Below are 115,343 nucleotides of genomic sequence, written 5' to 3'. Positions count from 1 at the left end.
TGTTTTTTGACAACCCAGCGATATCAATTATCGGTTTGGTTGCGGAAAAAGTGCCAGTTTCTTTATCTCGTTCGTAAAGATTTTCTGCTGACACTTTTTCTGAGAGAGTTCTTTTAGGAGCGACTAGACTGAGAACTTGTGGTACACCCAAGTCACGAATTAAGTCTGGTGATTTGCGAATCACACGACAAGATTGCTTTGTGTGATCGACTATCAAAGTACTATTATCCCAGTCAACATAGATCGCTAAATCCTCAGATTTGTTTTCCACACTAATTGATAAGTCTTTGACGGCATCATAAGCATTTGACGCATCGAGTTTGAAGGAAATCCCAATTTTTTCGTCTAGTTCTAGTTTTTTTAATTGTTCCTCTACATCCCCTTTTTTAAACTCAAATTTGAGTCGATCATCGATGGACTCAACCATGCGATTAAAAACGTAAGATATGCCAATAATATAAATTGTCAAAACCACTAAATTTTGGTCACTACTCCGTGTCATCGAAATATCATCTCCCTACAAAAATTTTCTTTAAATATATTAATCACGCCTAATCACAGAAGAATTTTCTAGCCAACCGCGTTTCCAAAAGAAGTATAGTAATCCAGAAGCGATCGCTCCCATCAAAGCTATACAAAGTGGATAACCCCAGTACCAATTCAGTTCTGGCATATTATATGGTGATTTTTCTGTATTGAAATTCATTCCATATATCCCAACGATGAAAGTCAAGGGAATAAAAATAGCCGAAACCACAGTCAGCAACTTCATCACTTCATTCATCTTGTTGCTAACGGCTGAGAGATACACATCCATCAACCCAGATGCTAATTCTCGATAAGTCTCCACCATATCCATGACTTGTACAGCATGGTCATAACAATCTCTCAGATAAATTCGTACTTCTTCACTAATCAATTCACTGCCATCTCGAATCAAAGCATTAATTGCGTCTCGCTGTGGCCAGATAGCTCGTCGCAATTGCAGCAATTCTCGCCTAATTTGATAAATTTTTTGCAGTGTTTGCCGGGTAGGGTTAACAATGACTTCTTCCTCTAAATCTTCCAGTTCCTCTCCATAAAGTTCCAAAACGGGGAAAAACCCATCAATAATCGCATCTAACAAAGCATAAGCCAAATAATCAACCCCTTGCCTGCGGATAGTCCCTTTGGCTTTTTCAATTCGCACTCTTACCCCTTCAAAGCAATCATGCTCTGGTTCTTCCTGTATAGTCAACAAATAGTGTTTCCCCAAAACTAAACTCACTTGTTCACTATAAAAACCACAGCTGATTGCTTTAGGTACTACCATCCGCGCGATAAATAACAATTGATCGTCATAGTCTTCTATTTTTGGGCGTTCTGGCACATTTACCACATCTTCTAAAACCAGAGGGTGTAACTCAAACACTTTACCTAATCTTTCTAATATGTCCTGATTACCTAAACCCTGCACATCCACCCAAGAAACAGAATCTGAATCCAAATAGGGGATACATTCTTCTGGTGTGGCTACCTGCTGACGAAGAAAATTATCATGACCATAATCAATTAAAAAAATTATCGGTGGTGGTGCATCTTCATCAATGACAATGGTTCCTGGCAACGTGCCTGGGTAGTGATAGAACTGATCTTTGTATTTATCTTTATCTGGCTTAGTGAAGGCTTTGGAAAGGCGACGAAGTTTTCTGATCATGCACGCTTACCCAATAGTTACTAGTCTCAGGACAAACATTCTTCATTCTCGACAGTAAATCAAGAATTAACAACCATAAGAAGCAAGATACCCGACTTTTACCAGAAGTCGGGTATCTATATCGATCAATTTTCCCAAATCAACCAGTAAAGAAATAAAAATTAATACTTTTTTACTTGATTTTTTGTATTAAAACTGCATATGCTGCCAGTGCGATCGCCTTTGTAATTACCCACAGTGCGATGTCCTATAGGAATCCGATTTGATTACTGAAATAGTTTGCGTAGGTAGGCAATAGGGAATAGGCAATAGGCAATAGGTAAGAAGTTCCTTCACTGGTACTGAGTTTTGTATGCGTAAGCGCAGGCTTCGCCAACAAAAATCAAATATGAGTCCTATACATATTGAAGTGCGATCGCCATTTCTGACTTGAGTTAGCCTAAAATTAAATCAATCATTCTCTGGCGCTCAGGCAACATTAATTATGAAATGGGAAGAAGTTTGTGACGATAAAAATTTACAAGATTTACCCTTCAAAATTGAATTAAATAAATGGGGTCAAATTGTTATGAGTCCCGTCAAAATTAAATATTCTTTTTACCAAGGGAGAATCCAACGGTTATTAGAATCTTTACTGCATACGGGAGAAGTGATGCCAGAATGCGCTATAAACACGTCAGATGGGGTGAAAGTTGCTGATGTTGTTTGGTGTTCTGAGGAAAGATTTACTCAAATTGAAGATGAAGTGTCAGCATGGATTGCACCAGAAATATGTGTAGAAGTTAAATCCAGTGGTAACAGTTTGGAAGAGATGGAATTTAAACAAAAATTATATTTAGCAGCTAAAGCTATAGAAGTGTGGTTATGTAATGAACAAGGAGAAATGAAATTTTATAACGAACAAGGTGAATTAGCACAATCTTTATTAGTTCCGCAATTTCCGAAGCAAATTCAAAGGTAAGTAATTAATCAAGCGATCGCACTCTGACATTTGCACAAAATAACCAAAGCTTTTAGAGCCAAATTCGTTGGAGATTGAGTACAAATCCAGATAACACATTTTCACCAGACAGCGTTTGGGGTAATTTTAAAACTTCCACTTCTTGTCCAGGACGATAAATTTCTACTTCTTGCCTTTTACGGTTGATTAACCAACCCAATCGACATCCATTTGAGATATACTCATTCATTTTGTCTTGAACCTTTTTTAAATTGTCGGATGGTGACATGATTTCAATGACAAAATCAGGACATAGAGGCAGAAATTTTTCTCTTTGTTCTCTAGTCAAAGCCTGCCAACGAGATTGTTCCACCCAAGACACATCCGGAGAACGGTCAGCACCATTTGGTAGAGTAAATCCAGTAGATGAATCAAAAACTTCACCCCCATGATTTTTTTCATTCCATGATGCTACTTGCAGAATTAAATTAACATTACTTCTGCCTGTTTCCCCGCCTGTGGGTGGCATGATAATTAATTCTCCGTGGGTGTTGCGTTCTAATTTTAAATCGGGGTTTTCAACACACAATTGATAAAACTGTTCTGTTGTCAGTTTAATCACAGAATTGAGATTTAGTGTCAGTGCTGTCATCAGCATATTCTCCGTTCTTGTGCGTTGACAGAGTACAACTAACCAACTACAAAATTGACCAACTTCCCAGGCACAACAATCACCTTTTTAATCTCTTTACCCTCGATATAACGCTGAGTTATTTCTGATTCCAATGCCAATTTCTCTAAGGCAGCTTTATCTACTTGAGATGGAACCTGGATATCAGCGCGCTTTTTGCCATTGATTTGAATCACCACAGTGATTTCATCAGCGACTAAAGCTTCAGTGTCAAACCCTGGCCAAGTTTGAGTATGAACTGATTCACTCTTACCCAATAATTGCCACAATTCATCAGCAATGTGGGGTGCAAAGGGAGCAAGCATTAAAATCAAAGTCTCAATCCCTTCTGCATATACTGCTGAATCTTTACAGCCAGCATCCGTCAGGGCATTACTCAACTTCATCAACTCGGAAACAGCTGTATTGAATTGATATTCATCCTCTAAATCTTCTGTCACCGCTTGAATGGCTGTGTGAATTGCCCGACGCAAATCTTTTTCTAGCTTGCTCAATTCACCAGACTGAAATTTACCAGACTTTACCCCAGAGGCAACATAATCTGTCACCAAACGCCAAACCCGATTTAAAAAGCGGAATTGTCCTTCAACATCAGCCTCATCCCATTCCAAATCTTTTTCTGGTGGTGCTTTAAACAAAATAAACATCCGTGCTGTATCGATGCCGTACTTGCCAATTACGTCTTCTGGTGCAACACCATTCCCTTTAGACTTGGACATAGTAGCGTAAAGGCGTTGTAAGGGTTCGCCTGTTTGGGGGTCACGGGGATCAGCTGGGTCTACAAGATGAGAAGGAATCCATTTATCTTTACCGCCCTTGTTAGGATTTAAGTAAGTTAAACCTTGTACCATCCCTTGAGTTAACAAGCGTTGGAAGGGTTCATCAAAATTCAACAAACCTCTATCTCTTAGCACTTTTGTAAAGAACCGGGAATACAATAAATGTAAAATCGCGTGTTCAATGCCACCTACATATTGATTTACAGGCATCCAGTCATTCGTTTTGGCTGACTCAAACACCTGCTGCTGGTTTTGTGCATCAGGAAAGCGTAAAAAATACCACGAGGAATCAATAAAGGTATCCATCGTGTCTGTTTCCCGTTTAGCAGGAGTGCCACAGGTCGGACAAGGCACATTTACCCAACTTGCCAACTGCGCTAACGGTGAACCACCACGTCCGGTAAATTCCACTTCTTCTGGCAATTGCACGGGTAAATCTTGGTCGGGTACGGGTACTATGCCACAGTTGGGGCAATGAATCACGGGAATGGGTGCGCCCCAATAACGTTGTCGAGAAATCAACCAATCCCGCAAGCGATACTGGATGCGTTCTTTGCCAAAACCTTGGGTTTCAGCATATTTAACAATTGCTTGTTTAGCTTCTGTAGAATTCATCCCAGTCAACAGACCAGAATTAATCAAAATTCCTGGTTCTGTGTACGCCTCGTTGTATTCAATTTGGACGAGTTGTGTAACTTCTTCTGTTTCTACTGTTGGGCTTAAGTCAAAACCTGCTACATCTTCTGGGGCAGCAATGACAAAATCAATGGGCAAATCATATCTTTGAGCAAATTTAAAATCCCGCACATCATGGGCAGGTACACCCATCACTGCCCCAGTACCATACTCATACAGTACATAATCAGCAATCCAGATGGGTACTTCTTCCCCTGTAAATGGGTTAATGGCTTTGCCACCTGTGGGGACACCGCGCTTGGGTTTGTCCTCGGCGGTACGTTCCAACTCAGTTTGATTTGTCACCTCTTGAACAAAGGTGTTGACAGCTGATTGTTGGGTTTTGGTGGTGACTTGCTGAGTGAGGGGATGTTCTGGTGCTAATACTAAGTAACTCACCCCATATACTGTGTCAGGACGGGTGGTGTAGACAGCAATTTTCTCACTACTGCCGACAATGGGAAATTCCAAATATGCCCCTGTGGATTTCCCTATCCAGTTTGCCTGCATTAATTTGACTCGTTCTGGCCAACCTGTCAATTTATCCAGGTCGTTTAATAATTCTTCGGCATAGTCAGTAATCTTCAAAAACCACTGACGCAACAATTTACGCTCGACGATAGCACCGCTACGCCAAGAACGTCCTTCATTATCAACTTGTTCGTTAGCCAAGACAGTTTGGTCAATGGGGTCCCAGTTGACGGCTGCTTCTTTTTGATAAGCCAACCCCGCTTGCAAAAACTGCAAGAAAATCCACTGTGTCCACTTATAATAATCTGGGGAACAGGTAGCTAATTCACTATCCCAGTCGATAGATAAACCCAGCTGCTGCAATTGTTGCCGCATTTGGGCAATATTTTGATAAGTCCATTTGGATGGTGGTACGCCCCGGTCAATAGCGGCGTTTTCTGCTGGCAAGCCAAAGGCATCCCATCCCATTGGATGTAGTACCCGATAACCTTGCATCCGTTTGAGGCGGGCGATTACGTCGGTAATTGTGTAATTACGGACGTGACCCATGTGTAGGCTACCCGATGGATAGGGGAACATGGATAGAGCGTAGAATTTTGGTTTATTGCTCTGTGTTGGGGTCTTATCTAAACCCAGTTCTAACCATGTTTGTTGCCATTTTGCCTCAATTGTGCTGGGGTTGTATCGGGAATCCACCGAAAATTCTCCTACTGGACTGCAATCTTGTCTGCCTCCATATTGTAGATGATGGTAGGCAAAGGAATCTGTTGGTTGACACAAGGGATGACTAAATTGACCACAAAATTTTCTGGTAGAGTGCAGGTTTTTGTTTACGGGACACTCAAACCAGGTGAAGTCAATTATCACAGATACTGTGCTGGCAAGGTGTTAGCTAGCCAAAGGGCAACTGCACTAGGTCAACTATTTGCCCTGCCAATGGGTTATCCAGCCATGACGACAGGAGAAGACCTAGTTCAGGGATATGTACTCTCGTTTGCGGATTGGGGAATTTTAGATGAGCTGGATGAGTTGGAAGATTACCAACCTCACAGGCATATGTCCCAAAACCTTTATTATCGCCAGCAGATTCCAGTTGACAATCTAGAAGGACTAGTTCTAGATTTAGCCTGGGTCTACTTGATGAACCGAGAAAAAATTAAACAGCTAGGGGGTGTTCCCCTACCTGATGGCTGGTGGAGTAGTTTTAGTTGATACCAGAGTTAACTTCTCCTAGTCGGGGTTTTTGTGAGTTCGCTGGCTTTTGGGGAGAAGCTATTGCGGCTTTGGGTATTTCGATGACTGGGTTGTTTAGCGCCACCATCAGAGGTGCGGCTGTAGGTGCTACAGGTTTAGTTGCCACTGGAGTGGGTTGGGCTACTGGTTGTTTTGCCAGTTGTGGCACTCCTGCTTCCCGGCCTGGTAACCAGCCAGATACAACACCAATCACACAAGCCGCTATTGCTGCACCACTCAATGTCCAAACTAACCGAGAACGGCGGTTAACTCTGGCAAATACTTGATTAGCTGTTATTTCTGGGGATTGTGGGGCTGCTGGTACTGGCATTGTCCGCACACCTTGCCTGAGCTTGAGTAGTCGGGCATACAGTCGTTGAACTGCTTCATCTTCTGCTAACCAGTTTTCTACTTGTCTACGTTCGGCAGCTGTCACCTCGCCATCGAGGTAAGCACTCAGTAATTCAAAGCGATCGCGCTTTACCATGTCTACAGCACCCGTTGCTTCGTTGGTATGCTTAACCATCTCTTCTGGATTTAAATCTCTAGGAAATTGCCACCGACAACGGTTATTAAAGTGAGAATCAGTAGTCATACTAACATTATTACCAATTCATCTATAGGTAAATAGACTAGGCAACCCTGAAGATTTCATCAATTCTTGTTTTGATGGCCAAGGTAAAATACAGTTTCCTCACAATTCTTAATCAATGCTTAAATTTTGCCAGAGGACAGCTTAAAGATACTGTAAATTAAGTGTCAAGATAATTCTGCAACTGAGATTGCAATCTGGATCTAGCTCTGGCAATTCTTGACTTCACGGTTCCCAGAGATACGCCGGTGATTTCGGCAATTTCTTCGTATGCCATGCCTTCGATTTCTCTGAGAACTATGGTAGTGCGGAATACTTCCGGTAAATCAGCGATCGCTTCTCGCAGTTGTTCGTAGAATTCTCTAGTGGTCAGTTCTTCTTCTGGCCCTGGTGTATCTCCCGCAATTTCCCAATCCATCTCACCGTCATCAACAGAACGGGGAGCATCTAATGACAAAGGACTAACAACGCGCTTGCGTTTACGCAATTCGTCATAGAACAAGTTGGTGGCAATGCGGCTTAACCAGCCCCTAAATTTAGCAGGTTCTTGTAATCGGCTAATATTCCGATACACACGAATCCAAACTTCTTGAGCCAAATCGGCTCTGTCTGACCAATCAGGGGCTAGGTGATACAAAACTCTATCAACCTGGGTTTGATAGCGGCGCAGTAGTTCTGCAAAAGCAACACGATCTGGGCGTAGTCCGACTTGACAACGCAAGATTAAATCGTGATTTGAGAGCTTGTCAACTTGCACCGATGCCTCTGGACACCTCGCATCAACCGTTGACCAGGATACAGCAATCGATTGACTCATAGATCGTACTGGTTGTAAATCATCCCTTTCTATTAGACTCGCTAATTGGTGGCTTGTTCCTGAATAAGTGCCGGATTTGGGACTGTAACACTGAGTTATCTAAAGTTTTGCCGATTTTCTGTCTACGCAAAACTTTACTTTTGAGCAATAGTTATTGCCTAGTAACTTTTTCGACTATTACGGTTCATCTGTCAAGTCACAGGTATATTGATAGGACTTACCCGGCATTTCTCACAAAACGGTAGGGGTGACTGGGGCGACTGCCGTGTGGACAGTTCTCTCGACTGGAACCAGACTGCGTTCCAAATTAAGGTATTTGGACTTGGGACTATTGACAAAAAGTGCGAAACATCTCTAGCACTGCGTAAGTCCTAAAACTTAGTTATTTGGCAGACAGAAACTGGATTTTTTAAACAGTATTTTAAGTAGTAAGGAGATTACTTTCTAAGTCTAGTAAAGATTTGTTTGATGCTTTAATATGTACAGCAGAGTGCAACTAACTGAAGTCCCAACTCTCTAAATTAAAACTAAAAGAGAGGCGGTGAGACTAAGGACTAGAGTCTAGGGGACTTCCAAAAAATAAAATATTCAATGGGTGAGAGCAAATATGATCATGGGCTTTTTCCTCCCCTGCCTCCCCTGCTCACCAAAACGATTGTATATTTTTTCAGTTGGAAATCCCTAGAGTGATGTCGCTCATGTTAATGAAAAAGGCTGTGTGGGTCTGTAGCTACCAGAAAATGTTATCTTTCCGGTCTTTTTACCAAAATTGTTGTTGATGTTTCTATGTGTTGTTGGTAACTAGCCTCAGAATTGGGTGGATGAGGCACACGGATGTGAAAAAATAAGTTGAGGGCAAATGTAATCGTGGCTGCTAATAACAGTTTTTCTAACATGGTCTCTCTCTCGCTCACACCATTAATGATTAGTTGCTACACTTGGAGACTACAGAGAAGTTTGAGACGAAAAAGTATGTCCGAGAAACTTCAAGTCAATAAATTGCTGCTCCAAAATTTTGCTGGCTGTACTTTTCCAATAGCCTTAGTTTGCCCAATGGTGTTGGCAGAGTTGTGAGGAAATAAAGAAGAATTGATAAATTCTTGATAACTGGGTAATTAAGATGTTCAATATAATCGGCTGAAGATGTCAGGGATAAACAATAAGCGATGGCAATGGTAAGAAATGAATCTGTTGGGCGTATGGTGATGTTTCTCTGCTTTGGCACAGCCGTTTTATCGCTAGCTGTCTATTGGCGAATTACCACAACCCAGGGGCAGTTTAAAAAACAAATCTCCGCTAGCTTAAATCGCCCTGGAGGTGTTTACCGAGGAGGTTTAGGCGAAACCGCTTTTGGTGCTTCTGCACCCCCTGGTGGGTCTACTCTAGATAAAAATTCTTCATCTCAGTCTTCGGCTATCAAGTCTGGGGATAAATCAGATACTGTTAACCAAAATGTAAATCTAGAGACTAGCAAACCCAACAAAACTCAGGTATTGACACCAGCAATTCCCAAAAATTCTGACTCTTCTAACCAATCAGATTCAATATTTCCCCAGTTATCATTACCAAAACCATCACCGAGTAAATTGAGCAATGGGAAAAAAGAGGTGGTAGTTGATTTAAGCGATCGCCGGACTTATGTTTATTCAGGGGATGTAGTGATAGCTAGTTACCCAATTGCTATAGGTAAGAAGGGTTGGGAAACGCCTACAGGTACTTTTAAAGTCAAAGATATGCAGCACGATCCCATCTGGCGACACCCCATCACAGGCAAAGTGTTTCCCTCTGGGACTGATAGTCCCTTGGGTGAACGATGGATTGGGTTTTGGTCTGATGGACGCAATGAAATTGGCTTTCACGGTACACCAGAAACACACCTACTCGGCACAGCTATTTCTCACGGCTGCTTGCGGATGCGTAATGCGGATGTCCGGTTATTGTATGACCAAGTAGAGGTAGGTACATCTGTGGTAGTGCAGAATTAGTCATTAGTCATTAGTCAATAGTCATTAGTCATTGGTCAAAACTCAGCACTCAGCACTCAGCACTCAGCACTCCCCCACTCCCTCACTCCCTCACTCCCTCACCACTCCCCATTACCCTTCATCAGCAGATTTTTGCTCAAAGCTGGGAGCGTAGACTTGTAATAAGCTGCTGACTTGACGTAACACTTCGTTACCAGTGGTTTTGGTGACAAATGGTGTCCTGTTGTCGTTGGGCTGGTCGAGGTTGCGGTTAATTGCCTCTGTTACCTCTTTGGTGATAAATTCTTGAAGTTCTGCTTTGGCCCGTTGGCGCTGGTAGTTTGCACCTTCTTCTGTGGTGGCGTATAGGGGTGGAAGACGGTTGAGGGCATAGGCGGCGATATCCCCAACATCGATGGAACTCTCACTAGTTGCTTCAATTTCTGCTACACGAGCGATCGCCTCAGTTAATACTAACTCTTCCATGACATTAATAAACTGTTTGCGAGGAACAGCTACTACTTCACCAGTCAATAATGCTCCCATTAACTGATCTAGCGCCATGTACTCTTCGATGGAGAGTTCTGATGCGTTATCACAAATACGTCCGACTTCTGCTTCCATTGCTGGTGTAAGATAACCATCCTGGAGAGCTTGCTTTACAATTTTTTCAATACTCATAACGCTCATTCTAAATTTAAGCCACCCAAGCAAGTTAGGGACAGAACCAATTCAAACTTATTTTGCCTAATTATCGACAAAAAATATACAACGTCAAGCATAGAAGTGATAATTACACTCCTATTATTCAAAAGTCTTTGTTCGCCAAGATGTTGGGTCTACGGATTGCCCATTGACATACAGACCCCAGTGCAAATGCGGCCCGGTAGATGCGCCTGTTGAACCGACTGCGCCAATTAATTGTCCAGCTTTAACTATGTCACCTTCTTTAACATTAATCCGGCTCAGGTGCATAAAAATACTGACAACTCCTTGACCGTGGTCAATGCCAACTACATTACCATGAACTCGGAATCCTTGGGATACCCTGCCGACCAAAGCCACTTTTCCCGCAGCTGGTGCAGTGACGGGAGAACCTGCTGCACCTGCGTAGTCAAGTCCACGATGGTAGTAGTCATTGGCAAATTTACCATTGTAGTAACGACGTACACCATAGAGTGTACTCATTCGCCCATTGTTGGGTTTGAGGAATAGCCCATTCCAATACTTTTGTGGAGTTTGTAATGCTTTAAAGGCTGCTACACGGTTGAGTTCGTATTCAGTAGCACCATCGGCGGATTTTCCTGGTGGCAAAGTAATGCGTTGCACAGGAAATTTACGATTCCCGACGGTGACTGATACTTCTTGCACCTGTCCATCACCAGCAACTCTGAGTTTTCTCGTACCTGGTTTTTCTAGGGGAGTTGTCGGTAAAAATGCTCTATATTTGTTAGGTGCTAGTTCAAAAACTGGGTAAGTTTTTTCACCTACAGATACGGTTGGGTTGCTGTTATTTTCTGGATTATCTAAATTGATGATCACAGAAACTGTATCTCCTAGCCGAGGATTATTGGGAATAACCCTTACTTGCAAAGCTTCTACAGGTAATGCCAAAGTCACAGGTAAGGTGGCAAACAAGCCGATTAATAAGTTTATTTGATAACAATGATAATGTTTTTTTTCTTTGCTCCCAAACCAACTTAACCTCTTGTGATCATTGTGCTGAAAAATTTCAATAGTCATATAACTTGCTAGCAATGCTTCACTTCTGCTGAGAAAAAGACTAGCTGATAATTGCTAGTGTTTCGCCATAAAGCAAACTTTTTTGACTATGAAGCATAGTCTTGAAAAATGCTCTAGGGACTAAACTATACTAACTATAATGTACTAAATTGCAAATAATATTTATCCTAACTAAGACAACAAAGCAGGAGAGGGCTAGAGGTCTAAATTGTTTTTCAGAGTAAACCCTGATTTTTAATGTTTGCAGTTTTACTTCAGTACTAGAGTTGTTAATTATGTCTGTGTGATGTTTTTAAAACATATGTTAAAAATAATTAATAATTGACATAGTTAGCTTTTCAGCCAAAGTAGGCAGAGTATAAGAAAATTTGAGAAGAGAAAATTCCTCATGACTCTAAAGTCAAGGTCTTCTCCCCAATTTGCTTGTTGGATGTGATTTATAAGTGGTTGGACAAAATTAAATTGATTGGTGGAGATGGGGAATAGGCAATAGGAGAAGAATCTGGTTAATTAATCGTGTCCAAGTACTGATAATGGAACGTATGACCGAATTAATTAAAATTGCAACCATGCGTCGATGGCTGATGATTTCACTGTTAGGTTTACTAGCTTTGAGCATCGCTCATGGAATGGCGCTCATCTACCGGATTCAGCCTGGAGTCTCACTTTGGTTTCCGCCATCAGGTGTGGCGATCGCCTTAACTTTTTGGTTTGGCCCCTATGGTATAATTCTGACGGGACTGGCATCTGTGTTAATGTCACCGCTTTGGGGATTGCATGGTTGGGAGCGAGTAGCAGCTTTAACTGATGCTGTGGAACCTTTGATCGCTTGGTGGCTTTACCGTCATCTTTGGCATGGTTCCCGAACCTTGAATAACCTTAAAGACGCAGCTCTATTTACCTTCAGTACACCCATAATAGCTTGTGTTACTTCAGCAACTATGGGGAGTTTGGCTTGGGTAGCACTGGGTAAAATGTCGGCTTTTAACTTAGCTCATAACATTTCCCATTGGTGGTTGGGCAATGCTATTGGTGTCATGGCGATTACACCTACGGCATTATTAGTTTTAACTCCTTATTTCCAATCTCAGGGCTGGCTACCAAAGAAGGAAAAATTAAACTCTTCATCTACTGCTGTTAAATTGCCGCTTTCGCGTCGTCTTGTACTAGAGTTCAGCGCTATTGTACTCCTTTGTATCGCCATAGCAGCTCTGACTGTGAGCGAAACTCATCAAAATGAATTTAAATTCCAGCAATTATCTTTTTTAAGCTTTGTACCGGTGCTGTGGGCTGCCACTCGCTTTGGTGTTACTAGTGGGATGCTCACTTCTAGTTTTTGTGTACTCATAACACTATTCTGTTATCTCATTGTCTATCCCAATGCGATCGCATTACCTACCTTCCCTGTACCACCGGAAGTGTTGCACGTTCACAAGCTGAGTCTATTAGTACAGTGTGCTGTTGGGCTGCTCGTGGGGATTGCAATTACTGATAGAGCCAGAATTCAGGTAGAGTTGGCTGTGGAAAGAGTGCGGTTGGGAGAATATCAAGCCCGTGCCAAACTATCAGAAAAATTGATAGAACTGAATGAATCATTGGCAAAAACCAATACTTGTTTAGCTGCATCCCATCAAGAACAAGATGAATTACTCAAGCGCGAACAAGCACTCCGCAGTCGTTTGAGTAAGATCCTCGAAAGCATGAGCGATGCTTTTATGACAGTGAACCGAGACTGGCAGATTACCTATGCTAATCACCAAGTAGCCAGATTGCAAAATTTACAACCAGAAGATTTGCTGGGGAAAAACCATTGGGAACAGTGGCCAGCAACTAGAGGTACAGATTTTGAGCGAGAATATCAGCGATCGCTTTTAGAAAATATACCAGTCCATTTTGAGGCATTGTACGCACCTTGGGAGATGTGGTTGGAAATTCATGCCTATCCCTATGAAGATGGCTTGGGGATATTTTTGAGAAATATTACTGAACGAAAACAGGCAGAAATAGAACGGGATTATCTTTTTATTCGTGAACAAATGGCTAGAAGTGAAGCTGAAAAAGCTAATCGTTTAAAAGATGAATTTCTAGCTGTGCTTTCCCATGAATTGCGGACTCCACTGAATCCAATTTTAGGTTGGGCAACTCTACTCAAAAAACGTAATTTAGCAGAAGCAACACTGACGAAAGGAATTGAAACTATTGAGCGCAATGCTAAATTACAAATTCAATTAATTGAAGATTTATTAGATGTTTCCCGGATTCAGCAGGGAAAATTAATTTTAAACATTCAACCTGTCAATTTAGTCAATTCTATATTTGAGGCTTTAGAAAATATTAATTTGGCATTAGTAGCGAAAAATATTCATCTGCAAACTTTCGTCGATGCCAATGTCGGCATAATTGCAGGTGATGCTGCTCGTCTACAGCAAATAATTTGGAACTTACTTGCTAATGCAGTTAAATTCACTCCTTCAGGGGGAGAAATACAAGTTTTATTAACCAGAGTTCATCACCATGCTCAACTGCAAATCAAAGATAATGGTAAAGGCATTAACCCAGAGTTTTTACCTCATGTTTTTGAGGATTTTCGTCAAGCAGATAGCACAACGACAAGAGAATTTGGTGGGTTGGGTTTAGGACTAGCTATTGTCCGCCATCTGACAGAATTGCATGGTGGTTCTGTCAAAGCCGAAAGTTGTGGGGAAAATATGGGAGCAACATTTACAGTGAGTTTGCCATTAATGGCGGAAGTTCCCAATATTCAACCAGAAATTCAGCCAGAAAATGATAGTACATTTAGTTTGGCAAATTTGTCCATCTTGGTAGTAGATGATGATGCCGATACAGGTGAATTTCTCACCTTGATGTTGGCACAATTTGGCGCTGACGTTACGGCTGTGACATCAGCAGGTGCAGCTTTAGAAGTAATTGCTAAAACCAGAGTTGATTTACTGTTAAGTGATATTGGTATGCCAGGGATAGATGGCTATATGCTGATGCAGTTAATTCGAGCGCTACCATCAGCAAAAGGAGGTAAAATACCAGCGATCGCTCTCACGGCTTATGCTGGAGAAATTAACCAAAAACACGCCCTAGCAGCCGGGTTTCAAAAGCACCTAGTTAAGCCTGTGGATGCAGATGAGTTATTAAAAGCGATCGCTCAAGTTTATTGTCAATCAAAGTCTAGAATACCTGAGCAGAATGCTCAAGACTTACAAAATTCTCCATACAGTATTTATTAAATTTTAAAAAACACTATAGCGATTCCCAGTTAAGTGAGGTACAGAAACATTTTTTTAAACGCAGAGGGACGCGGAGGAAAACGCGGAGGCGCGCGGAGATTGCCCAATTTTATTTAGCGGTGTACTCAGTACCTCCGCAGATTAGGAAACGCTATAGTTCATGCAAACTAGTAGCGAATTATATTCGCCCAATATTTTTCAAAAATCCTCTAAGAATTTATGACCACTTGGGAATCACACCCGCTTTCCAACAGTTGCGAGCTTTGACAATTGTACCGTTCTCCCTATCCGTCATCGTAGCCCAAAAATCATCAAGATTTTTGCTATGGCCAGCCCAAATACTATTTAATTCGTTGAGCAGGTTAGCAAAATTAGATTGCAGCTCTTCCAAAGCAACTGCTTGCGCTTGTTGATTCTCCAGCTGATTATTCGTTGCATAGATTTTTGGCAACCCTTGTTGCTTGATCTCTAAAAGTCGTTCGTAGTGAGAGTACTCATTTAAACCATGAGCATCATCACTCTCTGCTTCTAAGCGATAGTGAGGAGGTACAGCGTATCTATCTTCCCCTGTGGTTGTACCTTCACCCTGGTAACTAATCGTCTTGACAGCGTCCTGTGCATCCTCATAGCTGGTAATTTGCTGCTTAAAACTCTCTTTCTCTTGATCCCAAATAACTTGCTGATTCCTGTTCTGGCTTTTTTTCTCATCATCCCAAGAGAATTGATCTATCCCTACATGGTGGATGCCAGCGATTAGTGCGTCGTACATCTCACCAATCGTATCGTAGGGATACACGGGAGTTGAATGATGTGAGAACTGCCATATCTTCTCCGCAGAAGCTTCCTCCCAATCAATGATTTTGCTGATTCCTTTCGCTGGATGACGATGTGGCTCTAAACCACTGGGAGTCTCGATATCCAACATTAAGTCGAGGGTTTCGGCGTTTAGAGCATCCAACTTGGCATTAATCAGCTTATAATGTCCAGTATCCGGATTCTTAGGATCTAAAAATGGAATAGCAGTGCCATCGTACTGCGGTGCTGTAAACTCAGGCTGAGTGTCTAGCGCTAGGCACAAATTGGCAGCTAGTTGCAGATGAAGCATTTCCTCAATACAAATACTCAGGAGAGATTTATAGGCGTAGGTACTTGGTTCTTGGATAGAGGTGAGTGCAGTGAGATAAAAGGGTAAGGTGTATAGTTCTACTTTCACCGCCGTTTGGGCATGAGCCTGCACGAGTTCTTTAGTCCATTTTTCTGTAATAACGGGCATAATCATAATATTGATTTTTTGAACTGCACGGTAACTTAGAATTACGTATACCAGTAGCACAATTATTCAGCAAGCATTGTTTCGATCACCACATGAATCTTTACAGCTATTCATACTAACGGGACTTAAACAAAAATCAAGCCCAAACGTAGTCCAAACTGTAACACGACCACGCAAAGAAGCATCAATTGCAGTTTAATACTCAAGATTATGGCTACTGATTAACTCACAGCTGCTTCTAATAACTGAATTGTCCCCAAATTGGCATCAATTTCTACTTCTGCACCAATGGGTAAAATAAACTTATCTTGAATATGTCCAATCATTGCACCATACCAAACGGGAATTCCTAAAGGCAGTAAATGGTCTTGCAACACTTGCATTAGTGTCAGCGATGGTTCATTATCTGACTGACAATCAGTGCATTGTCCAAAGATAAAACCAGAAATTCGATGCAGTATTCCAGCATTTTTTAACTGCGTCAACATCCGATCTACTCGGTAAATATCTTCGTTGGTATCTTCTACAAATAAAATTCTATTTTGCCAAGCAGGTAGATATGGCGAACCCACCATCGCAGATAACACCGACAAATTACCACCCACAAGTTTACCCTTGGCTTTGCCTGGGTTGATTGTCTGCACTCGTCCTTCAGGAGAGTTGGTATTTTGCAACTTGACAGCTTCAGCGTCAAAGAGGATGCGCTTTAGGTAATCTAGCATGAAGGGAGTCCAGGTAGATGTAGCCACAGGCCCGTGAAAAGTCATGATCCGACTACGGGCATTAATGGCTAACAATAGGGAAGTGATATCGCTGTAACCCATGATGATTTTGGCATGGGAGCGAATTAGTTGATAATTAAGTAGAGCTAAAATCCGATTACATCCCCAACCGCCACGCATCGCTAGGATGGCTTTAACTGTACTATCAGCGAACATATCATTAACATCACAGGCGCGGTCTGTATCTTTACCTGCCAGATAGCCATAACGATCTAAAATATGCTTGCCCAGTTTCGCTTTTAATCCCAATTTCCCCAGATACTGCTGAACTACTTCGATATACTGGGGTTCAAATATACCCGCAGGTGCGATTAAACCCACCGTATCGCCTACTTGTAAGCGTGGTGGCTTGATCATAGTATTAGGTGATGTCTGACTTTGAGCCGTAAGTAAGGGAAACTGAGTAGCTAAGGTAGCTAAACCACAGGTTTTGATAAATTGGCGACGCTGGATATTCATGATGGGAGTTTAACCTATGATGTTTCACTCATCGAGAAATCTTAAAAAACCTAAGTTGCCAGTTATGTCACTATAGGACTACTATTTGAATTTTGTTGGCGTAGCCTGCGCTTACGCATACAAAACTCAGTACACATTCATTTTCTAGAACCCTATTGCCTATTGCCTATTGCCTATTGCCTATTCCCTTCCTCCACATTTGAGATGACTATAATCAATCAACAATCAACTAAAAAAGCTTGGGCAAATGCGATCGCTAAACCTGCAACAGAATTTCCTCTGACTCAATTACCAGTTATCTGTGGTAAAATACCCGATGGCTTACGTGGCACACTTTACCGTAATGGCCCGGCACGGCTAGAACGTGGCAATAGGCGGATGGGACACTGGTTTGATGGCGATGGGGCAATTCTTGCTGTCCATTTTACTGATGCAGGAGCCAGCGCAGTTTATCGCTACGTGCAAACAACTGGTTATAAAGCAGAAGCCGCAGCAGCTAAACTGCTCTACGGTAACTATGGTATGACTGCACCAGGGGCTTTTTGGCATCAATGGTTTAAGCCAGTGAAAAATGCAGCCAACACTTCAGCGATCGCACTTCCAGATAAACTTTTAGCATTGTGGGAAGCTGGTAAACCCTACGCCTTAGATTTGCAAACTTTAGAAACCTACGGTGAAGATGATTTAGGGGGGTTAAATCAAGGATTCACTTATTCTGCACACTATAAACGTGATGGGAAAACAGGGGAGATTTTTAACTTTGGGATCATTCTCGGATTAAATGCCAAGCTAAATCTCTATAAAAGCGATGCTACAGGCAAAATTATTCAACAAGCAACATACACTCTTGACGGCATACCAATAGTCCATGATTTTGTTTTAGCAGGACAATATCTGGTATTTTGCATTCCCCCAGTGCGGCTAAATATCTTGTCTGTACTGCTAGGAAGCAACTATAGTGATGCCTTAGAGTGGGAACCTCAGTTGGGAACTCAAATTTTAGTTTTCGATCGCCAGACATTATCTCTAGTCAGTCGTGGTGAAGCCGAACCTTGGTTTCAGTGGCATTTTGTCAACGGTTATCTAGATGCTAGTGGTTCGCTAATTGTCGATATTGCTTGCTACAAAGACTTTCAAGTCAACCAATATTTTAAAGAAGTACCTACAGGTGAAACTCACACTCCTGCTCAAAGTACATTGACACGAATACATCTTCAGCCCCAGACTAGCAAAGTTACCACTATTGAGCAAGTGCTAGACCGACATTGTGAGCTACCAACTATACTACAGCAAAATGTGGGGCAAGCCTCTCGATATACGTATTTTTCCTCACTCCGCCAACAAGCAGATATCGGTAAAGAACTATTAAATGCGATCGCTCGTTTCGATCACCAAACCGAAACCCTTGTCGAAGCCAACTTGCCAGAAAATCTCTACACTTCAGAACCACTACCTGTACAAGATGCCCAAAACCCTCATCAAAGCTGGGTGTTAACAATAATATACGACGGTAATTCTCATAGTAGTCAAGCTTGGGTATTTGATAGCGATCGCCTAGACGATGAACCCGTCTGTAAACTAAGATTACCGAGTGTCATTCCCCCTGGTTTCCACGGCACGTGGAAACCTGCGTGCAGAAGATAATATATGTAGTGTGTGTTATTGCCGAAGTATGGCATCAAAGCTTGTGGACTTTGCATTAATGGGATAAAAATCTCTGCTAGTTGAAACTGAATTCTTCAATAGGTCGGTGATATAATCGCTTTTTTGCAAATGTTTATCCTTGGAAGATGAATATACTAATTATCCTGGGTGAAATCATCTTTTTAATAGTCATTTTTTTGTTGTTAAACTGGCTAATTGGCATAACTTTTCAGCAGGTTGCTAAAATTTCCTGGCTCCAAGGAAAAACTGCAAATATCACCTTCCTACGCCGCAGTATCAGCCGAATCTTAATTTTGACTTCTGTTGTGCTATGTCTGGCACTGATTGCTGTGAATGGGATGGTGATTTATCGAGGTGGCAACGTTAAGGAATTTCAACTTAATTTAATTCGCAGTTTGCCTACTCAATTTTGGCTCAATATCTTAACTGCAAGCTTGAAAACTGTCAGCTTGCTAATGCTAGTTAAATTTAGTATACCATCCTTACATCAGGCTATTGATTGGGTCTGCAATTACGCTAAGACAGCCGATCAAATCAAAGCTAATGATGAAAGCGTTGAGACTTTTTTTAAAGTCTTAAAAAGAATTATTACTCATACTCTCTGGATATCTTCTGTTATTCTATCTGCTAGATTTCTCTATCTGCCAGAAGTTATTCCCAAATATTTATATATTACCTTAAAAATATACATTATTGTCACAGTTGGTTTACTGATTGTTAAGGCTGTTGCTACTATCGTTGATACTCTCGACGCACTGAGTCATAAATACTCCAATTCCAACGATATACTGCGTTTATACGAACGTTTACGTCATCTCATACCCTTATTAAAAAAATGTTTAGAATACGTCCTCTATATTGGTATAGTCAATCTTGTTGTTCCCGAAATAGAACCGATTGCTTGGATAAGTGCTTATACTCCTAAAATCGTCCAGATTATTGGAGTTTATTTTATTAGCAATGTTTTGAATGAAGTTGCTTACTTTCTTCTAGATGAGTTCTACTTAAAAACTACAGATGTTGATAACTCACAGCGACAAAAGCGGCTAACATTGATTCCTTTAATGCGGAGTTTTGCCAAATATTTTATCTACTTTACTGCTGGAGTTACTATACTCAAGCTGATTGGTATCGATCCTGCGCCTATCTTAGCAGGTGCAGGAATTGTCGGTATAGCAGTTGGTCTGGGAGCGCAAAACCTAATTAATGATGTTGTTTGTGGATTTTTGATTTTGTTTGAAAACTATTACTTGGTCGGTGATTATGTTGCAGCCGGGAAAATGGAAGAAAGAACTGTCGAAGGGGTTGTAGAAGCAATTGAACTGCGAACCACTCACATCCGCCATCCTGATGGTCAATTACAGATTATTCGCAATGGAGATATTGGCTCGATTATTAATTTCTCCAAGCAGTATATATATGCCAGGGTGGAAATTAGCGTCTCTTATGAAGAGAATTTAGATCATGTATATAGAGTGGTTGAGAAGGTAGGACAGCAGTTAATGTTGGATGAACCGGATGTTCTCGAATCTACACGAGTAGCTGGAATAGAACATTTTGGAGAGCATCACTTGTTACTGCTGACGCTGACAAAAGTTAAACCAGGAAAACATCTGCATATTCAGCGTGTTCTGCGCAAGATATTAAAAGATACTTTTAACCAGGAAGAAATTGAAATTTGCGGTTTTTCTAAGAACCAGCAACCCTGATATAGCGCTTTTCATGCCGATGAAGTACACCTGTTTAGTCCAGAGGTCGTAGGGGCGGGTTAAGTGAGATATTAGTGAATGATGTCAGCATATTTGTTAACCCGCCCCTACCGCTTGTGAGAAATGTGGGTAGCCTCTGTTGACTAAAAATCTGTACCGCACTTAACGGAGAAACGCCATAATATTTAGCTTTCTTAATTTTTACCAGATATTTTAAGGAGGTGGATTGTCCTCATCAGGTGGAGTCACACCGCCACCGCCTTGATTATTATCAGGTGGAGTCACGCCGCCACCGCCTTGATTGTTATCAGGTGGAGTCACGCCGCCACCGCCTTGATTATTATCAGGTGGAGTCACACCACCACCGCCTTGATTATTATCAGGTGGAGTCACGCCGCCACCGCCTTGATTATTATCAGGTGGAGTCACACCACCACCGCCTTGATTATTATCAGGTGGAGTCACACCACCACCGCCTTGATTGTTGTCAGGTGGAGTCACGCCACCTGAGTTATTGTTACCAGGATTTTCACCGGCGTTACCAACAGGTTTGTCATTCCCTGGATTACCAGTAGGCGGATTCTCATTTCCAGGTTTAACTACAGGGGGATTCTCATTCCCAGAATTGTTGCCACCAACAATATTTTCTTGCCTATCTTCCAGTCTTTGAGCATTATTAAACAGAATTTCTCCCGTTTCCACTAATGAATCAACCAGTGATTCATCCGTAGTTAGATCAGCTGAGGCGTTTTCTTGATCAACCTCTTCACTTGTTAAGTTAGAAGTACCAGTAGTCAAATCTAAAAAAGCTGGGTTATCCATGACCCCTTGACCAACAAGAGGTGACTGCATTGATAAAGCGGCAATAATTTCTGCTTGCACACTAGCAATAGCTGGGTCTGTAGTTGCAGATGAATCTTGTTTAGTTAAATTCAGACCTTGAGTTAATTCGCTTGTTTCATAAAAATTCTGCAAATCAAAATCATAAAGACCTGTAATTTCACCTTTGGTTATGACTAACAGTTGTCCTGCTTGTAGTTGTTGAGTTTGAGAAGCATTTTGATTAGAAACGGCAATACCACTATTTGTTAATGCACCTACAACAGTAGTATCGGTTCTTTGATCATAGCGGACAAATAATGCAGAACCACGAATGGCGGCGGCAGCACTTGGCGTTTGTATACGTGTTTGTCCCCTACCTGGTGGAATTAGTAGTAAAACTGTACCGTTAGAAAGTCGAAAATTCCGCGTCTTAGGCATGAATTGGAATACGGCTTGTTCACCAACTCTGGCTAAAGAACCGTCATTAAAACGCAAGTCTGCTAAAGAAGCTCGTCCTGTTGATAGTCCATCTCCGGGAATTATGGCATCTGCTTGGCGTGCTGGACGCTTATTTCTATTAGCTCGTTGAATTAATTGGACAAAGTTACGCAAACTTTGAATCTCAGCACGGGTTAAAGGAGTATTAGCTTTTACCTGATTTGACCAGGTTAATACTATCACCCCACACAATCCAATTGCTGTTAATAGAGGGAACAGTTTTAATCGCATAATTGCTAATTAGAAATATTTTATACTGTTGATCATCCAGCAAAATTTTTAGTTATATTTTTCATCTCTCCAACCATAACATGAGGTTGTGTATGCTTAGGTGTATGATTTAATCTAATTAAATATTTAAATCATCTCTAGGAATTAAGATTGATTCTGGCAAAAACGCTGCATATCTGGAACTTAAGACACAATGTCTGTATACTTTCACTCCCAACGCCATTAATACCAAGTGTTAAGATGCACCTCCACATCTGGAAAAATGTTTTATTGACAATTTTATTAGCCTCCAGTGGCATACTTACTTGTGCCATGAAAGTAGATGCAACATGGGTTAAACAGTTAGATACCGCACATTGTCAAACCGGTGTAAAAGCACCGAAAAAAAATTATCCGATTAAAGACCAACTTTTTCACCTATGTCAAAATAGTGTGGTACAAGATGGGGATTCTCCTCTACCTCAAAGTGATGTGTTTGACATCAAAGTTTCCGACGCGATCGCCTTAGATGTTTCCCCAGCAAAATTTCTCACAGCCCAAGCTACTGAACCTAATTCTACACCTCCAGATAGTCCTAATGTCAGTCAACAAAATAACACTCCTCCACCACTAGAAGGACAGCCGAGTGAATTTCCTCCGACCACGCCAAAACCAATAGAGCAATTGTTAGATTCACCACCAATCAATAACAATGAGCGACTAGAAAGACTCCGGCGAAGATTACGAGAAATCAAACAACGCAGTTCTCAGGCAGAAAGCTATCGGGAACTAGGGTTAAGGGTGCGGTCGAGAGATTTGCCACAGCCATTAGAACAACCTCCACTACCACCTGAACGGACTGAACCTAAGTTTAAACCTATAGGTTCTTTACAGGCTCGTGTAGGTTTTTTCCTAACAGATAATATTTTTTCCTCTGATATTTTACCAATAGAAGATAGCTTGTTTTTTTATGGATTAAGGCTGGCATCAACTTATGTTCCTGTGGCAAAAAACACTTACTTAAATGCGTCAATTGATGGTAACTTGATTCGTTATGTCAATCAATCAAAATTTAACTACAACCAAATAGTATTTGGTGTGGGGATATATCAGCAGTTATCGCGGCGGATGTATGGGGAAATTAAATGGAGTAACCAACAATTATTTTATGCCAGAAATAGTGATGTGTTTCAAGCAGGCGATCGCTTCTTAAATGAGAACGCTTTCCGCTTATCATTAGGCAGACGAGATCCTCTCACCAAAAGACTCATGATCGATAGTTTTTATGAATTTAGTTGGCACTTAGCTGATCCAGATAACCGTAGTCGGCTGATTAACTCTTTTTGGCTATCTTTAAATTACTATCTACAAAAACCGTTACAAGTTGGCTTAAACTACCAATTAAATTTATCAGATTTTACAGGACGTGAACGAAGTGACCAATATCATCGCTTATATGGACACTTAATTTATCGCTTATCTAATTCCAGTAGCATGAATATTCAAACTGGCATTAGTTTTGGCGATTCCACAGCCAAAAATATTGATTTTGAAAGCTGGTTTGTCAATGTTAATTACAATTTGAAAGTGGGAGAATTTTAAGTCTGCCAATATTTCTCAAGACATTCGTTAATTATTGCTTCTATAGGAATCATATTTGATTTCTGTTGGCGTAGCCTGTGCTTACACAAAAAAACTCAATACACCTCTATCACTTCTTTTTCTGTTACCTGTTATACCATTTCACGTTAATCATGATACACATGAATTATGTAGAGACGTTGCAATGCAACGTCTCTACTGTTTCACATTTAAAGGAAATTGGTATTACCTGTTACCTGTTACCTGTTACCTGTCTACGCAAGAAATTTCAATAATCAAGTCGGATTCCTATATGCTCTCAGAACGGTTTACCCAAGCACTCGTCTATGCTACTGAACTTCACGCTAACCAAGTGCGTAAGGGTTCTGGTGTGCCTTATATTGCCCATTTACTAGGTGTTGCTAGCATCGCGCTAGAATATGGGGCGAATGAAGATGAAGCGATCGCAGCTCTCCTACACGATGCTGTAGAAGATCAAGGTGGTGCAGCAACACGAGCTGAAATTCGTCGTCGTTTTGGTGAGAGTGTGACGGCGATCGTTGATGGTTGTACAGATACCGATAGTACACCTAAACCCCCTTGGCAACAGCGTAAGGAAGCATACATTGCTCATATTGCTCATGCTTCTCCATCGGTGCTGTTAGTATCAGCTGCTGATAAACTCTACAATGCTCAATCTATTCTCAAAGATTACCGCCTCGTAGGTGAATCCCTGTGGGACAGATTTCAAGGAGGCAAAGCAGGCACTCTCTGGTACTATCGATCGCTAGTGGATGCCTACCACAAAATCGGCACTAGACCAATTTTTGCAGAATTAGCCAGAGTCGTTACCCAAATAGAACATCTAGCATCTGATCAAAATTTACAAACATGAATTTTCTTTTATGTCATAACAAAATACCCGATTTCTCTGGGAAGTCGGGTATCTTGCAACTAAGTAAAACTAATACTCTGGACTCTAGCGGAACATACTACTAACTGAGGTATCTTCGTGAATCCGCCAGATAGTCTCCCCTAATAAATTAGCAACTGATAATACTACTAATTGGGGGAAGCGATCGCTTTCTGGTATGGGAATTGTATTGGTGACAATTACTTCTTCAAACAAGCCACTAGACAATCTTTCAACTGCTGGAGGAGAAAATACTGCATGGGTAGCACAAGCATACACTTGACGCGCCCCTTCGTCACGCAATAACTTAGCACCAGCAGCGATTGTCCCACCAGTATCAATCATGTCATCAACCAAAACTGCGGTTTTGCCTTTGACATCACCAATAACATTTAAAACTTCAGCAACGTTGTGTGCTTGACGACGTTTATCAATAATAGCTAGTGGTGCATCATTGAGCTTTTTGGCAAATGCTCTTGCTCTCGCTACACCACCAACATCAGGAGAAACAACGACAATGTCATGCAGTTGTTTGCTGACTAAATAATCTAAAATAACAGGCGAACCGTAAACATGATCAAAGGGAATATCAAAATAACCCTGTATTTGTGCAGCGTGTAAATCCATTGCTAACACACGGTTAGCACCTGCTTGGGTAATCAGGTTAGCCACCAACTTAGCTGTAATAGACTCTCTACCTGCTGTTTTACGATCAGCACGAGCATATCCATAGTAAGGAATTACTGCTGTTACCTGTCGCGCAGAGGCCCGCCGACAGGCATCAATCATAATCAGTAATTCCATTAAATGATCGTTTACAGGTTGACAGGATGGTTGAATCAGATAAACATCACAACCCCGAATTGATTCCTGAATTTGAACATATAGTTCCCCATCCGCAAATCTTTTGCGAATCATGGGGCCTAAGTCCATACCCAGGTAACGAGCGACTTCTTGAGAAAGTTGTATATTGGCAGAGCCAGAAAATAGCCGCAGGCGATGATTTTCGGTCGGGCCTGTGGCTGCTGGCTGCACTTTTAAAGTTGCAGAACTGAGTACAGCAGATCCTCGATGTGCATTCATGGCAATCTTAGCATTAGATATTTAGTGGATTTAACTGAAAGAGTCTCAAAAAAAACATCTGTGTGTTTTGTTAAAGCTTTCATAAATACTTTAAATATTTCTCAATATAATGATCACCTGCTCATTTTTTAGCCTTTATGACAAACAAAGCATTCTACAGATTAGCCGATGCTAAATCCAGAAACTAATCTCTTAATTAAACTTGGTTGATGATAATAACCACCAAATTTTTCCGAGGTTAGTGCGCATATAATACCGCTTTTACCCATTATATTGCTATCTGAGGGTCAATCAATTGTGAATTTTAGATTTGCTATTTTTAGGTTGGCTGTACCCACTTTTGGGATACAGCTTGGTGATTTTAGATTTGTGCCACCCAAGAGGGACGGGGATGATACTGGAAAACCAATCCAAAATCTAAAATTGCCACAGTCAACTATTCACGATTTAGCTGAATTGAGGATGATAGCAATCACCAATGCCAAAAACACCAACTAACAAATGTCTGAAGGACATCTGAACGTTCGTTCAATATTCTATAATAATAGTCGCAGAATTATAATATAAACTAACAAGCTAGGTTTTTAGTTGTAAATTACAAAAAATTCTTGATTTGCAGATTCATGAGAACTATAACTTAATTGACTTGTAGCTGATGAGTTACTGACTCCAGGGTGAAAAGTTGCTGGTTTAGGAGTTATGCGATCGCTTAGTAGAAAGCTCATACAAACACGAAGATAGTCAAAATCAAAGTTGTTGAGACTGTAGACTATTTGCGGTTAACAGACGAACACAAAAAATTCCTAAAGATTTTCTAGGTCTTGTATTTGTCTGAGCCATAGTTTTTGATGAGAGTAAATCATAGATAGGTGCTAATCGATTACCCTTCAGGATAAAGAGTAAGGTAATACTGCCAATTTTTGTGATAATTGGGGATTGAGCTAATTACGAAAATTTTTTGCTATTTTTCACAAGCTTATTCAGGTTGGTGAGATATGTTGAAAGGGTTTTTTACTACCCTGGAAAAATTAGCTTCGAGTTGGGGAACTATACTAAGACTATCAACGAAGCTGTAATCTGAGAAGCCGAGCTAAATTCTACCACGGCAATTAAAATCATTAAAACAGTATTTCTATAGAATTTTAAAATTTAAGTTATGAAAATTTTAGTGAATTTTCACAAGCAGACAAGATTAGAGAGTAATGTAAAGCCCTTCTCTACGAGAGGCTACGCCAACGGGCATGGCTGCGCTTAGAGCGTTAGCAGGAGGATGAGTAGTGTACTGAGTCAAAATACTCACTGAGGAAATCTAGTCTAGCGAAGCGTCACCCCACTAACGAATTTTCCGATGGCAAATCTCACTCACAACTCCTCGCTTTCTACATTGCTTGCAAGTTTACCTGCCGTGTACGGTAGAATATCGCCGCAGGTAAATGTTGGTCGCCGCTATGATTTATCTTGGTGGGTGACTTACTTCTTCCTGAGTTGCCTTTATACTCTATTGATTAATCATGCAACCACCAATTTTAATTGGCACAGTCCTGCAAAACCGTTACCGTATAGTGCAAATTCTCGGACAAGGAGGATTTGGTAGAACCTATCTAGCTGAAGATCAAAGACGTTTTAATGAACTATGCGCGATTAAAGAATTGATTCCCTCGGCAACAGGAACTTTTGCTTGGGAAAAGGCACAAGAATTGTTTCACAGAGAAGCGGCTATCTTGTACCAAATAGAACATCCCCAAATTCCCAAATTCCGTGAAAGATTCGAGCAAGACCAGCGCTTATTTTTAGTGGAAGACTATGTTGCAGGTAAGACTTATCGGGATCTGCTAAGTGAACGTCAAGGAATTGGTCAAACTTTCACTGAGTCAGAAGTCTTACAGTTAATCCGTTCTTTGTTACCTGTGCTGGAACATATTCACGGACGAGGAATTATTCACCGGGATATTTCACCAGAGAATTTGATTTTACGGGATAGTGATTCTGTACCAGTGTTGATTGACTTTGGGGTGGTGAAGGAAATAGCGACTCGTTTGCAATCTCCAGATATCACCACACCAATAACAACTGTAGGAAAATTAGGCTATGCTCCTAGTGAACAAATGCAAACTGGGCGAGCTTACCCTAGTAGTGATTTGTATGCTTTAGCGGTTACTGCCATAGTTTTATTAACTAGCAAGGAAGCAGCAGAATTATTTGATGAAAACCAACTCAGTTGGAATTGGCTGCGGTGGGTGAGGGTAAATCCTTTATTTGCACAGATTGTCAATCGGATGTTGAACTATACACCAGGCGATCGCTTTCAAAGTGCAACTGAGGTCATGCAAGCTTTACAATTAATAGACCAGCCCAGTGTTAGTTTACCTAATTTACCTAATCCTGAAGTTTCCCGCATTCAAACAGTTGCTGTTGGTCGTCGTCCTGATGCGGTAGCACCACCACCGCCACCCAATAAACCAGACCCCATAATTACACCCAGTCGGCATAGTTCAGTTTTAGATAATCCCTTGGCTTTAGGAGCAATTGGTAGTGCGGTAGTTATTTTAGCTGGTGTTGGTTCTTGGGCTTTGGTCAGTTCTATCCGTTCTCAGTCCTCACAGTCGAATCAAACACTACCACCGCAAACTTTTCCTTCACCAGTGGTGACTGGTGGAACGACATTTTCCTCAACCACCCCAGAACCATCTATCGTCAACAAACGACTCAATTTTGACGCGGCTAATACTGCTACTGTTGCAGATACCCTCCAAGCAAATCAAGTTATTCAATATAGTTTTTCCGGGGAAGCCGGAGATAAGTTAACTGCCTTTGTTGACCAAAGTGGAGGTGTTTTACTCACAGTTCTCACTCCTAATCAACAGCCAATTGACAGCAGCGCTCAACAAGTAACAAATTATGTCGGGACATTGCCAAATACAGGTAGATATACTATTCAGTTAACCCTCACTGCTGGAGTGGCTGCCAGCGACTATAACCTGAATGTGGCAATAGAAAAAGCAATTAAAGCAACGCCAACATTTACCCCGACACCGACACTCACACCGACATTTACCCCGACACCGACACCCACACCAACGCCCACACCCACACCCACGCCCACACCAACGCCCACACCCACACCAACGCCTACACCTACACCCACACCCACACCTACCTTCAATCCAGAAAATAGTCCTCCGCCTGTAAATGAAACTCCAAATTTATTTCCTGAACTACAAAATTCACCCTAAGCTATGACGCATTTACATTTTATATTTTGTGTTCAGATGCTCAAAAGGAGCTAGTACATTGAGAGACTCCTTGTCAACCTGAACAGTAGACAAGCCGTAAATTACGACTAAGTTTTGCTCTCTCAATCACGATCTACGAGATAATTACAATGCCCTGTAAGATTCTTGACCATCATCATACAAACAGGACTTGATTAAAAACTTATTTCGGGAGGGTATGATGCGCGAGTCAGTCATTTATCAGGAAATTCTGGCTGAAGGTGAACAACGCGGACGACAAGAAGGACGACAAGAAGGCGAGCGATCGCTTATTCTCAGACTCCTGAATCGTCGTGTGGGAGAATTACCTCAACAGGTTTGTGAGAAAATAGAAACTCTCTCTATTGAACAATTAGAAAATCTCGGTGAGGCATTATTAGATTTTCAAACACTTGCAGATTTAGAAACTTGGTTCAGCACATTGGAGTAGCACAGATAGACAATGGATGCTAATAGCTAGAAAGTCATTTTTGTCTAGTACATCACGGCAAAAATTAAACCTGCTATTTTAGTGCTATTGACTGCAAAAATTGCCCATTTTACCCAGATTGTTTACCAGATTGTTAAAGTCACTACTGATTACTGGAACTGATACCGAAGCTGGCAAAACTGTTTTAACTACAGTTTTAGCGGCCTATTGGCAAAAACATCACCCAGATCAACCCTGGGGAATTATGAAACCGATTCAATCGGGAGTTGGCGATCGCCAATGGTATGAAAATTTATTTAAGCTAGAACAATCGGCAACGGAAATCACGCCTCTATACTTCCAAGCCCCTTTAGCCCCGCCTATCGCCGCCGCTAAAGAAAATCGCTCAGTGGATTTAGCGCTAGTTTGGCAGACTTTAACACAATTGCGATCGCGCTACGATTTTATCTTAATTGAAGCTGTCGGTGGCTTGGGTTCACCAATCACAGATGAGTTGACTGTGGCAGATTTAGCCGGAGAATGGCGTTTACCCACAGTGTTAGTAGTACCGGTTAAATTAGGAGCGATCGCTCATACAGTCGCCAATGTAGCATTAGCTAGACAAACACGGGTGGATCTCAAAGGTATTGTCTTGAACTGCACACAACCCCGAACCGAGGAAGAAATCGCTGACTTGACACCATCTAACTTAATTCAATCTCTAACCAATATTCCTGTATTAGGCTGTTTACCTTACATCGATAACTTCAGCGACTTTGATAAGCTAGCACAACTTGCATCTAATTTAGATTTAGAAACACTATTTAAAGAAGAAGTCAGAAGTCAGAATTCAGGAGTCAAAGTTAATTAGTGGCGGGTTGAATCTCCCACTCTCTTACAAAGTTCTGAGCCGATAGCGTAGCGTTAGCGAGTCTGCGAGCGTCGGAAACCTCGGCTCAGACTTTGCGCTAATTGTACCCTTCGGGAACCCGAAGGGTAGACCACTAAACGCTAAGTTTTAGATGGATCGACTACTCTGATTGAATGGGATTGTCTTTCGGGTTAACTAAGCGCAGCAGTTTTTGCTTAATTTGAGCATCGAATACTTCCCATTTCATTCTGGCGTAAGCGGAGTTTTCATTACTACCAGATAAGAAACCCATCGGAATTTCAAAGCCACCCGCACCTGTACGTCCACCACCAAAGAAACGCCCGGTGCTATCTTGACCAAAGGCTTCTTTGATAAATTCATCAGGGTCTAAAGTGAGTTTGGTAGTTCTCAAAGAACCAATCACTACTTCTAGCTCATCATCCTCATCGTGAACAATGCCGTAAACTACAGCAGTGTGGACGTTTTCTTCAGTGACGAGGAAATCTGCGGCTTGGGGGATAGCGTCACGGTCATCGTAGCGTAAATAACCTACACCAGCAATGGAAAAGTTATTTTGCACTATACGATTTTTTAGCGATCGCTCAATCACGTCCATCACCCGTTTGGAACGGTTAGCTTGAAGAATCGCATTCAGCAGTTGAGCATCGTAAAATCGACTCAGATAAGCTGCTGCCATGAAGTCTTCTTCCTGGGCTTGCATTAGTCGATTTGTATCTGATCTTAAACCGTGCATCAAGGCAGTAGCGCATTTGACGTGCTGGCTGATACTGCTATCTAAAGCCAGTAACCCTGATTGAAGATATTGCGTAAAAATGGTAGCAGTTGCTCGTACATAAGGACGAACATCCACAAAATCTGCTTTTAAGTCTGCCTGTAAGCTATGGTGGTCAATTACTGCTACTAATGGTATGCCTGCTTGCTGCACAGATGAGAGGATTTGACTGGTTGTACCTTGGTTATCGATTAAGACAAAACCTTGATAACAGGACAAATCTTTACCTTTAAGATTTTGCTGTGTCCAACGCTGGGCTGGTAAGTTTGTCAGCTTCACTAAAGCAATGTTTTCTTGGTGGCTTAAAGTCCCAGCGTAAATAATCTCACACTTGATATCGTACTGCTGGGCAATTAATTGATAAGTCCAGGCACAAGATAATGCGTCAGGGTCAGGAAAATCTTGCAAAATTATCAACTGACGCTCATGTCGGTGTGATAACAGGGTTCTTTGCAATTCTTCTGATTTTTGAAAGGCTAGGGAATTACTACGTTGCCCTGTATAAACTCCTACCCCTTCGCCCGTGGATGTTGGCAAGGATGATTTAGTCAGTATCACTTCTACTTCTTTGTCTATTTCAGGCTCTTCCGGATTTGGCTCCGTAGTGGATGAAAAACTCTCAGACTGCTTAAACGAAGAATTCAATTGCATAGGGAAAGTCTTTGTGAATGTGAGGCTCCATTGATTTTTTTAGAGACATAAAAATCAGCAGATAATGATTTGACCCCACACTCTGATCTTCGCAAAAATTTAGCAATATGGGGATACATATCTCGGTATATTTTTTGTCCACAAGCAGTGTTAGCTGTTAACTCAATTTTCCTAAAATTTATATCTAAAGTTACTTCCTCCTCATCTCTAATTCTCTCTAGCCTCTTGTGGCACACACATTAATATAAATATCATCATGATAATTTTTAATAAAATAACTGGGAAGACTTGTTATTTTAAGATTAAATGAGTTATAATAGTAGACTGTTGGATTTTTTTAAGCTCACACTGTTCTCTTAAGTTACAGTGGGTAAACCTCTGCATCACAAGTTGGAAAACAGATAAGCTTCGTTTCCATAAAGATTACCAATGGAGCAATGCTTGTACTCAAGTTTGTACACGGTGCTTGCAAAACAGGTAAACGAATCTAGCACCTAAAAAAGGTGACAAGCAACCCGTGTATTTCAGGCTAATGATTCTAGTGTTAAAGTCCTATGACATATTTTTGCCACTCTTGATGGAGTCCACTCTTGAGGTGTTTGCTGACCTCAAAATAAAGACTGCTATAAGGTTGACGAGGAGGATGGCGCAGCAACATATGCGCTTCCTGTGGTGTGCGATTACCTTTTTTGACATTGCAACGGACACAAGCTGTCACAATGTTTTCCCAACTATCGCCTCCACCACGCGATCGCGGAATGACATGATCCAAGGTCAATTCATCGCCTGTGTAGCCACAGTATTGACAGGTATGTCCGTCACGATGCAGTATATTTCGGCGAGTTAAAGGAATTTCCTTGTAGGGAACACGCACATAATGGCGCAACCGAATTACGGTTGGCAACGGAAACTCCGCGTAAAGGAACTTGCCGTTATGTTCAACACGTTCTGCCTTGCCCTTAATAAGTAAAACCGCAGCGCGACGCCAGCTCGTGATATTAAGCGGTTCGTAAGAGGCGTTTAGGACTAAAACCTTCCCCATTGATTAGCGCTCAAGGTATTAGTTTTACATATATTAACACAAATCTACTCTTCCTGAGAGATGAGAATAAATTATACGTTCGCAAGTATTTAGAGGCGAGTGAGGGAGTGGGGGAGTGAGGGAGAAGAAGAAATGCTAATGACCACTGACTATTGACTAATGACTATTGACTAATGACTATTGACTAATAAACTGATCAGTGGTGTGACAGGAGGAAGTGAAAATGTTAAGTCGCAAGCTGGCTTCAAGCATGGCTTCTCAAGAACAGGGCGATACTTATGCTTGGTTCTCTCAACGTGCCTGGGTGGAAATTGATTTAGAGGCGTTGTCACACAATGTTCGACAATTAAAACAATTTTTATCACCACGTACTCAGTTGATGGCAGTCGTCAAGGCTGATGCTTATGGTCATGGTGCGGTGACAGTTGCCCAAACGGCTTTACAATCAGGGGCTAGTTGGTTAGGAGTTGCGACAGTTCCCGAAGGTATTCAATTGCGGGAGGGGGGAATAAAAGCACCAATTTTGATTTTAGGGGCTGCCCATACACCAGAGCAAATTCAAGCGATCGCTCAATGGCAACTCCAACCGACTATTGGCAGTCCCAAACAGGCTTTAATATTTTCCAATACTTTAGAAAATATTCAATTTGGTTCTTCTTTACCTGTACACATTAAGTTAGATACGGGTATGTCGAGGTTAGGTACTAATTGGCAACAAGCAGGGGAATTTGTGCAGTTGGTAGATCGTTTACCTAATTTGCATATTGCCAGCGTTTACTCTCACCTGGCTACAGCCGATAGTCCAGACCCGTCAATTATGACAGAACAACACAGGAGATTTGAGGAAGCGATCGCCCAAATTAAATCATTAGGTATCAAAATTCCTAGCCTACACTTGGCTAATTCTGCTGCCACCCTCACCAATCCCCAACTACATTACGATATGGTACGTGTGGGATTAGCTGTTTACGGACTCTATCCAGCCCCGCATCTGCAAAATAGCATCGACCTCAAACCCGTTCTGCAAGTGCAAGCACGAGTTACCCACATCAAAACTATTGCTGCCGGTACTGGTGTGAGTTACGGACATCAATTTATAGCTCCTCAAGAAATGCGCCTTGCTGTTGTCGGTATTGGTTACGCCGATGGTGTACCACGTAATCTGTCCAACAAGATGCAGGTATTGATTAGGGGTCAGCGCGTGCCACAAATCGGGGCAATTACAATGGATCAGTTGATGGTGGATGCGAGTTCTGTCCCAGATATCCAAGAAGGGGAAATTGTTACTCTATTGGGTGAGCAAGGCCAGGAAAAAATCTCTGCTGATGATTGGGCAGAAAAATTAAATACAATTTCTTGGGAAATTCTCTGTGGCTTTAAGCATCGTCTGCCCCGTGTCGGTGTGATGTAATTAAGCAGGTATGGGGTGTTGGTAATTAATTCGCTTTTCCATTCCCCATTTCTTGAGAATATCTGTTATACTAGGATAGTCGCATTAAGCGGATGTGGCGGAATTGGCAGACGCGCTAGATTTAGGTTCTAGTTCCGAGAGGAGTGAAGGTTCAAGTCCTTTCATCCGCATAAATTAAAATAAAATGAACATAGCTTCAAGAATGTAAGTCATTCTGAAGCTATATTGCATATAGGTCTTCTCTCATGTCGCAAGATGCCTGCTAAAGATTTTTTTCATAATGCAGTCAAACTGGCTCTAGAAAAAGATGGATGGTTAATTACCGATGATCCAATTTATCTAGATTATGGCAGTGTTGAAATTTATATTGATTTAGGTGCGGAAAAAATAATTGCGGCGGAGAGAGAGGGGAAAAAAATTGCTGTAGAAGTGAAAAGTTTTATAGGAAGTTCAGCCATTTCTGAGTTCCACACCACACAGCATTAGGGCAGTTTATTAACTATCGAACAGCAACCAGAACGTAAACTATATTTAGCTGTTCCTAGTATCACTTATGAAACATTTTTTAAACTGGAACTGATTCAAATTGTAATTCAATCTAAAAATATAAAGTTGCTGATTTACGAACCACAACGGAAAGTAATCGAACAATGGATAAGATAGTTCAGTATCAAGAAATTATCAAAAAGCTGATTGCAGATTATGTTAATAAAGCATCAACTAGAGATGATGTAGAAAGACAAATGATTTTTGACACAGAACATAATCATTATCAATTGGTTAATGTCGGTTGGGACAATCAACATCGTGTTTATGGTTGTGTGCTGCACCTAGATATTAAAAATGGTAAAATTTGGCTGCAATACAATGGTACAGAAATTGATATTGCAGAGGAATTAAGCAAATATGGTGTACTCAAGCAAGATATTGTGATTGGATTTCATTCACCATTTATGAGGCAGTTTACAGAATACGCAGTGAGTTAGGATTGGGAGAGACAAGTTTTACTTACCACTAGCACTGAGCAAAAACAAGTCCCCATAATTACTCTGTTAAAATGTAGGTTAGTTAGCTGCATCAAAAATTTGCTGTGCGGTTAAATTTAGTTGGGGAAAAGTAGGTGATGAAATCACGCTATTACCTTGAAACGGTGTCATTTGATATTCACCATCAACTAATTCGCAGATAAAAATAGTAGGCTGTTTAGGATTGCCAATAAACTTTCTTGCACCCAATGCAGCATAATCCGCAATCCAATATTCAGGAATACCCATTTCCTCATAGTTTCTCAGCTTGTCATAGTAATCGTCGCGCCAATTAGTTGATACAACTTCAACTACCAAAGGAACTGATGCAGCTTGGCTGACTGTTGACTGCTTTTGAAAAAGCGGTTCATTGCTAAGGTTGTTAAGGTTTAATAACAATACATCGGGTGAATAAGCAGATTCAGCAGTAGGAGTTTTAACTAACGCGGTTTTGGGAATTCCGTAGGGTAAGTTAAGACGATCAAACTCCACGGTTAATTTACGAGACAAAAAAGCAATAACTTTTTCATGTCCTCCGGTTGGGGGTGGCATTTCAACAATTACTCCATTGTGCAATTCATAGCGTTTACCATCATTGGGATACCATTCACTAAATTCAGCAAATGTGAGTAGTTTTGGCAAAGATTGGGTCATAATCTTACCTCTATATATGTTTTACTTTATCAAAAACTTGACAATTTCTGATTGGGCGGGACGAGTTTTACCTATCGCTAGCACTGAGTAAAAACCAGTCCCCATATTCCCCAGTTAGTTAATTCATCTTAATCGGCATTATCTTGATTATTACTTGGCTCAGATTTTTTATGAGATTTGTGTGAGCCGAAGCTGTAAGCCATTGCTATTTTCACGATGTCGAAATATGCTGGATGGTTATCTTTGTTGACGATCGCCAACGATATCGACCCAGCAATTAAGATGATTAACATGGGTGAGAGTATTTCTGGATTGCAGTCTTTGTTGTTGTGTGTCATAACCTCGCCTCCTAGTAGTGTGAAGCCTTTAGCTGAGTTGAAGTAAGCCAAAGGCAGATAAATTCAGTTTCATCAGCAAATGCAAGTGTGAGAATTAACGCCAAGACTCAAATATCATCGCCATAGCAAACAGGCAAAATAGTGAGATAGCCAATCTGCCAATCCATGTCCAGGTATCAGGCGATCGCAAAAGTGCTAGGATGACGACTATGCCAAAAGCGTGAGAGACAACAAAAGCGATCGCTAAACCAACTAGCATCAGCGAAAAATATTTAAATCCTCTACCAAACCAAACCAACAGTGGATTTTGCTTGTTGTTGAAATTAGATTTCATGGTTATTCCTCCTGTATTGAATCAACCTAAGCAAAAAGCCGGTGAGTGTTGAATCACACTACCGGCTTGTAAACTTCTCATTTATCGAAAGCCAAATGTTTCAGAAATTTCGGATATTCAGTTTTGATTAGTCATTGGTCAATAGTCAATAGTCAATAGTCATTGGTCAGTACTCTCCGACTTCTGACTCTCTACTCAGCACTCAGCACGGGCTGCATCGCCCCGCTACCGCTAACAGCACTCTCTCACACCCCTCAACTACCTGTGAGATAATCGCCAAGCTATCCACATTTCTAAAATTTGCTCGTAAGTTGTTTGGATTTGTGCAACCTCTTGGGGAGTCAAACTGTAACGGTGACTAATATGTCCACTCAGTTCTACGAAGGTTTCGTATCTACCATGTTTGCTGCGAGTAATAAACTCTCCGTGTTGAGTTTCTGATAATGACTCAATCAATAGAAAGTTCATGTGCGAAAAAACTGGTGGTAACTCAACTGAGTAAGATTGTGAGGGCAAAATATCTTGCTTGTTTTTGTCGTTGAGTTTTAGTAGCGGTGAGGCTTCCCAGGGTTTACTTTCTATCGTTAGTTGCATTCTGATAGTGTTGGAACCCCTGATAAATGCTGGTAATCGTGAGAAGCTGTTCATATTAGTCGCTCCGTGAGGTTGACTGTTGAGATTTACACCTATCTATTTATCTCACATATAGATAGCTTAGGTATAATGATAAACATATCGTTAAAAATTGGCAAGTGCTTTTTGAGCATATTTTTTTACAAAAGATGTATTTGATTAAAAATAGTGTATTTTTGATATACTTATATATCACAGAGCTATACTAAACTTAAGTTTTTAGTACGTTATTATACAAAAAGTTGTAATGACTGATTTTAGTCAAAAATTTTATTTCTCTTGTGTGAGAGGGAAATAAGAACTGAGTGGCACGGTTAAAGATTAACTGGGGAAATTGTGTGTTTACCATGAAGTATGTATAAATACCCTTTTCCACACTTATGGCTCGTGTTATAAGAAAATATCTCACATACTGATAATTGAATATATTGTGTGGAGCCAGGATTAAATGATGAGCGCTGTTGATATGTCTCAGCTGCCTGAAGATTTCATCACAGATATAGCCACTAAACATGGTGTAACAAAAACAGAACTTGATGCTTTACTGTTGGCGTTAAATGATTACTCTGGTGCTGAAATTGCTGACAAGCTAGAGATTTCGCAACCTGCGGTGAGAAAAAGGTTAGGAGAAAGTTATCGCAAATTAGGGATAGACGGTAGCGGTAACAAAAAGATTAACAATCTGAAGCAAAGGTTATATACCAAGTACCAAAGCAGTCAGAAAAATTTCTCATCGCCGAGGGAAGACTGGGGTGAAGCTGTTGATGTCGGAGGTTTTCGGGGACGAAAAGTTGAAAGTGCGGAGTTGGAACAATGGATAATTACTGATACTGTTAATCCCTGTCGCTTAGTTGCGGTGTTAGGGATGGGGGGCATTGGTAAGACTGTATTAGCGGCAATGGTTGCTCAAAAAATTCAAGAAAAGTTTGATTACTTGATTTGGCGATCGCTCCGCAATGCTCCACCTCTAGGAGATATTCTGACACAACTTTTAAGATTTTTACCCAATGATCAAGAACCAGATTTAACAGATAGTGATAACAACAAAATAGTACGGCTGATAGATGCTTTAAGAAAAAACCGATGTTTAATCATTTTAGATAATGTGGAATCTATATTTCGCAGTGGGGAGGGCAAAACTCAAGAATGGGCAGGTGAATATCAATCAGGTTATGAAAACTACGGCTATTTATTTAAAAAAGTTGCCGAAGCAGCCCACGACAGTTGTTTATTGCTAACGAGTCGAGAAAAGCCGAAAGAAGTAGCAGCCCTAGAAGGGAAAAATCTGCCTGTGAAGGTGTTACAGCTTTCTAGTTTGGATGTGGACGAAGCTAGAGAAATTTTGCTGGATAAAGGCTGTTTATTTACTGATGAACAGTTAGAGGAATTAGTCAACCGCTACTCTGGTAACCCTTTAGCCTTAAAGATAGTTGCCACTACAGTTTATGACTTGTTTGGTAATAATATTGAGGAGTTTTTAAAGCAAATTCAACAAGAAGGTGCTGTGTATGGGGATTTTCGTAAACTTTTAGAACAGCAATTTAATCGCTTGTCAAAGTTAGAACAACAAGTGATGTATTGGCTAGCGACTAATCGTAAGTATGTTTCCTTTGGGGAAATAAAGAAAGACTTGATGACGACAGAATCAGCTAGCAAAATTCTCGAAGTTTTAGAGTCTTTATTACGGCGATCGCTAATTGAAAAGGAAGGAAATAGTAGTAAATTTGGTTTGCAGTCTGTGGTGATGGAATATGTGACTGAACGCTTAGTTGAAAACGCATTGGAGGAAATTAGCCAGAAAAAAAAAATCGATTTTATCAATATCTATCCGTTGATGAAGGTGCGATCGCTTGATTATATCCGCCATACGCAAGCCAGATTAATCTTAGAACCAGTCAAACAAAAGCTACTAGCTATTTTTGGCACAGAACTAGAATCACATTTACGGCGAATGCTGGTGAGTTTACAGCAGGAGCCTCTGACCAAAAAAGGTTATGCTGCTGGTAATTTGATTAATCTCTTGCGGCAATTGCAAGTAAATAAGTTTCCTAATCATGGCGATATCGATTTAAGCGGGCGTGATTTTTCTGGACTGACTATTTGGCAAGCTGATTTCCAGGATGTGAAATTAGAGGATACCAGCTTTGCTCATGCTGACTTAAAAGGTTCTCTGTTTACGGAAACCATGTCTAGTGTGATATCTGTAAGATTTAGTCCTGATGGTAAATATTTTGCCACTGGTTTAAGCAATGGCGAAATTCGCCTATGGCGTACCTCAGATACCAAGCAAATCCGCATTTATAAAGCTCATACTGCTTGGGTATGGGCTTTTGCCTTTAGCCCAGACAGTAAAATCTTAGCTAGTGGTAGTGCAGATTACACTGTCAAACTCTGGGATGTCCAGACAGGTGAGTGTCTGCAAACGTTAGAAGAACATACTAATAAAGTTTATTCAGTCGCTTTCAGTGCTGATGGAAACCTCTTAGCTAGTGCAAGTGAAGACGAAACAATTAAACTGTGGGACGTAACTACAGGAAAGTGTCAGAAAACCCTCCGTGGTCATGATGACTGGGTATGGTCAGTAACCTTTAGTCCCGATGCTAATAATACAGCTTTGTTACTTGCTAGTAGTGGCGCTGATAGGACTATCAAACTGTGGGATATTTCTACGGGTGAGTGTTTAAAAACTCTTAAAGGTCACAATAAGGATGTTTACTCTATCAGCTTTAGTCCAGATGGACGAACTATAGCAAGTAGCAGTGAAGATAGCACTGTGAGAGTGTGGAATATAACTACAGGTAAATGTCAACAAGTTTTTGAGGGACATAGTAAAAAAGTCTATTCCGTTCGCTTTCACCCTTTTGGTAATCTTCTGGCTAGTGGCGGTGAAGACAGGACAATTAAATTGTGGGATATCCAACGCGGTGATTGTGTGTATACCTTGCAAGAACATCATAGCCAAGTATGGGCGATCGCTTTCAGTTCTGATGGCAATACTTTAATTAGCTGTAGTGATGATCAAACTGCGAGATTGTGGGATGTGGCTACAGGTGATTGTTTAAATGTTCTCCAAGGTTACACCCGTGATGTTTATTCTGTGGCTTTTAGCCCTGATGGCAAAGTCCTCGCTAGTGGTCGAGATGACTATACCATCGGACTATGGAACTTAGACTCGACGGAATACTACCCCTTACGGGGACACCAAGGACGTATTCGTTCTGTCGCCTTTCATCCCCGTGAACCCATACTGGCTAGTGGTAGCGCAGACAATACCATCAAACTCTGGGATATCACAGACATTCGCCACGGTAAATGTATCCAGACACTCACAGGACATACAAATTGGGTATGGACTGTGGTATTCAGTCCTGATGGTAGCACCCTCGCCAGCAGCAGCGAAGACCGGACGATTCGCTTGTGGGATATGATCACTGGTGATTGTCTACAAAAATTGTCTGGACATAGCCATTGGGTGTGGACAGTCGCTTTTAGTCCTGATGGTAAAACTTTAGCCAGTGGTAGCGCTGACAGTGAAATTAAACTTTGGGATGTGTCTAGCGGCGAATGTATGCAAACGCTCAAAGAACATCAAGATATGATTTGGTCAGTAGCATTCAGTCCTGATGGCAAATACTTAGCCAGTGGTAGCGAAGACAAAACCGTCAGACTCTGGGATCTCAGCACAGGTGAATGTGTCCATGTCTTCCAAGAACACACTAAACCCATTTACTCCGTCGCCTTTAGTCCCAATGGGCAGATTTTAGCCAGTGGTAGCGCTGATACCACCGTTATATTTTGGCAAGTCAGCACAGGTGTTTGTTTAGACCCTCTGAAGCGCGGACATACCGCCGCAATTCGGACTATAGCTTTTAGTCCTGATAGCAAGTTACTTGCTAGCGGTAGCGAAGACGAAAAAATCCAGCTTTGGGATGTACAAACTTGTAGACGTTTGCAACCACTAAAATGCGATCGCCTGTATGAAAACCTAGACATCACAGGCGTTACAGGTATCACAGATGCAGAGAAAGCTTCCTTAAAAAGGTTGGGTGCAATTGAAGCAAGTTGACTAATGCCAACCAACAAATTATTTAAGATACATTGACAACGGCATTTTGGCTAGCAAATACCTCAAAAGATATATGAATCTAACTGTGGATTTTTGGTTCTTTGTTCATTTATGGACTTAATAATGCTGAGTGAGGGAGGGAGTGAGGGAGTGAGAGACAAGGAAGGGGACAAGGGGAAAATAATTTTAACTGTTGACCAATGACCAATGACTATTGACCATTGACCAATCCCAATGTGCATCACCACCACAAAAATATTCATAAATGTAGGTGTTGAATAGTGTTTTCATCAATAATTAATCGGCAAAATCAATCTTTAAATTTTTTAGGTTTTTTACAAGACATGGTAGATACAAAGAAGCTTTTAGCTCTACCAATCGCAAAATTACAACCAATAGAGAACAGTTTTAAGTTATTAAAAATAGTTCTGATTGGTGAATACATTAAACATCGAACATTTAATGGTGCTAACAAAGCGCTACCTGTCTTAACTTCTAGTTTAGTTAATGCTGGATTTCAGCGAGTTGTACAACTAGATTTAGAACGTTCTGATTTAACTATTCATGATGTTTTATCAGCAGTGAGAAATGCTGATTTAGTTGTTTTTGCTGGTTGTATGACTAACCAATGGGCAGAAATTGACGAACATAGTCAAAAAATAGCTGCCGAACTGAAAAAATATGGTAGACAAAATGTGCCAATTTTAGTTGGTGGTTATGCTACTAAAAGTGTGGAAGATATTGCCTTAATTACACCTTGGATTACAGCTTTTTGTGATGGTGAGGGTGAGGAGTCCATTGTGGAAATTGCTCATGCTGTTGCCAAAGGTACTTTCTATCAAGATATGCAGCACTTACCAGGATTGTGTTTTGTTGATAAAAATGGAGATTTTTATCGCCATCATCAACGAACTAATTTTCATCGTTCTGTTGCCCCTAGGGTGAATAATTTTGATGATATTGATCAAAACTTAGGTTTGATTCATATCCCTAAAATTCATGATATGGATATTTTTAAAAACCAGGATGGAAAACAACTCAAAACAGCCCAGCTTTTTACTCAAAGGGGATGTCCTTGGGGATGTGGTTTCTGTAATAAAAGTCAGGAAAGTAATCATGTTGTCAGATTAAGTGAAACATCTTTCCGTAGGCAGTTGAGACATTTAAAATGGCGGGGTTATGAAGCTGTTTATTTAGATGTGGATACTTTTACCGTTCATGAAACAGCAGCTAGGCGAGAAGCAGAGATTCTCAAACAAGAAGGGTTTGTTTGGGGTTCAAATACGAGAATTGATAAAATTGATTACGAACAGATGTGCTACTTGGTAGAACATAACTGTGTTTATCTGTTTTTTGGGGTTGAGCATACTTTACCAGAGGTTTCTTTAGCTAGTCATAAATTTAATGGTTCTGTTGCTAGTCAAATCAAGCAAGCCTTTGATTATCCAGACAAGATTAAAAAAGTCTTTCAAGATATGAATAAAGCTGGTTTACCTAGCAGCTATTTTTTAATTTTGGGATTGCCCAAAGCCAAGCTGAATGCTGATAAAACCAAAATATTAGGTTATGAACCGACAACTTTAGCAGATGATATGAGTGCCATTCGTTTTGGTTTAGAAGAGTGTCATCCTGATTTTTTAAACTTTAATATCCTGCGATTTATGCCTGGAAGTTTGGCAGCTGATACCCCTAGCCATGACAGTTATTCCTGTGTACGCCCCTGTGGTGAACAACCTATCACCGCCGGCTACTTTTTACCAAGGGCTGTTCAACATTACGGCTATCCCCAGTCTGTAGAACATGGGGTTTACCGACTGTGTGAGTCTGTAGGTAGATATCAGCCTATTACCACAGCGATAAATCCCCAACGGGTTTACGAGACAATTTGCTATGCTGTGCAGTTAATTAACGCCAAAATTGACGCAGGCGGTAAAGCGACTAAGTTATTTATTGACAAAGATTTACAAGCTTTGGGTTTAATTTCTAGGGATGAAATGGGAAGATATGCGATCGCCCCCCTAGAAGATTTTGCCCAAATCTAATTCAGTAAAGTTAAGAAATCTTGAATTAAGGTTCGTTAAATCAAGGTTTTGGGCAGAAAATGTTCAATATCACTCCATAAGCTGCTTGTCAATGAGTACATCTTTCTTGTACGGATTAGTATAGTAAAGATGAACTTTTGTAAAGCGAGGGTTACGGATGTACATTGTACAGATTGCCTCGGAATGCGCCCCTGTCATTAAAGCAGGTGGTTTGGGGGATGTTGTCTACGGGTTGAGTCGAGAATTAGAAACGCGGGGACATTGTGTCGAGCTGATTCTGCCCAAGTATGATTGTATGCGCTATGACCATATCTGGGGGCTACATGAGGCTTTCTTAAACCTGTGGGTTCCCTGGTATGGTGCAGCGATTCACTGTTCTGTGTACTGTGGTTGGGTACATGGACGGGTGTGTTTCTTTATTGAACCCCATTCTCAGGATAATTTCTTTAATCGGGGTTGTTACTACGGTTGTGATGATGATGATATGCGCTTTGCTTTCTTTAGCAAAGCCGCTTTAGAGTTTCTCCATCAAAGCAATAAGCGCCCCGATATCATCCATTGTCATGACTGGCAAACAGGCTTAATTCCTGTGATGCTGTATGAAATTTATAAATATCATGGCATGGATACTCAACGAGTTTGCTACACCATCCACAACTTTAAGCATCAAGGAATTGGTGGTGCGAAAACTCTCTGGGCTACAGGTTTAAATCGAGAGGATTATTACTTCCAAATTGATAAGCTGCGAGATGACTTTAACCCCTTTGCTTTAAATTATATGAAAGGGGGAATTGTTTACGCCAATGCTGTGACTACAGTTTCACCCAACCATGCTTTAGAAGCTCAATATACTGATGTTGGTTGTGGTTTAGGACATACTCTGTACTTGCATAAAGATAAATTCCGTGGGGTTCTCAACGGTATTGATTACGATTTTTGGAATGCAGAAATCGATACTCACATACCTTATAACTACAGCCAAGATGATTTTGAACAAAAACTATATAACAAAAAAGCTTTACGCGAACGGCTGATGCTGCAAGCTACTGATAAACCAATCATTGCTTACATCGGTCGATTAGATCATCAAAAAGGTGTGCATCTTGTCCATCACGCCATTTATCATGCTCTGAATAAAGGCGCGCAATTTGTATTACTGGGTTCTGCTACAGAACCAGGAATTAATGCTCATTTCCGCCATGAAAAACAATTTTTAAATAGCCATCCTGATGTACATTTAGAACTCGGTTTTAATGAAGAATTATCTCACTTGATTTATGCTGGGGCAGATATGATTGTTGTCCCCAGTAATTACGAACCTTGTGGGTTAACACAAATGATTGGGTTAAAATACGGCACTGTTCCCATTGTGCGTGGTGTTGGTGGCTTGGTAAATACAGTCTTTGATCGAGATTATGACCAAAATTTACCACCAGAAGAACGCAATGGTTATGTGTTCTATCAATCTGATCATCAAGCTTTAGAATCAGCTATGAATCGGGCAATTGATTTGTGGTATCAATCTCCAGAAGAGTTTCAACAATTAGCTATTCAGGGGATGAGATATGACTACTCATGGAATCATCCAGGAGGAGAATATTTAGATATTTACGACTGGATTAAGTACAAGTGGTAGGCTGCAAATAGATACTCATTGTGTCTTTGTGTCTTTGTGTTTTTACCACAGAGGCACGGAGGCACAGAGGGGTTTTCTCTGTTCACACTAGTGCTTTTAACAATGCTTGAAGTTTGAGTTGGACTTCGGCAAATTCTTTTTGAGGATCAGAACCGGCGACGATACCAGCACCTGCATAAAGTCTAGCGCGATCGCCATCTATAAGAGCTGAACGAATCCCGACGATAAATTCACAGTTGCCTTGAGAGTCTATCCAACCGAGAGGCGCAGCATATAAGCCCCTCTCAAACTTCTCGTAGCGGCGGATTTCTTCACAGGCTATGTCTCTGGCTGCACCAGCAACGGCGGGTGTGGGATGTAGTTGGGCGACAATTTTTAAGGGATGAACATCAGCTGGAACTATGGCGTTAATTGGTGTCCATAAATGTTGGATATTAGATAGTTGGCGCAATCTGGGTGCTAAGACTTGGGGTAATAAACCTAGTTGGGTGAGGCGTTGTGTAATGAAATCCATGACTAGTAAATGTTCATGTCTTTCTTTTTGACTATTTAACAAGCGATTGGCATTTGCTGCATCTTCGGCAGGTGTTTTGCCTCGTGGTGCTGAACCTGCTAAGGCATCAGTAATTAACTGTTGATTGTGAATGCTAATTAATCTTTCGGGACTTGCACCAATAAAGTTTTGTCCTTTGCCGTTGCTGGTGGAAAATACGTAACAGTTAGGATGAATTTTGCGGAGATTGTTCAATGAGTTAAATAAGTTAAAATTCTGGTTGGAACTCACATCTAAGACATCTGCTAAGACTATTTTGCTAAGTTCACTAGACTGAATTTTCTTGAGTGCGGATGCCACTGATTGCTGAAAATGTTGACCATTATTGACAGATTTTTTCCTGAGATTGGCAGGAAAATAATCAAGATGGGATAGAGAAGATTTGAGAGAGGTAATAACCTCTATTTTATTATGTAAGCTTTGTAATAATATTTGCATATTAACGCTGGCATTGATGACTGTATTCATGACTAAAACACAGCGTTGATTTTTGACAGCTATTTGCCAACGTGGGAGAAAAACTGTTGCTGAGGGAAATGGATAATCTAGTTGGTGATTTTCCGGAAAAAAGCTGAAGTAACAAAAAAAGTGAGCGCCAGTAAAAGATGCTTTTGTGTTACTAAAATTAATTATATTTTTTAAATTAGATTTAATAAAAGATTCGGCTTGAGAAAAACGGTCTTGTCCACTAATTTGTAATTTTGCCACAGCATCAATGGCAGCGATCGCCTCCCCTTTACCTCTGTTCTCAAAGTAAAAATTTATTTCATTTGCTTGCGTTAATTTATCTAATACGGTTAGAGGATCTACCAGATCAATTTCGTGAGAGATGCTCACAATCTGCCTACAATGATGCTTGAGGCAATTTTCTTGCACTGATAACAAAAATTGGTAGAGGTCTTGGTGTTCTACAAAGACGTGACGACGACATGGTGAAACTGTCATGGATCTAGGAATAGTAAATTTTTTTTAAGTTATCTTCCAAAGTGTAATTAATCATGGTCGTATTTCTACAGGTAACATATTCCGTCACCATTTCACCAGAGTGGGGTTAGCTTTGTTCTTGGCGTTCTCAAACAACGACAAGCTATAGCTAATTTTGACTTAAAAATGGAAAATATAAAAGTCGTCAATAGGAGATTAATTAGTTACGGTCAATACAAAACTACATTCAAGTTGCATCTTGATAATTCCTCAGAATCTCGCTAGAAGGGGTGCATCCTAGTTTTTACTTTTTAACAGAATAATAAAAGTCATTGCGAGCAAAGCGAAGCAATCCCAGAGACTTTGCGATTGCTTCGCTTCTCTCGCAATGACATAGAAAAAAAGTGGGATGCTCCCCGCTAGAAGTAATTTTCTTTTGCACATTAAATTTTGAATTACTTACCACAACTGATGACTACCAAGCAAATTTCTCGTCCTCAAAGTAAGTTATGGATGGCAGCAATTAAACCACCCATGTACAGCGTTGCCATCATGCCAATTTGGGTGGGAACAGCAATTGCCTTTGCGGAAAATCAAGTTTTTAACACAGCAATATTTGCTACTTTTGTTGCTGCCGCAATTTTGATTTTGGCATGGGAAAACATCAGTAACGATGTCTTTGATTCAGAAACAGGCATTGATATCAATAAACATCATTCGCTGGTAAATTTAACTGGGAAGAAGACTTTAGTATTTTGGTTAGGAAACCTGTGTTTAATTTCCGGGTTGCTGGGAATATTGGCGATCGCTATTTGGCAACAAGATCCCACGGTAATCGCTATAATTCTGGGGTGCTGCGCTTTAGGCTACATTTACCAAGGCCCCCCATTTCGTCTAGGATACCAAGGTTTAGGGGAAATTCTCTGCTTTTTCGCCTTCGGCCCTTTGGGGGTAAGTGCGGCATATTACAGCCAAACTCAAACTTGGTCAATCACGAGTTTAGCAGCCTCCGTTATCGTCGGTGTAGTCACCAGTTTGATTTTATTTTGCTCACACTTCCACCAAGTTGATGATGACATAGTCGCCGGTAAGCGATCGCCTATTGTGCGCTTAGGTACAACCAACGGTGCAAAAGTCTTGATTTGGTTTACAGCCAGCATTTATCCCTTCACCTTGCTGTTTGTGCTGTTAGGATTTTTCCCCATCTGGACATTGCTAAGTTTCCTCAGTCTACCCTACGCCTTTAAACTCTGTCGCCACGTCCAACAAAATCACAACCAGCCAGAAAAAGTTAGCAATTGTAAATTCATCGCTGTTGCGGTGCATTTTTGGAGTTGCTTATTAATAGGTTTAGGGTTTGTAATTGCAGGTTTTTGATCAATAGGTAATGGGTAATGGGAGAAAATCTGTGTAATTCATCGAGTACTTATTGATTGTGTGTCCTAATTACGAATTAAGAATTACGAATTACGAATTTACATTTCGTCTTATTGCCCGAAAATTTTTGCGATCGCTAGTTACCAATCATGGTACTTGGGATATGCGCGAAGCAATAATTCTCCGTCTTCGTGATGCGACTGGTAGAGTTGGTTGGGGAGAAATTGCGCCGATTAGTTGGTTTGGTTCCGAAACTTTAGCACAAGCTTTAGATTTTTGTCGCCAGTTACCAACAAAAATTACAGCAGACACAATTTTTTCTATTCCTGATAGTTTACCAGCGTGTCAATTTGGTTTTGAAACAGCCTGGGAAGAATTGGGGACAAGGGGACAAGGAGACAAGGAGACAAGGGGAAAAGGGGAGAATACTTGTCTAGATTCTTTCCCCCCCTCCCCCCCTCTCACATACAGCGCCTTACTCCCGACTGGTGAAGCTGCTTTAAGTGAATGGCAAAGTCTTTGGCAAGAGGGATATCGGACGTTTAAATGGAAAATTGGCGTGGCTGATATCACTCAAGAGATGAAGATTTTTGATTTACTTACGCACAAGTTACCAGCCTCAGCCAAACTGCGATTAGATGCAAATGGGGGATTGAGTGCAGAAGAGGCGAAGTCGTGGCTACAAAATTGTGATGATTTGCAAAAAAATCAGGAACTACCAATAGAAATAGAATTTATTGAACAACCATTACCTGTGGAACAATTTTCGCAGATGTTGGCGTTAAGTAAATCCTATAGGACAGCGATCGCTTTAGATGAGTCTGTTGCCACACTCCAGCAACTTGTGGCTTGTTATGAGAGAGGCTGGCGGGGTGTGTTTGTGATTAAACCAGCGATTGCGGGTTCACCTTCGCGCTTGCGACAGTTTTGTCAACAGCAGGAAATTGACGTGGTATTTTCATCTGTATTGGAAACTGCGATCGCTAGACTGGCTGCCCTCAAATTAGCAGCAGAATTATCTCGCAACAACCGGGCTGTGGGTTTTGGTGTCAATCACTTTTTTGCCCCAGAAGATGAAAACTGGCTGGAAAATTTATGGAACAACCCCTAACCTACCTCCATCGCCTCACATATGATGATTGGCTGATTGGTGATAACAGCAGTGAATTTCCCCAAATCACCAGCAAGTTATATTTACAACTTACTCAATTATCAGCCTCTGGCACATCACCAAAAATCATCCTCGCTGAACGTGAACCCATTAAATTTTTAGCTAGTTTCATCGCCGCCTGTGCTGCAAATTGCCCAGTCTTTCTCTGTAACCCCGATTGGGGTGAACAAGAATGGTATCAAGTATTTAATTTAGTACAACCAGATATTATTTGGGGAAATATCCCATCACACATAGCAGATAAAAATAATTACCAATCACCCATTACCCATTACCCATTACCCATTACCCATTCCATCATGATTCCCTCCGGTGGTTCATCGGGAGAAATTAAGTTTGCCATCCATACTTGGGAAACTCTCATGGCATCATTAGAAGGATTTACAACATATTTTCAGGTACAAAAAGTTAACTCATTTTGTGTTTTACCTCTGTATCATGTCAGTGGATTAATGCAATTCATGCGCTCTTTTACCACTGGGGGAAAATTTGTCATATTGCCATTTAAATCATTAGAATCAGGTCAAAAATATCAAATTAATAACACAGATTTTTTTATATCTTTAGTACCCACACAACTACAACGTCTCTTACAAAATGCAGAATTAACTATATGGCTATCCCAATTTCACACTGTACTCTTAGGAGGCGCGCCAGCTTGGGATGAATTATTAGCAAAAGCCAAGTATCATCACATTCGATTAGCCCCAACTTACGGCATGACAGAAACTGCTTCTCAAATTGCCACTCTCAAACCAGCAGATTTTTTAAATGGTAAAATTAACAGTGGTCAAATTCTTCCCCATGCCCAAGTAAGGATTCGCAATCAACAAGGTGCAGTTTTATCAGCCAATCAAATAGGTAACATTACAATTCAAGCACAATCTTTAGCCCTTGGTTATTATCCCCATATTTGGGAAAATCAAGATTATTTCCCAGTAGATGACTTCGGCTTTTTAGATGAGCAAGGTTATTTAAATATTGTCGGCAGAAATAGCGATAAAATTATCAGTGGTGGAGAAAATATCTATCCACTAGAGGTAGAATCAGCCATCCGCGCTACACAAATGGTGGCTGATGTTTGTGTAATTGGTATCCCTGATCAAACTTGGGGACAAGCATTAACAGCAATCTATATTCCCAGAAATATCAATACATCTGTTACAGCAATGCAAACCGCACTTTCTGGTAAATTGAGTAAATTTAAAATCCCTAAATATTGGATTTCTGTAGATAATTTACCTCGTAATCCCCAAGGCAAAATCAATCGGCAACAGCTACAAAAAATAGCTACAGAATTTTTGCAAAAATAACTTGGTAGAGTGAATATATCTTTATGTCTTCTCTGCAAGATGCTTTGCAACTGTGGATTTGTGGTAAAAAGTGATTTATTTAACCACAGAGACACAAAGAAGTTTTTTGACAGCACCCTACTAACCTAAATACCAAAAAATATTATATATTGGTATTATACAGGAGGAAATTGTATGCAAAAAAATACAAGTGTTACCTTGGGTGACCATTTTGAAGCGTTTATTGCCAGTCAGATTGACAGAGGTCGTTTTGCCAGCGCGAGTGAAGCGATTCGAGCTGGATTACGCCTTTTGGAAGAGCGAGAAATAAAGCTTGCAGCTTTGCAACGAGCGTTAACAGACGGAGAGAACAGCGAATTTGCTGACTATTCTCTCTCAGGATTGCTTGCAGAACTTGACCGTGAATAGCTCATGTCAGCATTTCGCCTAACTGAATTAGCCACCCAGGACTTGCTATCAATCGGTCGCTACACACAAAAAACATGGGGAATTGAGCAGAGAAACCGTTATCTTGCTATGTTGGACGACTGCTTTCATCTGTTGGCACAAGATCCACACAAGGGACGTACTTGCGATGATATTCGTCCAGGATATCGTAAATACCACATCGGACGACACTTGATCTTTTATCGGGAAACCGATGAAAAGATTGATATTATTCGTATTCTACATGATCGTATGGATGTAGAGTCTCATTTCGATGAAGACTAACAAAATGTGTTTCTTGAAAGTTAACTCGCCGATCTAAAGCCAGGAAAAAATCTCAATTCGAGCAGCATAAATTAGTTAAATAACCTCTCGCGCTTTTCGCCTTTCTGCACCCTCAGCTTCTCGGCGGTTACTTTCTAGCCATTGGGTAATTTCAGCAGATAACTCTTGCTTACTTCTACTAATAGCATCAATACAAACGTGTCGAGTAATTGCCTTAGCTACTACTACTGCATCTAAAGAAATTTCATAGTTAATTTCAAACTTTTCTAAACCTAGTTTTTGAGGGACTAATTGGACTAGTATTTTATCTCCACAAAAGATTGGTCGAAAAAAGTCTACATTCGCATGAACGATAGGGAAAGCTACAGAGGGATTAGTAAAAAACTCTTGCATATTAATTCCTGATGCTGCTAAGGATTCCTCATAGGCTTCATGGCAAATGCTGAGGATGTTAGCAAAATAAACGACTCCAGCAGCATCAGTATCGGAAAATTTGATTGTCCGGTGATATGTAAATGTCATATTTAAAAATCTCAAACAAAAAGAGTAAGTTTTTAGCTTACTCTCAAAAATAATATTACTCTGCTTGAGACAACTTATAACTTTAAAGGTGAATATATATCTTCAGAGGTAGGGTTGAGATAAGGACGCTGCAAGTCTATAGAATGGCGTTGAAAATGTTGGTTAATTGTCTTCATCCGTTCTTCGACTGCGTTCTTACCTTTATACCAAGCTTCTAACAACGCATTAGCGACAATTTGACAACGATTCATGCCAAAACTTTCTTGTGCGGCAAACTTTTGGGTTGGTTCTTCAGCTAAACCTAACCCTGGTGCTAAAAACTTAGTGAATAAAGGTATTTCTGGTTGAAAATAAGCTTGATGTTCTTGATATGTAGCTTGCAGAATTTTGTGGAGTGCTGGGTAGTCGTCGTGTTCAAAGTAGAGTACACCTGCATCATAACGTCCGTAAGCACAGGGATTATAGATAACTTGAAAAGTGAAGGGAATCGCTGCTGCATTTAATTGCTGGGTTAAGCTATCCATGAGAGCGATCGCTCCGGATGCGGTAAAGTTAAAATAAATCCTCCCCGTACCTAAATCACCATCGGGATGTGCTTGCTGTTCTTGTCCCACATTACTCACAGCTAAGTAATAGCCATTATGTAAGCGATTGTTGGGCATCCAAATTGCTACTGATTCCCCAATAGCCGCAGATTTTTTTCCTGGTTTGAGATGGCAATCAGGCTCGATATATAAGGTTAAACCACTTTTAGTCACTGCCATACTACCATCAGGTTCTTTTCTTAATACCTGCCAACATGGATCAAAATAACCTTGACCATGATTGCTAGCTTGCAGTTGTTCATAAAATTTCCAATCGATACCCGCAATCACATTAGTTGCTAAATTTTGCGGTATTTGGTAGTGACTTTGTTCATCAACTGCCAAACTATTTTGTAAGACACCATTGTAATAGATGCCATAAAGAAAATTCCGCAGCAGTAAAGCTAGATATTTATTCTGTAAGGCAGCCGAATTTTGCTGAAATCTATCTGCTATTTTCGAGGGTAGAGCAAAAGGCTGATAACTGGGATGATGAATACAAAAATGTGGCTCAATTTGGATATTGGTAGTAATATCTCTCAGAGAATTGAACATTGAATTAGCAGCAGATTCTAGCATTAATCAATTCCAAATTCTAAATTGACAATTGATACTCAGACAAACCCTACATAGTATTTAGCAACCACGTAAGCGGGTATTTTCGTAATAAAGACGAACTAATTGTTGTTCTTTATCAGGTTGTGATATTTTATGGAGACTGGCTACCTGAGAGAGGATTTCAGCCTCGGAAACACCGAAAATACTGAGGATAGATTGCTCAGGCATAATTAGCAGATTTTTGGCTACATGAAGCATATAAATATCAGAACTATTAAATAATTTACAGTTATTAATCTTTGATTTGATTTGATTAATTAGAGCTAATCCTGTAAACTGGATAACTTTTACCACAAAATCACGACGATATTCTAAAATCATCGGAAAAGCTTTGAGATAAGCTTGTAATATGGCTATTAATGATGGTTGAATCTCCTCTAATGGTGTCATTGCTAGTTGTAGAGAGTCTTCTAATTCCATAGTCGGATCTATCACTAAGCTGTTAAGCCAAATTGCTAAATAGCTGGCTAAGATAGTGCCTAAATCAAAAGCTGGATCTCCCCAAGTACAAGTTTCCCAATCAATCAATCGCACTAGGCAATTATCTAGTTGATTCCAGCGAGAATGAATTAATATATTGTTGAGCGTTAAATCGTTGTGAGTCAGACAGCAAGCATCCCACTCATATGCTAAATCCGCGATCGCTGCTTCTAAACTCTCATAACGTTGATAGAGAATGTGAAATTTTAACGCTTCACTAGGAACCTTAGCCAAAATCTCTGGAGTCAGCGAACCTATCCCTTGGGCTGGATTATAAAAGTGATAGCGGAACTGTCCTTGTGGCGCAGTCGCCATAAATTTACGATATTCTTTACCTTGAAATGTTGCTCGATGTAACGCCGCTAAGGTTGTGGCGATCGCTTGTGCTATCTCTGGTGGGAAAATATTGTGATCTTGATAAAACTTACTTAAATCTAAGTATTCGCCGAAATAGCTGCGAACAAGGATAGAGTTTTCTTCATCATAATATTGTACTAGTGGAGTGATCAGAGAAATATTACCGAGAACGGGAAACTCTTGTAATAGCTGATGAAATCGCCATTCGTTAAACAATTCATGAAGAATTCCTTCATGATCAATCTGACGTTCTTGTTTAACTAGCAGTTGACGATTATCTGCTAACTTCACTACTAAATTGAAATTCTTCTTGTTACTTTCTGGCAACTCAATTTTATCTGATGTGCCATCTTCTAAGCCACACAGTCCTGCTGCTTGCAGATACTGAATAACATTTTGAGAAGATAGTGATAATAACATTGATTATGTCCTAGTTCGTAAAATTGCTGGGATAATCACCTGATCATAAGATTGGTGTAGCTTTAACACTCTAGGTAGATAACAACAAGTATATGAATATCGATCATGATTGCTCTTATCTATTAATATCTCATTTGTTTTATTGATGCCTGCCAAAATGGCAAAATCACCTTCATTTTTGCTTTAAATTCTAGTGTTATCCCTATTGAATCTTTAAATTTATTCATTTAGTTATCCAAGAAATATAAATATTTGACGCGCAATTTTTATGGTAGTTTTTGATGATTTTTAAAATTTATAATTGATTCGGTTGCCTTTTGGTAAGTAATAATTTTTACTTTTGTTATTTATGTTGGCAAAGGTGATTGATTTAATCATCTTCCAGCCTATAGATACTGCTAAGAAAGCATTTAGGCTGTGTTTATTACATTATTTTTTCTCTGCTTATGACTACATAATAGTTAATTCTAATACACTTTTATGTATAAAATATAACATAATGTATTATTTGTATAGCAAATTTTAACGACTATTAATTACTGACCTTTTAATCTCTAAATTCGCTCGATAACTGCAATAAATACTTTTAACAACTATCCTTAGATAGATGTCTTAGTATTTATGCTTAGTTGATATATTGAAGATTCATCAAATGACTTGATAAAATCTAATATAGTAATCTGCTTTAATTTTTAAACTTACTTGTGTGGTGCGTGCAGCACGAGAGGCAGAAAGTAGGGAGTAGCTGAAAAGTGTAGATTTTTAATCAAGCAATGAGTAATGACGTTAAAACTCATATTAAGCATGATCATTGCTTTTACCTCTACACCCTAAAACCAAAGTTTTAAGTACAAAAGGTAAAAACCTACACTATTAAGGCCATTAATTTGATATGAGGTATTATTTTTATTTATCAACCAGCAGATCGAAGAACCGGATACTTTAGCTGAGTAATAACTATTTTTTTCAAAAAACTGTAACGATGTATCTTAGAGGTTGTTTGAAAAGCGACTAGAAGTCGCGGCTACACAGACAAAACCCACCTACGTGGGTTGAAAATACTTGAGTTTTCATGAGTCTGCGTAGGCAGACTTTGCCTGTGTATTAGCGAATTATATTCGCCCTGCGTAAGTCCTATAAGTTTTATTGAATTCTCGCGTTGTATCTTTACATTAAAACAATACAAAAGTACTATAAATTGACAATAACTATCTAGACACAATTAACTGATTAACCAACACTACCAACGACAGCATCCCTAAGATAGTCATTAATCCAGCAGGCATAAACTTGCGTGTTTTATTCAATCTGAATGCAAAAACCACTACCAAAATAGCATTAACAACAATTGCTAAAATCAATCCCCAGGTATTTCCTTGGATTTGGAGGTAAGCAGCAAAAATTAACAATAAACCACTAACAATACCACTGAAGAGAGAAACTTGACTACGAGCCTGAAAGTAGCCAATAATGCCACCAATAATCGCTAGAGTACCATAGGCGATCGCTGCAATTATACTTAAATTCATGGTTAAACCTTGTTTAGTCAATAGTCAATAGTCATTAGTCATTAGTCATTAGTCAACAGTCAAAATTATTTTCCCCTTGTCCCCTTCCTTGTCTCTCATTCCCTCACTCCCTAACTCTCTCACCCCCTAAAATCCTCGTGATGTCGGCAAGTACTTCTTTCTCTCCCCAGGTGCAATTTCTGCAACGCCAAGCAGCCTCACTTTTACTTTATCAGTCAGTTCTCCAGACTGATATCGGGATGGCATTTCTGGAACTGTTGCAAGCCATACGTTACAATGACGCGGATGCTAGAGGTTGCCTACAAGCCTATGGCAATTATTTCCACAAATTAGCTAACAGCAAGCAAAATTGGGAAAATTACCTGATTTCTCATATTCTCATAGATGAGAATCCTTTTAGTCGGCTGGCACAAAAGCAAAAATTTGCCGACTTACCACCAGCATTGGTTGCCGCCACCAAGCATGATTTACAAGTTTTGCAGCATCTGTATGAATGTAGTAGTGCAATTTTGAGTCAGTGGGTGCAAACTGTAGCTCATTTACCCATTTCTCCTGTAGTCTGGTATCTGGAACAAGAACACACCGGATTTTCCTTACAGCATCTAGAAAATTGGGCAGATGGTATAGAAGATTTAGCAGCTTATTATTACCAATATGGTGTAGGTTTATTTGCTCAATACCGTGCTTTACGTTGGCAAGATGGAAAATTTGTGGGTATTCCCCACCCAGATACAGTAACGTTGCATCAACTTGTGGGGTATGAGTGGCAACAAGAAGCTTTATTAAAAAATACAGAATTTCTCTTATCAGGACAGACAGCACTGCACGTATTACTTTATGGTAGTCGCGGGGCTGGCAAATCTTCTCTAGTCAAAGCTTTATTAAATAAGTATAGCGATCGCCACCTGCGGTTACTAGAAGTGACAAAATCAAATTTACAAGATTTACCAACTATTGTGGAACACTTACGAGAAGTCCCACAGAAATTTATTATTTTTGTTGATGATTTATCCTTTGAAGAGGATGATGACGCTTTTAAAGCGCTGAAGGTAGTGTTGGAAGGCAACCTCACAGCACGCCCACAAAATGTAGTTGTCTATGCTACATCTAACCGCCGTCATTTAATTCGAGAATTTTTTGTCGATAGACCAAATCCCAAGGATCAAGAAGAAGTCCATGCTGGGGATACGATGCAGGAGAAACTTTCCTTTAGCGATCGCTTTGGTTTAACTTTAACCTTTGAAGTTGCCGATCAAAAAACATATTTACAAATAGTCAAGCATTTAGCAGCACAAGCCGAAATTACTCTGAGTCCAGAAGATTTAGAATATCAAGCATTACAATGGGCAACACGCCATAATGGTCGTTCAGGCAGGACAGCAAGACAATTTGTTGACTTCTTGCAAGCAGACATAGCACTATTTGGCGCAAATCACAATCCTGTAGATGGCCAATCATGAAAATAATTGTTGCATGATTTCAATATTTTGTTACTTTCACAACAATCTTATGCACAAACACATACAACTAAAGATGTCAGAGCAAAACTATGAGGCTGCATCAATTGATAAGTTGCCTATTCTAAAACCTAACTACGCTAAAAATCAGCAATATGCAATCAGTAATAGTCAGTAATCGGTTTATCTTAGGCATAGTTGCCTTTAGTGTGAGTTTTGGACTGAGTTTAGTCCCCAAATGGGATTTTAATCAAGCTTTTTTCACAGGTTCAATTACAGTCATTGCCACCTATGCAGCCGCTTTATTTGTAGATAGGCGACGCAGAAATTATGAACTACTACTTTTAAGTTCCCTGCGTAAGCATATTAAAGAAATGGAGGGACTAAAATCTCGTGTAGTCAAAGAAATTGAGCAACTAGAAGCTCATCGTAGTCTACTATATGCAGAATCAAAACAACTGCAAAATCAAATTGTAGATTGTCGTCACCAAAGAGATAGCCTGCATCGAGATTTAGGGAATTTCGCCAGTCAAAAAAAGCAATTAGAATTAGATGCTAATAATATAAAAACTCAAATTCGCAACTTAGAGCAAAATCAAGTAGAACTAAATAATGCCTTATCAACACTGACAGCAGAAAAACGTCAGGTAGAATCTAGTATTTATACTCATAGAACAGAAGTTACCCAGTTACAAAACCAAATTAACGACCTCCAAAGAGAAAAACAAGAAGTTGAAAGTAGTTTAACCTTGTTAGGTAGAATTAAACCACAGCTAGAAGAAAAACTCTATGAATTACGCATTGAAATTCAAGATTTAGAAATAGAGAAAAATCATCGAAATCAATCTATAGTAGATGCCAATAACGAAAAAGCGACGATAATTGCCAGTCTCACCTCTCTGCAAAATCAAAGCACTCAACAACAATCTGTATTACAACAAATACAAAACCAAATTACGCTTTTACAACAGGAACGTGACTTTCTCCAAAGTCAAGTATGGGAACTACTACAACAAATAGAAACTTTTAATCAAGAACCTACAGAGGAAATTTCATCTACAGAAAGTATCGACTTTGGACAATTTTCCAACTTACTAGAAAATCTAGATACAGCAGAAGATATACCCGAAACATGGCATCAGTTTTTCCAGCAATTAACGGAGTATGAAATCCAAGTATTAAAAGCCATTGTCGAACAAGATAATCCCAAGGCAGTCATTAAAAAAATTGCTGAGGCTAATATTACTATGCCTAATCTGTTAATTGATGCAATTAATGAACGAGCTAATGATACGATTGGGGAGTTAATTATTGATACAGATTTAGAATCACCAGCAGTTTATCCAGAATACAAAATAAATACCAGACAAATCATCGCCTTATATGAAAAATTAACAACTAGACACGTCTCATCAAATTAAATATATCTACCTCGTTGTAAAATTCTTAAATATCAAAAGACTAGGGGCTAGAGATGAGAGTATTTTACTTTTAACTCAGCACGCTGCTCATCGCCCCGCTACCGCTAACAGCACTCATCACTCATTACTCTATCACTACATGGCAAAGCTGAAAATCTCGAAAAAAACTTCTACGGCTTTAATAAATTCTCTGGGTGCAGGTGTGGTTCCCAGATTAGGTGTTGAACATATAGCAGTTGGTCGAGAACAAGAACTTAAAAGCCTATTACAAAACCTCGATGATATTGCTGAAGGGGTTGCCGCATTTCGGTTTATAATTGGCAACTATGGTTCGGGAAAAAGCTTCATGCTCCAGATGCTTCGTAACCGAGCAATGGAGTTAGGTTTTGTTGTAGCTGATGCTGATTTATCTTCAGAACGCCGCCTAGCCGGCAGCAACAATGAAGGTTTAGCAACTTATCGAGAATTAATGAGTCACTTGTCTACAAAAACTCGTCCCGATGGCGGTGCTTTAGTTTCCATTTTAGAAGGTTGGATTAATAAAATTCAGCAAGAAGTAGTAAAAGAAACTGAACTCCGTCCCAACGATGAAGGTTTTGATGACCAAGTAGAAGCCAAAATTAGAGAAGTAGTTCAGTATATAGAAGACTTAGTTCACGGGTTTGATTTTGGTAGTGTAATTGTTGCCTACTGGCGAGGTTATCGCTTAGATGATGATGATTTAAAGAACTCTGCCTTGCGTTGGCTAAGAGGCGAATTTAACACTAAAACTGAGGCTAGATCCGCTTTAGGTGTGCGCGTAATTATTGATGATGATAGTTGGTATGACTATATCAAATTGCTAGCTAAATTTGTCGCGGAAATTGGTCACAAAGGACTGTTAATCATGTTAGATGAAGCAGTCAATCTTTATCAAATATCAACTACAGTCACCCGCGAAAAAAATTATAATCGACTGCTCACAATGTTTAATGACACCATGCAATGCAAAGCCGAACATTTAGGTATTGTTGTTGGTGGAACCACTAAATTTTTAGAAGACCCCAACAGGGGACTTTTCGCAGATCAAGCTTGGCGTAGACGCACCAAAGAAAGCCGTTTTACTACCCAATCTGATGTACAAGAATTTTTAGGGCCAGTTATCCGCCTTAACCCTTTAAGTGAAGCCGAAATTCTGACACTTTTGCAACGTCTAACTGAGATTCATTCTTTGCATTTTGGTTATGATAAGACTTTAACCAATCGGGAATTACAAGAATTTGTCAAAGAAATTGTTGGTCGTTTAGGTGCAGAAGCACTACTCACACCAGGAGAAATTGTGCGAGATTTTATTAGTGTGTTAAATATCCTACATCACAATCCAGCTATTAAGTTTACTGAACTGATTCATGGAGATAGTTTTAAACCGACTACTGTGGGTCAAGATGCACAAGTTAGCGATGATAATGCGGCTGAATTTAGTTTGTGATTATGACAATCCAGAATCAGAAGAAGCAGTAGGTTGGGTTGATGTAAGGAAATCCAACATCAAGATCGGTATTGGGTTGCGCTCCGCTTAACCCAACCTACATTGTTTAGTGTTCTAGCTTTGATTTTTGAAAGAATCTAGCCATTCTCGCACCTGTTCGCGGGCAATATCTCGACCACCAAGACCAAAGGCTAAAGCAATAGCCACAGCGATCGCTCCCAACAACAAGCCAAATGCTAGATTAACAATATCACTAGCCACGCCAATTTGCTGTAACGCCATAGCGGAAACTAAAGCGATAATTGCAATTCGGGCAACTTGAGCTAAAATTCTCGCTTGTCTGTCACCAGAACTGCTAATGAGGTTAAACGCCAGATTAGCTAAAAATAACCCGATCGCAAACACTACCAACCCAGCTAAAATCCGCCCGATAATCACCAAAATACCAGTTACCAGAACCGTCAGTGCGGGAATATTCAAGATATTGACAGCCGCGACAGTGGCAAATAAGACAATCCCCACCAACACAATAACACCGGCAACTTCTGACGGTGTACGAGTGGGAATACGAGTTGTAGCTTCACCATCAGCCACTGGTCGAGTTGTGGGTATAGGTAAACCCAAGATGGCAAAAATATTATTGAAGCCCAAACTGGTGAGGATGCTGGTGACTAAATCCCCGACAAACCGTCCCAAAAAGAAAGCCACAATCAAAATTGCCACAGCCGTAAAAATTCCAGGCAAAGCATTGAGAATTTGCTGTAACATAGCGATCGCTGGCACAGAAATCGCCTCAATTTTTAACGCATTGAGAGAAGCGATCGCCACAGGAATCAAAATCAACACATAAATTATCGTGCCGATAATCGTGGATAAAGATTGCCCACCTGCGGCTGAAGATAACCCAAAGCGACTCCCTAAATGATCTATGCCTGTTGTCGCCAGCAAATTACTGACAATGCGCTGCACAATATTCGCCAGAAACCAGCCTAAAATTGCTATCAAGGTCGCTGCCAAGATATTGGGCAGAATTGACAAAATTTCTGTAATCAGGGCTTGGACTGGTCTTAATGCTTCTCTCAGACCCAAAGTATCGAGAACAGGGACAAGGAATAGCAAAAAGATAAACCAATATAAAGCATTACCAATCGTCTCACTCAAAGACAGACGATCTAAGCTGAGATAATCATCTCCACCATTTTGCCGCAACCGTTCATCTAACCTGACTGCCTTTAGTCCACGAATCGTCACAATCTTAATCAACGTGGCTAAAATCCAAGCCACACCCAAAAGAATTCCTGTGCCTACTACTTTAGGTAAAAAACCAAGCAGTTGCTCAAGGAAATTATTCAAAGGTCGAGACGCAACCTCTAAACCCAAAGACTGCAAGACAGCAACCACCGTCAGCAGAATAATACTCCAAAACACCAAGCCAGAGATTAATTTCTCCACCTGGGGAACATCTGACTGACCCGTCACCCCAGCCGCAATCTGATTATCTAGATTTGTGCGATTGAGAATACCTTTAACTACCGTAGCGGCGATCGCTGCAATCAACCAACCCACCAACAAAATCGCCGCCGCCCCCAACAATCTGGGTGTAAACTGTAACACTGGTTGAAAAATGCCTTGCAAATCAGCCACGCCCGTATTCTGAGTTGCTAGTTGTTGTAATGTAGTCGGTGACTGTGCCAAAAATTGCTGCGCCTGCCACCACAAACCAACTTTTGTTACTTGGTATATTCCTTGCCACGTTGTATTCATGTTTTCCGGAATTATATAGTATGCAGCAGAACACTGGTAATACTAATAGAGCAGATTGTGATCCACAATACTAAACTCTAGGTTTTTAAAAGTGTTTTGCGTTTTAATTTACCAAGCAATATATTATGAAGAGTGGGTCACAAGAGTAATTTTTTACAAAGAAAAATACCTAATAATCACACTGAATTTTTAAGCTTTGAATTTTGCGGAAAGTAGGCGGTGTCGGTTTCCGTCCCGCCTAACTTTCCAAGACGAATTTTGAATTTTGAATTGACATTATCCCCATGTCTCAAGTTTTAGAACAATCAATTCAAATTAACGCCACAGCCACAGTTGTGGAACGTTGTATTACCGATTTAACCCTGATGCACCGTTGGCTAAACCCCGTTCTACGCTGCGAACCTGTGGGTGAAACCTGGAGTACAGATATAGGTGCTAAAAGCCGCTTTATAATTCAAATCCCCCTACTACAACCCACCCTCGACACCATCGTTGTCGAAAGGCAACCAGGCGTGGTAGTGTGGGGGTTTAAAGGATTTTTTCAAGGAAGCGATCGCTGGGAATGTCAACCCATAGCCCAAGGAACTAAACTCATCAACCGCTTTGAATTCGACATCCCTAACCCCCTAGTAAGCTGGGGCTTCAACACCTTCGCCGCCACGTGGACACAACAAGATATGCAAGCCCAACTCCGCCGACTTAAACGTGTCGCAGAAAGTCAGTGAATTGGTCATTGGTCAATAGTCATTAGTCATTAGTCATTAGAGGATGTTTTAAAAGTCCTTAATCATGTATCAAATACTTTCAGATCCTCCTAAATCCACGCCAGTCGCCTCAAGTCGGGAAACCCGCCCACGGCGCTGGCTCCCCTTCAAAAGGGGGACTTTGATTATAGTTCCCCCCTTTTTAAGGGGGGTTAGGGGGGATCGATAAGTGCTTAAAATCACAGTCAACCACTTTTCAAACAACCTCTTAGCATTTCTTCTTCTCCCCTGCACCCCTGCACCCCTCACTCCCTCACTCCCTCATCTCCTTCAGCAACCACCGAATACTCATTGCATCTTCGGCATCTGGGACATTTTCCAGGTATATTTGTAAGTCTTTCGTAGCCTGGGGATAGTAACCTAGTTGATAGTAGAGAAAACCGCGATCGCGTAATTCGGAAGTTGCATCAGGAAATAGCAACAAAATTCTTTCAACTACAGCTAAACTCTTTTCTATCTGCTGCTTTTTTAAGTAAATATACTTCAAATTAGTCAGAATTCTTGCTAAAAATTGCCGTTTACTAACTGTAGCCAAAAATTCTGGTCGTAAAGTCACGGGTTGTTGAAACATCTGTGTCAGTTTATCTTGACAATCTGCTGCAAACATCACCTCACCGCGATTAAACGCATCGACGAAAATTTCCATCTCCGAAATAGCCGGACGAATGAGAAAATGTCCTGGCATTCCCACCCCTTCCATAGGAAAATCAATCCTACGGGCAATCTCCAAATAAACTAAGGATAAAGTGATCGGAATACCCAATCGACGGTCAATTACATCATTGAAAAAGCTGTTACGCGGATCGTAATAGTCCGTTTGATTCCCGACAAATCCTAAATCATCAAACAGATATTGGTTGATACTCTGAATCACCCGCAATGGATACCGTGAAGATGGCAACCGTTCTCCCACCTCATCCGCCATTGTATCAAGAGCGTTTAAATATTCCTCTACATCCAATTCCGGGTATTCTTCCTGAGCAACATACAAAGCAGCCTTTGCTAAGTCAATATACTCGTCAGGTTGCTGAATCTCTTGATAAAAATACTGTCGTGCTGACGAGAAATTCATAAGCTAATCCTGCGTTGAGGTCATTAACACACAAAAAAGAGGTCTATCTAGACCTCTTTCATAACTTAACTATAATAATTCTCGACCTATAGCAATTACCGCAAGCCTGCATTAGCACCTTGCTTACCAGTTGCCAATTCCACTTTGATAATTTTGCCACCCGCTTTTTGAATACGTTGCTGTTCGCGGAACCAATTTTCATAAGGAACTAGCTTAGTGAAATAGGTGTTTTGTAGTTCGCGCTGGGTACGAATACGGCTTTGGCTAGGAACAAGAGCGGTAATTTTAAACAAACGAGCCATGATCGGAAATCTCCTATTGGTATCTGGGAAAATTCTTTATCTCAAAAATTCTGAAGCGAAATCTTTAAATTAATCAATCAAAGGCTGGAAATCAAGCGTCAATACCAGACCGCTAATACTCATATTCTAAGCAATAGAACGTCCTAGCACTCACAATTGATTTCCAGACCTTAATTAAACCGCACCTAACTTAACTCAGTGCGAAAATGCTCCTAGCTTAAGCCAGAGGAGATATAGTCTAAGTAAACACCCATTTCTTTACCAGCATCAGCACCAACCAAGCTACCGGTTACTTCTTTGATGGCTTGGATAGCTTGTACAGTAGCGCCGACGGGTACGCCCAAGGAGTTGTAGGTTTCTTTCAAACCGTTTAATACACGCTCGTCCAGGATGGAAGGATCGCCAGCTAGCATAGCGTAGGTAGCATAGCGTAGGTAGTAATCCAAGTCGCGGATGCAAGCAGCATAGCGACGGGTGGTGTACATATTACCACCGGGACGGGTGATGTCAGAGTATAACAAAGATTTAGCTACAGCTTCTTTAACGATCGCAGCTGCGTTAGCGCTGATTGTTGTAGCAGCACGGACGCGCAGTTCGCCGGTGGAGAAGTAAGCTTTGAGCTTTTCTAAAGCTGCGGTATCGAGGTACTTACCTTGCACGTCAGCAGAGTTAATGACGGCGGTGATTGCATCTTGAGCCATGTTGTTAATTCCTTATTTCCAACCTTATTGCAATATTCCAGTTTCAGCAGGGAAACAGCTGCACCCTACTGCAACGCACCTACTACGTAGTCAAAGTAAGAGCCAGCTTCAGCAGCATCTTCAGAGGAGAGGAGGCTTGCAGCTGCATTCTTCAATGCACGTACACCTTCACCAACTGCAGCGATAGGAGTACCGAGGGATTGGTACATTTCCCGGACACCGATGATACCGATTTCTTCGATGGGAGTAACGTCACCAGCTACGATTCCGTAGGTAACAAGACGGAGGTAATAATCTAGGTCACGTAAGCAGGTAGCAGTCAATTCTTGACCGTATGCGTTACCACCAGGGGAAACAACATCAGGGCGTTTTTGGAACAGTTGGTCACCAGCTTGCTTAACTAGACGCTCACGGTTATCGGTCAAAACTTGAGCGATACGTAGGCGTTGCTGACCACCAGCAACAAAGCTCTTGATCCGATCTAATTCGCCAGGGCTGAGGTAGCGGGCTTCTGCGTCAGCATTCACGATGGACTTCGTGACGATACTCATTAATGGATTCCTCCAGTACGAAATGAAACCAGAATTTGATTAAACTGGTGCGATTTTAAATTTGGTTGACTGAGATTATTCTCTCATCATGTAGACACAGCAGTAAAAGAAGTGACTGCTATTGTCTTTACATTACAAGTTCGCTTGAGTTAACACAACTACACAAGCTTTTAAACTCAGCAACCTTACGCAAAATATTCTCCGGCATTCTGTTGAGCATTTATGACTGCTCTTAATACTTTGTAACATTTGCTTTCAGATTCACTGTGATTTTAACAGTGAGCAATGCAAAGCTAGGGAGTGGTTACTAGGTATTGGGGATTAGGTATTGGGTATTAAAAAAATCTTTTCTAGTACCCCGTCCCAGTCCCCAGTCCCCAGTTTCCAGTCCCTAATCAGTGAAGGGATTGGGTATGAGGCAAATCCCCAGTCCCCAGTCCCTATGTTCTAGATTTAGCGATCGCTAGCTCTACTGGTAATCGTCGATGGCGACAAACTAGACCAAGATTGTTTCACTAAATCAGCTGCTGCTTGTACGCTACCCAGGTAGTTACCTGCGGGTAGTGATGGGAAGCGGGGGTAAGGAACCACATCTTCACCGAAGTAGCGGCTATATTCAGCGCTACTCACAATTGTGTCTACAGCAGCCCGCAAACCGCTATCAGCTAACAGCTTGTTGTACTGACGGATTTCACCTTGGGTAGCAGGCGCACGTCCCAACAAATGACGGAATAGGAATTCAATCACCTTGGTGTTGGGATAAGGTGCGTAGAAACGCTTGCGATAGATTTCCGCACTAGCCAATTCCCGCACAAACTCCCGCACGGAAATTTCACCGTTCCGCAATTTGCTATCCAAATCTTTGCGGCGGTAGTAATCGGGTACTTGTCCGCTAAATACATCCAATACCTGACGGTAAATAGCGTTAATTACCAGTTGTTTTTCGGCTTGGCTAGTACCATCAGTCACGCGATAAATGCGCGCAGGTTTACGACGAGTTGTCCCTACACCCACCTCTACAGACTGTCCACGACCATCGTTGTAAGAACGACCCAGTTCAATAAACAAGGGCTTAGTCTTGTCAATTTCTCTGGCCTTGGCAGCAGAATCAGCGATCGCCTTCGCCAAAATCGGTGTCTTGTCAGACTGAATTCGGGCTTGTACGGGCTTAAAGCTGGGTATAACCACATCACTATTTTGCTTAGTCAGTTGGTTATACAACCGTTCTGTGTTCGGGAAATTCGCCGCCGGTAAAGTCGGGAAGCGCCGATAAGGTACTGTATCTTCCCCAAATACCTCACGATACTCCGCACTATTTACCAAAGCATTGATAAAAGCCTTAATCCCTTGGGTAGCTAAAATTTGGTTATACTTGCGGATTTCTGCTTGATCAATTGGCGCACGTCCTAAGAAGTGCTTGGTTCCCAATTCAATTACTTTGGTGTTGGGGTATGGTGTGTAAAATTCCTTCAGGTAAAGATTCGAGTAACCCAGACCTTCAACAAATTCCTTCACCGTGATTTCACCATTACCCAGTTTGCTTTCCCAAGCAGAGAACTCATTCTGAGCAATGTATGGTGCAATATCGCGCTCAAATATCTGACGATAAGCAGCACTAATTACAGTTTTCACACTAGCTTTATCTTTTTTACCCGCTACTAGTTTGAAAACTTTAGTTTGTTCACGCTGCTTGGTAACACCTTGCTTGATGCGGAAATCAATATCGGGTTCTGTACGATTTTCCGTAACTGTACCCAGTTCCACAAAGCGTGGCGTTTCTTCCTTGGTAACATTCGCCACATCTTCTCGAATACTACCAACCCGTAACTGTCTCAAGGCCACACCAGCCGGAGTCAAATAACGTTCGTAAGGAACCGTATCTTCACCGAAGGTTTCTGTGTACTCAAGGCTATCAATGATGGCATCAACTACAGCATAAAAACCTTTTTTGGCAGCGATATCAAAGTACTTGTTATTTTCTTGACGACCATAGGTAGGACGACCCAACAAGCGACGGTGAATATATTCGATCGCTTTACAAACATACAACGATGTCCAGTACATCTTGCGGAATAGATCCGACTTAGCTAAAGCCCGAACAAACTCCCGAATCGAAATTTCTCCGTTTTCCAGCTTGATTTCTTGGACTTTTAGCCGTTGACCTTCATAAACATCCCGACCAAACACTTGCAAGTAAGTAGCTCTAATTACTGCTTGGGTCGAGCTTTCTGAGAACTTGACACTTGCACCCTTAGCAGCTTTCTTGCCGATAGTACTGGGAATTTGGTCTAATTTGAACACCTTCGGCCCTAGAGAACCAGGAGCCACACCTCTCGCACCAGGATTACTAACTTGGTTATAAATACCAGGGCCTTGGTTAATCAAGATACGTCTAGTATCCTTACCAAAAGGAGCTGGGCTAGTGCTAGGGTTACGAGTTTCTTTCGGGAAAATTGCCCCAAACTGAATTTCCAAGGGGTCGTTACCAGAACCATAAGGATGCTGGTCTGGCAATGGCCGCTCGTAAGCAGCAAAGGTTGTAATAAACTGAGGTACTTTGCGGAAAGGCGCACTGTAGTTAAACAGGTCTTGCTGTGGCCCCCAGTTGCGACATTCTTGGGCTTCTTGACCCAAACCGCGCAAGTAAGGTACTGTCTCCTCGCCAAAGTAATCGCCGTATTCCGCAGAATCTACCAAAGCATCTACAAGAGCTGATAGACCACCATTAGAAATAATTGAGAAGTATTTTTGTACTTCTTCCCGGCTACTTGGCCCCCGTCCCAAAATGTGACGGAAAGCTAGTTCGATAACTCGGCTGTTAATAAAAGGTTGGTAAAACTGTTTTTGGTAAAGCGGAGATTTTGCTAAACGACGGACAAACTCTTTCATCGAGATGTCGCCGTTTTTGACTTTAGATTCAATGTCAGATATCGACAAGCTGTAAGCGCGAGTAATATCACGCTCAAAGATTTGCCGATAGGCTGCTTTGACTACTTCATTTTTTTCGCTAGCAGACAACCCAGGCTTCATGACAAACTTGGGACGACGTTCTGCCGCATTGAAATAAATTTGCGGTAGTTGTAACCCTTGTTGGTCAGATGAGGGGCGCTGGCGCAGTTTGTTAGATGGTGTGGGTGCTTTGAATTCTGTGAGCAACACATCCATGTATTGAGCCACAATCTCTGTAGCTTCTGGGTCTTTGCGGAAATAAGACAGTGCTGCTGATTTAATTTCTTGCAAAGCCACTAGGGTTGCTTCACCAGAGCAAGCATTTTCAATGATTTCCCGTAAACCCCGTGTATTCACAGCAATAATGTTGGGGTCACCAGCCACGATCGCATAAGTAGCATAGCGCAAGAACCAGGACAAGTCCCGCAAGCTCTTAGCCATGTTACCAGGGCCATAACGGGCAATGTTAATTGGTCTAAAGCCTACTGGGGTCGGGCCGCTGGGTGATGTGTTGAAGATAGAGCGTAAATTTTCTAGGAAGCCACCACGAGTTTCCACATAGGTAACTGTTCCCAGTTTCATTCCTTCGCTCACATCTCGACCACCACCGACAGTCGCCATTGCCAGTTCTGGTTCTCTGGGCTTTTCTAAAAAAGCCATCGGTGAACCACCAACAAAAATCCGGTTTGCCGCACGAGAAACAATAATCTCCGAATTCTCTGTGAGAATTTGGGCAATTTCTAGACGTTTTGCACCAGATGCAAAATAACTCGCTAGTTCATCTAGTTCACCCCTGCCCAAAAAGCGGTCTTGCTGTTCCGCTTGGGTAATTGTTGCCACAGCTAGGGTTTGATATAGTTGCGGGCGCGCAACTGAGCTTCCACCACTCGCCTTAACACTCATCGGATTTGTAAAACTCCCATCATAATCATTTATGTGTTAAGTCTGGGTCGCTTTGAGGCTTGACACATCGGTGTGTGTATGCTTTGTGAGCTTAAGAGTACTGCCTGCAAAACTGCCAGTAAATTAACCCAGTTAGCTTTTAGATTAGAACGTTTTGCGTTCCCAAGGCTGATTTATTAAGAAGTATGTAGATTATGTATCTTTCAGACATCAATTCTCAAATAAATAATTGCCGCAAATCGACCACAAAAAATGCCAATCCCAGGAAAATGTTACAAAGTATTTATAATTCTCATATTGCCATCAACAAATATCTCGTCCCCAAGCTTTTGAGGGGGCGGGATTTGCAGATCCAGCCCTTTGAAGTTAGCTGATAGAATTGAACGAGAAACCAACCCAACGGTAACTTATGCTAAAAACCATCGAAGGCATTTATCAGGATGGGCAAATTCGGTTCAACGAGCTACCACAAAATGTTAGCGATCGCTCACAAGTTCTCGTCACCTTTCTCGATCCTGGCAAAATCGATTCTGTCAAACTACGCCAACTGATAGATCAGTTGGAGACAATCGAGGGGATTCAGCAAGGCTTTGAGGAACTAAACTCTGGTCAAACTCGCCCCATCAGAGATTTCGTTCAAGAAATGCAGCAAAAGTATGGCATTTCCGGTTGAAATTACCCCAATTGCGAGAGCAGGATCTGAAGTGAAGTTGAATTGATATGATTACTTGCTACCTACGCTACGTCATCGATCCAGATAAGGTTTCGGATTTTGAAGCATATGGGCAAATGTGGATTCCGTTAGTAAAAAAGTTTGGTGGAAAGCATCACGGGTACTTTCTTCCGCATGAAGGTGCTAATAATGTTGCCGTAGCTCTGTTCAGTTTTCCCAGCCTTGCAACCTACGAAAAATACCGGATAGATTCCCAGCAAGATCCTGCTTGTCAAGAAGCATACGAATTTGCACGTCGAACAAAGTGCATTTTTAGTTATGAGCGATCGTTCATGCGCCCAGTTTTAGGTGATGTTACTAGTAGTTGATTGAGGCAGCGTAACAATCCCGTTGTCCGTGGATTGAGGATTACGGTTTATGAAGTGCTTGAGTACCTAGCTTCCGAGATGACCAAAGCAGAAATTCTCGACGATTTTCCTGATCTAACACGAGAAGATTTAAAAGCCTGTATTGCTTATGCTGCCAACTGTGAGCGTCAGTTTATGACTGCTCCATTATCCGCAGGAAATTACTCTTTGATGAAAACTTGTCACTGAAACCTAGAGTTTACATAAGCATTATCCCTAAATAAAGGCACGCAATCACTAACATTGTAAGCGGCGGCGATCGCCACATCACCTTCAAATCCTGCGGCAATCAACTCTTTCCCAGAACTGCATTGTTTCAAATAACCAAGTAAATCTTGCTGGCAAGCCTGGAATGTAGCCACAGCAACCTCAGCTTCCGGTGATAAACTACCCTGTAGATAACTTAAAATTGCCCCAGCACCAAGTAAATCCTCAACCGCAGGTCTTAAGCTACCGTCATCTCGCCACCTTTCCCCTGCTGGAATCACTGCAACTTTTTTACCATACTTTTGAGCAAACTCAGCTACAGCTTGGCAATTTCGCAAGCAACCAGCCAAAGTTGGTGTAGTTCCAGTCTGCAAGGTGAGAAAAGAACCATTAGGTGAAGGTAAAACTAATCTAGTCCCCACCGGAATCTCCAGCAGAGATTGAGGAGACAGAGAATAACCGCCAGTTGTCCAACGTTGTCTATGGCTTGCCAACTCTGCTGATATTGACTTGGCATAATCTATAACTGATTCATCTTTCATCGCGTAGGGAAAAATGATTGCACCGTTATGAGTTGCAACGTCTACACAAGTAGAAAAAGACAGAACATCGACAATTATCACCACATCACTGATAGGCGCAAGTTGAGTAACTCCTTGCAAACCCCACTCACAGCGTAAATCAAACTCAGACTGATCGTAAATCATGAGAATATGAGAGCGATCGCTACAGTTCCAAAGACAATAGGCTGCAAATCTACACACCAATAACTTGCTACTTTTAGGGCTAAAGCCCCACTACGAACTAATATCAAGAGTTATAACTAGGATTTATAGCAATGACGCACCCCAATTTTAGGAATGAAACTCAAAATTTAGTTACGAAGCTTATGTCACCATTCTTTAGAATATGCAAAATTAGTAATCTGTAAATCAATATATAGAAAATTTGCTAAATTGGAGTTATCAAAAACGGTAGCAAAAACCTTTACATACTTTACCTTTATTAGAAAAATCGCAACAATGTAAATAAAATCAAGGAGAATAATATGGAAGTACAAACTCGCATACATACTTACACCCCTGAAGAATATTTAGAATTAGAGGAAAAAGCACTTTATAAAAGCGAATATCGGGATGGAGAGATAATTCCTATGACTGGCGGAACTGGTAATCATAATAAAATCACACTAGCGATCGCTGCGATTTTACTATATGCCATGAGACGCAAAAACAACGAAGTTTTTATGGGAGATATGCGTTTATGGATTCCACAATTTAAAGAATATACTTATCCTGACGTGATTGTAACTGATGGTAAGGCTAGTTATACAGGTATAAATAACACTACTATTACAAATCCTTTGTTAATTGTTGAGGTTTTATCTAAGTTTACAAAAAATTATGATCAAGGTGATAAGTTTACTTTTTATCGTTCTATTCCCCAGTTTAAAGAATATGTTTTAGTGGAACAAAATCAATATCAGGTAATGCACTATAGCAAAACTAATGAGGCAGAATGGATTTTTAGAGAATATAAATCTGAAAATGATATTGTCAAATTACAACATCTTGATTTTGAAATTACTTTAGTTGATATTTATCAAGATGTTAATTTTGAAGAAAAAGAATAATGGCTATTGCGTGTTTAAGTTTGATGAACCTGTTGGAATATCAACTATGTCTACGGAAAGAGAGCGATCGCGTAAATTGATTTTTTTGCAATAAATTTGGAAAAAATTAACCGCCGATAAACCGCGTAGCCTGTCATAGAGAAGGAACGAGCAAGATGAGCGATTTTTCGCTAAAGCACCCTACTGGATCGACACGACTAATAGATAATATTAAGGTTGTCAGTGTAGATACACAGCTTCTTATGCGTGCGTTAGAACTTTTAAAACAATATCCAAGTTCGTAGTAAGCACTTTAGTTCTAAATGACCATTAAAACTCAGCGTTAATAAATCATTCTATTGCCAAGTTATAATCAATATAAAATTCCCAAGCTAAAACTGTTATGAATTTAACTTTCAAAACTTCCGCTAATAATATCCCCAAGTTAACTTACGATGTGCTGATTGAAAACCAACCAAACAGCACAGTCAAGGCAACATTAATAGGTTTACCAGACTGCCAAGGTTTAGGCAATACAGAAAAAGAAGCGATAGAAAAACTTAGCCAAAGTTTACAGAATCGATTAGAAAGCGCCAAGATTTTAACGTTGGAAGTTGAAGCTGAAGCTTCCCAATCACCAAATCCTTGGCTAAAATTTGCGGGTATGCACAAGGATAATCCGCTTTTTAATGAGGTAATTGCTTATATAGAAGAAGAACGCAATGAAATTGATGCACAAGTAGAAGAAAGTAATGCAAAGTTTATTAATGAAATCAATCAAGGATTTGAAAAATCAGGATGGAAAACAAATATAGACCATGTAGATAATGTTGCAAAAGTTGTCTATTTGATTCAACGTAATCAAGGCGTATTTACAACAAATGATGAGGAGAATAATTTATAGTGAGTCAACTATATATTTTAGATACCGATCATGTAACGCTTTTACAAAATTCTCATCCTGTATTAATCCAGCACATAAGACAAAAACGCCCTGAAAGTATAGCTGTCACTGTGATTACATTGGAGGAGAAAATTAAAGGATGGCTCAAAGCAGTCAACAATAGCAATAATGAACCCTTTAAAGTTAACAGCAAATTAGTATGGGCTTATAAAGGTTTAACAGATGAAATAGAGTTTTTTAAGAATATTCAAATATTGCATTTTGATAAGAATACTTATGAAAAATATCAAATTTTAGTTCTTCAAAAGCTTAAACATATCGGTACACAAGATTTACGTATTGCAGCAATTACGCTGTCAGTGAATGGGATTTTAGTAACCCGCAACCACAGGGATTTTAAAAAAGTCCCTAATTTACGTTTAGAAGATTGGACTATATTTTAATTGTGTAAAGGGTAATTTGAATGAACTATTAGTTGATAGTAAAAAAATCATCATTAACTAATGAGATATTTTATAAATAAACCATCCTAAAAACAAACCTAATGGTGATGTACTGAATGTAATTAAAAACTGATGCCATCTGCTAAAAGATTTATTTAATTTTGCTTTTGTATAAAAATAAGGAAGAGCGATTATCTGCTGAAAAAGGAAGAAATAAAATAGGTGAACGGCATTACCATTAATTTCAAATTTAACAGTAGTTTCATAAAAAGAATTTGGTAAAAATGCTAAAAATAAAGATATAAGTAGAAAAGTCGAATATGATTGACTTATACTAATTACATTACTTGTACAGTTTACCGTAGCAAATCCTGGTATTACATATAATAAACTCATAAATGCTAACCCAAACCAAGGAATATTTCTACTATTTTCTTTCAATTTATTAACAGTGCTACCCAGAAGAAAAACGGGATATATCTTACCTGTTATTCCATTATGTTTTTCCTTAAAGGTATCCCTTGATTTAGATGACTCGTCCCCGTCTCAGAACGAGCAATTGCTTTCCAACCCACAATAAATAAATCCTTAAAATCTAGGTAGTAATTTGACCCCATCCCACAGGCGGTAATGCTACAGCCTCGCCTACTTTGCCACTAGAAACCCGTTTCATGGACGTAGAAAGCCAAACAAATAAAGAACGAAAATCTAAACCATTCAACATCATCGGTGGACGTTGAGGAGGTGCAATTTGTCTAAGCTTGTTCATATCCGCACCTTGAACAGCTACAGTAAAAAATGACAATCTACTACGTTCTTCGGCTTCCCTCACCCTTTGCGCTGCACCTTGCCAAAAATCTGTCGGCGCACCATCAGTAATTAAAAATACCCAAGGACGATAGTAGAGAATACCGTTATTTTTATAAGTCTGTTTTCTATTTTCCAACAAATCTAAAGCATACTCTATCGCTTCACCCATTGGTGTTACACCATCTGCTTCTAGCCTGGACGCTGTAAACTGATCTATAGTTACAAAATCTTGTATCAGTCGCACCACTGAGCCAAAAGTAACAATAGCAACTTCAATACTAAGAGAGGCTTGAGCATCTTTCAGCACATCCTCCTTAAAAGCCGCCAACCCTCGATTTAACTCTTGTATTGGCTGACCTGACATAGAACTAGAGGTATCAAGTAGAAGAACAACCGGACAACGATTTTCTGGGTTTTCTACAAATTCAGGCAGTCCTATCGACATTCAATACTCCTGATGAGGTGAATCATAATACTAAATATATAAATTTACTTTATTAACTTATTTATACGTCAACAATAGTGTTTTTACTGAGGAATTTAATTATAACTATTCTTTACTCCTCCTACCCACACCGCACATCTAACTCTGATTGGTTGTAAAATCTTATGCTTTACGATTCTTTAAATTCTAAAAAACGGAAAATTTGTTGATTGTTGTCAGTTCAAGTAGTAATTAATATAGAACTATGATTTTAGGAAAAGGAATCTTACTAATATATGTAATGATTGGAGCATTAGATTTAACTTATGTCAGCTAAAGATATCTTTCATCAATCTGTCCGTACAGCTTTAGAAAAGGATGGTTGGACTATTACTCATGATCCGCTACATCTTAAAGTTGATGACATTGAATTTTTTATAGATTTAGGTGCAGAAAGACTCTTAGCAGCACAAAAAGAAGGGCAAAGAATAGCTGTAGAAATTAAATCCTTTATAGGCGCATCTGAAGTTACTGAGTTTCATCTAGCCTTGGGTCAGACTCTTAATTATCGACTAGCATTGAAAAAAGAAGACCCTGAACGTATTTTATATTTAGCTATTAGCGAAGATACATATCAAAACTTCTTCTCTCGCCAGTTTATACAAGACTCCTTAAAAGAATATCAAATTAAACTTTTAATTTTTGCCATCTCAACTCTGGAGGTTGTTCTATGGAAAGAATAAACTATTCTAAAATTATTCAAGATGTCTTAAGCAATCATTCCGCTAATGACTTGAACAATTTTACAGAAATACAACTTTTATTTGACACAGAACGCCATCATTACCAAGTTTTGAATATCGGTTGGAGAGATAATAAAAGAATTTACGGAGTTATTATTCACGTTGATATAAAGAATGAGAAAATTTGCATACAAAGAGATGGTACAGAAATTGGTGTTGCTAATGAGTTAATTGCTGCTGGTGTACCAAAAGAAGATATTATCTTAGGATTTCACGCGCCTTATAAACGTCAATTTACAGGCTTTGCTGTCGAATAAGAGGTAATAAATTTAATTGATCAGTATTTAGGATCAAGACTTTGTTGGGTTTCGCTGTCGCTCAACCCAAACTACTTTTCTGCTTAACTGAACCGTATTGCGTTATGGCAACGTTTAACGCACCGAGAAAGATGGTGCGTTACGGCTGATTTTTACTTTCTCAAACTTCCAAATCCTTGCACAGACGTAACACACCCTACCTTAATATTTACTTATTGATTGTTGTCAATTCAAGCTCACTTTTATGCTTCTATCCAGGATGATACTTTTTTTCAGACATTGATTTTGCATAAAAATCAACGGATTTTTAATTCACTTAAAACATCTTCCTGATTTTTTAGATGATTGAGCAGACTTGCTTCTAATAGAAAGTAAATAAAATGAGGTGTTTCTGAATTTGCTGAGTGTAAAAATTTTTGGTATGTGCGGCAAGCTAATTCATCATTTAAAATTCGATTGTGAATAATTCTCGCCCATTCAGGCGCATTAATCATTAATTGAGGAACAATGTTAATAAAGGCAGCAATTTGTTTTTCAACATCAAAAGATTCGAGAAAATGAATTAAGCTAAACATAACTTCTGACTGTTGGCATTTATCATCTAAAATTAAATGATATTCAGATAAATACTGCTCATCAGAATTCGCAGCTATTTGAGCTAAAGCATTTTCAAATTGCTTAGTTTGTGATTCTGTTTGCATTAAGTGATTATCTTCTAAGATGGCTATTAACTCAGTTTGATTCATGTTTGCCCCAGTTACCCCTATCCGCTAAACTCAGAAATGCTGCGTTCTTCCTCACCATGTCCGACCCCCAAACCGTTAGTAGTGCTGTTGCTAAACTCTACGATACTTATCCTTTTCCTCCAGAACCCATACTTGATGAACCGCCACCCGGTTACAATTGGCGTTGGAATTGGTTAGCAGCTTACAATTTTTGCACTGGTAGGAAACCACCCAAGCAAGATATCCGCATTTTAGATGCGGGGTGTGGTTCAGGTGTAGGGACAGAATATTTGGTACATCTTAATCCCCAAGCTTCGGTAGTGGGAATTGACTTAAGTTCGGGGACTTTAGCCATCGCCAAAGAACGTTGTCAGCGTTCTGGGGCTAACCGGGTTGAGTTTCATCACCTGAGTTTGTATGATGTGGAACAATTACCGGGTGAATTTGATTTAATCAATTGTGTGGGTGTGTTGCATCATTTACCAGACCCCATACGCGGTATTCAAGCTTTAGCGAAAAAGTTAGCGCCTGGTGGCTTAATGCACATTTTTGTGTATGGGGAATTAGGACGCTGGGAAATTCAACTGATGCAAAAAGCGATCGCTCTCCTGCAAAATGAGAAACGAGGCGACTACCGCGATGGTGTCAAAGTTGGTCGGCAATTATTTGCTTCATTACCAGAAAATAACCGCATTGTCAAACGAGACAAAGAGCTTTGGTCATTAGAAAATCACAGGGATGAATGTTTTGCTGATATGTATGTTCATCCCCAGGAGATTGACTACAACATTGACACCCTGTTTGAATTAATTGATGCGTCGGGGTTAGAGTTTATTGGTTTTTCCAATCCAGGATTTTGGCAGATAGATCGACTGTTAGGTAAAGCACCAGAGTTAAGAGAACGAGCTGAAGCATTGAGCGATCGCCAACGTTATCGTTTAATAGAACTACTAGACCCAGAAGTTACCCATTACGAATTTTTCCTCGGTCGTCCACCCATCACTAAAGCCTACTGGTCAGAAGATCATACTTTACTCACAGCAATCCCTGAACTTAATCCTTGTATTGAAGGATTTCCCAGTCAATGCGTATTTGATTACAACTACCAGATTGTCAACTTGTCCACAGCCGAGTTTGAGTTTTTACAACAATGTCATGGTAATTCTACGGTGGCTGAGATTGTCAATACTGTGCAACTAGGTTTAGATGAAGTCAGAAAACTAATTCAACAACAGCTAATAATCTTGACACCAGCCTAATCAGTTAACAGTTATCAGTTACCAGTTAATAAACATTCACTGTTCACTGTTTACACCCCCACACCCCCTTTTTGCAAATTTCATGTACATTAGAAGTGAGTCTAGCGATCGCCCCAAAACTAGGCACTCAAACTGCCAAAGTGAGAATCTCGTGAATTTAGCAGTGGTGTGATTACGCCTCAGACACTAGCTGAATTTAGCAATTCTGACTACATCGCCACAAGAAAAGTCCTAGCTAGACCCCCACCACAAAAATATTGGAGGATAGTTATTCACCAAGTTTAGGCAAGATTCACAGTTTTTCAGGCAAAAATATCCGGCTTTAGCCTAATACTGATTTTTGCTTCTGCTCCTGCACTGTATCGGAGTCAAATAGCCGTTTGTCTATGATGAACATGACAAGAAGTTAATTGTTTTTTTCTAAAGTATTGTTACCGGATCGTGATATGATTCAGCTGACTGAATGTGCAGTCATTTTATAGTTAGCTGTACTGGTTTCAAGTCCCGTGAGCTTGTCAGAAGAATCAATTGCACCAACCCCGACAACACAACAAGATGCCCAATCTGATTTTGAGAAAACAAAATCAGCACAGGCTTCTATGGAGGATTTTTATCAACTCTATCAGAGGTTGTTGGTAATCACACTTGCTTTAACGGGGATTATATTTATCTCTGTCTGGATAGTTTATTCACTAAACATTGCTCTGAATTATTTAATTGGAGCGTGTACAGGTGTGGTTTACTTGAGAATGCTGGCTAAAGATGTTGAGAGACTGAGTAGTGAAAAAAAGCAGTTGAGCAAAGGTCGCTTTGCTCTATTTATTGGGTTGATCATATTAGCGACTCAATGGCATGAACTACAGATTGTACCCATATTTTTGGGATTTCTAACTTACAAAGCCACACTCCTCGTCTACATGGTGCAAATTGCGTTCATTCCTGATTCTTAGCAAGTCAGGCTCACTCAAGGCAATAATCCCATCCTCGCTCGTTGGGGAAAATGTTTGAAGAATGCAAATGCTTAGTGTCTTAAACGCCTTTAATTCATTTCCCCTCGCCGAATTAGAAGTAGGTCATCATTTCTACTGGCAATTGGGAAACCTCAAAATTCATGGGCAAGTTTTTCTTACCTCATGGTTTGTAATTAGCATTCTAGTAATAGCTTCCCTAGCTGCTACTCGCAACGCCCAAAAGATTCCCAGTGGCATCCAGAATTTGATGGAATATGCCCTAGAATTTATTCGGGATCTAGCAAAAAATCAGCTTGGTGAGAAAGAGTACCGCCCTTGGGTGCCATTTATCGGCACACTGTTTTTGTTTATTTTCGTATCGAACTGGTCGGGAGCATTAATTCCTTGGAAGCTAATCAAATTGCCATCAGGTGAATTGGCAGCTCCCACCAATGACATCAATACGACAGTAGCATTGGCACTGCTGACCTCTTTAGCGTACTTTTACGCGGGTTTTAGCAAGAAGGGTTTAGGCTACTTTAAAAAATACATCGAGCCAACGCCGATTTTATTGCCGATCGCCATTCTCGAAGATTTCACCAAGCCCCTCTCCCTAAGCTTCCGTCTTTTTGGGAATATATTAGCGGATGAATTAGTCGTAGGGGTATTAGTGCTGCTAGTTCCTCTATTTATACCTCTGCCCGTCATGGCCTTGGGTTTATTTACCAGCGCAATTCAAGCTTTGGTATTTGCTACCCTAGCTGGGGCATACATTCATGAGGCATTAGAGGGACACGGCGGGGAAGAGCATGAGGAGCATCATTAACGCCCTCAGTTGATAGCACAGTTCCGGCGAGCATCTATGCTCAAAATGTCGCCCAGCGCGATCTAGAACACGGTGCAGCGTGAAAAAACACGTCTTTACTAGTTAATCTACTTTTGTTAGTTCTGTAATTAAAGCAAGGAAAATCAACATGGATCCATTAGTTTCTGCTGCTTCAGTTCTGGCTGCTGCTCTAGCAATTGGTTTAGCGGCAATTGGCCCTGGTATTGGTCAAGGTAACGCTGCTGGTCAAGCAGTAGAAGGTATTGCCCGTCAACCCGAAGCTGAAGGCAAAATTCGCGGTACACTGCTGTTAACACTGGCGTTCATGGAATCCCTGACTATCTACGGTCTGGTTATCGCCTTGGTATTGCTATTCGCTAACCCCTTCGCTTAATACTTCATCAGAGACGTTGCGTGCAACGTCTCTACTGTGGGTCTCTAAAATATGACAGGTTGGATGATATTGCAAGCCACAAAAACTGCTAGTCCAGCCCAAGAGGAGAGAAATGTTTGATTTCGATGCTACCTTGCCCTTCATGGCATTGCAGTTCCTGCTACTAGCAGCTTTGTTGAACGCAATTTTCTATAAACCCTTGACCAAGGTACTAGACGATCGCGATAACTATATCCGAACGAATACCCTTGATGCTAAGGAACGTTTGGCGAAAGCAGAACGCTTGACCCAAGACTATGAGCAACAGCTAGCAGCATCTCGCAGACAAGCACAAGCAACTGTAGAAGCAGCTCAAGCCGAAGCCAAGAAAATCACCGCCGAGAAAATCGCTGAAGCTCAAAAATCAGCTCAAATTCAAAGAGAACAAGCAGCTGTGGAAATCGAGCAACAAAAACAGCAAGCCTTCCGTGAATTAGAGCAACAAGTTGATGCTCTCAGTAGACAAATTCTCGAAAAACTATTGGGGCCGAGTCTAGTTAGATAAGCTAACCAGTCCGGTTTTGCCAAAATCATTAGCGCAACTGGGCATTAGTCCCAGAGCGCTTAATTCAGTAAACAGTTATCAGTAAACAGTTATCAAGGTAATAGAAATATTGATGACCGATAACTGTATAGTGATGTTTCCTCTAAGGGTAAATACATCACTTGTTACTGATAACTGATAACTGGTAACTGATAACTGTTAAGAGCAGCGCACTTGTAGATGGGTATCATGGGCACATTCTTATTACTTGCCACAGAAGCGATGGCAGAAGGCGCAGCCGAAGGTGGTTTTGGTCTAAACCTAGACATCTTAGAAACCAATGTCATTAACCTAGCGATTCTGATTGGCATATTATTCTACTTTGGACGTAAAGTTTTAAGCAATATCCTGAACGAGCGACAAGCCAACATTGCTACCGCTATTCAGGAAGCAGAAGAACGCTTAAAAGAGGCACAGACTGCCTTTTCCCAAGCGCAAGCACAAGTAATCCAGGCTGAGGCTGAAGCACAAAAAATCCTCAAAGCAGCTGAAGAAAATGCCCAAGCGGTGACAGCAGCCACCCTGGCACAAGCAGCACAAGACGTAGAACGCTTGAAACAAACAGCCGCGTCTGATTTAAACACCGAAAGAGAGCGAGCGCTAGCCGAACTGCGGCAGCGAGTAGCCGCCCTGGCATTACAAAAAGTCGAATCACAACTGCGATCGGGAATTGCTGATGATGTGCAACAAGCAATCATTGATCGTAGCATCGCTCAGGTGGGAGGAAGCTGATGAAAAGTAATGTAGAAACAGCCGAAATAGCCCAACCTTATGCACAGGCGTTGTTTTCGGTAGCACAATCAAAAAATTTGACAGAAGAGTTTGGCTCAGATGCTCGTGACTTACTGGATTTGCTCAAAAATTCAGACCAATTGCGAAACCTGATCGACAACCCCTTCATTCAAGCTGAAACCAAAAAAGCAGTGATCAGCCAGATCCTTGGTGGTGACAGTGCTAACCCCTACTTACGCAACTTTTTACTGCTGTTAGTAGACAGACGACGCATCTTTTTCTTAGACCAGATATTACAGCAGTATCTAGTATTATTACGCCAGTTGAATCAAACTGTGTTAGCAGAAGTCACCTCTGCCGTTCCCCTCTCACCAGAGCAGCAGCAGGCCATTCAGCAAAAAGTCATCGCTATTACCCAGGCTCGTCAAGTAGAATTGGAAACCAAGGTAGACAGCGACTTAATCGGTGGTGTCATCATCAAAGTCGGCTCACAGGTAATTGATGCTAGTTTGAGAGGCCAATTACGTCGTTTGTCATTGCGCCTGAGTAACTAGGGTATAGGGGCGATAAACTCAGCCATCTCCCCCACTTTTTCCATTCATTACTATCAAATTTTTCCGTTTCGCAAGAAAAAAAAGATACACACATGAGCATTTCCATTAGACCTGACGAAATCAGCAGTATTATCCAACAGCAAATCGAGCAATACGACCAAGAGGTGAAAATTGCTAACGTTGGGACTGTATTACAAGTAGGTGACGGTATCGCCCGGATCTATGGTCTAGAAAAGGCTATGGCTGGGGAACTTCTAGAATTTGAAGACGGTACAATTGGTATCGCCCAAAACTTAGAAGAAGATAACGTCGGTGCGGTATTGATGGGTGAAGGCCGTGAGATTCAAGAAGGTAGTACCGTCACCGCCACCGGCAGAATTGCTCAAATCGGTGTAGGTGAAGCCCTGATTGGTCGTGTAGTAGACGCTTTGGGTCGCGCTATCGATGGTAAAGGAGAAATTAAAGCCAGCGACAGCCGTTTGATTGAATCCCCAGCCCCCGGTATTATTGCGCGGCGGTCAGTACATGAACCCATGCAAACGGGCATCACCGCTATCGACTCCATGATTCCCATTGGTCGTGGTCAACGGGAATTGATCATTGGTGACAGACAAACCGGTAAAACAGCGATCGCCATCGATACCATCATTAACCAAAAAGGTGAAGATGTAGTTTGTGTTTACGTAGCGGTTGGTCAAAAAGCTTCCACCGTAGCTAACGTTGTCCAAACCCTGCAAGAAAAAGGCGCAATGGACTACACCGTAGTCGTTGCTGCTAACGCCAGTGACCCCGCTACCCTACAATTCCTCGCTCCTTACACCGGCGCTACCATTGCTGAGTACTTCATGTACAAAGGCAAAGCCACCCTAGTAATTTACGACGACTTATCCAAGCAAGCACAAGCTTATCGCCAAATGTCCTTGCTTCTCCGTCGTCCACCAGGACGGGAAGCTTACCCCGGAGACGTATTCTACATCCACTCCCGCTTGTTGGAAAGAGCAGCTAAACTCAGCGACGAATTGGGTAAAGGTAGCATGACCGCCCTACCCATCATCGAAACCCAAGCTGGTGACGTGTCTGCATACATTCCCACCAATGTAATTTCCATTACCGACGGTCAGATTTTCTTATCTTCTGACTTATTCAACGCTGGGATTCGTCCGGCTGTAAACCCTGGTATCTCCGTATCCCGTGTGGGTTCTGCGGCCCAAACCAAAGCCATGAAGAAAGTGGCTGGTAAGATTAAACTCGAACTGGCACAGTTCGACGACCTGCAAGCCTTCGCCCAATTTGCTTCCGACCTAGATAAAGCCACTCAAGACCAGCTAGCACGGGGTCAACGCCTGCGGGAACTCCTCAAACAATCCCAAAACGAACCTCTGTCTGTAGCTGAACAAGTAGCAATTCTTTATGCTGGTATCAACGGATATTTAGATGATATCCCAGTTGGCAAAGTTACCACCTTCACCAAAGGTTTTAGAGATTACTTGAAGTCAGGCGCTAACTCCTACTTCCAAGACGTACAATCCAAGAAAGTACTGGGTGATGATGAAGAAACTTCTTTGAAGGCAGCTTTAAACGAATACAAGAAAACCTTCAAAGCCACAGCGTAATTAGTCATTAGTCAAAGGTCAAGAGTCAAGAGTCAACAGAGAAAAAACTTTGGACTTTGAACTCTTGACTGTGGACTATGGACTATTGACTATTGACTCGGAAATAATATTATGCCTAATCTCAAATCAATCCGCGATCGCATTCAGTCGGTCAAAAACACCAAAAAAATTACAGAAGCTATGCGACTGGTGGCGGCGGCCAGAGTTCGTCGCGCCCAAGAGCAAGTAATCTCTACCCGTCCCTTTGCTGACCGCTTGGCACAAGTTTTGTATGGTTTGCAAACTCGTCTGCGGTTTGAAGATGTAGATTTGCCACTACTGAAAAAACGGGAAGTTAAATCAGTAGGGTTGTTAGTCATTTCTGGCGATCGTGGCTTGTGCGGTGGTTACAATAGCAACGCCATTCGTCGTGCCGAAAACCGCGCCAAGGAACTGAAAGCCGAAGGTGTAAACTATACATTTGTCATTGTTGGCCGCAAAGCCGAACAATACTTCAGACGACGCGAACAACCAATTGATGCTAACTACACTGGCTTAGAACAAATCCCGACAGCCGAAGAAGCAACTAAAATTGCTGACGAATTACTGTCTTTGTTCCTGTCAGAAAAAGTAGACCGCATCGAATTAGTCTACACACGCTTTGTCTCTTTAGTTAGCTCTCGCCCCGTTATCCAAACCCTCCTACCCCTTGATCCTCAAGGTTTAGAAGCAGCCGATGACGAAATCTTCCGCTTGACAACCCGTGGTGGTCAATTTGAAGTTGAACGTCAGACAGTGACAGCTCAAGTTCGTCCTTTACCCCGCGACATGATTTTCGAGCAAGATCCAGTACAGATTCTCGATTCTCTGTTGCCCTTGTACTTGAGTAACCAACTACTACGCGCCCTACAAGAATCCGCCGCTAGTGAATTAGCAGCACGGATGACAGCTATGAGCAACGCTAGCGATAACGCTGGTGAATTAATCAAGACCTTATCTTTGTCCTACAACAAAGCTCGTCAAGCTGCAATTACCCAAGAACTGCTAGAAGTGGTCGGTGGTGCAGAAGCTTTGACTTAAGTACAAGTCAATTGCTAACTATAATTAATAGCTAATTGCTGGTGAGTTTCAAACTAGCGATTAGCTATTTTTTGTATATCAAGATACAGTCTTAATTTATTCATCGTCATCATTTAATAGTTGTTCAGGATGACGTAATCTTTCTTGTGAACTATGACGAACTCGATGAATGCGAACAATTCCTCTATCTTCTTCTGAAGTTTCGCTAACAGTAAACAAAATCCGAAATTGCCGTTTGTATAGTAGCTGCCTTACTTCTATGCCCATATACTCACTCTCTGGTGACATGGAACAACGGTTAGGGAATTTTTCCAATGTCAGCATAATTTCGTAGCACTCTCTGACCCATCGATGGGCTATATCTACCGAATACTCCCGCATCCAGAGAAATATTTGTTCGATATCAGCGATACTCCTGAAGGAGTCGCTACGCGAACGCAGTTGGTGAAATTTCAACTTTGTATATCATATTTTGTTCGCAGCTGCTTGAACGCTTCATCTAGGGGGATACCTAAACCAAGCTCAAATTCCTCAAGACTTTTGCGAATTCCTGCACTTGTCTCTAACAGTTCTAGCCTGTCTAGCAATTCCTGATAGCTTTCCGCATCTTGAACAACTACAGACGCTTTTCCATTGACAGTAAGGATAATAGGTTCTTTTGTTCCCCTAAGCTTTTCTAAAAAGGCTTTGGCACTCCGTTGAAATTCTGACAGTGGGTAAATGTTACGCAGGCTAAGAGTCATATTTTTTAATAATTAACAGATAATTTCATGTTATTTCTTTGTAGATATGTTGTCAAAGTCAAGGCATGGCCAATTTATTCATTAGGAGGATGCCAACCACTAATTGTCCAACGTCGTCGGGCAACAACTATAACTGAATTATTCATTCGCAAGCAAATGATTGTAGCTCTACCGATAGTAGTTAAACCTTCAACTCTTGTAGCATCAGAATTCCAAACAAAATGTTCAGCCCATCTCTGTTGACGCGGATTAAAGAGAGGTGTTATTTCACCACTTAAAGGGTCTATGGCTTCGGTGGAATCAGCTTTAAATTCATTGCAAGAACGACAAGCTAAACAGAGATTTTCAAAGGTATTTTCGCCACCTTTTGAACGGGGGTGGATATGATCATAACTCATAGGAATACCGCTATTGGCTTCAGTAGTTAAGCAATAACAGCAACATCCTTTATCGGTAGCAGCTATTTGAGTTTTTAAGCTTTCAAGAATGTATTTAGACACAATAAATTAAGGAGTTGGGAGATCATGTCCTCGCCAACGGAGTAACACAGCTGCTTGAGCTTTACAAAGCATAAAACGGTCAGCCTCGTGACGCAATTTTATTAGTTCTAATTGTTCTGCATCTTTAATGTCACCACTAGAATTACACTCAAGCAGAAAGTCGTATCGCTCCATTTGTTGTGCTGTTTTGCGACTGCGAACAATTTGCCACAAACTATTGTCATCTAGTTTATCTAAAGCTGCGAGATCAGCTTGAAATTCTTCTGGTACATCATCCCATTCTGGAGGACTACCTACTTGCAAAGAATAAACTATTACATCTTCAATGGATCGACGTTGAGCGTGAGCAGTATTGACTAAACGCTGATAGAGTATTTTTGGAATTTGCAGAGTAATTGTTTCTGTTGCCATTGTTCAATTCCCTACCCATGCTTTGGTTAAACCGTCTTAATTTTAGCGTTAATCCTATTGCTATATTTCTCACCCTTTCGGTGTTTTAGGTGGACACCAAAAGAGGTTTTTGCTAGACACTCCCAGGGAGTCTAAAATTTGGCGCATCACCTCTGTGCAGTACATCCAGTGTCCTAAGTCATCATACATCCGGTCGGGATTAAACTCGACATTGTAATGCCAGACATGAGGAAGGTCGAAAAACTCTTCACTGGCTTGGGGAGAAAGTAGCAGGAGTCGAAAAGGCTTACCACAGCATTGTTTTTCCAGTTTGTCAACTAAATCAATTACCCCAGCCCGATCGCATATCCCTGTGCGAACGAAAAGTACTTCGTCGCAGTTATCGATGGTGTACCAAAACCGTTGGGAACGTGCTGTATAGCGATCGCGCATTCGTTGATGAACGGGGGACATATCGCTGGTGGGGTTGTCTGTCTCTTCAACTTCATGGGCAAAGGATAGACCCGACCACTTGCTATGGTAGATTCTGCCTGCTTCTGGATTGTAATGGAGGAAGTTCGGATTCCACATATCATCAAAACGGTTGGCGATGATATCTGCAATATCTGCAATATTGGTGGTGCGTGTCAAATCAAAGGGAAAAGCGGGGCCATCATACTCCATCTTGTACAGCATCATGCGGACAGCACAGCGATCGCCCAGAGGAATGATCCCTACACGGCTGATATCTGATAATTTGCACTGGTATTGAAATAGCACAGCAGATTGTGGTGGTATTTTCACCCGACTTTCTAGCCCGTTATTACCAATCATCATGGTGCGGAAGGGGATATGGGGATGGAGAGGGTCTTCGTAAACACCTGCTGGCATAGCTTTGAGGGCGTTCCGTACCTCTGTCCACATGGGCTGAATGTTGTACTCGTGGTCGGATTCGTTGATCACCCAGAGTTGGTGTGCGTCTTTTTGCAAAATCCCCAGATGCCCATCATAAAATAAAACTTCCGAGTTGTTGGGAGCGAAGAGATTGAAAGCGGCACTGTATTCTAAATCAGCCCCAGGAGGAATTTCGATTGTTGTGGCGATCGCTCTATCTTCTTGGACAGCAAAGAAAGGCAGGGTTCCTGGCTGGGCATTTTTGGCAATGTAAATCCCTGGGATCAATCCGGCTGTGCTTTGGATGACAGTTTGCAGTTCTTGCCAATAAGGCGCAATGGTATAGCTATATTTTGAGGGATTGCTGATGCGTAAATACTTCTCTTCGGGACAGGCACAGACATAAAAGCCTGCATTGTCTAGATAAATGGGGATTTCATGCGACTGCCAGAAGCGTTGCTTGTCTTTGGCTAATTCGGCTTTGTTAATGTCAAATAGGTGCAGGTTGATCGCCTCATACATCAGCTGATGACCAATTGTGTTGGGATGAGCCGGGTCAAAAGATATCCCGTCTCGCCAGCGTCCCTGACCATTATCTAATACTGCCAACCAATCCAAAACCGGCACGCCCCAATCTAACATCCGCTTGTGTGTATCCTTTAGTAGCCAGTGATGCTCAGGAGCATAATCACCATGAGGATAGACCCCCCCCAAAATTGGCCGCGCCCCCAATTTTTTGGTCATTTTCACCAGTTGTTGTAAGCCGCTTTCAAACCGTCGCTGGACTGCACGCCGTTCGTGAGGGGGACAGTAAGCTAAACCTTCGTTACCGAGAGATAAGGCAATAATTACTACATCTGGTTGTTCTGGTGTGACGACTGATCCAAATCTGGCGATCGTTCTGCCAACATTGGCTCCTACTTCTGAGACATTGACCAGTCTGTGTCCATATTTTTCTTCTAAAGCCTGCTCTAATAGCCAGACCCAACCTTTCAACAACCAAGCTTTATGACCTACAGCCACAGAACTGCCAATGACGACAATTTTTAAATCTTCTGACCTGTCTGACCACGGCTGTTTTATTCCCGTCGGCTGCTGAATGTAGCCAAAGGGATAAGGCTGCAAATAACCGAATGCGCCATCATCCACAAAAATAGTACCAGAGTCGTGATGATTAATCGGCAACCAACGGTTAGAACCTAGAGCTTCCCATTGCCCACGACCTTGGGCATCGAAACGTACATACTTATATTCAACTCTTTGGCGATCGCCTGATTCCCCAATTTGCTGAAGATCAATGTCTGTGTCTGTCCACCATAAAGGATAGCGATCGCTACTGGTATGGAGGTGAATACATCTAGTCATATCCCACAATCCCAACTCAGGCGTAGAACCGACTAGCCCAATGGATTCACCAGTTTGTGTATCTGCACTCACCTGGAATCTATACATAGATTTTTTGTTGGTTTATATCTTACAAATAACTTTGAGTATACTGACAGATAAATATTTTCAAAAATCAAACTTTACGGAGTTTTTGAGTCCTAATAGTCTGAAATTCCTAAATTTACTTGAGAAAGCTCCCTATATTTTGCTGAATGAATTATTTGTATAGCGTTGTTATTTCATCTTATCTTATAAAGATTTAAAAGTAGCTTATATTCTATCTTTAAAAATTACTTAACAATGATTACCAAACCTTAAATTGTTGTTAATCAATTTGATAAAAATCATCGGAATATTCAGTCTATCTATAATTAGGTTCTATATCATTGCCTTCTCGACTTCTTCGCAAATTTTCACCCAAGCTTGGTTACGTTCTGCTTTATTTAGAGTGTCGAGAGGTTTATTTGGAGGATGAGCAGCTTGGTATTTTTCGATGTCGGTTTTTCTGTATGAACTGGCACTAATGGGAATCCAGATAATAGTTAATCCCTCTTGTTCGGCTGCGTTGAGTAAGGGGGGGAGTTCATGTCTGTCGATGAAATCAGAGGCTATAAAATCAGGGCTAACTAGTAGGATAGCAACCTTAGCTGTGGCCAGTGCTTTTTCAATCTCGGCTTGCCATTTTGCGCCAGGTTTGATTTTGGTGTCATCCCAAACAATCAAACCTTCTGCACGAATATAGGGTTTTAGTTGTTTTTGCAGTTCTGTTAACCATTCTGCATCTTGATGACTGTAGCTAACAAATATTTGATTTCTGATAGTTTCTGACATAATTGGTTTCTTAATGGGGGCTGGTTCAATAATTCCTTTGTCTCTATCTTTGTCTATTTGTTGTTCTTGTCGAGTTCTGATATCTTCATACCCATCTAAAAGTTGACGGATATTAATGTTTATTTTGAGTTTACCAATTGGATATTCAAGAACACCCATTGCCTCAAGACCGAGGAGTTCTTGGTAGTCGAGGGGTGGATGATTGGGATAATTGGGAACGGGAACCCATTCAGTGATTTCGAGATTGGGGAGGGTTTTGTGGATTTTTTGGAAGTCATTGCGGAGGATGCCGAGAAATAAGCGGCGGGTTTCTTTGCGGCCGCTAATGGTGATGAAGATTTTTTTGTCTTCAGGATCAGCTTTGATGCGAGCGATGTTGTAGATTTCGTGGTTTTCTTGATATTGCAGCATTACCCCACTGCGCCAATAGATTTGATTATGGATTTTTTCGTGGGTGTTAACGATGAAGCGAGAAATAATGCTTTCGGGGAGAACTTTGTAATGGTATTGAAATTCCAGGGTTTCACCTTCGAGGCTTGTTGCTTCTGGTTGGTCTTTGGGCAGAAGTCCCGCAATCAGGTATTGTGGTGGGTAACATTCTAGGGCAAAGCAAAGCTCAAATTCTTTCATCAGCCCGATTAAATAGCCGTGACGCTTGGTGGGATAACGCTCTGGATTGAGGATGCGGGTGAGGTCGGCGGGGGTGAAAATGCCTTTGGTTTGAGTTTTGAGGTTTTCATCACTTAGGAGCGTGTAAATGCCTTCTGTCACCCAGTTGGGTTTGAGGACATTGGTGTCTTTGAGGATGGGATGATCGCGGAAATTGAGAACTAAGCCGAGTCGATGGAGTAGGTCTATTAATTGGTCTTGGTTTTGTTCTTCGGGAATCTTGTTTTGGTGACAAATGCCGATATAGCTGTTGTAAGTGATGAAGTCTTCAGTCATAGATTCGAGTTGTTGTTTAACCTCAAACCATGAAAGAGGTAGCAGGTCGTAAACTTCTTTGAGGTTGGCAATTTGCTCCAAAATTGCGGTGCGGAGTTCATCAATGCCGATATTGTCTTGGCAGGAGGTTTCGATAATCGCTTGAATGTTGGGGTATTTTTCGCGTAATGCCTTGCGGTTGATATCGAGGGGTTGTTCGTCTTTTTTATTGCCAACAATAATCACGGGGGACTGTCCACCGAAGCTGGCGATGAGTTTTAGCCAATATTCGATGCGGTTTTCTTCCTCGCTGGTGCGACAATTACAAACTAGAAGATAGAGGCTACGCTTAGTGAGAAAAAACTGATGGGTAGCATGATAAATTTCCTGTCCACCAAAGTCCCAAACATTCAGGCGGATTTCTTTACTATTGACTTGCACGTTCCAAGTTTCCACATTGAGTCCGTCGGTTTGGGATTGATTTTTATCATATTCATTGCGGATTAGTCGCTCGATGAGGGATGTTTTGCCGACACTGCCTTGTCCAATGAGCAAGAGTTTGGCTTCGTGTAATGGTCGAGTTTCACTTTTGCTAATTTGCCTCAAGTAATTCAAAATCTTTTTTGTATTTCTTGAATTAAGAATTTCTAATGGAATATTGGTTATTTGGTTGCCACCGAGGTCAAGCTGGGTGAGATTGGTTAATTTTGCAATCGCCTCTGGTATCTGGGTTATTTGGTTGCCACCGAGGTCAAGCTGGGTGAGATTGGTTAATTTTGCAATCGCCTCTGGTATCTGGGTTATTTGGTTGTAACTGAGGTCAAGCTGGGTAAGATTGGTTAATTTTGCAATCGCCTCTGGTATCTGGGTTATTTGGTTGTTACCAAGGTAAAACTGGGTGAGATTGGTTAATTTTGCAATCGCCTCTGGTATCTGGTTTATTTGGTTGCGACTGAGGTAAAACTCGGTAAGATTAGTTAAATTAGCGATCGCCTCTGGTATCTGGGTTATTTGGTTGGAATTGAGGTAAAACTCGGTAAGATTAGTTAAATTAGCGATCGCCTCTGGTATTTGGGTTATTTGGTTGCGACTGAGGTAAAGCTGTGTGAGATTGGTTAATTTAGCGATTGCTTCTGGTATTTGGGTTATTTGGTTGAAATTGAGGTAAAACTCGGTGAGATTAGTTAATTTAGTGATCGCTTCTGGTATCTGGGTTATTTGGTTGGAATTGAGGTAAAACTGCGTCAGATTGGTTAATTTAGCGATCGCCTCTGGTATCTGGGTTATTTGGTTGGAATTGAGGTAAAACTGCGTCAGATTGGTTAATTTAGCGATCGCCTCTGGTATCTGGGTTATTTGGTTGGAATTGAGGTAAAACTGCGTTAGATTAGTTAAATTAGCGATCGCCTCTGGTATCTGGGTTATTTGGTTGGAATTGAGGTAAAACTGCGTTAGATTAGTTAAATTAGCGATCGCCTCTGGTATCTGGGTTATTTGGTTGCGACTGAGGTAAAACTGGGTGAGATGGATTAACTTGGCGATCGCTTCTGGTATTTCGGTTATTTGGTTGTCACGGAGGTCAAGCAGGGTGAGATTGGTTAAATTAGCGATCGCCTCTGGTATCTCGGTTAGCTGTACTCGAATTAAGATAAGTTCCTCTAAATGTAGTATTTGCGTTACCACATCGGGAATGCTCTTTAAAGGATTGCCACTAATATCCAACTTCCGCAAATTAGCCAAACTCAATAGTTCCAGAGGAAGAGTTTTTAAATTGTTGCCCGAAACCTTTTTGAGATAGCCGCCTCCTACTGGTTCATAACCATCAACTTGCTTTCCCAAAATCAAAGACTCAAGCTGCTGCAATTTACCAATTTCCCCAGGTAACTCAGTCAACTTCTGTCCCGATAGGTCTAACTCTTGCCAACCCTCAGCCGCCGCCCGATCTATCAGTAGCAATAACTCATCCTGCGTCATAATTCCACGGGAAAGGGTAAAGGGAGAGAAGATTGATAATTTGAGTGCCTAACGCACCGCAAAATAACATTGTGCGTTGCGCTACGCGACAACACACCCTACTTAAGATTTTATTTATATAGCGGTTTTCGTTTGTACGCAATACGCTTTGACCTCTCTCCAAACCTCTCTCCTACAAGGAGAGAGGCTTTGAATCTTGCTCCCCTTCCCTTGCAGGTTGCGATCGCAAATCACCACAGCAAGCGATCGCCCTACAAGGAGAGAGGCTTTGAATCTTGCTCCCCTTCCCTTGCAGGTTGCGATCGCAAATCACCACAGCAAGCGATCGCCCTACAAGGAGAAAGGCTTTGAATCTTGCTCCCCTTCCCTTGCAGGGAAGGGGTTGGGGGTTAGGTCTGTATTGGACTCGATTGATAAACGCTATAAATATTGTCTAAAGACCATCCATAAACTGCTTAACTTTCTCAAAGGTGGCTTTGTCCTCAATTCGTTCTGCTAAGTCTTGAGCGTTTTGATAGCACGATCGCGCTAATCTTTTGCGTTTTGTTGTACCGTAAAGGCTACCCATGTTTAGCAAGGTGGAAATTTCTCCTAGAGAATCTCCCAGTTGTTGATAAATAACTAAGGCTTGTTTATAAAATTTCAGTGCTTTGCGGTGAATCTTCAGATGAGAGTAGGTATACCCAATATTATTGAGAGTTGTCGCTTCACCTGGGTGATCTTTAATTGCTTGACGTGTTAACAGAACTTGATGATAAAGTAATAGTGCTTGTTTGGGTTGCCCTAAATCAAGATAAATAGAGGCAATATTGTTGAGGGTAATTGCTTGGCCGATCACATTTTTGACGGCTTTTTGAATTGGTAAGGCTTGTTGAAGATATTCTAAGGCTTGCTCAAAGTCACCCAAGCAACTGTAAGCGAAACCGATGCCATTCAGGGTGGTAGCTTCACCCGAAAAGTCTCCTAGCAAGCGACGCATGGCTAAAATTTGGTGTTGCAGGATAAGCGATCGCTTGGGTTCACCCAACCTGACATAAATTAAGGCGACATCATTGAGTGTAGAAATTTCACCTTGAGTATCTTGCAATTTTCTAAAAATCTGGACTGCTTGATCAAAATACTCTAAAGCTTGTGCAAGTCTGCCTAGACGACTACAAGTAGAACCCAAATTACTCAAAGCTGTAGCTTCTGCTTGGATATTACTAATTTCCCTAGCTACCGCCAGCGCTTGATGAAAACTCTCTAGAGCCTGTTTTGGTTGGCAGCACCCAAGGTAAGCTAAACCAATATCATTGAGTGTATGCCCTTCTCTAGCGCGATCAGGAATGGCTTTAGCTAGTTGTAAATTTTCTCTGACCAAATCCAGATATTCTAGAAACCTTCCCTGTTGATAGTAGCCATTAGCTAGATTGCGACGTTCTTCCCACACGTTGGATAAATTGTAAGGTTGCGTCATTTGACCTCAGTTGCACTGCTGATAGATTGGCAGCTTACCTTTGGGCAAATAAAATTTTTCAGATTGCCCAACTTTAAGTTAACCATTATTCTCTACCTTTAGATGCAAGACGTAAAGGGAGAAGTATGCTAATATTAGCAACTTATCAAGGGGAATATGACTAAATAATGTGAGCAAAACATATCATTTTGCCACTAGGGATGTAATTTTCAGCCTTTTTGCTGTTATTGGGTATTGGGTAATAAGCAATAGAGTTTAAGCCGTACGCTCCTACTAAGGCATCTGTCACATTCTTTTTGCAAATTGGTGTAATATATTTCCTTAAAAAATTGGTAACTTACGAACACGTACAGAATAATCCTCAATTGTTAAGGCTGAACCTTCTCTAAGCTCTTGCTCTGACTGAGGTAGAACTTCTAGTAACCTTTGTGTCACCACATCAGGCTTTGCAGAAGACAAGCGCAACGTAATTAGACTTGGTTGATCGTATTTACCAAGAGCTACAAGCATAGAAAAGTCTAAATCTTGTGTGATGATGACTCGATTCTCAACTCTCGCAAGCTCCAAAATGTCTGAATCGGGAGCAGTTGCAGGAAGCAAGTCTGTAGTACGCAAAATATCATAGCCTTGCTGTTGCAGAGCTATGACTGTTAAAGGAGAAATATGCACATCGGCAATAAAACGAAGAGGATTCATGCCGAAGGAATAGGTTTGATTCTATCGGAAAGTGTCCAAGCTGCATAGTTTAGAGCCTGTCGGATATCTTCGGCCTCTAATTCTGGATAAGCCTCTAAAACTTCTTGAACAGAGAGTTGACTAGCTAGTAATTTCAGAACAAAGGCCACGGTAATACGCATTCCACGAATTGTTGGTTGCCCAAGACAGATATTTGGATTAACAGTAATACGGTCTAGTTGAGACATCTCCGTGGCACTCCGAAGCTTTTCAAATCCTCAATTCATTTTTACATAACAAAATTCATGATGTCTACGATAGTCTAGAGACTGGTCTGATAGCGATCGCCTAATCGGAATATTGAGGATTATGCTTTTATTTGCAAACCTGCGGCGATAGGGTCGAAATTATCAGGAAAATGGGTATGGCGATCGCAGTCTGCTTTCTCTAGATGTGCGCCTTGGAGGTTGGCTAGGCGCAGGTTGGCTGACATTAATAATGCACCTCGCAAATCTGCGTCTTGTAAATTAGCTTGACTCAGATCGGCAAAGCTAAAATCAGTACCTCGGAGATTAGCGCCTTTGAGGTTGGCTGTATTTAAGTCAGCGTAACTCAGGTCAGCGCCTTTGAGATCAACCCCTTGTAAATCAGCGTCTCCCAGTTCGGCTCGGCTAAAATCTCGCTTTCCCGCAGTATACATCTCAATTAATGTAGTAGCTTTATTAATGGGCTGCTGCTCATTAACTTCAGTCATAAAACAGCCTCACAAATGGTTTTGTTATATCGATTTTAATAACAATTACTTGGCACTTTTTATTTATTTCGTTTTCTAACGTTCTCTATTTCCTCACAAGTTCCTCAAATTTTTCTTATACTTTCAAACTTAGCTCTACTTTAGGCGTTAGCGTAGCTGACTGTAGGTATCGCCTACGCCATGAACTTATTTAAATTTACTGTTTTTTAAAATTTCCCAGGAGGGCTAATCTATGCCATGCCTGAATTTATTAACTATTTTCAATCCGTCTAATTATTGGCGTAGTGGTTATGTCACAATACCTTGGCAGCCGCTAGCCCAACAATGGCAAATCTCACCAGCAGAACTTGTCTTAAGTGATCTGCGTGACTTAGCTCGCACACCAATTAAAGCGCAAATTGACCGAGTTGATCCGGAAGATTCTTCTCGTGATACGCTGGTTTTTGCTCTGGAAAAGCCGATTCCCCCAAGTTCTGAAGATGATGTCTTAGCTTCGGGGTTTATTCGTGTAGATCGAGGAAAACCAATACCCACCAAATTAAATGAGCCATTTTTAGAGGTAGTCTACGGTACAGATGGACGAGAACGGGGGGTGCGACTGGTAAATGATCGGTTAATTGTCTGGTTCAATTTAATCCCTGCACCGGAAGATAACGGACGCAATTGGTTTTCTGGTTCAGCGACAAGTGTGCAGTTAGATCATCAGGAAGTACTTGATCCTGTACGAGCAGCTATGGGTGAATGGTTAGGACAAGACCCAGAAAAGCGTTGTATGCAGGTGAGTGAATTGCAACTACCAGGAGCTTCTCACCCTAAATCACCTTACTACCAAGTTTCTCTATTTAATCATGCTTATCGTTTAGTTACTCAATCTAGCGGTGCGGTGCGTGCCAGTATTACCATTGCTTCAGAACCATTTGATTATCTGGGTGCAGATCCAGTAACCGGACAAAATCGGCATTTAATTTGTGAACTTTATCGGGTAATTAGTTTGTATGCTGGGGCAAACTATTTGATTGAAGAATTGTTTGTCAAGGGAAAACCGAAGAATCCAGAAGACAAAATTGGCAATGGGCCAGAATTAGTTAATTTACCCTTTGGATTGAACTATTTTGCTTACATGAATATGGGGAAAACTCAAGAAATTGAGCAAGTTTTTCCTGTTCCTGATTGGTTTGCTGTTGGTTCGATGAATCCTCCCTATGCTGCTTATGGTTTAGCAACGAGTTTGCATATAGAAGCGATCGCTCATCCTCATCACGGCAATTATAATTGTTTCTCTTGGCAATTGTTACCCGGTTATGCTGCTAAATGTCTACATCTATTTATGCGTGGTCAACCTGATGGTTTTGATACTACCGTCGGTCATTGTTGGTATGAGTTGATTTACAAACCACTGCAAGCAGAAATTTATCAAGATCAAGATATTGAAAGTGAGGGGTGGGGAGTAGGGAGTGGTTTAGTTCCAGTAGTTGAAGGTCATTAGTCATTGGTCATTAGTCATTAGACATCTCCGAAAATGAATGTAGAGACGTTGCAGTGCAACGTCTCTACAAGGATTTTGGGCAATGCAGAATTAAATTCGGTCGATGTCTATTGGTTATTAGTTATTGGTTTCTAAAAAGATGAGAAGTGAAAAATATTTTACTTTCCACTCCTCAATAATCACTCCTTACACATATGTTTAATACAACAGATAGTGATATTCTCCACATCTAACTAAAGAGGCAGATTGGACTAAAAATAATGTGTATTTTTATATATGTATATAAGATATTTTTATACTCGTAAATTAGTGGCATTGATTTTGTATTATTGTAGTACACAGTGTTTTATAAATGTAATACTACAGTGATGAATCAGTATCGTTTTAAACAGTCGTTTGCTGATGATCCTCAATTAAGCGATCGCCTTTTTGAATTGATGGAAATCACATTTCCCGGACTCAAGAGTTTAGCAGAATGTGCTAGAAAGCTTGGCGCACCTTGGGAAAGTGCTTCTACTCCCTTTATGCGGTTTCATGATGATCAGGCTATTACCCATGTGGGTGTATTAGAGATACCGATGCAAATTATGGGACAAAGGGTAACTGTTGGCGGAGTCCACGGAGTAGCTACCCATCCAGAATTTCGCAGGAGAGGCTACTATCGTGAAGTTATGCAAGAAGTACTAGCATATTGTGATCAACTTTATGAAACACTAGTTTTAACAACACCAAATCCAGAGTTTTATTCACCTTTTGGATTTCGGGTGATTGAAGAATATATCTTCAAAGTGCAGGGCAATTTTAGAAGTGAGCAAAATAGCTGGAGAATCCTAGATTTTTCTGATAGTAAAGATGTCACATTATTGCACAGACTTTTAGAAACACGCGCACCTGTTTCTCACATCGTTGGAGTGGTGAATGAAAAGCCAGTATTCTGTGTCAATGAAGGCAGTAGATCATTATATTATGCAGAAGATTTAGATTTAATCGCCTCTATAAATATAGAAGAGAATCAACTGCATATTTTCGATTTAGTCAGTACCAAGACATATCATTTAAGTGATATTTTGGCAAGAGTATCTCAACCTATTAATGAAGTAATTATTTACTTTAGTCCAGACCTTTTGAATGTGCAAAACATTCAAATATTACCTCATCAATTAGAAGCAACATTTTTAATGGTTCGTGGTAAATTTGCCGCAGAAGGTGAGAAATTTATGCTACCCCGTTCTGCAAGATGTTAAAAATTAGAACTTACGCACTCAACCAATAAACCCTTCTGGGGGTGGTCAATAGTCCATAGTCAATAGTCAAAATCAAGTTTTTTGGACTATTGACTGTTGACGCACTGTAATTAATCATCTAATTTTGTCAACGAGGGATAAAGAGTTTCTACGGATACTGCTTCTGACTGATGAACCGCCGCGATCGCTGTTGGAGATGTTAGACTTCCTAAACCCAGGAATATATACAGTGTCAGTATCCCCAACAGTAGCAGCCACCAAAATAGGGTTTTTAAAGAAGTTGGAGACAGACACATAGACAAAGGACGAAGAGTTTTCCTTTGGTTGTGTGAGATTCTGGTGATTTTGGACATCAGCTACACCTCCTGATACTGGTAGGGATGGGAAGAATGTAGACGCATTTCCTTGTGCTTCCCCCATTTCCTCATTTCTTCTTCCCGATTCCTTATTCCCCATTTTCAAAGATTCCATTGTTGTTTTTTCTCGCGGTACTAAAAATTTGAGCTGGATTTGCTCATGTTCTCTGGGACTGACAGACAAGGTTGCAATGAGTACAACACACAATGAACAAACGTGATGAAACTTGTGCAAATAGCATTTCCACAATTGTACGACGGTATTTTTACAGGCGATCGCTATTAGCAATAATTCATCATTTTGATACTTTGGAGATTAGGGAAGGATAAGAGGTTGTTGGAAACTCGGATGGGGGAATTGTCACTAGACCACGTACTATATGCACTGAACAAGGAGCATGATGTAATACGTAATTACTAACACTACCAAGAAATAATTCTCTTAATCCAGATAAACCCCGGTGTCCCATTACAATTAGATCAGCATCCCAAGTAGTAGCTAATTTACATATGGCGCGACCAGGATTTCCCACAGTTTGAGCAAATTCTGTGGATACTTCAGCCTGATTAGCCTTAGCACTGAGGGATTGCAACATTGCCAAGCCTTCTGATTTAAAGCTATCCCATTGTTTTTGATATACTTCAAAACTTTGACCACTTAGTCCTGGGTAGTAGTCATAACTAGATATCATTGGCATATGGGGACTGCCTTCTTCTTCTGGAGACAGAACGTGCAGCAGCAATAACTTAGCTTGTGTTGCCTTTGCTAAAACCAATGCTTGCTCAAAAACCTGTTGTCCTATTTCTGAGCGATCTAATGCAACTAGAATCTTGTTCAGCATATAAACCTCTGGATTTCGAGAGTTAAGGAGTAATACCAATTCAAAATTCAAAATTCGTCTTGGAAAGTTTGCTCAACGGGGGAAACCCCCGCACGCAACTTTCCGCAAAATTAAGAAAGCCTGGTTTTACAAGGGTTTCCGTGTTTGGATCTGTATCAGATTTTTAGTGAATTGGTATAACGCAGTGATGACCAATGACTATTACCTATTATTTGTATAAGAAAAATTTGAGGAACTTGTGAGGAGTTATGAGTACTGAGTAAAGAGTGAGGGAGTGAGGGAGTGAGGGACAAGAAGAAAATCTGTTGACTAATGACTAATGACTAATGACTATTGACTATTGACTATTGACCAATGACCAATGACTAATGACTGATTTTAATATGAAAATTTTAGTTGTTGAAGATGATAAATTAAATGCTTATGCACTGACAGCTGTTCTCACTAACCAAAACTATGTAGTTGAGGTTGCCGTTGATGGTGATACAGCTTGGGATTTAATTCAGACTTACGACTATGATTTAATTTTGTTAGATGTCATGCTACCAAAGCTGAATGGTATCAGTCTTTGTCGGCAAATTAGGTCTAGTGGTCGGCAAATGCCAATTCTTTTGTTAACAGGTTGTGATAGCAGTCATGAGAAAGCGATCGGTTTAGATGCAGGTGCAGATGATTATGTCGTTAAACCATTTGATGAAGAGGAATTGGTGGCACGTGTTAGAGCTTTATTGCGTAGGGGAGGAACAACAGCCCAACCAATTTTAGAATGGGGAAATTTGCGGCTTGATCCTAGTAGTTGTGAAGTCACTTATAACCAACATTTACTATCACTAACTCCTAAAGAATATGCACTTCTAGAGTTATTTTTACGCAATAGCCGCCGGGTATTTAGCTGTAGCATGATTTTAGAGCATATTTGGTCTTATGAAGATACTCCCCAAGAAGAAGCAGTGCGGACTCATATTAAAGGGTTGCGCATGAAGTTGAGAAATGTGGGAGCGCCTCATGATTTAATTGAAACAGTATATGGAATTGGCTATCGGCTCAAATCGCAGGAAGCAGGGGAATCAGGGAGTAAGGAACAGATCAAAAATTCGCCATCCCTACCCAAAAGCAAATCTCATCAACAGCAAACACTAGCAGCAATAGCCGGAATTTGGCACAAATTCTATGGACGGATAGATGAGCAAGTGAAGGTGTTAGAGCAAGTAGTAATTGCTCTGTTTCAAGAGGCTTTAAATCCAGATTTATGTTTGCAAGCTACACAAGAAGCTCATACACTGGCGGGTTCCTTGGGTACTTTTGGTCTACCGGAAGGCTCAAAGCTAGCACGTAAAATAGAACAGTTATTAAAATCTAGAAATCATTTAACATCCACCGATATTAATAACTTGCAAAATTGGGTGCAGTCATTAAGAAAAGAGATTGCTGCACAGGAACCAGAAGCATTATCTTCACCAGTTAATCAACAACTGCCTTTAGTATTGGTTGTGGATAGAGATGTGGTTTTAGCTGAACAATTAGCACCAGCCGCTAATGATGGGAAATTTATTGTGACTAATGCTCATAGTTTGGAGCAAGCTAGAAATATATTATACCAACGACATCCTCATCTTGTCTTACTTGATCCGAGCGTTACTTCCCAGCAAGAAGATAATTTGCGCTTTCTAGCAGAATTAGCACAATATAAACCACCTATACCAGTAGTAATTTTTACAGAACAAGCAGATTTTCAACACCGCTTGCAGCTAGCGCGTCAAGGTGGACACACATTTTTACAAAAGCCTATGAGTGCTAGTGAGATGATAGAAGCGATCGCTCAAATACTGCAACAAAGCAGCCATGCAGAAGCTAAAGTCTTAGCCGTAGATGACGATCCGCAAATTCTCGCACTATTACAAATCTTACTCCATCCTTGGGGGCTACAAGTCATTACCCTCAAAGATCCACGCCAGTTTTGGGAAACATTAGCAGATGTTCAGCCAGACTTGTTAATTCTAGATGTGGAAATGCCACACACTACTGGTATCGAAATATGTCAAGTAGTTCGTAATGATCCGCAATGGAGTGAACTACCCATACTGTTTTTGACAGTTCACAACGATGGGGAAATGGTTAATCAGGTGTTTAGTGTCGGCGCTGATGACTTTGTTAGTAAACCCATTGTTGGGCCAGAACTAGTTACGAGAATTATCAATCGCTTAGAACGGGTGAAGCTACTACATCGTGTGAGTCATTCCCAACCAGTCGTAGCCGCACTCAAAGAAAGGACTGCTGAGTTAATCAATGTCAATCGACAGTTGCAGTCAGAACTTGATGAACGCCTACGGATTGAAGAAGCATTAAGGATCTCTCAAGTACGATTGGCGCGAATTTTAGATATTGCTGATGATGCCATTATTTCTATGGATGCCAACCAAAAGATCACATTATTTAACCAAGGTGCAGAGAAAATCTTTGGTTATTCTGCCCAAGAAATTATCGGTCAGCGTCTTGATGTACTCATTCCACAACGTTTTTTTCAAGTCCATCGTCAACACGTACAAGACTTTGGTCAGGCTGCTAGTTTAGCCCGACGCATGGGTGAAAGGAAGGAAATATTTGGTTGTCGTCAGGATGGTACAGAATTCCCGGCGGAGGCTTCCATATCTAAATTGCATCTAAATGGAGAAGTTTTTTATACGGCAATTTTACGTGATATTACAGAGCGCAAACAGATTGAACGGATGAAAGACGAGTTTGTTTCTGTCGTTAGTCATGAACTCCGCACACCCCTAACTTCAATTCACGGTTCCTTGGGAATGCTTGCTAGTGGTTTATTAACAGCCGATTCACCATCAGGAAAACGCTTGCTACAAATTGCTACCGATAGTACAGAACGCTTAGTACGCCTGATTAACGACATTCTCGATATTGAACGGATTGAGTCAGGTAGGGTAAAAATGGAACGAGAAATCTGCAATCTCAATGACTTGGTAGCATCAGCAGTGAGTATTATGCAGCCGTTAGCTAACAAAGCTGGGATAAAGTTATCTATTTCTAGCCTATCGATCCAGTTATGGGTAGATGCAGACAGGATTGTGCAAACTTTCACAAATCTCCTGAGTAACGCAATTAAATTTTCGGACGGGGGGAATACAGTATGGTTGATAGTGGAGAAACAAGACAATGAACTGTTAGTGACAGTCAAAGATCACGGACGGGGAATTCCCTCTGACAAAATCAATAGTGTCTTTGAACGGTTTCAACAAGTGGATTCCTCCGACTCCCGCAATCACGAAGGTACTGGTTTAGGGTTAGCAATTTGTCAAAGTATTGTACAACAACATGGCGGGCGCATCTGGGTAGAAAGCGTCTTGGGTGAAGGTAGTAGTTTTTACTTCACTTTACCAATTATTTCCTTACCGCAAAAGTCCGAGTTGGCTGACTCTGATGCTGCTCACATACCGCTAGTATTAGTCTGTGATGATGATCTTCTCATCCGCATCGAACTACAAACTCTGCTAGAACAAGGGGGATACCGAGTTGTCACAGTAGCTTCCGGTGAAGAAGCGATCGCTACCGCATCCATACAACATCCAGATATCATTATCTTAGATTTGCTGATGCCTGGGATTAATGGCTGGGAAACAATGGCAATGTTAAAGCAACGTCCCGCAACAAAAGATATCCCCATTGTGATTTGCAGTGTTTATCAACAGACTAGCTCTAGTCAACCTAGTCATGATTTTGTGGATTGGGTAAGTAAACCAGTCCAAGAAAGCTACTTATTACAGTCTCTCAGAAAAGCGATCGCTACATCTTCTCAAAGAGTCCGAATTTTGATTGTGGAGGACGATCCTGATTTAGCAGAAGTATTGATCACTCTGTTAGAAAAACACGACATTGAAACCTTTTTAGCCAAAACAGGCAAAGAAGCCATCCGCCTCAGCCAAACAGTCAATCCCGACTTACTAATTCTCGATTTAATTTTCCCAGAAACCGACGGGTTTGCCGTCATAGATTGGTTGCAAAAACACAATCGCCTTTGCAATGTACCGGTAGTAGTCTACTCTGCTAGAGATTTAGACGAGTCAGAACGTCAACGCCTCAAGCTAGGACATACAGAATTTTTAACTAAAGGACGTGTCACCACCCAAGAGTTTGAACAAAGAGTTATCGAACTACTCCAGCGAATTACCCATAAAAGACATCAGGAGTAAGTGGGGATTGGGGACTGGGGACTGGGGAACTCGGGGCCCCCTCTGGGGATAAGGGGTAATGGGGACTGGGAAGAAAGAATAAAGGTGTACTGAGTTTTGTTTAAAAATCAAATATGAGTCCTATACTAGTCCCTAATCACTAATCCCTAATCCCTAATCCCTAATCCCTATTGCCTATTCCCCAACTTATCATGAACAAAAAGCGAATTCTTGTAGTAGATAACGAGCAGTATATTCAAGAAGTTGCCAAAATCTGCTTAGAAACTGTCGCAGGCTGGCAAGTCATGACGGCAAGTTCTGGTAAAGAAGGGATAGATAAAGCACAAGCCGATCAACCAGATGCTATTCTCTTAGATGTGATGATGCCAGAGATGGATGGCATTGCTACCTTTGAGAAACTGCAAGCTAACTTAGTTACTAAAGAAATACCTGTAATATTATTAACCGCTAAAATTCAAGCTTCAGATCGTCGCCGCTATTCTCAACTGGGAATAGTCAGTGCGATCGCAAAACCTTTTGATCCCCTAGAATTAGCTAATCAAGTAGCCACCGCTTTAGGTTGGAGTCTAGAGGAATAGCTGAAATACTTATCTTGCTTGAGCTATATGTGACGAGAGTGGTTTAAAAACTAGATGTTCATATTTGAGATCAAGTTAAGATGCAACAAGTGATTATAGAAGCAATCTAGATGAAGCCTGAAGTTATTACAGCGATAATTGCAGCGATTGTCGCGGTTATTAGTGCAGTTATCAGTGTATATGGTCAAACTCGCATTGCCCAATTAACTGATCGACTAACGAAGCAGCGTGAAGCCGAATCGCGTGAAGCTCAGACAGCTGCTTTGATGTCTAGGTACAGAGATCCCTTGTTGCGTTCAGCAATTGATTTGCAAAGCCGTTTGTACAACATTCATAAAAACAGGTTTTTGGCGCGTTTCTACGCTGAATCACCCTCCGCACAAAGTTATGCACTTTACAATACTCTCTATGTTGTAGCGGAGTATCTTGGTTGGGTAGAAATTCTCCGCCGAGAAATTCAGTTTTTGGATTTAGGCGATTTAGAACTAAATCGTCGCTTGAGTGAACTCCTAGCCAGTATCAATCAAGCATTCGGACAGTACAAACTTGGAGTCAATTTCCGTCTCTTTAATGGCGAACAGCGAGCCATCGGTGAAATCATGACGATTCCTCGTTTTAGTAAGGAAACAATTGGATATGATTGCATTGGTTATGCAACGTTCGTGAAAAAGATGAGCGATCCAGAGTTTGCAGGTTGGTTTGCCAAGCTAGCAGATGATATTAACATGATTGCAAATGCGTCAAAAGTTGATTTAGAAAGAATCATATTAATTCACAGTAGGCTGATCGATTTAATTGATTTTCTTGACCCTCATCAAATTAGAGTACCATCAAAGCACCGAACCAGGATTGAACAGAAATAAAAAACGATCGCTCGTTGTGATACCAATTCAAAATTCAAAATTCAAAATTCAAAATTAAGAAAGCCTGAGCCTACAAGGGTTTCCGTGTTTGGATCTGTATTAGATTTTTAGTGAATTGGTATGACACAAAATAAGCATCATGTAGCTTACTTATTCAAAGTACCATTACGAACTATCTCCCTTAGCTTTTTCTCAGCAAATTCCCGGATTTGCTCATCGGGGTCATGATTGGTGCGATCGCTCAATAGTTGTATAGTCTGGGGATGGTGGGGATACTGCTCGATGATGGTTTCCAGGGCTAATTGTCTGGGGTTGCGTTGAAAGTTATACTCACGGGTAAAGGGATCATTGACGGCACAATTGTAAAATACATCAAATATCACAGGATCATCTTTAAATCCCTTGGCTAGTTCTTGTAAGGCAGTTTGGCGGACATCGGCGTATTTATCAACAGTGGCACGTTTTTTGAGAATTGCTAATGTATCAGGATCATCTTTAAATCCCCTGGCTAATTCTTGTAAGGCGGCTTGACGGACATCTGCATATTTATCGGCTGTCGCACGTTTTTTGAGAATTGCTAATGTGTCAGGATCATCTTTAAATCCTCTGGCTAATTCTTGCACAGCAGTCCGTCGCACAGATTCATTATTATCCGTCGTGGCACTTTGTTTGAGAATCGCTAATGTATCAAGATCATCTTTAAAACCCCTGGCTAATTCTTGCACAGCCGCACGGCGCACCTCAGAGTAGGTATCCACCACAGCACGTCCTTTGAGAATCGGTAGAGTATCGGGGTCATCTTTAAAGCCTCTAGCAAGTTCCTGTAATGCAGTACGGCGGACATACTGATCATTATTGATAGTGGCGTGTTGTTTTAGCCAGGGGATAGTTTGAGAGTCATCTTTAAAACTCCTGGCTAATTCTTGGACTGCGGCTTGACGGACATCAGAATACTTGTCAGCGATCGTTAGATGTTGGAGAATCGATAGTGTGTCAGGGTGATCTTTGAAACCCCTGGCTAATTCTTGGACTGCGGCTTGACGCACATATTCATTATCATCAGTCGCCGCACTTTGTTTGAGAATAGACAATGTATCAGCATCATCTTTAAAACCCCTGGCTAATTCCTGCATAGCCACTTGGCGGATAGTCCAATCATCAGCATTAGCGCACTGTTTCAGCCAAGAGAGGGTGTCAGTACTATCTTTAAAACCCCTGGCTAATTCTTGCACGGCAACTTGTCTCACAGCACCTGAATGGTCGGTGATAGTACATTTTTTCAGCCAGGATAATGTATTATGGTCAGATTTAAAACTCCTAGCTAACTCCTGGACTGCGGTTTGCCGGACATATTCACTATCGTCAATGGTCGCCCGTTGTTTAATAATTGGTAAAGTATCGGGGTCATCTTTAAAACTTCTGGCTAGTTCTTGGACTGCGGCTTGACGAACAATCCAATCATTATCCGTGGTGGCGCATTGCTTCAACCAAGATAATGTATCAGGATCATCTTTGAAGCCTCTAGCCAATTCTTGTAATGCCGCCAGCCTAACATATTCATGTTCATCAGATGTGGCTAGTTGTTTGAGCCAAGGGAGAGTTTCCCAATCATCTTTCCAAGTCGTAGCTACAGCCGCAACTGCTTTGGTACGAATTTCTTGGACTATTTTAGTTTCTTCTTCATCTAAATAAGGTTGGTAATGGTAACTTAGGTCATATTTAGTTAACCCTTTCAGGTGCTGCAATAATTTAGTAGCTGTAGTAGAAACGAGTAAACGATTACGGACTTCGGCTAAACATTTTGCGGCTAAGAAAAGGTTAATAAACTTTGCCTGCTCACCATTTTGAGCCATTAAATAATCGAGGATTTCACAAACAAATCTTGGCTCAATCATGCCTGTAATCAAGCGCAAGACTTCATGCCAAGTTTCATCTTGCCAGTGTTGACCAAATACTTGATAATTCAAATCCTGAATCGATAAAGTTTGAGTTTCTTTAAATTGCCAAACAAACTCCCAAGCACAGAAATATTCTAAAAAAGTTCGATGGACAAAAGCATAGTAATCTGCACCCAGATAAGATAACATAAAGTTGCGAGTCCGCAATTGATTAATCATGACTCTGGCAACTATCACAGGTTGTTCAAACTCAATATTCTTTAAATAACGAATCAAAATTTTCTCTAAATTCCCAGTACTAATCAAATTACCAGCTAAACCTTTTTCACTGGTTTGCATCTGATAGGCAACTTGACGCAACATTGCTTGCTTATCTTTATAATCAATCGTTTTGGGATCTAAACGATAGTCTTCCACCAAGGCGCGTTCTACATCCCATTGATGCAGCAATACCCGTGATGCTTGTTCGTAGAGGGTGGCTCTATCTCTGGGAAGTTCTTGATTCCGGTTGAGAATAGCCATCATTGTCAATAGTAAGGGATTACCGGCCAATTCAGCGATCGCTTGGGATGTGTCAATGGCTCGTTGCAATCGCTCTTTCTTGCGGAGTCTATCTACTTGCTTACCAAAGGTTAATTCATGCCAACGGTTGATAAAGTCTTGAATTTGTGATAGTTCTAGGTCTTGCAACATAAAATGGCGAAATTCAGCATCCCGCAACCTTTGGGGTTTATAACCAATTAAACGAGAAGTGACAATCACCCGCACATCAGGATATTCATTGGTGAAGCGATGAATATCTGTAATCACATCTTCTCTTTTCCCTGGCTCAAATACTTCATCTAAGCCATCAAACATCACCAAAGCATTACCATCTTTGAGTTGTGCTGACAATTTGTGTTGATTGAGATGGTGAACTATACCACTACATTTATGAAAAAAATCAATAAAATTACTACATTCATTATTTTCGCGCCGACGCATATAAGTGCGTAATTCAACTAATAAAGGAATTGGTGTAGCAACAGCATTTCCTAAAGGTGTCTCTGCCCAATTTAATGCTAAGAATTGTAGTAAAGTAGACTTACCTGAACCTGGATCTCCTAAAATCACTATATATTTGTAATTTTGTCGATCATTAATAATATCTAATACTGAAACAATTGGTTGATCAATATAAACTTGTTTGTAATATTCCACCTCATCTGGGGAAATATCTTCGATTTGGTTACTCTCTTGCAAACGTTTAAGATGTTCTTTAGGTAGTTCATGTACTTGAGGTAAAACCTGATGAATTTCTCGCACATTTTGGGCGATAAACATTCGCCATAGTTTTAATTCATTGTAAGCATAACCTGTTGTATCCAAACTATCTAACTTTAAATTACCATATTGCTCATTCAACCCTTCTTGGTATCCCAATAAATCAAAATTTGTGGGAATTCCCGCAATTTCTTGTAAGCTATCTTTAACTTCTTCTAAATGTTGAGAATCAAGAATTGACCGGAGTTTTTCTGATTCTCGAATAATAGCCTTCACTTTTTTAAGATAACGTTTAGCTAGTCGTTCCCAATCAAATTCATCAGGCAGACTGGGCAATTTCATCTCACACCAAGCATGGGATAAACTTTGAGAGTTGATAAATTGGCAGTCTGGGTTAAAAGGACTGCCCAGAATATTTTGTAGAGCTTGATTTTGAATAAAAATCTTTAAAGGCTGGGTATATTTTTGCAGTTCGTTATCTTCTAAGTCAGCGTCTTCTAATTCTTGCTGCATTAATTGCAAAAATTCTTTCAATGCTTTGCCAGCAGCAATTTCAATATCTTCTTTTTTGAGTTGCTGTAAAATGTTATTAGGTATACTTTTTAATATATCCTTCGCCCAGTCTTTCGCCGCATCCTTGGCTAAGTCCTCAAAAATTGACTTGAAAACAAAACCAACAGCTTGAGTTACTCCCCAGACAGCTAACCAATCTAATATCATACCCGCGTCTGTTTAGCTTTTGACTTCGAGTATATCCATTAAATCTGATAATTGCTCTAGATTTCAGCATAATTGAAGAAATCTGCTATGTGGAATTAATACCTAATTTTTAAAAAAACTGTACATCTATACCTCTTTTCTTCGCTGTTTTCTCTACAGGTAAGTCAGTGCAAAAATTAAACTAGACTACTATTTAGCTATTTTCATCATCTTCTTCAGAAGTATCAATTATGGTTTGACCATTTCTCTGTTTAGCTAAACTTTGATTAACTCTGACTGTTTTATTGATGCGCTTCACTCCACTGAGGGTAATCAAAGTTAACAGCCCTCCGATTAATCCCATTTGCCACAAACCACAACCAATAGCTGCGCCTAATCCAGCCGCAGTCCAAACACAAGCAGCTGTAGTTAAGTTTCTGACTTTAGGTACTGTAAATTCACTAGAGGATTCTTGCAAAATTAATCCTGCGCCAAGAAATCCTACACCAGTAGCAACACCCTGAATTGTTCGACTCAAAGCATTGGTAGCAGCATAAGGACTATCTCCTTCAGCTTGTAGAGGAATCATAACAAACAGAGCTGCTCCCATACTCACTAACATAAATGTTCTCATCCCTGCTGGCCTACCCCCTTGCTGACGGTTAAATCCAATCATGCAACCAACTACAAGTGCCATTGTTAATCTAAATCCTATGTGTGGCCAGTCGTCAGCAGTAATCAACATCGACCCCATTGCTTTACTCCTTATAAAAAATAGATTTTGTATATATTGCCAGTAAGTTAAATGAATACTTAAAGTACTGTAAGTCTACTTCATTACCGTAAATTAAGTAAAGTTTAACAAATAATTGTCATTAGGTAAAATAACTATAGGACTTACGCACTCAACCAATAAACCATAAATGAGGGTGGTCAATAGTCCATTGTCAATAGTCAATAGTCAATAGTCAAAATCATGTTATTTTGGACTGTTGTCCCTTACGGGTGACGCTCCTTCTCCCAAGGGGAGACGCTACGCGAACATCGCTAACAGTGTCTATAATTTAAAAATTAAATTTTAATTTTAAGTGTATATATAAATACAGCACTATTCATTATTGGTTTTTGTGTGATTGCGGGGATTTTGCTCAAGGCTGAATATACATTGAGTCGGTCGGAATACAGTAGAATTGACAAAAGTCTCTTGCTTATCCATGAAGAATGTGTAATACTCATAAACAACAAAATACGGTAAACCGATAGACTTACCGTTATTTATAAGGAAAAGACTTATCTGTGAGGTCGTAGCTAACAAAGATTTTTCCAAACAGCAGCACTAAGAGAAAGCCGCATTTGTCTCTTAACTATCCTGCGGTTATAAGCATGAAAACTATAAAAAACAGGGAGTTGAATTTAATGACTCGTATTTTAGCGATCGCTGGTAGTCCTTCTCACCCTTCCAGAACCTACAGCATTCTAGAATATACCGCCAAACTTTTACAACAAGAAGGCTTGCACGTCGATATTTTATCTGTGCGTGATTTGCCTGCGGAAGATTTAGTGTTTGGCAGATATGATAGCCCTGCATTAGAAAAACCAAAAGACTTGCTAGCTAAAGCCGATGGTGTAATTATTGCCACCCCCATCTACAAAGCCGCTTACACAGGCGTACTCAAGACATTTTTAGACTTGTTACCACAAAAATCATTGACAGGCAAAATAATTTTACCAATAGCGACTGGTGGAGCGATCGCTCATTTATTATCAGTGGAATATGCTTTAAAACCCATCCTATCTGAATTAGGTGGGCGGCATATTCTTGCCACCATCTACGCTGTGGAAAAACAAATTGAAAAACAAGCCGATGGTAGCATCCGTCTAGATGCAGAAATTGAGCAAAGACTTCATGATGTGTTGCAAGAATTTACTAAAGCTCTAAGATTTTCTGCCACATCCACTCAAGAATTAGTTAATGCTAATTAATCTCTCTTTACTCAGCCTAATCATTAATTCATCAACCTTATACCTCCATATGTTCTTGTAAGCAGATGGGATAACTTTACTCATCTGCTAATTTTCTTAACCCCTGATATTTTGTCAAAAGTCAACTATCAATGGTTAGAACTTTATAAATTATTAATAGATGAATATAAAAACTACAAATATATAAGTTGTCTCCTAACCTCTGCTAGTGGTAGATGGTTGAAAGATATTCAACCATCTGCTACCTTACTCAATAATTACCCATAGCAGGGAATAGGGAATAGGCTAGAAATTATTTTAGTTTTAATATTTTATAATTAGGTTATTTCCTCATCTACTGAGCGATCGCTATATTTTTAAATACAATTTAGCTAAACCCAGACAAAGACACACGCACAAATGAAGAAATTTATTCCCCAACTCCATTTTTTACTGAGATTTGATCTCCCAGCTTAAGTTTTCACTATTCAAGATGTAAAATTTTATGAACCCGCAGTCTGATGTTCTTTCAGAGTTATGCGATTTTCTCTATCCTCGCAGTCCCTATTGTGGAGAATTCAAGCCAGAGTATTTGAACTTTAATGCCAATCTCCAAGAATTTGCTCAACGAGTGAATTATATTTGTGGCTTGCAAACTAATGGCAAGATTTCTCCAGAAGAAGCTTATAAACAAATTCACCTGTTGTGGAAGCAATTAAAACAAGCCAAGAAGGCATTAGTTGAACAAGAAAAAAGTCATTAGTCATTGGTCAATAGTCAATAGTCAATGGTCAATAGTCAACAGTCTAAGTTCTGAAAATACATACTACTTCTCTTAGAGGTTGTTTGAAAAGTCAAAAAGTATACTATAAACCCCTCTCCATAGAGCGTTCGCTAGCGTGTGCTTTGCACTCAGCGCTTCTCGTAGAGTACCTCTCACGCCAGTTGCTACAACGGGGGAAAAATACGCAACGCACTGGCTCCCCGAAAGGTCAATAGGCTTTGAAACCCTGATTTTCCTGTTCCCCTTCCTTAGTAGAGAAGGGGTTAGGGGTTAGGTTTTTGAGATTTTGGTGTTACGCATGATACTTTTCAAACATCCTCTAATGACTAATGACTAATAACCAATAACTAACTAATCATGGCTCTACAATTGCACCCATGAACAAAATACTTTTAGTTTGATTGTCACGAATTGCACAGAAAAATGGGCGGTCAACAATCATTTTAAATGGTGTTTGTGGCTGTCTTGCGAATGTAGCTCTAAAGCCTACAGAGGTAGCTGCACTGGCTTCTGTGCCTTCTTCGTTTACTTCTACAAATGCTTTATGCTTAACTTCACTAATGGCAATATTTTTCCCTATACCAGAAAAATCGGCTTTGTTAGTAAAAGCCTCCGCCATACCTAATGTTTTCAGCGCATCGTTGAGTGTAATTTCGTAATCTGTCTGAAATCGGGGTAATTTGATGGAGCCTTTACGCTTATTAAATTGAGACATCCACTTTTCCCAATTCTCGGCATTTAAGTTTTGCTGAAAGACTTGGAGGTTAGATTTTTGTTTGGGCAGAAATACATATAAGCTAACTCTACCATCTTGACCATATGGCAAACTCACAGCCTGAAATTGGTCATTTTCATAATATCTATAATCACCCGTTTGGGACATCATTGGGTGTTGTTTTTGTTGCCCAGATACCGAATAAAATGGCTGTGTAGTTGTTTGGGATTTAGCAAATTCTTGACTCCATTTACCTTTAAAATATATGGCATTAATTAAAAATAGCACCTCGTTGGGGGCAATTTGTTTGACAATCTTGTTGATTTTACCGCCAGTATTGTCTTTTACCCAATCGTTGATGGTATTGACAGATGTGACATTTTGAAAATCTATGTTTGCCACTTTGGCTTGATAGAAATCACGGGTTATTTGGATAAAATCAGGACGCAAGCTAATATCTTGATTTACCCACAGTGAGTTAGCAATATTCAGTTGGACATTAGCATCTGGGTTTGAGAGCAACTTATTTAATGCAGCGTAATTTGAGTTGATTTCTGGTAGACTGATACCCTGAAACTCAAGGGTTTTAGCCATTGCTTGTTGGGTAGAGCCACTAGCGCCATTGTAAGCTATGGCTAGTGCTGTACCAATACTCATAGGTGAAACAAAAATGTTTTTGGTTGGTGGAGTGTTTTGTAGCCCAATTTCGGAAAACAGCTTGAAGCCAAATCTATTGTTAGCATCAACGAATTTAGTATCCGGCATCACTGTTTTTTTTTGCAATGGTGAGTCTGTTTGAGATAGACTAGGCTGGGCGATCGCACTAGAATTACCATTAACTTGAGAGCATCCGATTACACCAAGTAAAACAACGCTAGCTGCTGCTAAAACGTAACGTCTTCCCAGGCTAACAGCATAACGTCTTTGTAAGAAACTTTCTCTCACCCCACTGAACTTCTGCTGAATCATGCTACTACCTCACTTGCCAAAGTTTTTTAGCTGTCTACCAAGCTTGACGTTAATGCTGTATTAATTATTTACTATGGCATTAACAAAACTAAAACACTCGATGGTTACAGTTTTGGTAACAGTAGGTGGTAGGAGAAAGACAATATAACTGTGGCTGAAGTTTTAGTAAGGTGACACAAAAGATTAATGTTTACAGCGTTGATTTTTTTCAATCTATCTTCAGATTGAATATTTGTACTTTAAACTACTCCATGTAATAAAACGTGAATTCGATGGACTATGCTTTAACCTCACACCTAACCCCTCTCCTCGTAGAAGAGGGGAGTAAAATCTGTGGCAGTCTTGCTATTGTTAAATGCGTGCATAATGTGATTTTCAATTAACAGGAACAGTCCACCAAGCTAGAGCATAAGGTTGGGTAGCTTCATTGACTCGTTGACGAAACTGTACACGGATTTTGTAATTGCCATTAGCAGGAACAGGACAAAAAATATGTTCTACACTATCAATTTCACTAATGGAAGCACAAACAGCAGCAGTTTCTATACTATTAGCATCAGATTTTACTAGGTAAAGATCGAGGTTATTTAAACCGCGATCACTAAATTTTTCACCCACATCAAATTGCTGGTTGCTATTAGTATCATTGAGTTCCACTAACCGATCCCAACTTAAAGTAATCGCCACAAAACTACCTTGCTTTAAAGGTTTTGCTAACCCATAATCAACAGATTTACCCACATCAACTTGGCGATAATCCCAACCCATAGCGGGAATTGCGGCTGTTGGTTGCCATTGACCTGCGCTAAATTGTTGATAGGCACGAAACGCATTTAAATGACCTGCTCCCATTTGGGCATCGAGGGGAATTTTTGGGTTTTGATAAGCATCAGAAGCTAACCAATCGAGATTTTGTTTATCAATTAATGTCCGCGTCATACCCAAACGCAAACCATTACCGCTATCTTGAATTTTTTCGGCAGAATTGAGTAAAACGGCTTTCATCACTTGATGACGACGACTATCAACACTCCAATTAGGTTTTTTGGTGCGTAATTGTCTATCGCCAAATTCTTGTAGCAAAGCCACCGTTGCGGTCACATGAGGTGCAGCAAAACTAGTCCCCGTCACTTTATTCAATTTGCCATCGGGGTTGAGCAAAGTAATATTACTCCCAGGCGCAACAATACTCACAGCACGCCGACCACCCACATTAAATTCCCTACCAGCCAAGCGCCCACTCACACCTTGATTAGTCCCAGCCAAGTTGGAAACGTCAACTTTATTAAACATCTCTCCTTTGCGAGACGAAAAAGCGACGTTAACTCCGTTAAAATTATCTGTAGGGATGGGTATACCCCCTTTACCCTGATTGCCTGCGATCGCATACAACACATCATGAACCCGACTAGACCAATCAACACACAGGGTTAGTAAAGCATTACCATCTAGAACTGCATCTGGTCTGGGGTCACGGTTGAGAGGTTCACCAAAACTAAAGTTAATCGCCCGCACATCACCACCATTTTGTAAGGCAATGTGTTGAGCTGAAATACACTCTTCTGGTTGACCCATATTTTTCGTAGAACCCACCGCCGACGAATATAATCTCGCCGCCGGTGCAACCCCAGGTAAACCCTTGTCTTGACTGACCATCACACCAGCAACATTATAAGCATGAGGGTCAACACCATTATTAGACTTAGCCGGGCCATTGCGTAAAAAAACCGCCGCCAGTGAGACAGCACGGTTTTTCGACACAGCTTTATCCCAACCAAACATCCCCGGACGGCCTATTTCTACCTGACCAATGGCAATCTTGCGACCGAGTAAATTATAAGGCGATCGATGTAACCTAAAAGCATCAATACCACTACTTCCTAAAGAAGTTTGTACAGCAGCCAACACAGGCATACTCAAGCAAGTAGCACTTAATCCCAAAATTATCCAGCTGAGTTTTTTAGTCATAGTTAATTAGTCAATGGTCAATGGTCATTAGTCATTAGTCATTAGTCATTAGTCATTAGTCATTAGTCATTAGTCATTAGTCAATGGTCATTAGTCAATGGTCATTAGTCAACAGATTTTTTTCTTATCCCTCACTCCCTCACTCCCTCCCTCCCTCACTCCCTCACTCATAACTCAGCACTCATCACTCCCCCACTGCTAAATTTTCTAAATTCTCAATATTTTGTTACAGTGTTTTGTTACAATACTTACAGACGAGGACGCATAAAACCCACTAGCCATGACCCAAAATCGATCTGAGAAACCCATAGTAATTGCTCCATCTATCCTATCAGCCGACTTTAGCCGTCTCGGTGACGAAATCCGTGCCGTAGACGCAGCTGGAGCCGATTGGATTCATGTTGATGTAATGGACGGTCGTTTTGTACCCAATATTACAATAGGTCCTCTGATAGTGGAGGCAATTCGTCCAGTTACAGCTAAACCTCTGGATGTCCACTTGATGATTGTGGAACCAGAAAAATATGTGGAAGGCTTTGCTAAAGCTGGTGCTGATATTATTTCTGTTCATGCTGAACATAATGCTTCTCCACACCTCCACCGCACCTTGGGACAAATCAAAGAACTTGGGAAGAAAGCAGGAGTAGTACTTAACCCTGGTACGCCTCTAGAATTGATTGAATATGTACTAGAATTAGCTGACCTAGTACTAATCATGAGCGTTAACCCTGGTTTTGGTGGTCAAAGTTTCATCCCTGAAGTATTGCCAAAAATCCGCAAACTGCGTCAAATGTGTGATGAACGGGGTCTTGACCCTTGGATTGAA

The 115,343-nt window shown here is 40.7% G+C and carries 101 protein-coding genes, 1 tRNA gene and 2 pseudogenes (2 of these 104 only partly in view); 53 read left to right on the top strand and 51 right to left on the bottom strand.

Going from position 1 to position 115,343, the window contains the following annotated elements; translation table 11 throughout:
- Positions 1-502, bottom strand: partial view of a hypothetical protein gene (locus FD725_RS21070; RefSeq protein ID WP_179049950.1) — the 5' portion only. 203 nt of this gene lie to the left of the window's left edge; 502 of the gene's 705 nt are visible here — the first part of the coding sequence; the start codon lies at positions 500-502; its stop codon lies off the left edge, out of view.
- Positions 503-541: 39 nt separating this feature from the next.
- Positions 542-1,696 (bottom strand): magnesium/cobalt transporter CorA, encoded by a 1,155-nt coding sequence (corA, locus tag FD725_RS21065; protein ID WP_179049949.1) that lies wholly within the window; start codon positions 1,694-1,696, stop codon positions 542-544.
- A gap of 484 nt (positions 1,697-2,180) precedes the next feature.
- Here corA and FD725_RS21060 point away from each other — a divergent pair, with 484 nt between their 5' ends.
- A complete protein-coding gene (locus FD725_RS21060) occupies positions 2,181-2,657 on the top strand; it encodes a Uma2 family endonuclease (protein ID WP_179049948.1) in 477 nt (158 codons plus the stop codon).
- Positions 2,658-2,709: 52 nt separating this feature from the next.
- Here the strand turns inward: FD725_RS21060 and FD725_RS21055 are convergent, their stop codons facing one another.
- Both FD725_RS21055 and leuS read right to left on the bottom strand, forming a co-directional pair.
- Complete coding sequence (locus FD725_RS21055) at positions 2,710-3,288, bottom strand: Uma2 family endonuclease (protein WP_179049947.1); 579 nt, start codon at positions 3,286-3,288, stop codon at positions 2,710-2,712.
- Positions 3,289-3,326: 38 nt separating this feature from the next.
- Positions 3,327-5,948 carry a leucine--tRNA ligase gene (leuS, locus tag FD725_RS21050; protein WP_179049946.1) on the bottom strand — a complete coding sequence of 874 codons (2,622 nt, stop codon included), beginning with the start codon at positions 5,946-5,948 and terminating at the stop codon, positions 3,327-3,329.
- An 87-nt stretch (positions 5,949-6,035) separates the two neighbouring features.
- On the opposite strand from leuS, the gene FD725_RS21045 reads away from it, so the two are divergent.
- Positions 6,036-6,464: a gamma-glutamylcyclotransferase gene (locus FD725_RS21045; RefSeq protein ID WP_179049945.1), complete on the top strand. Its 429-nt coding sequence runs from the start codon at positions 6,036-6,038 to the stop codon at positions 6,462-6,464.
- Here the strand turns inward: FD725_RS21045 and FD725_RS21040 are convergent.
- From FD725_RS21040 to FD725_RS21030, 3 genes are all read right to left on the bottom strand, one after another.
- Positions 6,457-7,080 carry an anti-sigma factor gene (locus FD725_RS21040; RefSeq protein ID WP_179049944.1) on the bottom strand — a complete coding sequence of 208 codons (624 nt, stop codon included), beginning with the start codon at positions 7,078-7,080 and terminating at the stop codon, positions 6,457-6,459. The two genes, FD725_RS21045 and FD725_RS21040, sit on opposite strands and share 8 nt — an antisense overlap.
- A 157-nt stretch (positions 7,081-7,237) precedes the next feature.
- Positions 7,238-7,894 (bottom strand): sigma-70 family RNA polymerase sigma factor, encoded by a 657-nt coding sequence (locus FD725_RS21035; protein ID WP_179049943.1) that lies wholly within the window; start codon positions 7,892-7,894, stop codon positions 7,238-7,240.
- A gap of 743 nt (positions 7,895-8,637) precedes the next feature.
- Complete coding sequence (locus tag FD725_RS21030) at positions 8,638-8,790, bottom strand: hypothetical protein (protein WP_179049942.1); 153 nt, start codon at positions 8,788-8,790, stop codon at positions 8,638-8,640.
- Between the two features lie 270 nt (positions 8,791-9,060).
- On the opposite strand from FD725_RS21030, the gene FD725_RS21025 reads away from it, so the two are divergent.
- A complete protein-coding gene (locus tag FD725_RS21025) occupies positions 9,061-9,879 on the top strand; it encodes a L,D-transpeptidase (RefSeq protein ID WP_179049941.1) in 819 nt (272 codons plus the stop codon).
- Between the two features lie 111 nt (positions 9,880-9,990).
- On the opposite strand, the gene FD725_RS21020 is transcribed toward FD725_RS21025, so the two are convergent.
- Entirely contained in the window at positions 9,991-10,539 is a 549-nt protein-coding gene (locus tag FD725_RS21020) for a late competence development ComFB family protein (RefSeq protein ID WP_179049940.1), read from the bottom strand.
- 123 nt (positions 10,540-10,662) lie between these two features.
- Complete coding sequence (locus FD725_RS21015; RefSeq protein ID WP_179049939.1) at positions 10,663-11,601, bottom strand: M23 family metallopeptidase; 939 nt, start codon at positions 11,599-11,601, stop codon at positions 10,663-10,665.
- Positions 11,602-12,134: 533 nt separating this feature from the next.
- On the opposite strand from FD725_RS21015, the gene FD725_RS21010 reads away from it, so the two are divergent.
- Entirely contained in the window at positions 12,135-14,843 is a 2,709-nt protein-coding gene (locus FD725_RS21010; protein WP_256871682.1) for an MASE1 domain-containing protein, read from the top strand.
- Positions 14,844-15,060: 217 nt separating this feature from the next.
- On the opposite strand, the gene FD725_RS21005 is transcribed toward FD725_RS21010, so the two are convergent.
- Both FD725_RS21005 and FD725_RS21000 read right to left on the bottom strand, forming a co-directional pair.
- Positions 15,061-16,122, bottom strand: a complete 1,062-nt coding sequence (locus FD725_RS21005) for a ferritin-like domain-containing protein (protein ID WP_179049938.1) — start codon at positions 16,120-16,122, stop codon at positions 15,061-15,063.
- A 215-nt stretch (positions 16,123-16,337) separates the two neighbouring features.
- A complete protein-coding gene (locus FD725_RS21000) occupies positions 16,338-17,357 on the bottom strand; it encodes an LD-carboxypeptidase (protein ID WP_179049937.1) in 1,020 nt (339 codons plus the stop codon).
- A 204-nt stretch (positions 17,358-17,561) separates the two neighbouring features.
- On the opposite strand from FD725_RS21000, the gene FD725_RS20995 reads away from it, so the two are divergent.
- Both FD725_RS20995 and FD725_RS20990 read left to right on the top strand, forming a co-directional pair.
- Positions 17,562-19,001: a carotenoid oxygenase family protein gene (locus FD725_RS20995; protein ID WP_179049936.1), complete on the top strand. Its 1,440-nt coding sequence runs from the start codon at positions 17,562-17,564 to the stop codon at positions 18,999-19,001.
- Positions 19,002-19,147: 146 nt separating this feature from the next.
- Entirely contained in the window at positions 19,148-20,731 is a 1,584-nt protein-coding gene (locus FD725_RS20990) for a mechanosensitive ion channel family protein (RefSeq protein WP_179049935.1), read from the top strand.
- Between the two features lie 213 nt (positions 20,732-20,944).
- On the opposite strand, the gene FD725_RS20985 is transcribed toward FD725_RS20990, so the two are convergent.
- Entirely contained in the window at positions 20,945-22,282 is a 1,338-nt protein-coding gene (locus tag FD725_RS20985; RefSeq protein WP_179049934.1) for a FecR domain-containing protein, read from the bottom strand.
- Positions 22,283-22,522: 240 nt separating this feature from the next.
- On the opposite strand from FD725_RS20985, the gene FD725_RS20980 reads away from it, so the two are divergent.
- On the top strand, positions 22,523-23,863 hold the full coding sequence (locus FD725_RS20980; protein ID WP_179049933.1) for a hypothetical protein: 1,341 nt from the start codon (positions 22,523-22,525) through the stop codon (positions 23,861-23,863).
- A 292-nt stretch (positions 23,864-24,155) separates the two neighbouring features.
- Complete coding sequence (locus tag FD725_RS20975) at positions 24,156-24,737, top strand: HD domain-containing protein (protein WP_179049932.1); 582 nt, start codon at positions 24,156-24,158, stop codon at positions 24,735-24,737.
- An 84-nt stretch (positions 24,738-24,821) separates the two neighbouring features.
- On the opposite strand, the gene FD725_RS20970 is transcribed toward FD725_RS20975, so the two are convergent.
- Together FD725_RS20970 and FD725_RS20965 are read right to left on the bottom strand one after the other, a co-directional pair.
- Positions 24,822-25,838: a ribose-phosphate pyrophosphokinase gene (locus FD725_RS20970; protein ID WP_179049931.1), complete on the bottom strand. Its 1,017-nt coding sequence runs from the start codon at positions 25,836-25,838 to the stop codon at positions 24,822-24,824.
- Between the two features lie 584 nt (positions 25,839-26,422).
- Entirely contained in the window at positions 26,423-26,563 is a 141-nt protein-coding gene (locus FD725_RS20965) for a hypothetical protein (RefSeq protein WP_179049930.1), read from the bottom strand.
- A 786-nt stretch (positions 26,564-27,349) separates the two neighbouring features.
- Here FD725_RS20965 and FD725_RS20960 point away from each other — a divergent pair.
- From FD725_RS20960 to bioD, 3 genes and pseudogenes are all read left to right on the top strand, one after another.
- Complete coding sequence (locus tag FD725_RS20960) at positions 27,350-29,071, top strand: serine/threonine-protein kinase (protein ID WP_179049929.1); 1,722 nt, start codon at positions 27,350-27,352, stop codon at positions 29,069-29,071.
- A gap of 178 nt (positions 29,072-29,249) precedes the next feature.
- Positions 29,250-29,540, top strand: a pseudogene (locus FD725_RS20955) (DUF4351 domain-containing protein); the annotation flags it as partial.
- Positions 29,541-29,670: 130 nt separating this feature from the next.
- Positions 29,671-30,390 carry a dethiobiotin synthase gene (bioD, locus tag FD725_RS20950; RefSeq protein ID WP_179051627.1) on the top strand — a complete coding sequence of 240 codons (720 nt, stop codon included), beginning with the start codon at positions 29,671-29,673 and terminating at the stop codon, positions 30,388-30,390.
- A gap of 160 nt (positions 30,391-30,550) precedes the next feature.
- Here bioD and FD725_RS20945 read toward each other — a convergent pair whose 3' ends face one another.
- Positions 30,551-31,834, bottom strand: a complete 1,284-nt coding sequence (locus tag FD725_RS20945) for a bifunctional oligoribonuclease/PAP phosphatase NrnA (protein WP_179049928.1) — start codon at positions 31,832-31,834, stop codon at positions 30,551-30,553.
- A 544-nt stretch (positions 31,835-32,378) separates the two neighbouring features.
- On the bottom strand, positions 32,379-32,876 hold the full coding sequence (locus tag FD725_RS20940; protein ID WP_179049927.1) for an HNH endonuclease: 498 nt from the start codon (positions 32,874-32,876) through the stop codon (positions 32,379-32,381).
- Positions 32,877-33,099: 223 nt separating this feature from the next.
- Here FD725_RS20940 and alr point away from each other — a divergent pair, with 223 nt between their 5' ends.
- The 4 genes and pseudogenes from alr (at position 33,100) to FD725_RS20920 (ending at position 35,273) form a co-directional block, all read left to right on the top strand.
- Positions 33,100-34,287 carry an alanine racemase gene (gene alr / locus FD725_RS20935; protein WP_179049926.1) on the top strand — a complete coding sequence of 396 codons (1,188 nt, stop codon included), beginning with the start codon at positions 33,100-33,102 and terminating at the stop codon, positions 34,285-34,287.
- 88 nt (positions 34,288-34,375) lie between these two features.
- A tRNA-Leu gene (locus tag FD725_RS20930) sits at positions 34,376-34,457 on the top strand.
- A gap of 85 nt (positions 34,458-34,542) precedes the next feature.
- Positions 34,543-34,950 (top strand): annotated as a pseudogene (locus FD725_RS20925) (XisH family protein).
- On the top strand, positions 34,938-35,273 hold the full coding sequence (locus FD725_RS20920; RefSeq protein ID WP_179049925.1) for a XisI protein: 336 nt from the start codon (positions 34,938-34,940) through the stop codon (positions 35,271-35,273). Before FD725_RS20925 ends, FD725_RS20920 begins: the two are co-directional and overlap by 13 nt.
- A 78-nt stretch (positions 35,274-35,351) precedes the next feature.
- On the opposite strand, the gene FD725_RS20915 is transcribed toward FD725_RS20920, so the two are convergent.
- From FD725_RS20915 to FD725_RS20900, 4 genes are all read right to left on the bottom strand, one after another.
- Positions 35,352-35,966 carry a Uma2 family endonuclease gene (locus FD725_RS20915; protein WP_179049924.1) on the bottom strand — a complete coding sequence of 205 codons (615 nt, stop codon included), beginning with the start codon at positions 35,964-35,966 and terminating at the stop codon, positions 35,352-35,354.
- A gap of 128 nt (positions 35,967-36,094) precedes the next feature.
- On the bottom strand, positions 36,095-36,304 hold the full coding sequence (locus FD725_RS20910; protein ID WP_179049923.1) for a hypothetical protein: 210 nt from the start codon (positions 36,302-36,304) through the stop codon (positions 36,095-36,097).
- Positions 36,305-36,398: 94 nt separating this feature from the next.
- On the bottom strand, positions 36,399-36,638 hold the full coding sequence (locus FD725_RS20905; protein ID WP_256871681.1) for a hypothetical protein: 240 nt from the start codon (positions 36,636-36,638) through the stop codon (positions 36,399-36,401).
- 258 nt (positions 36,639-36,896) lie between these two features.
- A complete protein-coding gene (locus tag FD725_RS20900; RefSeq protein ID WP_179049922.1) occupies positions 36,897-37,286 on the bottom strand; it encodes a hypothetical protein in 390 nt (129 codons plus the stop codon).
- A gap of 451 nt (positions 37,287-37,737) precedes the next feature.
- On the opposite strand from FD725_RS20900, the gene FD725_RS20895 reads away from it, so the two are divergent.
- The 3 genes from FD725_RS20895 (at position 37,738) to glgA (ending at position 45,015) form a co-directional block, all read left to right on the top strand.
- Positions 37,738-41,337: an NB-ARC domain-containing protein gene (locus tag FD725_RS20895; protein WP_256871680.1), complete on the top strand. Its 3,600-nt coding sequence runs from the start codon at positions 37,738-37,740 to the stop codon at positions 41,335-41,337.
- Positions 41,338-41,618: 281 nt separating this feature from the next.
- Entirely contained in the window at positions 41,619-43,379 is a 1,761-nt protein-coding gene (locus tag FD725_RS20890; protein ID WP_179049920.1) for a radical SAM protein, read from the top strand.
- A gap of 157 nt (positions 43,380-43,536) precedes the next feature.
- Positions 43,537-45,015, top strand: a complete 1,479-nt coding sequence (gene glgA / locus FD725_RS20885) for a glycogen synthase GlgA (protein ID WP_179049919.1) — start codon at positions 43,537-43,539, stop codon at positions 45,013-45,015.
- An 82-nt stretch (positions 45,016-45,097) separates the two neighbouring features.
- On the opposite strand, the gene FD725_RS20880 is transcribed toward glgA, so the two are convergent.
- Positions 45,098-46,513, bottom strand: a complete 1,416-nt coding sequence (locus FD725_RS20880) for an isochorismate synthase MenF (RefSeq protein WP_179049918.1) — start codon at positions 46,511-46,513, stop codon at positions 45,098-45,100.
- Positions 46,514-46,963: 450 nt separating this feature from the next.
- Here FD725_RS20880 and menA point away from each other — a divergent pair, with 450 nt between their 5' ends.
- From menA to FD725_RS20855, 5 genes are all read left to right on the top strand, one after another.
- Positions 46,964-47,869 (top strand): 2-carboxy-1,4-naphthoquinone phytyltransferase, encoded by a 906-nt coding sequence (gene menA / locus FD725_RS20875; protein WP_179049917.1) that lies wholly within the window; start codon positions 46,964-46,966, stop codon positions 47,867-47,869.
- A 58-nt stretch (positions 47,870-47,927) separates the two neighbouring features.
- A complete protein-coding gene (locus FD725_RS20870; protein ID WP_256871679.1) occupies positions 47,928-48,980 on the top strand; it encodes an o-succinylbenzoate synthase in 1,053 nt (350 codons plus the stop codon).
- On the top strand, positions 48,965-50,353 hold the full coding sequence (locus FD725_RS20865) for a 2-succinylbenzoate--CoA ligase (RefSeq protein ID WP_179049916.1): 1,389 nt from the start codon (positions 48,965-48,967) through the stop codon (positions 50,351-50,353). The genes FD725_RS20870 and FD725_RS20865 overlap by 16 nt, the downstream gene beginning before the upstream one ends.
- Before the next feature lie 174 nt (positions 50,354-50,527).
- Positions 50,528-50,761, top strand: coding sequence for a type II toxin-antitoxin system ParD family antitoxin (locus FD725_RS20860; protein WP_179049915.1), 234 nt, complete (start codon positions 50,528-50,530; stop codon positions 50,759-50,761).
- 3 nt (positions 50,762-50,764) lie between these two features.
- Positions 50,765-51,064, top strand: coding sequence for a type II toxin-antitoxin system RelE/ParE family toxin (locus FD725_RS20855; protein ID WP_179049914.1), 300 nt, complete (start codon positions 50,765-50,767; stop codon positions 51,062-51,064).
- A gap of 75 nt (positions 51,065-51,139) precedes the next feature.
- On the opposite strand, the gene FD725_RS20850 is transcribed toward FD725_RS20855, so the two are convergent.
- The 4 genes from FD725_RS20850 to FD725_RS20835 all read right to left on the bottom strand — a co-directional run bounded on the left by FD725_RS20850 (position 51,140) and on the right by FD725_RS20835 (position 55,574).
- Positions 51,140-51,586 carry a thioesterase family protein gene (locus FD725_RS20850; protein WP_179049913.1) on the bottom strand — a complete coding sequence of 149 codons (447 nt, stop codon included), beginning with the start codon at positions 51,584-51,586 and terminating at the stop codon, positions 51,140-51,142.
- A gap of 74 nt (positions 51,587-51,660) precedes the next feature.
- The gene (locus FD725_RS20845; RefSeq protein ID WP_179049912.1) at positions 51,661-52,749 is read right to left on the bottom strand and encodes a T3SS effector HopA1 family protein; all 1,089 of its coding nucleotides are present in this window, start codon (positions 52,747-52,749) and stop codon (positions 51,661-51,663) included.
- A gap of 57 nt (positions 52,750-52,806) precedes the next feature.
- Positions 52,807-54,045 carry a phosphotransferase family protein gene (locus tag FD725_RS20840; RefSeq protein ID WP_179049911.1) on the bottom strand — a complete coding sequence of 413 codons (1,239 nt, stop codon included), beginning with the start codon at positions 54,043-54,045 and terminating at the stop codon, positions 52,807-52,809.
- 1,208 nt (positions 54,046-55,253) lie between these two features.
- Positions 55,254-55,574 (bottom strand): TMEM14 family protein, encoded by a 321-nt coding sequence (locus tag FD725_RS20835; protein ID WP_179051624.1) that lies wholly within the window; start codon positions 55,572-55,574, stop codon positions 55,254-55,256.
- A gap of 140 nt (positions 55,575-55,714) precedes the next feature.
- On the opposite strand from FD725_RS20835, the gene FD725_RS20830 reads away from it, so the two are divergent.
- From FD725_RS20830 to FD725_RS20820, 3 genes are all read left to right on the top strand, one after another.
- Positions 55,715-57,034 carry an ATP-binding protein gene (locus FD725_RS20830; protein WP_179049910.1) on the top strand — a complete coding sequence of 440 codons (1,320 nt, stop codon included), beginning with the start codon at positions 55,715-55,717 and terminating at the stop codon, positions 57,032-57,034.
- 152 nt (positions 57,035-57,186) lie between these two features.
- Positions 57,187-58,452: a tellurite resistance TerB C-terminal domain-containing protein gene (locus tag FD725_RS20825; RefSeq protein ID WP_179049909.1), complete on the top strand. Its 1,266-nt coding sequence runs from the start codon at positions 57,187-57,189 to the stop codon at positions 58,450-58,452.
- A 139-nt stretch (positions 58,453-58,591) separates the two neighbouring features.
- Complete coding sequence (locus tag FD725_RS20820) at positions 58,592-59,920, top strand: ATP-binding protein (protein WP_179049908.1); 1,329 nt, start codon at positions 58,592-58,594, stop codon at positions 59,918-59,920.
- A 114-nt stretch (positions 59,921-60,034) separates the two neighbouring features.
- On the opposite strand, the gene FD725_RS20815 is transcribed toward FD725_RS20820, so the two are convergent.
- Complete coding sequence (locus FD725_RS20815) at positions 60,035-61,684, bottom strand: mechanosensitive ion channel (RefSeq protein WP_179049907.1); 1,650 nt, start codon at positions 61,682-61,684, stop codon at positions 60,035-60,037.
- A 284-nt stretch (positions 61,685-61,968) separates the two neighbouring features.
- Between FD725_RS20815 and FD725_RS20810 the strand changes: the two genes are divergently transcribed.
- The gene (locus FD725_RS20810) at positions 61,969-62,409 is read left to right on the top strand and encodes an SRPBCC family protein (RefSeq protein ID WP_179049906.1); all 441 of its coding nucleotides are present in this window, start codon (positions 61,969-61,971) and stop codon (positions 62,407-62,409) included.
- Between the two features lie 292 nt (positions 62,410-62,701).
- Here FD725_RS20810 and FD725_RS20805 read toward each other — a convergent pair whose 3' ends face one another.
- From FD725_RS20805 to FD725_RS20785, 5 genes are all read right to left on the bottom strand, one after another.
- Positions 62,702-63,520 (bottom strand): SirB1 family protein, encoded by an 819-nt coding sequence (locus tag FD725_RS20805; protein WP_179049905.1) that lies wholly within the window; start codon positions 63,518-63,520, stop codon positions 62,702-62,704.
- A gap of 95 nt (positions 63,521-63,615) precedes the next feature.
- Positions 63,616-63,822, bottom strand: coding sequence for a phycobilisome linker polypeptide (locus FD725_RS20800; RefSeq protein WP_179049904.1), 207 nt, complete (start codon positions 63,820-63,822; stop codon positions 63,616-63,618).
- A gap of 212 nt (positions 63,823-64,034) precedes the next feature.
- Entirely contained in the window at positions 64,035-64,523 is a 489-nt protein-coding gene (gene apcB / locus FD725_RS20795; RefSeq protein WP_179049903.1) for an allophycocyanin subunit beta, read from the bottom strand.
- Between the two features lie 65 nt (positions 64,524-64,588).
- The gene (gene apcA, locus FD725_RS20790; protein WP_179049902.1) at positions 64,589-65,074 is read right to left on the bottom strand and encodes an allophycocyanin subunit alpha; all 486 of its coding nucleotides are present in this window, start codon (positions 65,072-65,074) and stop codon (positions 64,589-64,591) included.
- Positions 65,075-65,527: 453 nt separating this feature from the next.
- A complete protein-coding gene (locus tag FD725_RS20785; protein WP_179049901.1) occupies positions 65,528-68,926 on the bottom strand; it encodes a phycobilisome rod-core linker polypeptide in 3,399 nt (1,132 codons plus the stop codon).
- A 409-nt stretch (positions 68,927-69,335) separates the two neighbouring features.
- Here FD725_RS20785 and FD725_RS20780 point away from each other — a divergent pair, with 409 nt between their 5' ends.
- From FD725_RS20780 to FD725_RS20770, 3 genes are read left to right on the top strand one after another with little or no spacing between them, the layout of a single operon-like run.
- Positions 69,336-69,599 (top strand): hypothetical protein, encoded by a 264-nt coding sequence (locus FD725_RS20780; RefSeq protein WP_179049900.1) that lies wholly within the window; start codon positions 69,336-69,338, stop codon positions 69,597-69,599.
- 47 nt (positions 69,600-69,646) lie between these two features.
- Positions 69,647-69,967, top strand: a complete 321-nt coding sequence (locus FD725_RS20775) for an NIPSNAP family protein (protein ID WP_179049899.1) — start codon at positions 69,647-69,649, stop codon at positions 69,965-69,967.
- Positions 69,968-70,195 carry a DUF433 domain-containing protein gene (locus FD725_RS20770; protein WP_179049898.1) on the top strand — a complete coding sequence of 76 codons (228 nt, stop codon included), beginning with the start codon at positions 69,968-69,970 and terminating at the stop codon, positions 70,193-70,195.
- On the opposite strand, the gene FD725_RS20765 is transcribed toward FD725_RS20770, so the two are convergent.
- A complete protein-coding gene (locus FD725_RS20765) occupies positions 70,189-70,920 on the bottom strand; it encodes a 2-phosphosulfolactate phosphatase (protein ID WP_179049897.1) in 732 nt (243 codons plus the stop codon). The genes FD725_RS20770 and FD725_RS20765 overlap by 7 nt on opposite strands.
- A 341-nt stretch (positions 70,921-71,261) precedes the next feature.
- On the opposite strand from FD725_RS20765, the gene FD725_RS20760 reads away from it, so the two are divergent.
- The 3 genes from FD725_RS20760 (at position 71,262) to FD725_RS20750 (ending at position 73,172) form a co-directional block, all read left to right on the top strand.
- On the top strand, positions 71,262-71,846 hold the full coding sequence (locus tag FD725_RS20760; protein ID WP_179049896.1) for a Uma2 family endonuclease: 585 nt from the start codon (positions 71,262-71,264) through the stop codon (positions 71,844-71,846).
- A gap of 382 nt (positions 71,847-72,228) precedes the next feature.
- Positions 72,229-72,729 carry a hypothetical protein gene (locus FD725_RS20755; RefSeq protein ID WP_179049895.1) on the top strand — a complete coding sequence of 167 codons (501 nt, stop codon included), beginning with the start codon at positions 72,229-72,231 and terminating at the stop codon, positions 72,727-72,729.
- A complete protein-coding gene (locus tag FD725_RS20750) occupies positions 72,729-73,172 on the top strand; it encodes a type II toxin-antitoxin system VapC family toxin (RefSeq protein ID WP_179049894.1) in 444 nt (147 codons plus the stop codon). The genes FD725_RS20755 and FD725_RS20750 overlap by 1 nt, the downstream gene beginning before the upstream one ends.
- A gap of 57 nt (positions 73,173-73,229) precedes the next feature.
- On the opposite strand, the gene FD725_RS20745 is transcribed toward FD725_RS20750, so the two are convergent.
- Entirely contained in the window at positions 73,230-73,613 is a 384-nt protein-coding gene (locus FD725_RS20745) for a hypothetical protein (RefSeq protein ID WP_179049893.1), read from the bottom strand.
- A 154-nt stretch (positions 73,614-73,767) separates the two neighbouring features.
- The gene (locus FD725_RS20740; RefSeq protein WP_179049892.1) at positions 73,768-74,427 is read right to left on the bottom strand and encodes a VWA domain-containing protein; all 660 of its coding nucleotides are present in this window, start codon (positions 74,425-74,427) and stop codon (positions 73,768-73,770) included.
- Between the two features lie 305 nt (positions 74,428-74,732).
- On the opposite strand from FD725_RS20740, the gene FD725_RS20735 reads away from it, so the two are divergent.
- Together FD725_RS20735 and FD725_RS20730 are read left to right on the top strand one after the other, a co-directional pair.
- The gene (locus FD725_RS20735; RefSeq protein WP_179049891.1) at positions 74,733-75,149 is read left to right on the top strand and encodes a XisH family protein; all 417 of its coding nucleotides are present in this window, start codon (positions 74,733-74,735) and stop codon (positions 75,147-75,149) included.
- A complete protein-coding gene (locus FD725_RS20730; RefSeq protein ID WP_179049890.1) occupies positions 75,137-75,466 on the top strand; it encodes a XisI protein in 330 nt (109 codons plus the stop codon). The genes FD725_RS20735 and FD725_RS20730 overlap by 13 nt, the downstream gene beginning before the upstream one ends.
- Before the next feature lie 296 nt (positions 75,467-75,762).
- Here FD725_RS20730 and FD725_RS20725 read toward each other — a convergent pair whose 3' ends face one another.
- Positions 75,763-76,212 (bottom strand): Imm30 family immunity protein, encoded by a 450-nt coding sequence (locus FD725_RS20725; protein ID WP_179049889.1) that lies wholly within the window; start codon positions 76,210-76,212, stop codon positions 75,763-75,765.
- A 56-nt stretch (positions 76,213-76,268) separates the two neighbouring features.
- Here FD725_RS20725 and FD725_RS20720 point away from each other — a divergent pair, with 56 nt between their 5' ends.
- The 9 genes from FD725_RS20720 to FD725_RS20680 all read left to right on the top strand — a co-directional run bounded on the left by FD725_RS20720 (position 76,269) and on the right by FD725_RS20680 (position 84,161).
- Positions 76,269-77,450 (top strand): bifunctional 2-polyprenyl-6-hydroxyphenol methylase/3-demethylubiquinol 3-O-methyltransferase UbiG, encoded by a 1,182-nt coding sequence (locus FD725_RS20720; protein ID WP_179049888.1) that lies wholly within the window; start codon positions 76,269-76,271, stop codon positions 77,448-77,450.
- Between the two features lie 506 nt (positions 77,451-77,956).
- Positions 77,957-78,400 carry an ATP synthase subunit I gene (locus FD725_RS20715; protein WP_179049887.1) on the top strand — a complete coding sequence of 148 codons (444 nt, stop codon included), beginning with the start codon at positions 77,957-77,959 and terminating at the stop codon, positions 78,398-78,400.
- Between the two features lie 61 nt (positions 78,401-78,461).
- Positions 78,462-79,226 carry a F0F1 ATP synthase subunit A gene (gene atpB, locus FD725_RS20710; RefSeq protein ID WP_179049886.1) on the top strand — a complete coding sequence of 255 codons (765 nt, stop codon included), beginning with the start codon at positions 78,462-78,464 and terminating at the stop codon, positions 79,224-79,226.
- A gap of 148 nt (positions 79,227-79,374) precedes the next feature.
- A complete protein-coding gene (atpE, locus tag FD725_RS20705) occupies positions 79,375-79,620 on the top strand; it encodes an ATP synthase F0 subunit C (RefSeq protein WP_015112744.1) in 246 nt (81 codons plus the stop codon).
- 112 nt (positions 79,621-79,732) lie between these two features.
- Positions 79,733-80,164, top strand: coding sequence for a F0F1 ATP synthase subunit B' (locus tag FD725_RS20700; protein ID WP_179049885.1), 432 nt, complete (start codon positions 79,733-79,735; stop codon positions 80,162-80,164).
- A 219-nt stretch (positions 80,165-80,383) separates the two neighbouring features.
- Positions 80,384-80,935, top strand: coding sequence for a F0F1 ATP synthase subunit B (locus FD725_RS20695; protein ID WP_179049884.1), 552 nt, complete (start codon positions 80,384-80,386; stop codon positions 80,933-80,935).
- Positions 80,935-81,489: an ATP synthase F1 subunit delta gene (gene atpH / locus FD725_RS20690; protein WP_179049883.1), complete on the top strand. Its 555-nt coding sequence runs from the start codon at positions 80,935-80,937 to the stop codon at positions 81,487-81,489. The genes FD725_RS20695 and atpH overlap by 1 nt, the downstream gene beginning before the upstream one ends.
- Positions 81,490-81,581: 92 nt before the next feature.
- Positions 81,582-83,102: a F0F1 ATP synthase subunit alpha gene (gene atpA, locus FD725_RS20685; protein WP_179049882.1), complete on the top strand. Its 1,521-nt coding sequence runs from the start codon at positions 81,582-81,584 to the stop codon at positions 83,100-83,102.
- A gap of 111 nt (positions 83,103-83,213) precedes the next feature.
- Positions 83,214-84,161 (top strand): F0F1 ATP synthase subunit gamma, encoded by a 948-nt coding sequence (locus tag FD725_RS20680; RefSeq protein WP_179049881.1) that lies wholly within the window; start codon positions 83,214-83,216, stop codon positions 84,159-84,161.
- Positions 84,162-84,257: 96 nt separating this feature from the next.
- Here FD725_RS20680 and FD725_RS20675 read toward each other — a convergent pair whose 3' ends face one another.
- The 6 genes from FD725_RS20675 to FD725_RS20650 form a co-directional block, all read right to left on the bottom strand.
- Complete coding sequence (locus FD725_RS20675; protein ID WP_256871677.1) at positions 84,258-84,617, bottom strand: type II toxin-antitoxin system RelE/ParE family toxin; 360 nt, start codon at positions 84,615-84,617, stop codon at positions 84,258-84,260.
- A complete protein-coding gene (locus FD725_RS20670) occupies positions 84,614-84,904 on the bottom strand; it encodes a type II toxin-antitoxin system Phd/YefM family antitoxin (RefSeq protein ID WP_179049880.1) in 291 nt (96 codons plus the stop codon). The genes FD725_RS20675 and FD725_RS20670 overlap by 4 nt, the downstream gene beginning before the upstream one ends.
- A 74-nt stretch (positions 84,905-84,978) precedes the next feature.
- A complete protein-coding gene (locus FD725_RS20665; protein ID WP_179049879.1) occupies positions 84,979-85,404 on the bottom strand; it encodes an HNH endonuclease in 426 nt (141 codons plus the stop codon).
- A gap of 6 nt (positions 85,405-85,410) precedes the next feature.
- Positions 85,411-85,815 (bottom strand): hypothetical protein, encoded by a 405-nt coding sequence (locus tag FD725_RS20660; RefSeq protein ID WP_179049878.1) that lies wholly within the window; start codon positions 85,813-85,815, stop codon positions 85,411-85,413.
- Between the two features lie 69 nt (positions 85,816-85,884).
- On the bottom strand, positions 85,885-88,140 hold the full coding sequence (locus FD725_RS20655) for a DUF1796 family putative cysteine peptidase (RefSeq protein ID WP_179049877.1): 2,256 nt from the start codon (positions 88,138-88,140) through the stop codon (positions 85,885-85,887).
- A gap of 312 nt (positions 88,141-88,452) precedes the next feature.
- Positions 88,453-91,803, bottom strand: a complete 3,351-nt coding sequence (locus tag FD725_RS20650; protein WP_179049876.1) for a leucine-rich repeat domain-containing protein — start codon at positions 91,801-91,803, stop codon at positions 88,453-88,455.
- A gap of 189 nt (positions 91,804-91,992) precedes the next feature.
- Here FD725_RS20650 and FD725_RS20645 point away from each other — a divergent pair, with 189 nt between their 5' ends.
- Positions 91,993-92,154 carry a hypothetical protein gene (locus tag FD725_RS20645; protein ID WP_179049875.1) on the top strand — a complete coding sequence of 54 codons (162 nt, stop codon included), beginning with the start codon at positions 91,993-91,995 and terminating at the stop codon, positions 92,152-92,154.
- A gap of 82 nt (positions 92,155-92,236) precedes the next feature.
- Here the strand turns inward: FD725_RS20645 and FD725_RS20640 are convergent, their stop codons facing one another.
- From FD725_RS20640 to FD725_RS20625, 4 genes are all read right to left on the bottom strand, one after another.
- Positions 92,237-93,259, bottom strand: a complete 1,023-nt coding sequence (locus FD725_RS20640; protein ID WP_179049874.1) for a tetratricopeptide repeat protein — start codon at positions 93,257-93,259, stop codon at positions 92,237-92,239.
- A 321-nt stretch (positions 93,260-93,580) separates the two neighbouring features.
- On the bottom strand, positions 93,581-93,955 hold the full coding sequence (locus FD725_RS20635) for a DUF5615 family PIN-like protein (RefSeq protein WP_179049873.1): 375 nt from the start codon (positions 93,953-93,955) through the stop codon (positions 93,581-93,583).
- Positions 93,952-94,116, bottom strand: a complete 165-nt coding sequence (locus FD725_RS20630) for a DUF433 domain-containing protein (RefSeq protein WP_372726687.1) — start codon at positions 94,114-94,116, stop codon at positions 93,952-93,954. Before FD725_RS20630 ends, FD725_RS20635 begins: the two co-directional genes overlap by 4 nt.
- 185 nt (positions 94,117-94,301) lie before the next feature.
- Positions 94,302-94,688 (bottom strand): pentapeptide repeat-containing protein, encoded by a 387-nt coding sequence (locus FD725_RS20625; protein ID WP_179049871.1) that lies wholly within the window; start codon positions 94,686-94,688, stop codon positions 94,302-94,304.
- Positions 94,689-94,920: 232 nt separating this feature from the next.
- Between FD725_RS20625 and FD725_RS20620 the strand changes: the two genes are divergently transcribed.
- A complete protein-coding gene (locus tag FD725_RS20620) occupies positions 94,921-96,174 on the top strand; it encodes a hypothetical protein (protein WP_179049870.1) in 1,254 nt (417 codons plus the stop codon).
- Positions 96,175-96,542: 368 nt separating this feature from the next.
- Positions 96,543-97,418, top strand: a complete 876-nt coding sequence (locus tag FD725_RS20615; RefSeq protein ID WP_179049869.1) for a GNAT family N-acetyltransferase — start codon at positions 96,543-96,545, stop codon at positions 97,416-97,418.
- Between the two features lie 114 nt (positions 97,419-97,532).
- Here the strand turns inward: FD725_RS20615 and FD725_RS20610 are convergent, their stop codons facing one another.
- Entirely contained in the window at positions 97,533-97,889 is a 357-nt protein-coding gene (locus tag FD725_RS20610; RefSeq protein WP_179049868.1) for a hypothetical protein, read from the bottom strand.
- 181 nt (positions 97,890-98,070) lie between these two features.
- Positions 98,071-98,616 (bottom strand): universal stress protein, encoded by a 546-nt coding sequence (locus FD725_RS20605; protein WP_179049867.1) that lies wholly within the window; start codon positions 98,614-98,616, stop codon positions 98,071-98,073.
- Positions 98,617-98,999: 383 nt separating this feature from the next.
- Here FD725_RS20605 and FD725_RS20600 point away from each other — a divergent pair, with 383 nt between their 5' ends.
- The 3 genes from FD725_RS20600 (at position 99,000) to FD725_RS32625 (ending at position 104,259) form a co-directional block, all read left to right on the top strand.
- The gene (locus FD725_RS20600; protein WP_179051623.1) at positions 99,000-102,818 is read left to right on the top strand and encodes a response regulator; all 3,819 of its coding nucleotides are present in this window, start codon (positions 99,000-99,002) and stop codon (positions 102,816-102,818) included.
- Positions 102,819-103,009: 191 nt separating this feature from the next.
- A complete protein-coding gene (locus tag FD725_RS20595) occupies positions 103,010-103,396 on the top strand; it encodes a response regulator (RefSeq protein WP_179049866.1) in 387 nt (128 codons plus the stop codon).
- A gap of 110 nt (positions 103,397-103,506) precedes the next feature.
- A complete protein-coding gene (locus FD725_RS32625; protein WP_256871676.1) occupies positions 103,507-104,259 on the top strand; it encodes a hypothetical protein in 753 nt (250 codons plus the stop codon).
- Between the two features lie 146 nt (positions 104,260-104,405).
- Here the strand turns inward: FD725_RS32625 and FD725_RS20585 are convergent, their stop codons facing one another.
- Both FD725_RS20585 and FD725_RS20580 read right to left on the bottom strand, forming a co-directional pair.
- On the bottom strand, positions 104,406-108,140 hold the full coding sequence (locus tag FD725_RS20585; RefSeq protein ID WP_179049865.1) for a HEAT repeat domain-containing protein: 3,735 nt from the start codon (positions 108,138-108,140) through the stop codon (positions 104,406-104,408).
- 193 nt (positions 108,141-108,333) lie between these two features.
- Complete coding sequence (locus tag FD725_RS20580) at positions 108,334-108,873, bottom strand: MgtC/SapB family protein (RefSeq protein WP_218653128.1); 540 nt, start codon at positions 108,871-108,873, stop codon at positions 108,334-108,336.
- Positions 108,874-109,535: 662 nt separating this feature from the next.
- Between FD725_RS20580 and ssuE the strand changes: the two genes are divergently transcribed.
- Together ssuE and FD725_RS20570 are read left to right on the top strand one after the other, a co-directional pair.
- A complete protein-coding gene (gene ssuE, locus FD725_RS20575) occupies positions 109,536-110,102 on the top strand; it encodes an NADPH-dependent FMN reductase (protein ID WP_179049864.1) in 567 nt (188 codons plus the stop codon).
- 484 nt (positions 110,103-110,586) lie between these two features.
- Complete coding sequence (locus FD725_RS20570) at positions 110,587-110,844, top strand: hypothetical protein (RefSeq protein ID WP_179049863.1); 258 nt, start codon at positions 110,587-110,589, stop codon at positions 110,842-110,844.
- Positions 110,845-111,220: 376 nt separating this feature from the next.
- Here FD725_RS20570 and FD725_RS20565 read toward each other — a convergent pair whose 3' ends face one another.
- Together FD725_RS20565 and FD725_RS20560 are read right to left on the bottom strand one after the other, a co-directional pair.
- Positions 111,221-112,549, bottom strand: coding sequence for a serpin family protein (locus FD725_RS20565; protein ID WP_179049862.1), 1,329 nt, complete (start codon positions 112,547-112,549; stop codon positions 111,221-111,223).
- 375 nt (positions 112,550-112,924) lie between these two features.
- Entirely contained in the window at positions 112,925-114,517 is a 1,593-nt protein-coding gene (locus FD725_RS20560; RefSeq protein ID WP_179049861.1) for a S8 family serine peptidase, read from the bottom strand.
- Between the two features lie 280 nt (positions 114,518-114,797).
- On the opposite strand from FD725_RS20560, the gene rpe reads away from it, so the two are divergent.
- On the top strand, positions 114,798-115,343 hold the 5' portion of the coding sequence (gene rpe, locus FD725_RS20555) for a ribulose-phosphate 3-epimerase (RefSeq protein ID WP_179049860.1). 162 nt of this gene lie beyond the right edge of the window; 546 of the gene's 708 nt are visible here — the first part of the coding sequence; its start codon is at positions 114,798-114,800; its stop codon lies beyond the right edge, outside the window.

Origin of the sequence: Nostoc sp. TCL26-01 (genome assembly GCF_013393945.1) — a bacterium.
GTDB lineage: Bacteria > Cyanobacteriota > Cyanobacteriia > Cyanobacteriales > Nostocaceae > Trichormus.
This window is presented reverse-complemented; position numbering and strand designations above follow the sequence as displayed.

What these genes read in the sequence shown, in the direction of transcription:
- corA (WP_179049949.1), bottom strand. Translation starts at nt 1,696, where the DNA reads ATGATCAGAAAACTTCGTCGCCTTTCCAAAGCCTTCACTAAGCCAGAT.
- FD725_RS21060 (WP_179049948.1), top strand. Translation starts at nt 2,181, where the DNA reads ATGAAATGGGAAGAAGTTTGTGACGATAAAAATTTACAAGATTTACCC.
- FD725_RS21055 (WP_179049947.1), bottom strand. Translation starts at nt 3,288, where the DNA reads ATGACAGCACTGACACTAAATCTCAATTCTGTGATTAAACTGACAACA.
- FD725_RS21045 (WP_179049945.1), top strand. Translation starts at nt 6,036, where the DNA reads ATGACTAAATTGACCACAAAATTTTCTGGTAGAGTGCAGGTTTTTGTT.
- FD725_RS21040 (WP_179049944.1), bottom strand. Translation starts at nt 7,080, where the DNA reads ATGACTACTGATTCTCACTTTAATAACCGTTGTCGGTGGCAATTTCCT.
- FD725_RS21035 (WP_179049943.1), bottom strand. Translation starts at nt 7,894, where the DNA reads ATGAGTCAATCGATTGCTGTATCCTGGTCAACGGTTGATGCGAGGTGT.
- FD725_RS21030 (WP_179049942.1), bottom strand. Translation starts at nt 8,790, where the DNA reads ATGTTAGAAAAACTGTTATTAGCAGCCACGATTACATTTGCCCTCAAC.
- FD725_RS21025 (WP_179049941.1), top strand. Translation starts at nt 9,061, where the DNA reads ATGGCAATGGTAAGAAATGAATCTGTTGGGCGTATGGTGATGTTTCTC.
- FD725_RS21020 (WP_179049940.1), bottom strand. Translation starts at nt 10,539, where the DNA reads ATGAGTATTGAAAAAATTGTAAAGCAAGCTCTCCAGGATGGTTATCTT.
- FD725_RS21015 (WP_179049939.1), bottom strand. Translation starts at nt 11,601, where the DNA reads ATGACTATTGAAATTTTTCAGCACAATGATCACAAGAGGTTAAGTTGG.
- FD725_RS21010 (WP_256871682.1), top strand. Translation starts at nt 12,135, where the DNA reads ATGGAACGTATGACCGAATTAATTAAAATTGCAACCATGCGTCGATGG.
- FD725_RS21005 (WP_179049938.1), bottom strand. Translation starts at nt 16,122, where the DNA reads ATGATTATGCCCGTTATTACAGAAAAATGGACTAAAGAACTCGTGCAG.
- FD725_RS21000 (WP_179049937.1), bottom strand. Translation starts at nt 17,357, where the DNA reads ATGAATATCCAGCGTCGCCAATTTATCAAAACCTGTGGTTTAGCTACC.
- FD725_RS20995 (WP_179049936.1), top strand. Translation starts at nt 17,562, where the DNA reads ATGACTATAATCAATCAACAATCAACTAAAAAAGCTTGGGCAAATGCG.
- FD725_RS20990 (WP_179049935.1), top strand. Translation starts at nt 19,148, where the DNA reads ATGAATATACTAATTATCCTGGGTGAAATCATCTTTTTAATAGTCATT.
- FD725_RS20985 (WP_179049934.1), bottom strand. Translation starts at nt 22,282, where the DNA reads ATGCGATTAAAACTGTTCCCTCTATTAACAGCAATTGGATTGTGTGGG.
- FD725_RS20980 (WP_179049933.1), top strand. Translation starts at nt 22,523, where the DNA reads ATGCACCTCCACATCTGGAAAAATGTTTTATTGACAATTTTATTAGCC.
- FD725_RS20975 (WP_179049932.1), top strand. Translation starts at nt 24,156, where the DNA reads ATGCTCTCAGAACGGTTTACCCAAGCACTCGTCTATGCTACTGAACTT.
- FD725_RS20970 (WP_179049931.1), bottom strand. Translation starts at nt 25,838, where the DNA reads ATGAATGCACATCGAGGATCTGCTGTACTCAGTTCTGCAACTTTAAAA.
- FD725_RS20965 (WP_179049930.1), bottom strand. Translation starts at nt 26,563, where the DNA reads ATGAGCTTTCTACTAAGCGATCGCATAACTCCTAAACCAGCAACTTTT.
- FD725_RS20960 (WP_179049929.1), top strand. Translation starts at nt 27,350, where the DNA reads ATGCAACCACCAATTTTAATTGGCACAGTCCTGCAAAACCGTTACCGT.
- FD725_RS20945 (WP_179049928.1), bottom strand. Translation starts at nt 31,834, where the DNA reads ATGCAATTGAATTCTTCGTTTAAGCAGTCTGAGAGTTTTTCATCCACT.
- FD725_RS20940 (WP_179049927.1), bottom strand. Translation starts at nt 32,876, where the DNA reads ATGGGGAAGGTTTTAGTCCTAAACGCCTCTTACGAACCGCTTAATATC.
- alr (WP_179049926.1), top strand. Translation starts at nt 33,100, where the DNA reads ATGTTAAGTCGCAAGCTGGCTTCAAGCATGGCTTCTCAAGAACAGGGC.
- FD725_RS20920 (WP_179049925.1), top strand. Translation starts at nt 34,938, where the DNA reads ATGGATAAGATAGTTCAGTATCAAGAAATTATCAAAAAGCTGATTGCA.
- FD725_RS20915 (WP_179049924.1), bottom strand. Translation starts at nt 35,966, where the DNA reads ATGACCCAATCTTTGCCAAAACTACTCACATTTGCTGAATTTAGTGAA.
- FD725_RS20910 (WP_179049923.1), bottom strand. Translation starts at nt 36,304, where the DNA reads ATGACACACAACAACAAAGACTGCAATCCAGAAATACTCTCACCCATG.
- FD725_RS20905 (WP_256871681.1), bottom strand. Translation starts at nt 36,638, where the DNA reads ATGAAATCTAATTTCAACAACAAGCAAAATCCACTGTTGGTTTGGTTT.
- FD725_RS20900 (WP_179049922.1), bottom strand. Translation starts at nt 37,286, where the DNA reads ATGAACAGCTTCTCACGATTACCAGCATTTATCAGGGGTTCCAACACT.
- FD725_RS20895 (WP_256871680.1), top strand. Translation starts at nt 37,738, where the DNA reads ATGTCTCAGCTGCCTGAAGATTTCATCACAGATATAGCCACTAAACAT.
- glgA (WP_179049919.1), top strand. Translation starts at nt 43,537, where the DNA reads ATGTACATTGTACAGATTGCCTCGGAATGCGCCCCTGTCATTAAAGCA.
- FD725_RS20880 (WP_179049918.1), bottom strand. Translation starts at nt 46,513, where the DNA reads ATGACAGTTTCACCATGTCGTCGTCACGTCTTTGTAGAACACCAAGAC.
- menA (WP_179049917.1), top strand. Translation starts at nt 46,964, where the DNA reads ATGACTACCAAGCAAATTTCTCGTCCTCAAAGTAAGTTATGGATGGCA.
- FD725_RS20865 (WP_179049916.1), top strand. Translation starts at nt 48,965, where the DNA reads ATGGAACAACCCCTAACCTACCTCCATCGCCTCACATATGATGATTGG.
- FD725_RS20860 (WP_179049915.1), top strand. Translation starts at nt 50,528, where the DNA reads ATGCAAAAAAATACAAGTGTTACCTTGGGTGACCATTTTGAAGCGTTT.
- FD725_RS20855 (WP_179049914.1), top strand. Translation starts at nt 50,765, where the DNA reads ATGTCAGCATTTCGCCTAACTGAATTAGCCACCCAGGACTTGCTATCA.
- FD725_RS20850 (WP_179049913.1), bottom strand. Translation starts at nt 51,586, where the DNA reads ATGACATTTACATATCACCGGACAATCAAATTTTCCGATACTGATGCT.
- FD725_RS20845 (WP_179049912.1), bottom strand. Translation starts at nt 52,749, where the DNA reads ATGCTAGAATCTGCTGCTAATTCAATGTTCAATTCTCTGAGAGATATT.
- FD725_RS20840 (WP_179049911.1), bottom strand. Translation starts at nt 54,045, where the DNA reads ATGTTATTATCACTATCTTCTCAAAATGTTATTCAGTATCTGCAAGCA.
- FD725_RS20835 (WP_179051624.1), bottom strand. Translation starts at nt 55,574, where the DNA reads ATGAATTTAAGTATAATTGCAGCGATCGCCTATGGTACTCTAGCGATT.
- FD725_RS20830 (WP_179049910.1), top strand. Translation starts at nt 55,715, where the DNA reads ATGTCGGCAAGTACTTCTTTCTCTCCCCAGGTGCAATTTCTGCAACGC.
- FD725_RS20825 (WP_179049909.1), top strand. Translation starts at nt 57,187, where the DNA reads ATGCAATCAGTAATAGTCAGTAATCGGTTTATCTTAGGCATAGTTGCC.
- FD725_RS20820 (WP_179049908.1), top strand. Translation starts at nt 58,592, where the DNA reads ATGGCAAAGCTGAAAATCTCGAAAAAAACTTCTACGGCTTTAATAAAT.
- FD725_RS20815 (WP_179049907.1), bottom strand. Translation starts at nt 61,684, where the DNA reads ATGAATACAACGTGGCAAGGAATATACCAAGTAACAAAAGTTGGTTTG.
- FD725_RS20810 (WP_179049906.1), top strand. Translation starts at nt 61,969, where the DNA reads ATGTCTCAAGTTTTAGAACAATCAATTCAAATTAACGCCACAGCCACA.
- FD725_RS20805 (WP_179049905.1), bottom strand. Translation starts at nt 63,520, where the DNA reads ATGAATTTCTCGTCAGCACGACAGTATTTTTATCAAGAGATTCAGCAA.
- FD725_RS20800 (WP_179049904.1), bottom strand. Translation starts at nt 63,822, where the DNA reads ATGGCTCGTTTGTTTAAAATTACCGCTCTTGTTCCTAGCCAAAGCCGT.
- apcB (WP_179049903.1), bottom strand. Translation starts at nt 64,523, where the DNA reads ATGGCTCAAGATGCAATCACCGCCGTCATTAACTCTGCTGACGTGCAA.
- apcA (WP_179049902.1), bottom strand. Translation starts at nt 65,074, where the DNA reads ATGAGTATCGTCACGAAGTCCATCGTGAATGCTGACGCAGAAGCCCGC.
- FD725_RS20785 (WP_179049901.1), bottom strand. Translation starts at nt 68,926, where the DNA reads ATGAGTGTTAAGGCGAGTGGTGGAAGCTCAGTTGCGCGCCCGCAACTA.
- FD725_RS20780 (WP_179049900.1), top strand. Translation starts at nt 69,336, where the DNA reads ATGCTAAAAACCATCGAAGGCATTTATCAGGATGGGCAAATTCGGTTC.
- FD725_RS20775 (WP_179049899.1), top strand. Translation starts at nt 69,647, where the DNA reads ATGATTACTTGCTACCTACGCTACGTCATCGATCCAGATAAGGTTTCG.
- FD725_RS20765 (WP_179049897.1), bottom strand. Translation starts at nt 70,920, where the DNA reads ATGATTTACGATCAGTCTGAGTTTGATTTACGCTGTGAGTGGGGTTTG.
- FD725_RS20760 (WP_179049896.1), top strand. Translation starts at nt 71,262, where the DNA reads ATGGAAGTACAAACTCGCATACATACTTACACCCCTGAAGAATATTTA.
- FD725_RS20755 (WP_179049895.1), top strand. Translation starts at nt 72,229, where the DNA reads ATGAATTTAACTTTCAAAACTTCCGCTAATAATATCCCCAAGTTAACT.
- FD725_RS20740 (WP_179049892.1), bottom strand. Translation starts at nt 74,427, where the DNA reads ATGTCGATAGGACTGCCTGAATTTGTAGAAAACCCAGAAAATCGTTGT.
- FD725_RS20735 (WP_179049891.1), top strand. Translation starts at nt 74,733, where the DNA reads ATGTCAGCTAAAGATATCTTTCATCAATCTGTCCGTACAGCTTTAGAA.
- FD725_RS20730 (WP_179049890.1), top strand. Translation starts at nt 75,137, where the DNA reads ATGGAAAGAATAAACTATTCTAAAATTATTCAAGATGTCTTAAGCAAT.
- FD725_RS20725 (WP_179049889.1), bottom strand. Translation starts at nt 76,212, where the DNA reads ATGAATCAAACTGAGTTAATAGCCATCTTAGAAGATAATCACTTAATG.
- FD725_RS20720 (WP_179049888.1), top strand. Translation starts at nt 76,269, where the DNA reads ATGTCCGACCCCCAAACCGTTAGTAGTGCTGTTGCTAAACTCTACGAT.
- atpB (WP_179049886.1), top strand. Translation starts at nt 78,462, where the DNA reads ATGCAAATGCTTAGTGTCTTAAACGCCTTTAATTCATTTCCCCTCGCC.
- atpE (WP_015112744.1), top strand. Translation starts at nt 79,375, where the DNA reads ATGGATCCATTAGTTTCTGCTGCTTCAGTTCTGGCTGCTGCTCTAGCA.
- FD725_RS20700 (WP_179049885.1), top strand. Translation starts at nt 79,733, where the DNA reads ATGTTTGATTTCGATGCTACCTTGCCCTTCATGGCATTGCAGTTCCTG.
- FD725_RS20695 (WP_179049884.1), top strand. Translation starts at nt 80,384, where the DNA reads ATGGGTATCATGGGCACATTCTTATTACTTGCCACAGAAGCGATGGCA.
- atpH (WP_179049883.1), top strand. Translation starts at nt 80,935, where the DNA reads ATGAAAAGTAATGTAGAAACAGCCGAAATAGCCCAACCTTATGCACAG.
- atpA (WP_179049882.1), top strand. Translation starts at nt 81,582, where the DNA reads ATGAGCATTTCCATTAGACCTGACGAAATCAGCAGTATTATCCAACAG.
- FD725_RS20680 (WP_179049881.1), top strand. Translation starts at nt 83,214, where the DNA reads ATGCCTAATCTCAAATCAATCCGCGATCGCATTCAGTCGGTCAAAAAC.
- FD725_RS20670 (WP_179049880.1), bottom strand. Translation starts at nt 84,904, where the DNA reads ATGACTCTTAGCCTGCGTAACATTTACCCACTGTCAGAATTTCAACGG.
- FD725_RS20660 (WP_179049878.1), bottom strand. Translation starts at nt 85,815, where the DNA reads ATGGCAACAGAAACAATTACTCTGCAAATTCCAAAAATACTCTATCAG.
- FD725_RS20655 (WP_179049877.1), bottom strand. Translation starts at nt 88,140, where the DNA reads ATGTATAGATTCCAGGTGAGTGCAGATACACAAACTGGTGAATCCATT.
- FD725_RS20650 (WP_179049876.1), bottom strand. Translation starts at nt 91,803, where the DNA reads ATGACGCAGGATGAGTTATTGCTACTGATAGATCGGGCGGCGGCTGAG.
- FD725_RS20640 (WP_179049874.1), bottom strand. Translation starts at nt 93,259, where the DNA reads ATGACGCAACCTTACAATTTATCCAACGTGTGGGAAGAACGTCGCAAT.
- FD725_RS20635 (WP_179049873.1), bottom strand. Translation starts at nt 93,955, where the DNA reads ATGAATCCTCTTCGTTTTATTGCCGATGTGCATATTTCTCCTTTAACA.
- FD725_RS20630 (WP_372726687.1), bottom strand. Translation starts at nt 94,116, where the DNA reads ATGCGTATTACCGTGGCCTTTGTTCTGAAATTACTAGCTAGTCAACTC.
- FD725_RS20625 (WP_179049871.1), bottom strand. Translation starts at nt 94,688, where the DNA reads ATGACTGAAGTTAATGAGCAGCAGCCCATTAATAAAGCTACTACATTA.
- FD725_RS20620 (WP_179049870.1), top strand. Translation starts at nt 94,921, where the DNA reads ATGCCATGCCTGAATTTATTAACTATTTTCAATCCGTCTAATTATTGG.
- FD725_RS20615 (WP_179049869.1), top strand. Translation starts at nt 96,543, where the DNA reads ATGAATCAGTATCGTTTTAAACAGTCGTTTGCTGATGATCCTCAATTA.
- FD725_RS20610 (WP_179049868.1), bottom strand. Translation starts at nt 97,889, where the DNA reads ATGGAATCTTTGAAAATGGGGAATAAGGAATCGGGAAGAAGAAATGAG.
- FD725_RS20605 (WP_179049867.1), bottom strand. Translation starts at nt 98,616, where the DNA reads ATGCTGAACAAGATTCTAGTTGCATTAGATCGCTCAGAAATAGGACAA.
- FD725_RS20600 (WP_179051623.1), top strand. Translation starts at nt 99,000, where the DNA reads ATGAAAATTTTAGTTGTTGAAGATGATAAATTAAATGCTTATGCACTG.
- FD725_RS20595 (WP_179049866.1), top strand. Translation starts at nt 103,010, where the DNA reads ATGAACAAAAAGCGAATTCTTGTAGTAGATAACGAGCAGTATATTCAA.
- FD725_RS32625 (WP_256871676.1), top strand. Translation starts at nt 103,507, where the DNA reads ATGAAGCCTGAAGTTATTACAGCGATAATTGCAGCGATTGTCGCGGTT.
- FD725_RS20585 (WP_179049865.1), bottom strand. Translation starts at nt 108,140, where the DNA reads ATGATATTAGATTGGTTAGCTGTCTGGGGAGTAACTCAAGCTGTTGGT.
- FD725_RS20580 (WP_218653128.1), bottom strand. Translation starts at nt 108,873, where the DNA reads ATGGGGTCGATGTTGATTACTGCTGACGACTGGCCACACATAGGATTT.
- ssuE (WP_179049864.1), top strand. Translation starts at nt 109,536, where the DNA reads ATGACTCGTATTTTAGCGATCGCTGGTAGTCCTTCTCACCCTTCCAGA.
- FD725_RS20570 (WP_179049863.1), top strand. Translation starts at nt 110,587, where the DNA reads ATGAACCCGCAGTCTGATGTTCTTTCAGAGTTATGCGATTTTCTCTAT.
- FD725_RS20565 (WP_179049862.1), bottom strand. Translation starts at nt 112,549, where the DNA reads ATGATTCAGCAGAAGTTCAGTGGGGTGAGAGAAAGTTTCTTACAAAGA.
- FD725_RS20560 (WP_179049861.1), bottom strand. Translation starts at nt 114,517, where the DNA reads ATGACTAAAAAACTCAGCTGGATAATTTTGGGATTAAGTGCTACTTGC.